This window comes from Actinokineospora sp. UV203, from assembly GCF_056323665.1.
The window spans coordinates 3,122,867-3,233,159 of record NZ_CM150484.1 but is presented as its reverse complement, the minus strand read 5'-3'; the positions used below and the strand labels follow the sequence as shown (position 1 = coordinate 3,233,159).

Genomic DNA, 110,293 nt, shown 5'->3' with positions numbered 1-110,293 from the left:
CGACCCGTGGCGGGTCCTGCGCATCCAGGCGGAGTTCGTCGAGGGTTTCGGCGCGCTGGCCGAGGTGCCGCGCGCGGTCACCGTGTTCGGCTCGGCCCGCACCCTGCGCGACCACCCCGAGTACAAGCTGGGCCGCGACATCGGCGCCGCGCTCGCGACCGCGGGCTTCGCCGCGATCACCGGTGGCGGCCCCGGCACAATGGAGGCGGTCAACCGCGGCTGCTCGGAGGCCGGTGGCCAGTCGATCGGCCTTGGCATCGAGCTGCCGTTCGAGCAGGGGCTCAACCCGTGGGTCGACCTCGGCGTCAACTTCCGCTACTTCTTCGCCCGCAAGACGATGTTCATCAAGTACTCGCAGGCCTTCATCTGCCTGCCCGGCGGCTTCGGCACCCTCGACGAGCTGTTCGAGGCGCTGACCCTCGTGCAGACCAAGAAGGTCACGAAGTTCCCGGTCGTCCTCTTCGGCACCGACTACTGGGGCGGGCTCTACGACTGGCTGCACGACTCGGTCATGAAGCACGGCAAGATCGGCGAGAAGGACCTGGCGCTGCTGCACCTGACCGACGACATCGACGACGCCATCCGGGTGGTCGAAGAGGCGTACCAGGCTTGGAGTGACGCACATTGAGCCCGCCACTGAACCTCTGTGTCTACTGTGGATCGCACGATTCCGTCCCGCGCGGCTACCTCGACCTCGCCGATGAGGTAGGCGCGGGCCTGGCCGCGCGCGATTGGAACCTCGTGTGGGGCGGCTCGTCGGCGGCGATGATGGGCGCCGTGGCCCGCGCGGCCCGCCGCGGCGGCGCCCGCACGCTCGGGGTGATCCCGAGCGGTCTGGTCGCCCTTGAACGCGCCGACCCGGAGGCCGACGAACTCGTCGTCGTCGACACCATGCGCGAGCGCAAGGCCGTCATGGACGACCGGTCCGACGCCTTCCTCGCCCTGCCGGGCGGGCTGGGCACGTGCGAGGAGCTGTTCGAGGTGTGGACCTCGCGCTACCTCGGGATGCACGACAAGCCGGTGGTCCTGCTCGACCCGGACGACCACTACGAGGGCCTGATCAAGTGGGCTCGCGAGCTGCAATCGCGCGGCTTCGCCTCCCAGGTGGCGCTCGACGCGCTCGTGGTGGTGCGAACCGCCGAGGAGGCCCTGGACGCCTGCGCCACCTGAGCCCCCACCCCACGTCCGCGAGTCCCACGTTCCCGACAGTGAGTTCGCTGTTCGCGTCGGCCGACCGCTACGCGGCGTTTGGGCGCTTGTGGTACGAGTCGACGTACTCCTGGCCGGACAGCTCCATGATCGCGTACATGATCTCGTCGGTTACCGCGCGGCGGATGGGCAGGGAGTTGCCGAGGCCGTCGTAGCGGCTGAAGTTCAGGGGTGTGCCGAAGCGCACGGTGATGCGGTGGGGCCGGGGGAGCTTCTTGCCCTTCGGCTGCACCTTGTCGGTGCCGATCAGCGCCACCGGGACCACGACCGCGTTGTGCTCAAGGGCCAGCTGGGCGACCCCGGTGCGGCCGCGGTGCAGCCTGCCGTCGAGCGACCGGGTGCCCTCGGGGTGGATGGCGAAGGCGCCGCCCGCGTCGAGGATGGCGCCCGCGTCGTCGAGCGAGGCAAGGGCGGCGCGGCTGTTGTCGCGCTGGACGGAGACGGCGCCAAGTGCCCGGAAAAGAGTCCCGACCAGGCGACCCTTGACGGACTTGCTCTCGAAGTACTCCGCCTTGGCCAGGAAGGCGACCTTGCGGCTGACCATCATCGGCACCACGAAGCTGTCGATGACGGCGAGGTGGTTGATGGCCAGGATGACCGGCCCCTTGGCGGGCACGCGGTCCGCTCCCTCCACCACCGGCCGCAGGAACAACCTGGCGAGGAAGGAAAGCACGACACGCAGCGCGCGGTAGAACACGAGGGGGCCTCCTTGGTTGGTCTCTACTGTAACCACGTCGACGCCCGGTCACCCGTCGTCCATGGCACGATCGGTAGCCGTGAATCAGCTCCGGTTCGGCACGCGCGCGGTCCCGCAGGACCGGGCGCTGGTGATGGCGATCGTCAACCGCACCAGGGACTCCTTCTACGACCAAGGCGCGACATTCGACGAAGGGCTGGCGCTGGCCGCTGTCGATCAGGCGGTGGCAGACGGCGCCGACATCGTCGACATCGGCGGCGTCCGGGCCGGGTCCCACGGCGAACCGGTCGACGCGGCCGAGGAGGCCCGCCGGGTTGTGCCGTTCGTCACGGCCGTCCGCGAACGCCACCCCGACCTGGTCATCAGCGTCGACACCTGGCGCCACGAGGTCGGCCGCGCGGTCTGTGAGGCGGGCGCAGACCTCATCAACGACACGTGGGCGGGCGCCGACCCGCTGCTCGCGGAGGTCGCCGCCGAGTTCGGTGTCGGCATCGTCTGCTCCCACACCGGCGGCGCCCAGCCGCGCACGGACCCGCACCGGGTCCGCTACACCGACGTCGTGGCCCAGGTCGTCGCCGAACTGGTCGAGCGGGCCGAGCGGATGGTCACACTCGGCGTCCCCCGCGAAGGGGTCCTCATCGACCCGACGCACGACTTCGGCAAGAACACCTGGCACGGCCTTGAGCTGCTGCGCAGGCTCGACGAGCTGGTCGCCACGGGGTGGCCGGTGCTCATGGCGCTGTCGAACAAGGACTTCATCGGCGAGACTCTCGATGCTGGCCTGCGTGAGCGGGTGGATGGCACACTCGCCGCGACGGCCGTGTCCGCTTGGACGGGCGCACGGGTCTTCCGCGCGCACGAGGTGCGGCAGACAAGGCAGGTGGTGGACATGGTGGCGAGCATCGCCGGAACAAGACCGCCGGCGCGTGCGGTTCGGGCACTCGCGTGATCGGGATGCTGGACCACACCTGGCAAAGTCCAGAGTGGACGATCTCGCAGCTGGTGTGCGCCAAGGGAACCCGCACGGTCAGCGTGGTGCTCCCGGCCCTGGACGAAGAGAGCACGGTCGGCCAGGTCGTCGAGTCCGTCCGGCCGCTGCTGGGCACCCTCATCGACGAGCTGGTGGTGATCGACTCCGGATCTGCCGACCACACCGCCGCGGTAGCCACGGCCGCCGGCGCCCGAGTGGTCCACCGCACCGACGTCCTCCCGGACGTCGAGCCCCGGTCTGGCAAGGGCGAAGTCCTGTGGCGCTCGCTGGCTGCCACCACCGGTGACCTGCTGGTATTCCTGGACACGGACCTCGTCGAGCCCGACCCGGCGTTCGTCCCCGCACTCCTCGGACCGCTGCTGACGGCCTCGGGCGTCCACCTGGTCAAGGGCTTCTACCGGCGCCCGCTGCGGATGGAGAGCGAAGAGGCCGGGACCGGCGGCGGCCGCGTCACCGAGCTATTGGCCCGCCCGGTCCTGTCAGCCCTGCGCCCCGAACTGTCCGGCGTCATCCAGCCCCTGGGCGGCGAGTACGCGGCGACCCGGGAATTCCTGGAGTCGGTCCCGTTCGCCGCTGGGTATGGGGTGGAGATCGGCCTGCTGCTCGACGCCCACACGCGGTACGGTTTGGGCGGATTGGCGCAGGTCAACCTGGGTGTGCGCAAGCACCGCAACCGGTCGCTGCTGCAACTCGGGGTGATGGCTCGGCAGATCTTGGGCACGGCTTTGAACCGGTGTGGGATCGAGGCGGGGTCGGGCGAGCTGACCCAGTTCGTGCAGGTGGGCGGGGAGTGGCTGCCGGACACCATTGACGTGCTGGTGGCCGACCGACCGCCGATGGCCGAGGTCATGGTCGGCCGCTGAATTCGCTCGGTGGTCTTCGGGTGCGCGGTACCCGCGGCCACTACCCAGACGATCTTGCGTTCGGGGTCAGGGCAGTACCAGATCCGTCCACCCGCGGTGACCTCGTACTGCCATTGTTCGAGATCGCGGCCACCGATCGCCCTTGTGCCGAGCGTGCCGCGCAATCGATGCTGCCTGGCGGGATTCTCCGGAGTGACGGGGCGTTCGGTGAGAATGATCCACGCTTCCCAGGTGTTGCCGCGAGCGGTCTGGCACAGGGCTTCCCACCCCTTGGCCGCTTCACTCGTGGCGAAACGCGCTTCCCAGCTTCCCGGCCGAGCAGGTGGTGCCACCCGGTCTCCACGCTTGGCTGCCACTGATCAGGTTTCGGTGGGTGTGGGCACGGATCCGAAGTCGTCACCGTCGATAGGCTCGGTGAGAGCCGCCGCCAGTTCGGAGTCCGCGTGGATAAACGCGGTGTTGCGCCACTCGCGAATCGTTTGATCCAGCATGGACCACTGCCCAAGGTCGGCCGAGGCTTGGAACGCGCGGGCGAAGTCCGCGACGAACCGGTGGCGGTCTCGTTCCGGGAGCGCGTCGACCCAGGGGAACTCGTCAGTCAGCGACCGCGCCGCCGCCTCCCATGCCTCTTTGGGCAGGTGGGAGAGCAGGCTGCGCAGCGCCCGCGCGGCGTGCACCGCGCCATCAGCTGTCGCTGCCGCACGATCGACCCTGGTCAGCAGCAGTGCTGCCCCGTCGCGACGGCGCACATGGACCTCGCCGCGATCGGCGAGCGAGGCAACCCCCTGTCTTGGTAGACCGGCACCCGCCAGCTGAGGCGTCGATCGAGTCTGGTGAGAATCCGGCCGAGAAGATCCTGCTCGCGGCCGAGGTCGTGTCCGAGCACGCGCGGGAATCGGCAGGTGTACCCAGGAAACCCTCATCACCTCGCTCAACGGTTCGGTAAAGATCGACTTGACAAAGACCTGGCTTGATCCGCCGCCGACCGGTTTCGGCACTTTGAGACACCGTGGCGCCGCGCCCAACGCCTCTTTCGGGAGGTACGCCCGCAGGCTGCCCGTGCCTTCGCGTCGGCGCACATGGCTGACCGGCCCCAACGGACCATCGGCCCGCGAACTGATCTCCGCTGCGACCTGCCTGTATCGTGGTGGTGCCTGGAGGGAGTTGGCGATGACGGCTCTGGCGCATGACTGGTTCTATCCGCCGCCCGGCGGATGGACTCTGGCCGATGTCCAGGCACTCCCCGAGAACTGCAGGGTCGAAGTGCTGGACGGAGCCCTCATCGTGAACCCCAGTCCGCTACCGATTCACCAGCGCGTCACTCGGCGGCTGGCGGCGGCCTTGGAGGACCAACTCCCGGCGGGATGGCAGCTCGAGACTGACATTGATGTGATGCTTGCCGAGGATCCGCTGGACTATCTGACTCCCGACGTCGTGGTGTTCGGGATGGATGTTCCCCTGACAACCCGCCCGATCCCGGGCGAGAAGATCCTGCTCGCGGTCGAGGTCGTGTCCAAGGGATCGCGCAGGGAAGATCGTGGGTCCAAGCCACTGGCCTACGCCGAGGCGGGCATCGAGCACTACTGGCGGGTGGAAGGCCTGGCGAGCGGACTGGCGAAGTTGACCGTCCACACGTTCACCCTCGACCGCGGGTCAGCCGCTTACGTGGCGACCGGCCTGCACGAGGACACCCTCGTGACGTCGCTCAACGGGGCCATCAGCATCGACTTGACCAAACTCTTGGCTTGATCCCGCAGCCGACCGACATTGCCACCGTTGAGCCCCGTCAGCCCAGCCAGAGCCGGGTTCCGGCCTGAGCCAGCCGGGCCTTGCGCGTCTCATAGTCGGGCATCGCGCGGGACACCGTGGCCCAGAAATCGGGTGTGTGATGTGGGTGGGTCAGGTGCGCCAACTCGTGCACGATCACGTAGTCGACCAAGGTCGCGGGCAGTTGCATCGCGGCCCAGTGCAGGTTGAGCCGTCCGCCCTTGCCCAGTGAGCCCCAGCGATAGCCGAGATCCCGGACGTCCAGTTCCCCGGGCTCCGCGCCCATGCGGCTCGCCCAGGGCCGCACGCGCGCGGGAAGCCATCGGTACGCGCGGGTGCGGTACCACTTGATCACCGCTGCCGAGCCGTCGCCGGTCTGCTCGCGGGGCAGTCGCAGCCGTCCCCGATCAAGTCGGACCTCCGTGCCCTCGTCGACCAGCAGCAGGCGGTAGCGACGGCCCAGATAGTCGAGGTAGGGAGTGCACCGAAGGTGTCGGGTCGGGTGAGAACCCGATCTCGCCGAGATAGCGGTGGAGCAGCCGGTCGACGAGATCGAGCGTGGTCACGATCCGGGCTGAGGCGACGGAAGCGTCGCCTGCCGTCTCGCTCAGACGACTCGCCTCGGAATCCTGGGTTCCCGCTAAAGCCGCTGCCCATCCACTTTGCGCCGCTGCCAGGTCACGAGCGGCGGCGAGGAGTGCCCCGCGCGCTTCGGCGATCATTCCGAGGACGCGGGTGATATCAGATCCAAGGTCTGACACGGCCACTTTGCGCCCTTCCGGCGGGAGGTCGAAAGGCTGTTCACCTTCGCCCCCGCACCTGGTTGTCGGCCGATGACAGCAACCGGAGACACTCGCCGCAGGTCTTGTTGCCCTCCGGGACGCGGGGGAAGTCCTCGCGGGTGAGGATGAGGTCGGCGCCGCACAGGCCGCGGATCTCATCGCTTGGACAGAAGCGGCAACGGCTGTCCCGGATCAGGACGGCGTGCATGGTGCGGCCGGACTGCTGCCATTCCCATTCGGACCGCCGCACAACGTCACCTCCACTCCGACCGGACCACTCCACTAAACGATCAATACAGCGAAGTCGCCAGAGCGGATGGTGGGCGGATCAGCGGCGTCGATAGGGCGCCGTCGCGCCTCTGACGTGCCGAGATCCCTTGCCGCTACCGTGGGTTGTTCCTTGATGGGGGGGCGAGGTCGGTGGTCGTTCGGCGGACTCGGTTGACCGCTCGGCGGGAGGCATTGGGCTTGACGCAGGAGGCGCTTGCCGAGCGTCTCGGGGTGGAGCTGTCCACAGTCGGACGGTGGGAGCGGGGTGCGCAAGTCCCACAACCGCCGATGCGGTTGCGCCTGGCTGCTGCCCTCGCGGTTTCCATCGACGAACTCGCCGGACTACTCGGCGCGGGCTCGGACTCTGCCCCGGAAGATGTCCGCGGCGATCAGCTGAACTGGATACGGACTAGGCAGGCGCCGGGCGTTCGGGGTCGCGAGTTGAGTGAGTCGGCTGCTTGGCTCTACCCGCCCGACCAGCGTGCTCCAGGCGGACACGTGCTGGCAGGCTCGGACTGGCTCCTCGACCGCCCGGTGGAACTGGACTCGGTGCGCCTGGTCTTCTCCGATGAAGCTCCGCCCCTTCCTCGGCCGACGCCGATGGATCACGTGCTGCCGTTGACCGCCCAAGGCAAGCGGTACTCGAGCTACGCCCGAGCCGTTCGGGACTTGGTCCGGCCCCGCTTGTTGGAAAACCGTCTGAGCTATCGCCTGACGGACATTTCGCGCGGCGAGCACCTCGCCCTGACGTTCGGCACGACCACGTTCTTCGAGGTCTTCGACGTGAAACAGTCCGTGGCGCACGAGTTCAAGGCCGCCTGGCTGGCCTCCGGCCGGTCCGTGCCCTCGTGGGACGCATTGCCGCTGCGTTCGCGGATCGGCGATCCGTTCGATCCCATGCGGCTGGTCCTGTCGCCTGGCATCAACACCTTGACCATCCGCAAGGACCTGAGCAGTGATCACAGGTTCGTGCTGCACGAGCGTGACGGTGGCAAGGTCGCCGACGGGGGTGGACTCTGCCACGTGATGCCCGCGGGTGAGTTCCAGCCGTCGTCGGTCTCACCGCTGGATTTGCGTAACGACTTCTCGTTGTGGCGCAACATCATGCGCGAGTACTCGGAGGAGTTCCTCGGCGACCCGGAACATGACGGGGGCGGTCGCGGCCCCATCGACTACGCCGTAGAGGAGCCTTTTCGCTCATTCGAGCAGGCACGGGCTCACGGCAGCTTCCGGCTTTGGCACTACGGCTTGGTCATGGAAGCGCTCGAACTCGGTGCGGCGCAGCTGACGGTTGCCGTCATCGACGGCGACGTGTTCGACAACCTATTCGCCAAGCTCGTGGAGACAAACGATGAAGGCCACATCGTCGGTGCGGGCGGCCGACGGGACATGCCCTTCACCGCCGACGCCATCGACCGCCTCGAACCACGCCTGTCCGCCAGTGCGTTGACGCTGCTCCGCCTGGCGTGGCGGGATCGCGGTCACCTGCTCTGAGGTCGGCCGGCCCACGACGGGCCGGCCGACCTGGCGTCAGAACGTCTGGTTCGCGAAGCCCTTCGTGGCGATCTTCGACAGCATCGACTGCCACGCCGCCGAGCTTGTGTGCGGGTCACCCGTGACGCCGAGTGCCGACTTGGCGCCGTTGAAGGCGTTCTGGGTGTTCGTGCCCCAGATGCCGTCCACGGTCAACCCCGACCCGCGGAAGTTGTTGCACATCGCCTGGACGAACTTGGTGTCGCTCTCCGAGCTCTTCACGCACAGGACCGGCAGGCCGCCGAAGTCGGAGTGGATGTGGTCGGCGTGCGCGGAGTTGTACCAACCGTCCAGCGCGTACCGGAAACGCCTGCGGCACACCGCGTCCACGGCCAGGTAGCGCTTGCGCAGCGACGCCGTGCCGGAGGCGTGGTGCTGGTCCAGGGGGCTGCTGACCTGCCCGCCGCTCCAGCGGACGTAGTCGAGGTCCATCGCCGTGCCCGCGCCGTGTTGGCCGGGCTTGTTGACGTAGAACCCGGCCGACACCAGGTACGTGATGCTCCCGTACGCCGACGATAAGGACCGCAGGTCGCGGATCCAGAGCACCAGGCTGTCGTAGAACCCTTGGGTGCACTGCCAGTTCCGCAGCGTCGTGTCGCCCCGGCTGGACCGCCAGTAGTACACCGGCGTGCCGTCGATTCGCTGGAAGGTGATCATCGGACCTCCGCGGTCTGGAGCTTGCCGTCGAGCAGCCAGTACGAGACGCGGCCCCGGTGGGTGCGGACCAGGCCGACCGCGTGGGCGCGGTCGGGCACTCCGGCGGGCCCACGGCCCGCGCCGACGGTGCCCGCGAGGGCGGCGGAACCGCCGATGGCATTGCCGACCCAGCGGACCGAGCCGTCGTCGAGGACGCCCTGCACCGCGGCGTCGCCGAGGCGGCCCGAGGCGAGTTCGGACCAGTCCGTACCGGTCGACGAGGTGTGGAGCACGGTTTCCTGGGATCCGGTGACACCCGCGAGCCAGCCCGACGGCCTCACCGCGAGCGTGGTGATGTACGCGTTGGCCTCCAGCCCGGTGACCGGGCCGACGCTCCAGTTGGCGCCGAGCCTGCGGGCGGCGATGGCGCCTCGCGGGACGTCCTCGCCCGACAGGTCGGAGCCCAGGGCCATCGCCTCGCTTGGGTTCGAGGCGATGGCGGTGAACATCGACCGGCGCCCGCGCAGCCGCAGGACCTCGCGCCAGGCCAGGCCGTCGGCGGACGCCCACAGCGCGGCCTCGCCGTCGATCGAGCCCGCGGCCAAAGCGCCGCGCGCGTCGGTGGCCACGTCCAGCACAAGTGCGCCGGCGAGCCCGGTGGTCGTTTTGGCGACACCGTCGTCGCCGATGAGCACCCAGTGGGAGTCCTGTCGGCACAGGACCTGGGGGTGGTTGTCGACGGCGGCCACGCCGGCGCAGAGGTCGACCTCGGTGGACGCCGCCGCGAGTCCGGCGCCCGGTCCGACCGCGGCGATCGCGGCGAGTCCGGCGGCGCCGATCACGAACATCCGGCGGCTGATCCGATCTGGTTCGTTTGGTCCCAATTCAGCTGATGTTTGCACGGGAAACCCTTCGGGGATAAGGGAAAAGTGCACACGACAAGCACGAGCTGTTAGTGGAGGATTGGCACGACAGGTCCGAGTCTAGGACCCGTCGTTCCACTTGGGATACGTCCGTTCCGCCCAATCTGGACCAGCCCGATACGCCAAAAGGACCTGCGGGGGTGGGCGCCCGCAGGTCCTTGAGGGTCGGCGATCGGGACCGCTTGGGGATGCGGTGTCGCGGACCGCCGACGTCCCCGGGGTGGCTAGATCACTCGGATGGCGTGCGCCGTCCAGCTCGACTGGCCATAGAGGTCCTTGATCCGCACGCTGTTCGCGTTGCGCGGCCAAGAGGCCTCGATGAGCTTGCCGTCGCCGACGAAGATCGCCACGTGGGTGGTGGTTCCCGCGTTGTCGCCGTCGCCCCAGAAGATCAGGTCGCCCGGCTCGAGCTGGTTGAGCGGCACCTTCTTGCCCGCGCCGTACTGCTGGGTGGTGGCGGGGCCGATGTCGATGCCCGCGCCCTTCCAGAAGGCGTACAGCGTGAAGCCGGAGCAGTCGTAGCCGTAGCGGTAGTAGTCGTCGCCGCCCTCACGCTGGCGGTGCTCGACGCCGTAGGACGGGCCGCCCTTGCCGCCGCCGCCCCACGAGTACAGGTAGCCCTTGCCGGTCTGGGACTTCGCGGCGTCGATGACGCGCTTGATCTTCTCCGCGCGGGTGCCGGTGGAGGGGCCCGCCGGGCCGTTGTTGCGGCCATGGACCTTCTTGCCGCCGCCGTCGGAGGTCTCGTCACCGCAGCGCGGGACGCCGGGGGCCCAGCCGTCGGTGCCGGTCTTGACGTACTTGTCCGGCACCCACCAGCCGTCGGTCGTGTAGTCCCAGATCTCGCCCGCGGCGCTGGACTGGCACTTGACCGGGACCATCTGGCCCGCCTTGTAGGCGTTGTACTTGTGGCCGGGCGCGTTGGCGTCCTGGCCCTTCTTCTTGCGGCCGTTGATGTCGACCTTCGCCGGGAAGCCCTTGGGCTTGATCGCCGGGTCGATGTCGAAGTCGGCGTCGGTGAACTCGCCGTCGGCGGCGACCGGGGAGGGCGTCGGCGTCGGGTCGGCCGAGCCGCACGCGGTCAGGCTGAGGCCGGCGATCATCGCCATGGCCAGGATCTTGGTGCTGGTTCGCATCGTCATCTTCCCTGGGTCACCAGTCGGCGGGCATGTAGGCCCAGCCGAGGTAGTCGGAGCGGTTGCGGAAGTGGTTGTCCTGGTAGACCTTCGGCCCGGTGCTGATCGCCTTGTTGTCGCCGATCGAGAGCATCACGTGGCCCCATTTGGTGGTGCTGCGGAAGAACACGACCGAGCCCGCGGGCGGAACCGAACCGGTGTGGATGCGGCCGCGCGCCTTCTGCCACTCGTAGTGCGTCATCGCCGAGTACTGCTTGCCGGACGTGCCGACCGAGCGCTCGACGAACAGCTCGCACTGGTTGTTCCAGTCGGTCGCGCCCAGGCGGGCCCGGGCGAACGCGATGGCTTCCTTGGCCCGCGGGTCCGCCGCGGCCGAACCGCCGCCGCCGTTGCCGCCGTCACCGCCACCGCTTCCGGCGCAGCGCGCCACACCCGGAGCGAAGCCGTCGGTGCCGGTCTTGACGTACTTGTCCGGCACCCACCAGCCGTCGGTCGTGTAGTCCCAGACCTCGCTGCCGTGCTTCGCCTGGCACTTGACCGGGACCATCTGGCCCGCCTTGTAGGCGTCGTATTTGTGGCCGGGCGCGTTCGCGTCCTGGCCGATCTTCTTGCGGCCGTTGATGGCGACCTTGGCCGGGAATGACTTCGGCCCGATCGCGGAATTGATTTCGTCGCCGTCGAGAGCCGCTTCTTCGGCGTCGTCGGTGGCCGCGTTCCCCGGCGCGTTGTCGGCCATTACCGCGCCACTGGTGATGATTTCGGTCGTTTCCGGCGCGGCCGCCAGGCCGTCGTCCGACGACCCGCAGGCGCTGAGCGTCAGCACGCTCGCCGCCGCGATGGCCGCCGCCACCACGTTGATGGTCTTCACCCTGTGTCTCCCTCGTGTGATTCGGATCAGCCCGGGCCGTTCGGGGCGGCGCCGGGGCATGGCTCTACGATGGGCCGCCGCTGGGGTTGTCCGGTAGCCGCTTACGCGCTCTGACAAGCCCTTACAACAGATCTGACAGGGGGGCGGCGATCGTGCCTGAACAAGCGGCTGACCGGGATACGCGCCGGTATCTGATCGCTGGTTTCGCCTCGGAGTTAAGGGATCTGCGGGAGGCGGTGGGCACCCCGTCGTTCCGCAGGATGGCCGGATCCTCGGGGGTGATCTCGCACACGACGCTGCATGAGGCCGCGGGCGGCAGCCGTTTCCCGTCCTGGGAGACGACCCGCGAGTTCGTCCGGGTATGCGGTGGCGACGAACGGGAATGGCGAGCCAAATGGGTCGCGCTGAAAACCGAGTTATCGCCTGACGAAGCCATTGTCCCACTGCGCGAAGAAGTCACGCGAGTGGTGAAAGAGGTGACGGTCAAACGGACTTGGTGGACGCGCGGGAAAATCACGATCGCCGCTGGGATTGTCGTCGCGGCGCTCGTCGCCGGATTCGGGTTCTACCACTTCGGCAAGACGCCATACGATCCGCTGTATTCCGGCGACTTCAGCCGGTTCATCACCGACGTGACCGTGCCCGACGGCGCGGAGGTCGTGGTCAATGAGACCTTCACCAAGATCTGGGAGATCGAGAACGGCGGATCGGTGCTGTGGCAGGGCCGCGCCATGCGCCGCGAGAACTCCGTCGGCGGCTGCCAGGCCCCGGAGCGGGTGCCGATCGGCACCACGCCACCGGGCGACCGGGTCAAGATCACCGCGATCGTGATCGCCGGGTCGGAGCCCGGGATCTGCAAGGTCGACTACAAGATGGTCGACGAGCAGAACCGGGTGACGCTGCCGGGTTCGCGGCCGATCTTCTTCATCGTCAACGTCGTCACGAAGCTGTCCGGCCCGCAGCCCGCGCACATGGCGCCGACGACCGCGAACTCCGCCGCCGCGTGACTCACGCCAGCGGGAGCGCGACTTCCAGCTCCCGCAGCGCCGGATCGTGCGGGTGCGCGTCGTCGCGGCCGGTCGGGATGAACCCGAGCCTGCGGTAGAAGCGCAACGCCCGGTCGTTGCCTTCCGCTGCCCACGCGGTGATCCGCCCGACCCGCCGCCCACGCGCCCAGTCGATCACCGCTAGCACCACGGCCTCGCCCGCCCCGGTGCCACGCAGGTTTGGACGCGCCCACACGGAGATCAGTTCCACGTCATCGGAATCCGGTGTCCCACCCGCGATCGCGACCGGCTCGCCGTCGAGCCTGCCGAGGAACAAGGCGTCACCGTCGATCCAGGACCGCCAGCGCGTCTCGTCATAGGCCAGCTCGCCGTCAAGGGTCGCGCCGAACGCCGAAGGGCTGTCGGTGAGCGCGGCGAGTCGGATCGCCCGCAGATCCGCCCATTCGTCCGCCGTGGCCCGCCGTACCTCGATCTCGCGCATTGGTGCAGCGTTCCCGGCCCCGCCTGCGGCCCACAACACGATTTCGGGCCCTCGCGGCCAAGTGGTCGCGTGGCGCGAGCTCACCTCCATCATCGGACACGTCCTCGAACCCGTGACCTAGGACTTTCCGGCCCGGCCGGGCCGTGACACGATCGCGGGGTGACCACCGCGCTCCTCTACCTCGTCGTGATGATGCTTGTCGCGGCGGTGGTGTTCCTGCTCGTCTCCGTCGTCTTCGGCCGTGGGGAGGAACTGCCCGCCCTGCCGCCCGGCGCCTCGCCGACCCGCCTGCCCGCCAACGGCGTCACCGGCGACGACCTGCGGTCCGTGCGCTTCCAACTCGTGCTGCGCGGCTACAAGATGACCGAGGTCGACTGGGTCCTGCGCCGGGTCGGCGACGAACTCGACGACCTGCGGGCCCGGGTGGCCGAACTCGAGGCGAAGCAGGCGGACGCCGACGCGTGATCATCGCGGTGACCGAGGAGGTCGACGTCGCCGCGCCCGCCGAGGTCACCTGGGCCGCGATCACCGACTGGGCCCGCCAGGGCGAGTGGATGCTCGGCACCCGCGTCGAGGTCACCGCGGGCGACGGCCGGGGCGAGGGGTCCCGGCTCTCGGCGTTCACCGGTGTCGGACCCCTCGGGTTCACTGACACCATGGACATCACCGTCTGGGACCCGCCCACCCGCTGCGCGGTCCGCCACACGGGCAGGTTCGTGCGCGGGACCGGGCTGTTCGAGGTCCGCGCGCGCGGCGCCGAGTCGACCTTCGTCTGGCACGAGCGGCTCGAAGCCGGACCGGTGATCGGCCTCGGCTGGAAGGTCGTCGGACCCGCGTTCCGCGCGGGCATCCGCTACTCACTGCGCCGATTCGCGCGATTCGCGGAGGCACGGTGATGACCGACCGGCTCCGCTGCCCCTGGGGCGACAGCACCCCCGACTACGCCGAGTACCACGACACCGAGTGGGGCGTCCCCCTGCGCGGCCGCGACGAGCTCTACGAGCGGATCAGCCTGGAGGCCTTCCAGTCCGGCCTCTCGTGGATCACGATCCTGCGCAAGCGCGAGGGCTTCCGGGCCGCGTTCGCGGGCTTCGTCCCGGAGAAGGTCGCCGCGTTCACCGAGGCCGACGTCGAGCGGCTGATGGCCGACGCCTCGATCGTGCGCAACCGGATGAAGATCGAGGCCACCATCGGCAACGCCCGCGCGATCCTCGACCTCGACACCCCGCTCGACGACCTGCTGTGGTCCTTCGCCCCGACCGCCGACCGCCCGAGGCCCGCCACCCTCGCCGACGTCCCCGCCGTGACGGCGGAGTCGAAGGCGATGGCGAAGGACCTCAAGCGGCGCGGCTTCGCGTTCGTCGGCCCGACCACCTGCTACGCGTTGATGCAGGCCACGGGCATGGTCGACGACCACATCGAGACCTGCTGGCGCGCTACTTCCCCGTGAAGTCGGGCTTGCGCTTGGCCACGAAGGCGTCGACGGCTTCCTTGTGGTCGCTGGTCGCGCCCGCCTCGGCCTGGGTGCGGCCTTCGACCGCGAGCCCCTCGGTCAGCGGCCCGCCCGCCGACGCCAGCATCGCTTCCTTGATCTTCGCGTAGGCCGTGGTCGGGCCCGCCGCCATGGTCGCGGCGATGGCCTGCGCGGTGCTCAGCACGTCCTCCGGCGCCACGACCTGGGTGACCATGCCGATCCGCAGCGCCTCCTCGGCGTCGACCGGCTTGGCGAGCAACATCATCTCCATGGCCCGGCCGTAGCCGATCAGCCTGGGCAGCGTCCACGCCGCGCCCGAGTCGGCGGTCAGGCCGACGTTGGCGAAAGCCATCAGGAACTTCGCCGTCGACGCGGTGATCCGCAGGTCACAGGCGTAGGCGAAGGACGCGCCCGCGCCCGCGGCCATGCCGTTGACCGCGGCGATGATCGGCTTGGGCAGGCCGGTGATCGCCGAGACGATCGGGTTGTAGTGCTTGTCCACAGTCGACAGCGGCGCCGGGTCCCCGGCGGCCAGCAGCGCCATGTGCTCCTTGAGGTCCTGGCCCGCGCAGAACGCCTTGCCCGCGCCGGTGAGGACGACCGCGCGCACCGAGTCGTCGGCCGCGGCGGCCTCAAGGGCGGCGAGCAGGTCTTCCTTGAGCTCGACGGTCAGCGAGTTGAACGCGTCCGGGCGGTTGAGGGTGAGCGTCCGAACACCGGCCTGGTCCTCGATCAACAACGGCTTCGACACAGCCCCTACCTTCCTGCGGATTAAGCGGTGGACCTCTGCTTACCACCTCGGGTCAGGCAGTCGTCGAGGAACTTTGTCACAGCCGGAGCAAGGCGGGCGGTGTGCTGGTCGAAGAACTCCGCCGCCGCGCGCCCCGGCCAGTCCTCGGGCAGCAGGTCGGCGGGCAGGCCCGGGTCGCGGAAGAGGAATTTGCGCCACGAGTGCAGCAGCCGCTGTGACGCGGCGAACGCCTCCGCGGGCACCGAGCCGTCGACCGCGGCCATCACCGGCTCCCACATCGCGACGAACCCCGTGTAGTCCGCGCCCAGCTCGTCGATGTCCCAGGCGGTGGCGGCCAACTCGGCGTCGGCGCCGTCGTGGGCGCCGTGGAAGACCCGCGCGGGCACGTCGGCCAGCACGTCGGCCAGTTCCGCGGACGGTCGCGGCGCCACCCAGGTCGCCGGGCCGAGGGGGCCGTAGCCGAGCAGCCGCAGCGACGACGCGAGCCGCTCCCGCGCGACCCGGCTGGGCAGTTCCTCCAGCACCACGACGTGCCAGCGTCCGTCCCATGTGGACGGGCCGGTGCGGTAGATGCGGGCCGCGGCCTCGTCGAGCCTGCGCTCCGCGCGCGGGGTCAGGGCGTAGCCGGGGCCCTCGGGCAGCCGCTCCGGGACCAGCCAGCCCTGTCGCACCATGCGGGACACGGCGGTCCGGATCGCGGGCGCGCCGAAGTCCAGCGGTTCGAGGAGCCGGACGAGGGCGGCGATGGCCGCGGCGCCCCCGCGCCCCCGCAGGTAACCGCCGTAGACGTCGAACAAGGCCGAACGTGCGCGCACGACGAGGGAGTCTGTCAGTCCCTGTGGGCGGTGCGCCACCTGGCTTCCAGCCCATCTTGGCCTGTCAAGCGACACGCGATGATCGGTTCGATTTCACCGCCGAGACCGGATAGGGGAGAATGTCACCGACTCGGCCGATTCATTTGGTCGGGTGGGCGAGCTATGACGGAGGGAGCACGCTATGGCGGCCATGAAGCCCCGGACCGGAGACGGTCCCCTCGAGGTGACTAAGGAGGGTCGGGGCATCGTGATGCGCGTCCCACTGGAGGGCGGTGGACGCCTCGTGGTCGAGATGACACCCGAGGAGGCCAGCGACCTGGGCGACGCGCTCAAGGTCGCCGCGGGCTGATCTGTCCTGATTCACAAACCCTGAGCGTCACCCACTGCACGGAGGAATGTTTGTCCACGCCGGTGCCGACCTTGCCGACGACGCTGCCCGACGTGGAGGTGACCGCGAGCCCCCGCAAGGGGGTGCCGCTCGTAGTGCTCAGCCGCACGTCGGCCGACGGTCCGCCGGAGTTCGGCCCCGGCGGGGACAGGCTGCCCGAAGCGTGGGCCGACCTGGTGGCGTTCACCGGGGCGGCGGGTGAGGCCCAGGCCGGTCCGGTCGACTCCGGTGTGCGCTGGGTGCTCGGTCTGGGGGACGGCGAGTCGGCGCGGTGGCGTTCGGCGGGCGCGGCCCTGGTCCGCGCGGCCGAGGCCACATTGGACGGTGCGAAGTCGGCCGCCGACCGTGGCCTGCAGGTCGAACTGCCTGCTGACGCGGGCAGCGACGAGGTCGCGGAGTTCGTCCGCGGGGTCGTACTGGGTGGCTACAAGTTCAAGGTGACCGCCGAGGAGCCCAAGCCGCGCGTGCGCGGCCTGCGGTTGGTGGTCCCCGACGGCGAGCGACGCGACGAGATCGACGCCGCGGCCAGACGGTCCGCCGTGCTGGCCGCGGCGACCTCGTTCGCCCGTGATCTCGCCAACGCGCCGTCCAACGTCAAGGACCCGGCCTGGCTGGCCAAGACCGCGGCGAAGGCGGCGGGCAAGGTCGCGGGACTCGGCGCGGAGATCCGCGACGAGCGCTGGCTCGCGAGCAACGGTTTCGGCGGCGTCCTGGCCGTCGGCGGCGGCTCCGAGCGGCCGCCGCGGCTGCTGGAGCTGTCCTGGAACCCGACGGGCGCGACCGGTCCGCACATCGTGCTGGTCGGCAAGGGCATCACCTTCGACACCGGCGGCATCTCGATCAAGCCCGCCGAGGGCATGCACCTGATGCGCACGGACATGGCCGGTGGCGGCGCGGTCATCGCGGCGATGGTCGCGATCGGCACCCTCGGCCTGCCCGCGCGGGTCACCGCGCTGGTGCCGTGCGCCGAGAACCACGTCTCCGGGTCGTCGTACCGGCCCGGCGACATCGTGACCCACTACGGCGGCACCACCACCGAGGTCACCAACACCGACGCCGAGGGCCGCATGGTCCTGGCCGACGCGCTGGCCTACGCGCGGGCGACGCTCAAGCCCGACCTGCTGGTCGACGTCGCCACCCTGACCGGCGCGATGAAGGTCAGCCTCGGCATGCGCACCGCGGGTCTGTTCGCCACCGACGACGCCCTGGCCGAGCGGCTGCGGGACGCGGGCGCCCGGGTCGGCGAGGCCTTCTGGCGGATGCCGCTGCTCGAAGAGCAGTTCGCCGACGCCGTGGTCAGCGAGGTCGCCGACATCCGGCAGTGCCCGAGCGGCCCCGGCGGCATCACCGCGGCCCTGTTCCTGCGCCAGTTCACCGGGGACACCCCGTGGGCGCACCTGGACATCGCGGGTCCGGCGCGGTCGGACAAGTCCTACGACGACGTGGTGCCCGGCGCCACCGGGTTCGCCGCACGCACGCTCGTGGAGCTGGTGGCCTCGTACACCTGACCGAACACCCGGTCCAGGAACGCGAACTTCGCCACGAACACCGGCAGCCCGCCCAGCAGGTAAGCCATGATCAACACCAGGGTGCGGGCGTCGCGGTCGACGACCAGCGGCGAGAACACCAGCTCGGCGACGGTCGTCAGCCCCACGGAGACGAACCCGCCGAGCCCGGTGACCACGAGGTAGCCGACGACCTGCCGGGTCAGCCTCGGCATCCCGCGCTGCCCCCACGCCCACCAGCGGATCATCACGAAATGCGGGACCGCGCCCGCGACGAACCCGATCGTGCTGGCCGACGTCGCGTCGAAGCCGCCGGAGGAGTACAGCCCGTACAGCACGAGCTGGGTGATGCCGGTCGCGACCAGCGAGGCCACCGCGTACTTGCTGAACCGCACTCGGTGCCGCGTGACCCAGCGAACCAGTCGACCCTCCACAACGAACACAGTAAGTGCTACTTCCTGACCGAGTTCTCAGCGGTCACACGCGTGTAGACGGCCACTGTGCGCTCGGCCACCGTCGTCCACGAGAACTCCCGCTCGGCCCGCTCACGGCCCGCCGCGCCCATCGCTGCCGCCCGTGCGGGATCCCCCAGTACGCGGTTGACCGCCTCGGCCAACTCCACGCGGTAGGTCTCGGTGTCGGCCTCGTCGTAGTGCACGAGCAGGCCGTTGACGCCGTCGGCGACCACCTCGGGGATGCCGCCGACGTCGGAGGCCACGATCGCGGTCCCGCAGGCCATCGCCTCCAGGTTGACGATGCCCAGCGGTTCGTAGACCGACGGGCAGACGAACACGGCGGCGTGGCTGAGCACTTGGCGGACTTCGCGCTGTTCGAGCATCCGCTGGATCCAGAAGACCCCTTCGCGCGACTCGGCCAGTTCGGCGACGGCCGCGCGGGTCTCGGCGGCGATCTCACGAGTGTCGGGGGCGCCCGCGCACAGCACGATCTGGGCGGCCGGGTCGATCCGGTGGGCGGCGGCGATCAGGTGTCCCACGCCCTTCTGCCGGGTGATCCGGCCGATGAACGCGACGATCGGCCGGTCCGGGTCGATGCCCTCGGCGACCAGCGCGTCCGTCTCCGCGACCGGGTGGTACTCGGTGGTGTCGATGCCGTTGCGGACCACGTGGACGCGCTCCGGGTCGAGCCTCGGGTAGCAGGCCAGGACGTCGGCGCGCATGCCCTCACTCACCGCGATGACCGCCGCCGCGGACTCGTACGCCGTGCGTTCGATCCAGCAGGACAGCCGGTAGCCGCCGCCGAGCTGCTCGGCCTTCCACGGCCTGCGCGGCTCCAGCGAGTGCGCGGTGACCACGTGCGGCACGTCGTGCAGCAGGGCGGACAGGTGCCCGGCCAGGTTCGCGTACCAGGTGTGGGAGTGGACCAGGTCCAGGCCCGCGGTCGCCGCCGTGATCGCCAGGTCGGCCGAGAGCATCCCCAGCGCCGGGTTCACCGCGGACAGGTCCGGCAGGGGAGCGTGCGCGAGGGCGCCCGGGACCGGTCCGCCGATACGGTGCACGTCGACGTCGACCAGTCCACGCAGCCGGGGCACCAGCGCCCCCACGTGGACGCCGGCGCCGCCGTAGACCTCGGGCGGGTACTCGCGCGTCAGCAATCCGATGTGCACGCGAGCCAGGCTAGTCGCGGGTAGGTGGCGGAACGCATTGCGGCGCACGGGTGAACGTGCGGCGACGAGGGGGCGGACCGGCGTGTCATCGGTGGCCGGGGTCCCGTGCGGCCGGTTAGGGTCAAGGCGTGAAGGGCCGGCCGCGCGTACTAGGCATCGTGCTGGCTGGCGGGGAGGGCAAGCGGCTGTGGCCGCTCACCGCCGACCGCGCCAAGCCCGCCGTTCCCTTCGGGGGCAACTACCGGCTCGTCGACTTCGTCCTGTCGAACCTGGTCAACGGCGGATTCCACCAGCTGTGCGTGCTGACCCAGTACAAGTCGCACTCGCTCGACCGGCACATCTCCACCACCTGGCGGCTCTCCAGCGTCCTCGGGCAGTACATCACCCCGGTCCCGGCGCAGCAGCGGCTCGGCCCGCGCTGGTACACCGGCAGCGCCGACGCGATCTTCCAGTCGCTCAACCTGGTCTATGACGAAGCGCCGGACCACATCGCGGTGTTCGGCGCCGACCACGTCTACCGGATGGACCCGGAGCAGATGCTCGACCGGCACATCGACTCCGGCGCGGGTGTCACCGTCGCCGGGATCCGGGTGCCCCGCGCCGAGGCGCGCGCGTTCGGCTGCATCGACTCCGGCCCCGACGGCCGGATCACCCGGTTCCTGGAGAAGCCCGCCGACCCGCCGTCGGTGCCCGACGACCCGAACGTGACGTTCGCGTCCATGGGCAACTACCTGTTCAAGACCAGCGCGCTCCTCGACGCTCTTCGCGCGGACGCGGCGAACCCGGACTCGCTGCACGACATGGGCGGCGACATCATCCCGATGCTCGTCGACGCGGGCACCGCGCACGTCTACGACTTCGACGACAACGACGTCCCCGGCGCCACCGAGCGCGACCGCGGCTACTGGCGCGACGTCGGAACCCTGGACGCCTACTACGAGGCCCACCAGGACCTGGTGTCGGTGCACCCGGTGTTCAACCTCTACAACCAGCGGTGGCCGATCCGGACCGCGACGCCGCCGCTGCCGCCCGCGAAGTTCGTCAACCTGGGGTCCGCGGTCGAGTCGATCGTCGGCCCGGGCGCGATCATCTCCGGCGCGTCGGTCGTCGACTCGGTGATCAGCGCGGACGTGGTGATCGAGGACGGCGCGTCGGTCGAGGGCAGCGTGCTGCTGCCGGGCGTGCGGGTCGGGAAGGGCGCGACCGTGCGGCGCGCGATCCTGGACAAGAACGTGATCGTCGCCGACGGCGCCCGCATCGGGGTCGACCAGGAAGCCGACCGCCAGCAGTACACGGTCAGCGCGAACGGAGTCGTCGTCCTCGGCAAGGGCGTCCGCGCCGAATGACACCGCGTTCGCGCCTGGCGCACAGCTAGATCTTGGCCGCGACCAGCAGTCCGTCGCCCGTCGGCAGCAGCAGCGGGACCAGCCGGTCGTCCTCACGCACCACCTTGGCCACCTCGCGCAGGGCCATGCTCTCGGAGTCGCGGCGGGCCGGGTCGGCGGCGGCGTTGACGTCGTCGAACGCCAGCACGCCGCCGGGGCGCAGCAGACGCACGCTGTGGGCGTGGTAGGTCAGGTAGTCCGCCTTGGCGGCGTCGGCGAACATCAGGTCGTAGCCGTTGTCGGTCAGCCTGGGCAGCACGTCGACCCCGCGGCCCATGATCAGCCGGGCGCGGCCGGGCGCCACGCCCGCGTCGGAGAAGGCGCGCTTGGCGACGGCCTGGTTCTCCGGGTCGACATCGATCGACGTCAGGACGCCGTCCGGGGCCATCCCGCGAAGCAGCGACAGGCCGCTCACTCCGGTGCCGGTGCCGATCTCCACGACGGCCTTGGCCTGCAGGACCGCGGCGAGAAACCGCAGCGCGGCGCAGGTGGCCGGGCTCGCGGGCGGGCAGCCCAGGTCGATGGCACGGGCCCGTGCGGCGGCCAGCGCCTCATCGTCGGCGAGGTAGGCCTCGACGTAGTCGCTCAGCTCAGCCGCGGTTTCCGGTCCCACAGGGACGCAGACTAGCGAGGGAAGTCCCAAAATCGGGTGAACCTTGCCGTGGAGCACGTCACCGGTTTTCTCAGGCAGGTCTCAGCCGACTCTCACGGTCGCCACATGGGCGTGCTGGATGCTCATCGCCAAGACGGGGAATCTGTCGTGGAGGGGGAACAAGATGGGCGACACGCACGTTGGAACCGGCAGTGGGCAACACAGCCTTCAGGAGGTGCGTATCCCCACGATGCAGACGCAGCCGATGAGCGAGACGGTCCTGGACAACAAGCCGGTGGGCTTGGACGCCCCGGCCTGGACGCCGCCGTCTTGGGACGAGGTCGTGCGCGAACACGGCGACCGCGTCTACCGCCTCGCGTACCGCCTCTCCGGCAACGCGCACGACGCCGAGGACCTGACCCAGGAGACGTTCATCCGGGTCTTCCGGTCACTGGCGTCGTACAAGCCCGGCACGTTCGAGGGCTGGCTGCACCGCATCACCACGAACTTGTTCCTCGACATGGCCCGGCGCCGCTCCCGGCTGCGCATGGAAGGCCTGCCCGAGGACACCGACCGGCTCGCCGGCGACGATCCCAGCCCCGAGCAGGTCTACTCCGACACCCATCTCGACCCGGACCTGCAGGCCGCGCTCGACGAGCTGCCGCCCGAGTTCCGCGCCGCGGTGGTCCTGTGTGACGTCGAAGGCCTTTCCTACGAGGAGATCGGTGCCACCCTCGGGGTGAAGCTCGGTACTGTGCGAAGCAGGATCCACCGGGGCCGCCAGGCCCTCCGCGCGTCGCTCGAGCGTCGCCGCGAGTTCGCACGGGAAGGCCTGTGATGACCCTCTCGACGACGGAGTCGAACCGATGAGCCTTGAGCGTGGCTGGGGGCTGCCCGAACAGCACCTGCTGCCCGACGCCGTCGTCGCCTTCGTCGACGGCGAGCTGTCGCGCACCGCGGTCGACCGGGTCACCTCGCACCTGGCCAAGTGCCCGTGGTGCGCCGCCGACATCAACGCCCAGCGCCAGGCCCGCGCCGCGGTCCGCGCCGCCCACACCCCGGCCATGCCCGCGGGTCTGCTCGCGTCGCTGCGGGCGATCCCGCAGGAAGTCGACTTGCCCGCTACCCCCGATGGCCTCGCGGTCACCGTGGACGGCCAGCTCGTCGCCGTCCAGCGCCCCGACCGGGCCGCGTTCGGCAGCAGCGTGCCGCTGGGGTCGTCCCCAAAACTCGGCGAGAGCCGCAACGTCCTGGGCCGCCGCCCGGGAAGACGCGCCGCGCAAGGCGCTGGCGTCGTCGTCTCCGGCTTGGTGCTCGGCGCGCTGGCGTTCGTCAACACCGCCGGTCCGGAGGGACCGAGTGACCCGAACTTCGGCTCCGACGTCGAACCCGCGGGCTTCGTCGGCGGCGATCTGACCGCCCACTTCGGCACCGTCCCAGCGCGCTAGTGCCTGCGCCGGCTTTTCCGAACCGGACGCGCAACCGACCGCCACCTAAGGGGACCGTGATGGCGGCCGACTACGGTCACCCACAGACCCGCCCTGTCACCCTGCAGGTGACCAAGACTCTGCATTCCGGGGTGGCGGACCAGTACGCCTACTTAACCGTCGTGCGGGCATCCTGAGCAGTGATGAGCGAGCACAACCCGGACCTGACCCAGGTCGCCAACACCCCCGCACCGCCCCAGCCCCCCGCGGCTGACCGCGGCCCGGGGGGCACCCCGGACCCGGAAGCCACCCAGGTGCTCGACGGAGCGACCGCGGTGCCGCGGCCCGGACAGCAGACCGTGCCTGCCGGCTCAACGCACCCGGCCGCGTCCGGTGATCGGCAGGCGGTGCCGGTCGGCGCGACGAACCCGGTCGACGCCACCGTCACCCAGCCCGTCCTCAGCCGCGACTCGCGCCTGGATCCGCCTGCCGTGCGGGAGCCCTTCGTCGACCACCAGCAGCGCGTCGGGCCGCGGCCCCTTGACCGGCCCGCGGTCGATCCGTCCAGCGCCGCCGTGTTCGGCAGGCCCACGGGCGTCGACGGCGCGTTCTCGCCCACCGCTCCCGCACCGGCATCGATCGGCGCCCTGACGTCCACACCGCCGCCCCCGGAGTCGCTCACCAGCGCCTTCGGCAGGTCCCCGGGTGAGTCCGGCGTCGTCCTCCAGCGCCCTCCCGGGTCGCCCGCCGCGGCCGCCCAGGACGACCCGATGTGGACCGAGGACGGCTTCGACCCGTGGCGTGACCCGGCCGCGGGCGCCGTCATCGGCCCACCGGCACTCGATCGCGAACCCGACGACTCGACGGGCACCGCCAAGCGTCCGCCGGGCGGTCAGCTCAGTCTCACCGAGGTGCTCTTCGGCAGGCGCGTCAAGCCGCTGGCCCTGGGGATCCTCGGTCTGGTCGCGCTGCTGATCGGCGCGGTCGGCGGTCTCGTCGGCTGGGTCGTCGCTCGCGGTGGTGACGCCCTGACCAGCGACGTCACCCTCGCGCAGGCCGAAGCGGGCAAGGAGCGCCCAGCGGGCTCCGTGTCCGACATCGCCGCGCGGGTGCGGCCAGCCGTGGTGTCCATCGAGGTCCGGATGGAACAGGGCGGCGGCACCGGCTCCGGTGTCCTCATCGACGGCGCGGGCTACATCGTGACCAACTGGCACGTGGTCACCCTCGAAGGCCGCGCCGACGACAAAGCCAAGATCACCACAGTCTTCACCGACGGCACCCGGGCCGAGGCCAAGCTCGTCGGCACTGACCCGAAGACCGACCTCGCGGTCATCAAGGTCGCGGTGACCAACCCGACCGTCCTGCAGTTCGGCAACTCCGACGACCTCAAGGTCGGCGACGCCGTCATCGCCGTCGGCTCGCCGCTCGGCCTGACCGACACCGTCACCGAGGGCATCGTCAGCGCCCTGCACCGCCCGGTCGTGGCCGGCGGCGACAACGGGCAGGCCCCGATCACCTACGACGCCATCCAGACCGACGCCTCGATCAACCAGGGCAACTCGGGCGGCCCGCTGGTCGACTCCACCGGCGCCCTGGTCGGCATCAACTCGGCGATCCGCAGCAGCGGCTCGGGCAACACCGGCAGCGTCGGCCTCGGCTTCGCCATCCCGTCCAACGACGCCAAGCGGATCTCGGAGATGATCATCCGCGACGGCAAGGTCAAGCACGCCGACCTCGGCGCGAACGTCCGGTCGGTGTCGGCGGAGACCGCCGAGGGCGCCCAGGTCGTCAACGTCACCGAGGGCGGGGCCGCCTCCCGGGCGGGCATTGCCGAGGGCGACGTCATCCGCAAACTGGGCGACCGCCAGGTCCGCAACGCCGCCGAGTTGACCGTGGCGGTCCGCAGCCACCAGCCCGGGCAGACCGTTCCGGTCGTGTTGGCCAGACAGGGCCAAGAGCTGACCATTCAGGTAACCCTGCAGTCAGATTGACGGGATAACCTGACCGGGGACGGTTGGCGAATTCGGAGGTAAGGGTGTTCGAGAGCATCGGTTGGGCCGAGATCCTGGTGCTCGGCGTGGCCGGCCTGTTCATCCTGGGGCCGGAACGCCTCCCGGACGCCGCCGCCTGGGTGGGCCGCACCGTGCGCAAGGTCCGCGAATACGCCACCGGCGCCCGCGACCAGCTCAAGTCCGAACTCGGCCCCGAGTACGACGAGCTCCGCAAACCCCTGCAGGACCTGCAGCAGCTGCGCAACTTGGACCCGAAGCAGCTGGTCGCGAACCACCTCTTCGGCGACAACGACAACGGCGTCAAGCCCAACGGGCACGCCCCGCAGCCCGCCATCCCGGCCAAGCCCGCGGAGCCGCCGAAGGCAGGCCCGCAGCCGCGGTCCCCGTTCGACCCCGACGCCACCTGACCCGCAACAGGGAAACGGCACCCGAAGGTGCCGTTCCCCCCCGGTCAGGCGTCTCGCCGAGCCAGCAGCCAGGCCCCCACCGCCAGCGGGACCAGGGCGTACCCGGCCGCCAGAAGCAGGGCGGCGCCTTGGGACAACAGCGGGTCCGCCGCGGTCCCGGCCAGCTGCGGGGGCAGGTGCAGCAGCGACACCGCGTAGACCCGCGTGTCCCACGGTGCGGGCAGCAGCATCGAGATGATCGGCACCACGAAGATCAGCACGGTGACCGACACGACCGCCCCCGCGGTCGACCGCAGCGCCGTGCCCAGACCGAGCGCCAGCAGCGCGACCACCGTCACGGCGACAGCGCCGGCGATCGGTGTCGTCAGACCCGCCTCGACCGACTCCCACGGCCGGATCGGCGCCGGACGGTCGCCCACCGCTATCCAGCTCAATGCGTACATCGCGAACGAGGCCACCAAGCCGATCACCAGTGCCGCCCCGCCGACGACCAACGCCTTCGCTCCGAACAGCACGGACCGGCGGGGGACACCGACCATCGTCGGCCGGATCGACCCGGTGCCGTACTCGCCGGTGATCACCAGCGCCGCCACCGCGGCCACCGTGAGCTCGACCAGCGGCAGCAGCACGACCGACATGTCCGCGCTGGAGAACAGGGCCTGCTGCTCCGGCGAGGCCCGGTCGAAGTCGGCGGTGATCAAAGCGGCCAGCAGACCGCCGAAGGCCACTGCCAGAACAGCCACAACGGGCACCGACCACGAAGATCGCAGCGAACGGATCTTCAACCACTCGGAGAGCATCGTGTTCTTCATCGCAGGGCCTCCGCCCGGTAGGACACAAAGTCGTCGGTGAGTTCCAGGTAGGCGTCCTCCAGGCTGGCGCTGCGCGGTGTCAGACCGTGGATGGCGCAAGCCGAGCGCAGGGCCAGGTCGCCGATCTCCGCCGGCGTCAGGCCGGTGACCACCAGGTCCGCGCCGTCAGGCCGGACCTCGCCGCCGGAGGCCCGCAGGACCGGAGCCAGACCTTCCGGGTCCGGGGTCGTGACCAGCACGTCGCGGTGGAAGCGCGCGGTCAGGTCGGACATCGACGTCTCCGTGATCAGCCTGCCCCGGCCGATCACCACCACGTGGTCGGCGGTCAGCGCCATCTCGCTCATCAGGTGGCTCGACACCAGCACGGTCCGCCCCTCGGCGGCCAGATCCCGCATCAGGGTGCGGATCCAGCGGATGCCCTCCGGGTCCAGCCCGTTGACCGGCTCGTCGAACAGCAGCACGCCCGGGTCGCCGAGCAGCGCGGCGGCGATGCCCAGCCGCTGCTTCATGCCCAGGGAGAACCCGCCGACCCGTTTGTTCGCCACCCCGCCCAGGCCGACCCGTTCGAGCACCGTGCGCGCCCGGTCGGCGCCGATCCCGTTGCTCAGGCCGAGGCAGCGCAGGTGCGCCAGGGCGGTCCGGCCGCCGTGGACGGCGCCCGCGTCGAGCAGTGCGCCGACCTCGAACATCGGCCGCCGGATGCCGGCGTAGCGCTGCCGTTCACCAGCGCCTCCCCGGACGTCGCCCGGTCGAGGCCGAGTACGGCCCGCATCGTGGTGGACTTGCCGGAGCCGTTGGCCCCGAGGAACCCGGTGACCTGTCCGGGTCGGACGGTGAAGCTCAGTCCGTCGACGGCCACTGTGCGGCCGAAGTGCTTGGTCAGTTCGCGTATCTCGATCACGGTGACAACGGTCCACGCGTCGGGCCGCCACCGGATCGGCCCTGGGGCCGCACTTGCCCGCGCCAGGTCCGACCCAGGTATGACACCGCTGGTCCGACGCGGCGGGCGGGCATTCGGGGCTACCTTTCCAGGCGTGGACGACGTGCGAGCGGTGCTGGCGGGCAGATTCAGCCCTCGAACGCTGATGATCATGGACGTGGCGTTCGGCGTGCTCATGGCCTTCGTGGTGTCGGCGAACCTGGCCGTGGGCGCTTGGGTGCCGAAGTCGGGTCTCCCGATGTGGTTCGCCTGGGCGGTTTCGGTTTCGCTCGCGGTTCCCGTGGCGGTGCGCAGGCTTTGGCCGCTCCCGACGTTCGCCTTGGCGATCGGGCTCTGGGTGGCCACCGGCGCGCTCGGCATCGGCTGGGCGGGCGTTCTCGTCGTCGCGGTCGTGCTCCACGCCGTCGCGACGGAGCTGGCGATGACGCCGTCGGTGATCGCGCTGGTGGTGGCCTTGGGGTCGGCCGTGGGTCCTGGTTTCGACCTGCTCTCGACCGCGATCGTGTGGACGGTGCTGGTCCTGACCTGGGTGGTCGGCCGGGCCAACCGCGAGCGGCGGATCATGGCCGCGCGCGAGGCCGAGCAGCGCGCGCGGGCCGCGGTGGGGGAGGAGCGGCTGCGCATCGCCCGCGAACTGCACGACATCGTGGCGCACGGGATGAGCGTGATCGCGGTCAAGGCCTCGGTCGCCAACCACGTCGCCGAGTCGAATCCGGCGGAGGCGCGGGCCGCGCTGGTCGACATCGAGGCCACCAGCCGAGAGGCGCTCGCCGACCTGCGCCGGATGCTCGGCGTTCTCCGATCCACAAAGGACGGCGTGCCGGTCGACCCGGCGCCCGCGCCAGCGGGTCTGGCCGACTTGGCCGACCGGGCGGGAATGGCGGGGGTCAAGGTGGACCTCGAAGTCCGGGGGGTGGACGATCTGCCGGACGGGGTGGGGCTGTCGGTGTACCGGATCGTGCAGGAGGCGCTGACCAACGTGGTCCGACACGCGGCGCCTGCCCGCTGTCAGGTCACTGTGGACGGTGCGGAGGGGGTGGTCACCATCGAGGTGACCGACGACGGCCCAGGTGGGTCGGCAGCGGGTTCCGGACACGGGCTCATCGGCATGCGGGAGCGGGTTTCCCTCTACGGCGGGGAATTCTCAGCCGGCCCGAGGCCCGAGGGCGGCTTCGCGGTCCACGCCCGCCTCCCGTACGCGGAGGCCACGTCGTGATCAGGGTGGTGGTCGCCGACGACCAAGCATTGCTGCGCGGCAGTTTCCGGGTGCTGATCGAGTCCGACCCGGGCCTGACTGTCGTGGGAGAGGCGGGAACGGGCGCCGAAGCGGTCGAGGTCGTCCGGCGCGAGAACCCTGACGTCGTCCTGATGGACATCCGCATGCCCGGCGTCGACGGCATCGAGGCCACCCGGCGGCTGATGGATTCCCCTTGCCGTGTCCTGATTTTGACCACCTTCGACCTGGACGAGTACGTCTACGCCGCGCTGCGGGCGGGAGCCAGCGGCTTCCTGCTGAAGGACACCCCGCCTGCCGACCTGCTGTCCGCCATCCATCGAGTGGCTGAGGGCGACGCCCTCTTGTCGCCGTCGGTGACCCGCAGACTGATCACCGAATTCGCCCGCCTGCCAGGGCCTTCCGCGCCGCCGCGTGAGCTTGTCGGGGTGACCGAACGGGAGCGGGAGGTGCTGACACTGATCGCACGGGGCAGCTCGAACACCGAGATCGCCGAGCGGCTGGTCCTGAGCCAGGCGACTGTGAAGACCCACATCGGGCGTCTGCTGGCGAAACTGCATGCGCGAGATCGAGCACAACTGGTCATCGCAGCGTACGAATCGGGCCTGGTCAAGGCGAACAGCTGATCGCGGCCGGGTGGGTCCAGGGATGCCGTCCGATCGTCTAGCCGAACTTTCCTCTCCCGACCGGCACCCCGGACGGGGTTGTCCACAGCCCGCTCACCTATCCACAGATCACGCCGCTCACCCCTTCGTGCACCCATACCCCAAGGGCAGCCCCCAGGGATGATCTGCCATGGCCGTTGGGATCGGCCTCTCACTGCGGGGGTCTGGGTGGTTGAGGATGGCGGCCACGAACCCAACCGGTCGTTGGGTTCGGCACGCTCAGGTCGGGGGTCAGATGGCAGCCCCCCAACGGGCCGTTGGTTCAGCCTGTTGAGGGGCGGTTGCGTTGCCTTCGTACCGCGCGGGGGTGGCTTGGGAGTGGAAGCCGGGCCTAGCGGCCGGCGGGGCTGACCGACAGCATCCGGCCCGCCAAGCCACGGGCGCGGATCGACAGCTTGCCCGCGATCTCGTCGAGGACCTTCGCCGCCGGGGCGTCCGGGGTGGACTTCACCAGGGGCTGACCGGAGTCGCCGCCTTCCCGCAGGCGCGGGTCGAGTGGGATCTGGCCGAGCAGGGGCACCGTGGAGCCGACCGCCCGGGACAGGGAGTCTGCGACGAGTTGGCCGCCGCCCGTGCCGAAGAGGTCCATTCGGGAGCCGTCGGGCATTTCCAGCCACGACATGTTCTCGATGACGCCCGCGATCCTTTGCCGGGTCTGCAGGGCGATGGCGCCCGCCCGCTCGGCCACCTCGGCGGCGGCCTGCTGCGGGGTGGTCACCACGAGAATCTCCGCGTTCGGGATGAGTTGGGCGACGGAGATCGCGATGTCGCCGGTGCCCGGGGGCAGGTCGAGCAGGAGCACGTCCAGGTCGCCCCAGAAGACGTCGGCCAGGAACTGCTGCAAAGCTCGGTGCAGCATCGGGCCGCGCCACACCACGGGGGTGTTGCCGGGGGTGAACATGCCGATGGAAATGACCTTCACGCCATTCGCCTCTGGCGGGAGGATCATCTTCTCGACCTTGGTCGGCTTCTCGCTGGTGCCGACCATGCGGGGGATCGAGTGGCCGTAGATGTCGGCGTCGACGATGCCGACCTTGATGCCGCGCGCCGCCATGGCGACGGCGAGGTTGACCGTGACGCTGGACTTGCCCACTCCGCCCTTGCCGGACGCGACGCAGTACACGCGCGTCAGCGAGCCCGGTTCGGCGAACGGGATGCGGGGTTCCTCGCTGTCGCCGCGCAGCGACTTGCGCAGGGTGGTGCGCTGCTCGTCGTTCATCACGTCGAGTTCGACGGCGACGCTGGTCACGCCCGGCAGTGCGGCGACCGCGGCGGTGACGTCCTTGGTGATCTTGTCCCGGAGCGGACAGCCCGCGACGGTCAGGTACACCGCGACGTCGACCTTGCCGTCGTCGTGCACGGTGATGCCCTTGACCATGCCGAGTTCGGTGATCGGCTTGTGGATCTCGGGGTCCTCGACCTTCGCCAGCGCGGCACGCACAGTCTCGACGCTGGGAACCTGCTCCGTTGTGGTCACCAGACCATGCTACGACTGAGTAGCCCGCCGCTTTCGTGCGGATGGCGGGCGCCACAGGGCACTGCGCGTCGGGACAAACGCGTTCCGTAACATTGATCCCCCGCTCAGCCTTAACCAGTTCCACCCCGAGGGCCGCGAGGATCGCAATCAGGAGGAACCTTGACCGTGCCGGACCAGTCCGCCCGGCCCACCCGTGAAGAACTCCATGCGTGGCGCACCTTCCTGCGCGCCCACGCGAAGATCACTCGTGCTTTAGAAGCCGAACTCGTCGCCGAGCAGCGGCTTTCCCTTGGGGGATATGACGTGCTGGTCCAGCTCGCGGAGGCCCCCGACCGCAAGCTGCGGATGGCCGAGCTGGCCGACGCCGTCCTGCTGTCCCGCTCGGGGGTGACCCGACTGGTCGACCGCCTGGAACGAGTGGGGCTGGTTTCCCGCGAACGGGTCGCCGGTGACGGCCGCGGCGTCGTGGCGACGCTCACCCCGGAGGGCCTCAACACCCTGCGCACCGCGGCCCGCACCCACCTGGCAGGTGTTTCGCGTCACTTCGTCGCCAAATTCGACACCGACGAACTCAACGACATGGGCACCCTCTGCGCCAAACTCCTCGACTGACCCCGCGAGTCGCCCCTTCCCGCAAGTGAGTCGCCCCTTCCGGCAAATGAGTTCGACGTTCGGATCAATGCGAATGTCGAACTCGGTTGCCGGGAGGGGCGACTCACTTGCCGGGAGGGGCGACTCGCGGGTCAGGTGTCGTCGTCCCAGCGGGGGTCGTCGCGCATGGACTGGGCGGGGGCTCGTGGTCGGGGCTTCTTGGTGGCCTTGAGGTCGCCGCGCAGCTTGTCCAGCTCGCCGCGCAGGTAGTCGCGGGTGGCGACCTCGCCGATCGCGAGCCGCAGCGCGGCGAGTTCGCGGGCCAGGAACTCGGTGTCGGCCTTGGTCTGCGCCGCCCGCGCCCGGTCTTCCTCCAACGACACCCGGTCGCGGTCGTCCTGCCGGTTCTGCGCGAGCAGGATCAGCGGGGCGGCGTAGGCGGCCTGGGTGGAGAAGGCCAGGTTGAGCAGGATGAACGGGTACGGGTCCCAGCGCAGCGACACCGCGACCAGGTTCACCGTGATCCACGCGATCACCAGCATCGTCTGCCAGAACAGGAACTTGCCGGTGCCGAGGAACCTGGCCAGCCGCTCCGAGAACCGCCCGAACGCCTCCGGGTCGATCTCGAACCGCAGCGCCCGCGGCCTGCGTGGCTGGTCGAGCCGCCTGCGGTAGGTGGGCTCAGGCATGGGCGCGCTCCCGCCAGCCCTCGGGCAGCAGGTGGTCGAGCACATCGTCGACCGTGACCGCGCCCAGCAGATGCTCCTCATCGTCGACGACCGGCGCGCACACCAGGTTGTAGGTGGCGAAGAAGCGGGTGACCTCCAGCAGCGAGTCCGACGGCCGCAAGCTGGTCAGCTCCTTGTCGATCGCGCCGGCCACCAGGTCGGACGGCGGTTCGCGAAGCAACCGCTGGATATGGACACAGCCCAGGTAGCGACCGGTCGGAGTGGCCGAGGGCGGGCGGCACACGAAGACCATGCTCGCCAGCGCCGGTGTGTTGTCCGGGTTGCGCACGCGCGCGAGCGCCTCGGCGATAGGCGCGTCCGGGGTGAGCACGATCGGCTCCGGGGTCATCAGACCGCCCGCGGTGTCGAACGAGTACTTCATGAGCCTGCGGACCGGCTCGGACTCCTCGGGCTCCATCAGCTCCAGCAGCCGGTCCTTGTACGGCTCGGACAGCTCGGCGAGCAGGTCGGCCGCGTCGTCGGGATCCATCGCCTCGAGGATGTCGGCGGCGCGCTCCTCGTGCAGGTGGGTGAGCAGGTCCTTCTGGTCGTCCTCGGGAAGTTCCTCGAGGATGTCGGCGAGCCGCTCGTCGTCGAGCGCGTCGGCCACCTCGTAGCGCCGTTTCGCGGGCAGGTCCTGCAGCGCGGTCGCCACGTCGGCGGCGCGCATCGAGTCGAAGACCGCGAGCAGCCGGTGGGCGCCCTGCGGCTGCCCGGCCAGCTCGGTGATGCCGGGCGCGCGGATCTCCGACCACGGCAGCACCTGCAGCGGCCCGCGCCGCGACAGCCGCCCGGTGCGCTCCCGGATGGCGACCCGCCCCAGCACCCAGTCCCGGGTCCGGGTCGGCTCCATCGCAGTGTCCACGACGGTCGCCTGCATCCCGCTGGCCACGATTTCGACCCGCGCGTCCATCAGCTGGCCGACGACGAGAACCTCGTTGGGCCGTTGGTGGAAGTGGCGCATGTTGACCGAACCGGTGGCCAGGGTGATCGCGTTCGCGTCGATCGAGGTGACCCGCAGCATCGGCACGAAGATCCGTCTGCGGGTCAGCAGCTCGACGACCATGCCGAGGACCCGCGGTGGCTGCCGGTCCACCCGCAACCCGGCCACCACGTCCCGGATCTTGCCGATGGACTCACCGTCCGGTCCGAAGACCGGCAGGCCCAGCAGCTGCGCCACGAAGATCTTGCCGATGCCTGCCACGGTCGCCAGGCTAGCCGCCCACGCTCACACGAGCGCGTCGCCCCGCTCGGTGCGGCGGTAGAGCACCGACCGCTGCTCCCGCGTCTTCGCCACCAGGCCCGAGCCGTGCATGATCGACAGGTGATAGGACACCGTGGCGGCCCCGAGCCGGTGCCGGGCGCTCAGCTCCGAGGTCGTGCGCGGCACGTCGAGGTCGAGCAGCAGCCGGGCCCGAGTGGCGCCGACGAGCTGGGACATGGCCTTGGTCCGGCGTGACTCGTCGCCCAAACCCTGCGCCGGGTAGTTGAGGACCGCGTTCCCCGTGTCGCACAGCTGCACGAGCAGGCATGGCCATGACAGCAGATTCGGGGACAGCACCAGGTCCTGGCTGGTGAAGTGCATGGTCTCGTCGTACGGCTTGTCCACCTCCAGCGCGGAGCCGGTCCAGCGGACGTCGCGGTGCAGCGAGCCCAGGAGGCCGCCGATGCCTTCGGTGGCCATCGTCATGGCCCGGGCCGCGAGGTCGCGTTCGTGGCGTTCACACAGGTCCGACCACCCGTCGTCGATCGCCCAGGCCCAGAACCGCGCCAGACCGTTCGCCGCGCGCGGCGAAGGTCCCGGACTCGACGGCGTCGGCCACCTCGGGCGACCCCATCCCCCGGGTGGCCGCGACCTGCTCGGCCACCACGTCGGCCGGTGTCTCGGCGATCTGTTCCACCTGCGCCGACCAGATCCGGTCGCGGCGAACGCGGGCGGGCTGAGGTGTGTACAGGTCGGGCACGTAGCCGTGCACGAGGGGGAACGTCTTCGCCATCATGGCCACATCGGGATCGCGCAGGGCGAACCGGGCGGACGCGCCCGCGTCGCCGAACAGCGGATGCGTCCGGCCTGCCACCGTGAGCCGCAGCCACGCCATCGCCTCCGTGGCGGGCGACGGCGCCAGCCGAACGCCGGCGAGCGTCGCGGCGTCGAGGTGGGCGACGATCACCGCGCCACCGTATCGAGGATTCGAGCAGTCTCGAATCGTTTCGTCACCGGCTCCGGGTGCGGTGTGCTGACGCCGTGCCACTGGGGGTGCGGCCGGGGCCCGACCAGCCCCGGCCGCGCTGTTCTCACAGCAGGGAGTCCCCGCGCTCGGTTCGGCGGTACAGCACGCAGCGGTGGTTGCGGCTCTTCGTCACCAGCCCGGACTCGTGCAGCACGGACAGGTGGTAGGACACCGTGGCGCGGGCGAGGCCGCCGCGCTCACCGAGGTCCGAGGTGCTGCGCGGGACGTCCAGGTCACGCAGCAGGCTCACCCGGGTCCGGCCGAGCAGCCGTTCGGCGCCCGGGGACTTCGGGTTGGCCGTGCCAACGCCGCGCGCGGGATAGGACAGCACCGCGTCGTCACGATTGCCGAGCTGTATCAGGAAGCTGGGCCAGGTCAGCAGGGTCGGCGACAGCACGACGTCGGCGTGCCGGTAGTAGATGGTCATGTCCAGGCAGAGGTCGATCTCCATCGCGGACCCGGTCCACCGCACATCCGGGTGCAGGGATCCGATCACCCCTGCGAGGCCTTCGCGGGCCATGACCCGCGCGCGATGGTCGAGGTCGGCGTCGAGGCGCTCCCGCAGACCGGTCCACTCGTCGCGCAGCGCGCACGCCCAGAACTTGGCCATCCCGTTGGCGGCCCGGGCGGCGAACTCGCCCGCGTCGACCGCCGCTCGCACTCGCGGGTCGCGCGCACCGGCCGGGACTTGGCCCGCCGCGACCGCCGCGGGTGTCGCCGCCATCCGCTCGAGCTGCGCGTCGAGGATCCGGTCGGTGGGCACCCGCTCGGGCTTGGGGGTAAGCAGGTCCGGCAGGCCCTTTGACGGGTTGCCCAGCGTGCAGGCGACCATCGCGACATCCGGATCGCGCAGCGCGAACCGGGCCGCCGCGCCGGGGTCGCCGAACACTGGGTGGGACCCGCCGTGGGCGGCCAGGCGAAGCCAGGTCATCGCCTCGATCGCGGGGGACGCCGACAGCCGCACGCCCGAGAGCGTCTCGATGTCGAAGTGGGCCACGATCACCCCAGGAACCTAATGGCTCAGGGCCGATTTCAGGAGCCAGTGCCCGGGCCACCGCTTCGGCGTCGGTGTGGTCGTCCTCGTCGATCCACGTGCCGATCGCCCGGACGAGCGCCCAGCGTCGGGCGAGGTCCAGTCGTCCCGGTGGCCTCGACGACCGCGTCGAGCCTCGCCCGCGGTCGCCGGACTTCGGGCCCAGCTCCCGGCAGAACGCCACGGCCTGCTCCACCAACTCCCGGGGTACGTCGCTCCCGGAGCGCTCCATCTCATCCGCGCAGCGCTGTGCCTTCTCGCGCACCGAGCGTCTCCGGTGGGGCCTTCCGGTCGAGCCTGCGAATCAACCCGGCGATCACGCCGATAGCCTCGTCGATCGGCACGTCCAGCCGCAGACAGCGGGCCGCGAGGTCGGGCAGGCCCGCGATCCACGACCGCTCCTCGGGGGCGTCGAATCCGTCGGCGAAGTCCGCCGGGACGATCAGCTTCGGTGTCATGGTGGCCACAATGGCGGTCCGCTCCGGGTCGTGGTCGACTACAACTCTTCAGTGGTTACCGGACGGTTAACCTCGTACCGAACGGAGGCTCGATGCGTTCACCGAAGGACTTCTTCCGCCCGCTCGCGGTTGGTGCGCCCGAGCCGGTGCGGGAGATCCCGTTCCGGCCCTCGCGGATGATCCACTTCTTCGACCCGAGCAACGAGAAGATGGCCGCGAAGGTTCCCGACATGGCGGCGCAGGCCGACGTGGTGCTGGGCAACCTGGAAGACGCCGTGCGCGCCGACCGCAAGGAAGCCGCGCGCGAGGGTCTGGTGAAGATCGCCCGGACCACCGACTTCGGCGACAGCCAGCTGTGGACCCGGGTCAACAGCCTCGACTCGCCGTGGGTCCTCGACGACCTGATCACCCTGGTCACCGAGATCGGCGACAAGCTCGACGTGATCATGGTCCCGAAGGTCGAGGGCGCCGCCGACATCCACTACGTCGACCGCCTGCTCGCCCAGCTCGAAGCCCGTGCGGGCCTGGACAAGCCGCTGCTGGTGCACGCGATCCTGGAGACCGCCAGCGGCGTCGCCAACGTCGAGGAGATCGCCACCGCGAGCCCCCGCATGCAGGGCATCTCGCTGGGCCCGGCCGACCTCGCCGCGAGCCGCCGGATGAAGACCACCCGCGTCGGCGGCGGCCACCCCGGCTACCTCGTGCGCACCGACCCGGTCGGCGACAACTTCACCGAGGGCCGCGTCACCTACCAGCAGGACCTGTGGCACTACACCGTCGCGCGCATGGTCGACGCCTGCGCGGGCGCCGGGATCCTGCCGTACTACGGCCCCTTCGGCGACATCGCCGACGTAGTGGCCTGCGAGGACCAGTTCCGCAACGCCTTCCTGCTCGGCTGCGTCGGCGCGTGGAGCCTGCACCCCAAGCAGATCGCCATCGCCAAGAAGGTCTTCTCCCCGGCTCCGGAGGACGTCGCCTGGGCCCGACGCGTCATCGCCGCGATGGGCGACGGCACCGGCGCGGTCATGATCGACGGCAAGATGCAGGACGACGCCACGGTCAAGCAGTGCCGCGTGGTCGCCGAACTCGCCGACGCCCTCGCCGCGCGCGACTCCGACCTCGCCGCCGCTTACGACGCCGCCACGAAGGAAGCTCTCGCTAATGACTGATCCGCTGCTCCGTCCCCGTCGCTCGGTGCTCTACATGCCGGGCGCCAACGAGCGCGCGCTGGAGAAGGCCAAGACCCTCCCCGCCGACGCGCTGATCCTCGACCTCGAGGACTCCGTCGCCCCCGACGCGAAGGCTGAGGGCCGCGAGCGGGTGTGCGAGGCGGTCGCGGGAGGCGGCTACGGCAAGCGTGAGCTGACGATCCGGGTCAACGGCCTGGGCACCCAGTGGCACGCCGATGACCTGCGCGCGGTGGCCAAGGCGGGCCCGGACGCCGTCGTGGTGCCGAAGGTCAACAGCGCCACCGAGGTGCATGCCATCGAGCGCGCACTGGAAGCCGCGGGCGCGCCCGACCACACCGCGATCTGGGCCATGGTCGAGACGCCGATCGCCATGCTGCGCGCCCACGAGATCGCCGCGGCCAGCGACCGGCTGACCGTGTTCGTCATGGGCACCAACGATTTGGCGAAGGAACTGCACGCCGAGCACGTCCCCGGCCGCGCGCCGCTGCTCGGCGGCCTGTCACTGGCGCTGCTCGCCGCCCGCGCCACCGGCAAGGTCATCCTCGACGGTGTCTACAACGACGTGAAGGACCTCGACGGCTTCGCCGAGGAATGCGTCCAGGGCAGGCAGTTCGGCTTCGACGGCAAGACGCTGATCCACCCGGGACAGATCGGCCCGTGCAACGAGATCTTCGCGCCGTCGGAAGCCGCGGTCGCCCAGTCCCGCAAGATCATCGAAGCCTTCGAGGAAGCCGCGGCGGCAGGCCGCGGCGTCGTCACCGTCGACGGCCGGATGATCGAGAACCTGCACGTCGACAACGCCCGTCGCATCCTCGCGGTCGCCGCGGCCATCGACGAACTGGGCTGAGTGCCGGACCGGTAGAGCCGCCCGTCCCCACTGGGGATGGGCGGCTTCTTATTTACGCACGTCATTGCCGGTGTCGTTTCGCGAATCCGCTGGCGCGCGGACTGGTGGTTATCACCCTAGATCGTGCCAGGTGCCATTTGGTTGCCAATCTTTGCTGCTTTTTTCGCGACTCAGAGTCACCCTCGACGCGCCGAAAATCGTCGCGCCACGAAGCGGGCGGTTGCCGTTCGCGGGCGTTACAGTGTCGCCCGTGACCTACTGGCGGACCGCTGATCTCGTATGCACTGTGCGACCTTACGGAGAGTGCGCTCGGGCCGCACCACTCGCCCGATAAGATGCATAACCTGCTCACCCGAATGCCGACTACGCAATGTAGTCGCAATCGCCGGTGAGTGGTTGGTTGAGTATTCCTCCCCTTTTCTCAACACGGGCCGTGCCGGGCACTGTGGTGAGTATTTCGAAAAGTATTCCGGCGGCTCCGGCCGCGGACGTGCGAAGGATTCTCATTTGGAAGATAACGACGTCACTCCCGTTGCTCCCCGCACGGCGGGCCGCCGCGGCCAGGCCGCCCTGGCCAAGCTGGTGACCACCGACGACTTCACCCGCAAACTCACCCTGGACGACCGCAAGTTGATCCTGTTCCTGCTGGTCGCCCTGGTCGACCGCCACGACAGCCTGACCCTGACGTACAACGCCCTCAAGGACGCCCACCGCGACCGCGATGACCACTGGACGTACGGCAAGGACGTGGCCTACCTGCAGCGAAGCTGCGCCCGGTTCCTCGGCGGCGGCGCCGCACGTGCGCCTCGATGGCCGGAGATCGAGGACTTCGTCGCCGCGGGCGTGTCCGAGCGCAACCGGGGCCGAATACTCGCCTTCGCCGCGGGCTTGCACTGCCGGGCGGCGAATGTGGAGAATCCCGCGGGGTATAACGGGCCGATCGCGTACCCGACGTGGGTGGACGCTCCACGGGTGTCCGCGAAACAGATCCGCGATGAGCTCGTCGAGGTCACCACCAACGGCTCCGATGTCCTCGACCTCCCCATCCCGCGCACGTCCTCCGATCCCGCGGACCTGATCGCGGAGGTGGCGGCACTCAAGGCGGAGCTGCGTGACCGCGAGTACCAACTCCGTTCGGCGGTGGTCTCTTTGCAGCGCAAGGAGGCCGAGGTTTCGATCCTCGGCCATCGCGTGCGCGCGCTCACCGGCGAGGTGGACATCCTGCGACGCGCGGACACTGTGCTGCGCAACGAGGTCCACGTCCTGCGCAAACAGTCCGCGCTACGGCTGATGGAAGCGCCGACCGTTCGCTTCCGTCCCGTCGCGCAGCCGACCGGCCGCAGTCGGTCGGCATAGTCCGACTCGGCGCCGAAGCCCTTGTGACCCAAGGCTTCCGCGCCGCCGTCCCGACCACCCAGGCATGGCCATTCGTCCCGTGACTCGATTTCTGGCGCGCCGGCATCGAGTCGGTTTCAGTGCGAGGACGGAGAACCATGACGAACGGGGATCGGGACAACCCCACCGAGGACGGCACCAAGCCTGCCCGGCGGGGATGGCGGGACCCGGGTCGATGGTGGCGAGCGGTGCGAACACCGCTGCGGCTGCTGAACGGCTGGGCGGTGCTCACACAGCACGAAGCCCTTGCCGTGACGACAAGGGCTCTCGTGGTGATCGGTGACGCGGTCTTCGGCACGCAACAGCGCTGACCGCGGCGCCTGCTGAGGATCGGCCCGGTGTCGGATGGACCCCGGCATCGGGCCGTTTCTCTCCGTGCGCGGCGTTCTCACCCCGGCACGGCGAGTATGTTAGCCGCGCTCAGTGTTCACCGGGTGTGATCAGGGCCCGCTTCACTCGCTCGGCGTAACATCGAGGGTGCTGAACGGAGGCCCCACGATGGTTCTCCTCTACATCCTCATCACGATCGCGTCCGTGGCCGCGCTGGTCGCCGCGGCCAGCGCCCGCGTGGTCAAACAGTACGAACGCGGACTCGTCTTCCGCTTCGGTCGCGTACGCCCTGAGCTGCGCAAACCCGGTCTCACGTTCCTCATCCCGGTGTCGGACCGGCTGCACAAGGTCAACATGCAGGTCGTCACCATGCCGGTGCCCGCGCAGGACGGCATCACCCGCGACAACGTCACGGTCCGGGTCGACGCCGTCGTCTACTTCAAGGTGATGGACCCAGTTCTCGCCGTGGTCAACGTGGAGGACTACCGGTCCGCCGTCGGCCAGGTCGCGCAGACGTCGCTGCGGTCGATCATCGGCAAGAGCGACCTCGACGACCTGCTTTCCAACCGCGAGCGGCTCAACCAGGGCCTCGAGATGATGATCGACAGCCCCGCGCTCGAGTGGGGCATCCACATCGACCGGGTGGAGATCAAGGACGTCGCGCTGCCCGAATCGATGAAGCGGTCCATGTCACGTCAGGCCGAGGCCGAGCGGGAACGTCGGGCCCGGGTCATCTCCGCCGACGGCGAGCTTCAGGCCTCCTACAAGCTCGCCGAGGCCGCCCGGATCATGGCCGACACCCCCGCCGCGCTGCAGCTGCGGCTGCTTGAGACGGTGGTCGAGGTGGCCGCCGAGAAGAACTCGACCTTGGTCCTGCCGTTCCCCGTCGAGCTGCTCCGGTTCCTCGAGAACGCGTCGAGTTTGCCAAGCCGTGATCGTTCAACGATGACTACGGAGTGATTACGCAGCAGGTCAGGGACGTGACACGGCGTAAAAGGTTGTCGTGACATAACGCACAGATAACGGGATTGGCTTGCTTCGCCACCCGAAGTCGACCAACGCTAGGCCCATGGGTAGACACCGCGACACCTCATCGGAGGGACGAAGTCTTCTGAGCCTGTTCGGCGGACGACGCCGCCAGGCCGACGACCTCTTCGACCGCAGCTTCCGCTCTTGCGGCGGCTGTGGGGCTGACGTTTACATCCTCGCCGAGGAATGCCGCGGCTGCGGCGACGAGCTGGTGCTCCGCGCGGGCTGAGTGGTCCTGCGCACTTCCGTACCGCGAACGGTCGTTAACCGGTGGATACTCCCGGGTAACTCAGAAGCCGTCTTCGTCAAGGGAGCTCGCATGGCCCGCCTCGCCCAGACCGCTGGATTGACCGACATCCAGCGCGAGATCCTCTCCACGGTCAAGGACTTCGTGGACAAGGAGATCATCCCCCACGCGCAGGCGTTGGAGCACGCGGACGAGTACCCCGCGGACATCGTCGCCGGGATGAAGGAGATGGGCCTGTTCGGGCTCACCATCCCGGAGGAGTACGGCGGCCTCGGCGAGTCGCTGCTCACCTACGCGCTGGTCGTGGAGCAGATCGCGCGTGGCTGGATGAGCGTCTCGGGTGTCATCAACACCCACTTCATCGTCGCGCACATGATCAAGCAGCACGGTACCGAGGCGCAGAAGCAGCACTTCCTGCCCCGCATGGCCACCGGCGAGGTCCGCGGCGCGTTCTCGATGTCCGAACCCGACCTCGGCTCCGACGTCGCCGCCATCAAGACCCGCGCGAAGCGTGACGGTGACGACTACGTCATCGACGGCGCCAAGATGTGGCTGACCAACGGTGGCTCCTCGAACCTCATCGCGCTGCTCGCGAAGACCGACGAGGGCGCGGACAAGCCGCACCAGAACCTCACCACGTTCCTCATCGAGAAGCCCGAGGGCTTCGGCGAGGTCGCCCCCGGCCTGACCATCCCGGGCAAGATCGACAAGATGGGCTACAAGGGCGTCGACACCACCGAGGCCGTCTTCGACGGCTACCGGATCGGCGCGGACAAGGTCCTCGGCGAGGCCCCCGGCAAGGGCTTCTCGTACATGATGGACGGCGTCGAGGTCGGCCGGGTGAACGTCGCCGCCCGCGCCTGCGGCATCGCGATCCGCGCGTTCGAGCTGGCCGTGGAGTACGCCCAGCAGCGCCACACCTTCGGCAAGGCCATCGTCGAGCACCAGGCCATCGCCTTCAAGCTCGCCGAGATGGCCACCAAGGTCGAGGCCGCCCACCTGATGATGGTCAACGCCGCCCGCCTGAAGGATTCCGGCGAGCGCAACGACGTCGAAGCGGGCATGGCCAAGCTCATCGCCTCGGAGTACTGCTCCGAGGTCACCCAGGAGTCCTTCCGCATCCACGGCGGCTACGGCTACTCCAAGGAGTACGAGATCGAGCGCCTCATGCGTGAGGCGCCGTTCCTGCTGATCGGCGAGGGCACCAGCGAGATCCAGAAGACGATCATCTCCCGCGGTCTCCTGCGCGACTACAAGTCCCGGGGTTAGTCAAGGACGTTTGCGCTGACCAGCCGCGACCTAAGGCGCGTTCTGTGGGTTGATCGGTGTGTCAGGTTCGGCGTGTCGGTGGGTGGGACGAAGGTGCCCCTGCGCAGGCTGGTGATTGCTGAAGATCGCCGACCTGCGAGGGGCCTTGTCATGTTGCCTGCTGAGGATCTGTTCGTCCACTGCTACGTCCTTGTCGACGACCTGATCAAGGGTGGGGTGGTGCTCATCCCGCCACGTCCTGGTCCGGCACCGGCCTGCACCGACGCCGAAATCATCACGATCGGGCTGGTCAGGCATGTGATGGGTCGGCGCAGCGAGTCCGGGTTTCTGGCTGAGATCCGCCGGGAATGGCCGCTGCTGTTCCCGGCGCTGCCTCACCCGAGCGAGGTCAATCGCCGCACCCGCTGGCTCTATGGGGCCTACGAACAGATCCGCCAGGCCGTGCTCGGCGCCGTCCCGGCCGATGACTGGGGCCAGATCGACACCTCGGCGCTGCCGGTCACACACCCAAGCCGGGTCCGTGGCCCGGACTCCTGGACCGGGCCCAACGAGCTGTGCGCCCGCTTCGGCCGCGACGCCGCACACGGCGAGTGGTTCTACGGTTTCCGCCTCGCGGTGCGCACCGACCTGGGTTCGCGGCTGGTCCGGTCCTGGGCGATCGTGCCCGCAACAGTGAACGAACGCGCCCTGGTCCCCGACCTGATCATCGGCGCCGAGCAACTCGTCGGCCTACTCAACGACAAGGGCTTCAACGGCCGCGCCTTCACCGAATCACTTGCCGCACAAGGCATCACGAACCTGGTACCACCGACAAAAACCGAACGAAAGACCATGCCGCCTGTCCTGCAAAAGATCATCGCCCAGTGGCGCAACCGCGTCGAAACCACCTTCCGTGAACTCACCGACACCATGGAACTAGCCCGACACGGCGCTCACACCTTCCACGGCCTGCTCACCCGCACCGCCGCCACCATCGCCGCCCACACCATCGTCCGGGTAGCCCTACCGACAAACTGAACCCACAGAACGCGCCTAAGGGGACCGGGACGTCGCTGGATCACGGTGCCCACCTTCGGCACCGTGATCCAGCGACGTGACCAAGCGTTGAAATTTCGGGGAGGCGGGCGAGCCCGTTCCGCGTCCCGGGTTCGCTCAGGGCGGCGAACATTGGCAGGATGGGGGGATGACCGGTGCGTTTTCGGGCTCTGGACGCTCGAACCAGGGCCTGCCCAAGGTGCCCACTCCGCCGAGCGGGTGGCCCATCGGCTCGTACGGCACCTACCAGGAGGCCCACCGCGCGGTGGAGCATCTGGCGGGCAACGACTTCCCCGTCGAGGAAGTCACCATCGTCGGCGTCGACCTGATGCTCGTGGAGCGAGTGATCGGGCGGCTGAGCTGGCCGAAGGTCCTCGGCACCGGCGCGCTCTCCGGCGCGTGGTTCGGCCTGTTCGTCGGGCTGCTCCTGGGCCTGTTCAGCCAGCAGCAGGCGTCTTTCGCCCCGATCCTCGTGGGGTTGTCCGCCGGTGTGGTGTTCGGCCTGATCTTCGCCGCCGTCGGCTACGCCAGCACCCGCGGCCGCGGCCGCGGCCGTGAGATCGCCTCGGCCACGCAGCTCGTCGCGGGCCGCTACGACGTCCTCGCCCAGCCCCGCAACGCCGAGAAGGGCCGCGACCTGCTGGCCAAGCTCGCCATGGGGCCCGGGGGAGCGCTCAGCTAGCAGCCCGTCCGGGAACGTTGACCGGGTCTCGATATGCCCACGGCGCCGCTGCCCGTGTTACCGGATCAGCCAAGTGCATCCAGTACGAGCCACTGTCCAATTTGGACGCTAAGCTGCGAGTGCGGATGAAACTTGACCTACGCCTGTTGCCCCTGTGGATAGCCGTTTGCGCCGATTCCGCCATGGGTGGACCCTGAACCAGTCGGACGTTTCAGCGTGAAGCGTCCCGGGGACCAGGGGAAACGCACATGCGCACGCTCATTCGCGCGGCTCTCGCCGCGCTGCTCACTCTGTCCACTGTGCTCGGTCTGAGCACCCTCGCCACAGCCGACCCGATCCCGTGCGACAGCGGTGAGCTCTGCCTGTGGGCCGAACCGACCTTCGCCGGCCCTCGGGCTGTCATGACCCTGTCGAACACCAACCCGGAGGAATGCGTGCCGGTGCCCGACGGTGTCGAGGGACGCTCCTTCGTGAACCGCCTGAGCAGGCCCGTCACCGTCTACCAGGACGCCGACTGCGCCTCCGAGGGCGAGTTCGACACCTATCCGGGTCGAGGGACCTACGTGCCGGACGCACCGTTTGTCGTTCGGGCGGTGCAGATCTGGTTCAGCTGACGCCCACGCGCACCGCGAACCCACGCGGTGCGGCAGGGTGGATGCCGGGTCGTCATAGGTGCCAGGGGCAGGCTTGATCGCGAGGCTGACCACCCCTGCCCATCCCCCTGGCCGATGCGGCAACCAGCGACGGCGAGCGACGGCACACACCGCCGTGCGTCACCGGCGGTCGCGGAGGGCGGTGATCACCTCATCGTCCCAGCGGTGGGTGCGGATCAGGCGGTAGCGCTCGGCGCTCACCCACAGGTACGCCTCCGCCTCGGTCTGTGTGCTGATCATCCCCGCCTGCCGGAGGAGGGCGACTACGGGGACGAACTCCTCGGTGTACCACCGGGCCGCGACGGTGGCGCGGTCGAGGAAGGTGTGCTCGTCCTGCATGAGCCGGAAGCCCCAGGCCTCCACGGCTTCCGAGAGCTTCGCGTAGTCCCACGGCGCGACGAGGTTGATGGCGGTGCGGGCGTCGCCGCGTAGGGGGACTCGGTCGAGGAAGATCCGGCGGTAGTCCTTGACGATCAGGTCGCCGCGGTACCGGATCCCGTCCGCCTGCACGCGGGTGACGATCTCGGTGACGTAGGCGTCGATGGTGCGCAGGTTGAGCGCGTGCGCCACCGACACCCGGTGGTGCCCGTCCACGACGAAATGGAGATCGCCTATGCGATAGACCTCGATCGGCGGTATCGCCTCGCCTCTGCGCTGCGCCCGGGCAAGGCGTTCCCAGCGGTCGCGGGCCCGGCCGGACGTCGGGCGGAACCTGCGGTCGAAGTCGCGGGTGCGGTCGACGCTGCCGATGATCGAGTCGAGCGGGATCACCTGCAGCCCCAGGCGTTTCTCGCCTTTGCGGCCCAGCGCGGCGACGACCTCGTCGAACGGCAGCATGATGTTGACGTCGTCGGGTTCGCGGCGCAGCCAGGCTGCGAGGCGGGAGAGGACTTGGCGCCTGCGCATGCGGAGGAAGTCGTTCTCCGCGTCGGCGTGGGTGAACCCGGTGTCACGCGCCATGGTCCGGCTCCGGGATGTCGAGGATGCGGTATCCGACGGTGTTGATCACCCGGGTCTCGCCGAGTGTGCGGTCGGGCACGGGCTCGCCGTGCGGGTGGATGTGGCCGTGCAGCAGGACGCTGGGCCGCAGCGCGTGCACGGTGGTGTGCAGGCACTCGAAGCCGCGGTGTGGCCGGTCCTCGCGGTCGCCGAGGTGCCTGGGCGGCGAGTGGGTCAGCAGCACGTCGACACCGCGGCCGTCGCGCATCCGGCGCCAAGCGGCGCGGCGGCGCAGGGCCCGGGCCCTGCGCGCCATCTGCCGTTCGGTCCACTGGTTCGGCCCGCCGCTGTAGCGGATCGACCCGCCCAGGCCCGCGATCCGCAGCCCGGCGACGTCGGCGACCTGGCCGTCGACGTTGATCGCACCCGCGGGACCAGGCCATTCGACGGGCTGGCCACCGCTTGTCCACAGCCCGTGCGACGACTTGTAGCCGCTGAGGTCGATGTCGTGGTTGCCTGGTACGAACACACACGGTCGGTTGAGCGCGTCGGAGAGGAACTCGAGGTAGTCGAACGGCAGGTCGCCCGCGGCGAGCACGAGGTCGACCTCGTGGCCGCGCACCCGAGTGGTCCACAGGTGGTCCACGACCTCGTCCGCCACCGCGAGCACCTTCGGCATCGTCCGAGCGTACGTCCGATCAGGTATCAATGTGCCGCCGCGAAACGAGAAGCATTTCGGGGGAACGGTTCTTTCCCGCGTCGCGTCGGACAGTTAGCGTGATCATCGGATGCGATCGTCCAGCGGACGGTCGTTCAGTCACGGGTGCGGTGGCCAGGCCTGCCACCGAGGGGAGTTCGTGGGATGGGCAGTGGGCAGCAGGCGGGGGACCGGTACGTCACCGGTGACGTGAACTGGGAGTCCTATTCGCTGGAAGATCTGGTCGCCATGGTCGCCCAGAACGCCAGCGCCCCCCAGTTGGAACGCCTCGCCGACGACTGGCGAGCCGCGGGCACCGAGGTCGCCGACGCCGCGGCGGTGCTGGCGACCGCGCTCGATGAGCTGATGCGGTACTGGTCCGGTGCGGCCGCCGAACAGGCCCGCGCCGACGTCGCGCTCAACGCGCAGTGGGTGGGCGACCTGGGGGAGACCGCCCACCAGATCGGCGACCCGGTCCAGGAGGCGGCGGGCGCGCTGAAAGCCGCGCAGGACGCCATGCCTGCGATCCCGCCCGCGCCGCCCGTGGACCCGGCCCTCGCGGTGGACGCCGCCGAACGCGGTGCCATCGCGGGCGGACCGATGGCCGCCGCGATCAACGCCACCGCCGCGGGCGCCGACAGCGCCTTCGCCGCCCAGCAGGAACAAGCCCAGCTCAAAGCCGTGGCGGTGGAGGCGATGCGCCGCTTCGAGGGCGCCGCCCTCGGCATCGACGCCGCGACACCCCGGTTCGAGGAACGCGAAACGGAACTGCGCCCCCGCCCGGACACCCCGAGCGTCCCGCAGCCGCCTGGCTGGGTTCCGACCATGCCGGTCTCCTACGTGACGGACGTCGAACTCCGCTGGCTCGAACTCACCGGCGGTAACTCCGGCACCACAGCCCAATCCCTCGACAGCACGAGTTCGTCCGGCGGTGGTGGCGGTGGTGGCGGCGGTTCCGGCGGGGGTGGCGGCTACGGCGGAGGCGCAGGAGCCGCTGTGGGCGCGGGCGCGGGCGGCGCCGCGGGCGGCCCCATCGCGCGCGGACCGCTGCGGTCCGGTCAGCAGACCGGCGTCACCGACTCGTTCCAGAACCCGGTCAAAGCCGCCACCGCGGGCCCCGCACTGCACGCCGCCCCATCGACCGGCCACGGCGCCATGGCGGGCGGCATGCCGATGGGCGGCATGGGCGCGGGCGCGGGCGCGGGCCAAGGCGGCGACCAGGGCGAACACCGCAGGCGCTACCCGTTCGACGCCGACGACCCGTTCGCGTTGGAACAGAAGGCATCGCCGCCGGTGATCGGCCTGTAGGCGCGGAGATGACTAGACACAACGATGCCGGTCATGGGATCGCCACAGGCGTGCGGGGATAGGGGACGACATGCGAGAAGAACTCGAACGCCGGTCGCTGATCGAGGAACGGCTGGCAGGCTCGGCGATGCTCGCCCCCGAGGCCGCGGACACCCCGCCGCCGCCGATGCCCACCCCGCAGCCGCCGCCGATGCCTGCCCCCGCACCTCCGCCGGAGCCCGCACCCGCACCCGCGCCGCCGCCCGCACCGGAGCCCGCGCCGCCGCCCGCACCGGCACCCGCGCCGGCACCCGCACCGGCACCCGCGCCGGAGCCCGCGCCGCCGCCCGCACCCGCACCCGCGCCTTCGCCGGAGCCCGCGCCCGCACCCGCGCCTTCGCCGGAGCCCGCGCCCGCACCGCCGCCGAGCGTTCCCGGGCCACCGGTTGACACGGCACAGCCGTCGCCGCTGCCCGGTGAGCCTGTCCCAGGGCCTGGCGGACCTTCCCCGCAGCCGATTTCCGGTCCGCCGCCCGGCGCCACGCAGCCGTTGCCGTTGCCCGGGGGTTCCGCGCCCGTCCAGGTGCCGCCACTGAGCCCGGGCCAACCCGGCCCCGCGCCGGGCGAGCCCGGTGCCCTTCCCGCGCCACTGCCCGACCTCGGCAAGCCCACGCCGCCACCCGGCACCCCGGCCGACCCACCCCCGGCCCCCACCCAGCCGCCCGGAAACCCGCCCCCCGGAACCCCGACCGACGGAACCCCCGCCGCCGGAACCCCCGCCGCCGGAACCCCACCCCAAGGAGGCACCCAGCCGCCCACCCCGACCGAGCAGTCGCCCGGCTACTGGGATGTCGACACCGACAAACTCACCGGCTTCGCCATGGCCGTCACCTCCGCCCGATTCGGCCTCGCCGCCGTGCAGACACGGGTCGAGCGCATGCAGGGCGACGAGTACACACCCAAGCTCGGGACCAGTCCGGTCGGGCAGCAGCTGGCCAAGAAGTTCGACGACCGACTCAACGGCGAAGCGGGCCTGCGCGGTCTGCTGGCCGAGGCGATGCGGCGGATGGACCAGTTCATCGAGAGCGCCGAGAAGGTCCGCGACACCTACCGCGAAGCCGAGGCCGACGCCGAGCAGTCGATCAACCGGGCGAGCGAGGGATGACCGCGCCCACCCGCCAGGGCACCTGGCTGCAGCCCGCCGAGGTCGACCTGCTCTGCACCTTCGCCGAGGTCTCGCCCCCGTTCCCGCTCACCGTCCGCTCTCACGGCGCGACCGCCGATGAACGCCGGGACGCCTTCCGCACCGCTCGCGCCGAGTTGTCCGCCCGCGGTCTGGCCGACCACCGTGGCCCGCAGGGGCTCGCCGCGGGCTTCGTCAGCCTGTTGCGCGACGGTGTCGGTTCGCTGGACATGATCGCGGCTCGCCGCGGCGGGGTGCGTCGGGTGCTGGTGCTGACCAGGCGCGATCAGGCGTTGGTGGCCCGGCAGGACAGCGGGGACGCGGCGGTTCAGCTGCTGGCGCTGTCCACCCACGACGCGGTCGAGCACCTGATGCGCATGGTGCCCGACCAGCCCCCGGCCATGGCGGCCCCGTTCAGCCTGCCGAGGCGGGCGGTCGACCACGCCCACCGGGAGATCCTCGCCGCGACCGACCGCGACGGTGCCCCGCGCAGGCTCTCGCCCGACGAGTTCGACCGCGTCCTTCGGCGCCACGGCCTCGACGACGGCACCGTCCGCCGGATGGCCACCCACCTGCAGCCGGTGCTCGGCAACGGCCAGGCAGGCATCGCCGTCAAGCGCGGGTACGCCGAGGCGTGGACCCGCTCCGGCGAGGAACTGCGCTGGCTGGACACCGCACGCGGCCGTTTCCGCATCGCGGGCGGCGAGCAGGCCGACTGGATGAGCGTCAATCCCCTACCCCGCGACGACCTCCGCACCGAGCTACGCACCTTGGCGCAAAGACTCTGGCACTAGTCCGCCCGCCCGCCGCAACCTAAGGGGACCGTGACGACAGCCGACCACGGTTACCACCGAACGCATGATCGGACAGAAGTGACCCAAACCTTAAATTTCGGGGAGGCGGTACCGTGACGGTCGGAAACGATGGTTCGGGGAGGCGCTGACGCATGATCGACGTCGAACAGCTGGTCCGCCGGGTCAAGCATCAGGCCGAGCAGGCCGCCGCCGCGCGCGCCGCCGCCGAGCAGGACCGCAGACGCCGCCGCGAGACCGACGACACCTACGTCACCGGCGGCGTCCACTGGAACGGCTACAGCCTGGAAACGCTGCAGCGCATGGTCGGCGACCAGGCCAACCCGAGCCAGCTCGACATGCTCGCCGACGAGTGGGCCCGCCACGGCGACCGCATCGGCCGCGCCTCGAAGGACCTGTCCCGCTCACTGAACCGCCTCATGGACTTCTGGTCCGGCGCCGCGTCGGAAGACGCCTCCCGCACCGTGGTCGCCAACGCCGCGTGGGTCTCGGAGATGGCGGCGACGGCCAAGAGCATGGCCGACCCGATCCAGGACGCGGGCGGCGCGCTGCGCTCCGCGCAGGACACGATGCCGGGCAAGCCGCGCAGCGCCTGGTACGCGACGGCCGGTGGCGGCGCGGCGGCCGGGTTCGCCGTGGGCGGTCCGGTCGGCGCGGCCTTTGGTGCGGCGCTGGGCGGCATCGCCAGCGCGTTCGGCTTCGGCAGCAACAAGAAGAAGCTCAAGCGCAAGGCCGTGCAGACCATGCAGCGGTTCGAGGCCGCGGTCCTCGGCATCGACGGCTCCACCCCGCGGTTCGGTGGCCCGGCGACCGGCGTCAACCCCGGCCCTGGCCCCGGCGCGACCCCGCCGCCGAGCGTCGGCACGCCCGGCCCCGGCGTCACCGTGCCAGGCGGCCCGTCACACCCGGGCTGGAACGGCGGCGCCCCACCCGTGGGCGGCACCACCCCGGCCTTCGCGCCCCCGTTCGGTTCCGGCTGGGAGGGGCGCTGGCAGGGCCTGACCGGCTACGGCGGCGGCAACGCGGGCTTGGGCGCGGGCGGCCTCAACGGCTTCGGGGCGGGCGCGTTCGGCTTCGGCGCGGGTGGGCTCGGCACCGGCCGCGGCGGCCTCGGTGCCGGACCGGGCGCCGGCGTCCGCGGCGGCGCCAACGGCCGGGGCGGCCGGGCGGGCGCGGGACGCTTCGGCAGGCTTAACGGATTCGGTGACGCGGCCCGCGGCATGGGCGGCGCGGGGGGCGCGGGCGGACGCAAGGAAGAAGACAGCGAACACCGCAGGCGGGTCCCGATCGAGGAAGACCCGTTCGCCATCACCGACTTGAAGTCCGCACCACCGGTGATCGGGCTCTAACGGAGAGGAACACCCATGTATGTCGATGAGCCAGGCCCGATCGGGAACTTCGACGGCGCCAACGGCTGGCAGGTCGATCCCGCGCAGGTCCGCGAGTTCGCCGCCGCGGTCGAGGACGTGCGCGCCGACCTCGACGCGATCATCGCCGAGGTCGCCGACCTGAGTTCCCCGGCGTTCCAGCCGATGCTGGGCACCAGCCCCGTCGGCCAGGAGCTGGCGGAGAAGTTCAGCGACCGGCTCGGCTCCGAATCGGGGCTGCGCGGGCAGTTGGAGACCGCCCTGCAGCGGATGGAGGAGTTCGTCGCGAGCGCGGAGCGGACCGCCGCCGGCTACCAGGAAAGCGACGAGCACGCCGCCAAGCGGTTCCCGAACACCTGATGGCCGAGGCCGCCCTGCACCCGGTCGAAGTCGACCTGCTGTGTGTCTTCGCCGAGGTCGAGGCGCCGTTCCCGATCGACGTCCCCGCATCCGGGCAGAGTGACATCGAGCGCGGCGTGCTGTTCTCCGGTGCGGCGCAACAACTCCGCGACCGCGGCCTGGCCGACGAACGCGGTCCGCTCGACGTTGCCGAGGAGTTCGTCTACCTCCTGCGCGCCTGCACGGGCGTGGTCGACCTGGTCGTGCTCAGCGACGACCGCAAGCTCTCCGCGGCCGTCCTCACCGCCCACGACGAAGCCCTGATCGTCGTACAGGACAGCGCCGACCCTAACGGTATGATCCGCCTGCGCGCGGCCACCCTCGACGACGCCATCGGCAAGCTGGAACGCATGGTGCCGCGGGTCGATGCCCCGCTGACCGCGCCGTTCAGCCTGCCCCGCCGCGCGGTCGAGTCCGCGTTCGAGGCGATCCTGGCCGAAGCACCGAAACCGTTGGCACAGAACGAGATCGAGCGGATCCTCGCGGCCAACGGGCTCGACGACCGGGTCGCTCGCCGGATGGTGTCGCACCTGCAGCCCGTGCTCGGCAGCGGCCAGACCGGTGTCGCCAAACGCGACGACACCGAAGACCAGTGGCGCCGCGCGTGCGAGGAGATCCGGTGGATCGACACCACCCGCGGCCGCTACCGGCTGGCAGGCGACGCGGACTGGATGAGCGTGAACCCCTTGGGAACAGACGACTTCCGGGCGGCCTTGCGGGCCATGGCGGGTTCGGTCAGGGCGTAGGCGGCATCTCCGCGATGAGCGCCGTCACGACCGCGATCCAGGTGATGATCGTGGCCAAAAGCCAGAACTTGAGGTTGGTGAGCAGCCGGGTCATGGCGGAACCTCCCATCGGGGAAGCGGGCGGGGGGACCTGGGTGTCGCTGGAGCCGGAAAGGCCTCCAGCTAAAGCCATCGGTTCTTGCGGAAGATTCGATACAAGACGAGACAAGCCGTGAAGATCACGACCATCACCAGCGGGTACCCGAACTTCCACTTGAGCTCGGGCATGAAGTCGAAGTTCATCCCGTAGACGCCGACCACCATCGTGGGCACGGCCACGATCGCCGCCCACGAGGTGATCTTGCGCATGTCCGAGTTCTGCTGCAGCGTGATCTTCGCCAGCGTGGCGTCGAGCAGGGTGGTGAGCAGCTCGTCGAACGCCCCCACCCGCTCCGACACCGTCGTCAGGTGGTCGTCGACGTCGCGGAAGTAGGAGCGCACCTCGTCCGGGATCAGCGGCGAGCAGCCCTCGGCGAGCCTGCGCAGCGGGTTGGCCAGCGGCATGACCGCGCGGCGCAGTTCGAGGATCTCCCGCTTCACCAGGTACATCTGCTCCGCGCCGACCGGGTTGCGCGGCGCGAAGACGGCGCGCTCGAGGAGATCGATGTCGTGCTCGAACGCCTCGCTCACCGCCAGGTAGCTGTCGACGATCCGGTCGGCGATGCCGTGCAGCACGGCGGCGGGCCCGGCGCTGAGCCGCTCCGGCGAGCGCTCCAGCTCCTCACGCAGATCGTGCAGGCCCGAATGCGCGCCGTGGCGGACCGTCACCACATAGTCCTTGCCCAGGAACGCCATGATCTCGCCGGTCTCGACGATCTCGTTGGCCGTCGTCGGCGACTCGTGCTCCACGTAGCGGACCGTCTTGAGCACGATGAACAGGTTGCTCTCGTAGCGGTCGAGCTTGGGCCGCTGGTGCGCGTGCACCGCGTCCTCGACGGCCAGCTCATGCAGCCCGAAGGTCTCCGCGACACCCTGGATCTGCTGGGCGTCGGGCTCGTGCAGACCGATCCAGACGAAGCCCTCGCCCCGCGCGCGCACCTCGGCGACGGCGTCGGAGTGCGTCCAGCGGCCAGGCAGCCGCTTGCCGTCGACGTACACCGCGCAGTCGACGACGTACGCCGACTGCCGCGCCGGGGTCTGGGCCCGCGGCGCGGTGACGGGGTTGCGGCCTCTGCGGCCGCCGAGCGAGGGAATGAAGGCCATCGGGGTCTCCAGGTGCTCCCGCCGTCAACACGGCGGACCGGACGACCTATCGCCGCTCCGGTGACGGAGCGTCCCTGCCGGACCCGCGGAACCTGCCGTCAGCGGCGGATTCCTCCGGAGGGGACGCGGGTACTACTGCAACCTGTCGCGCTTTCATGACCATGCGGGTCGCCCATGTGCGTCCTCACCTCCTCGCGGCCGGTGGTGAGCCGGGCCGAATGCCCACGCCCACCAGGGCGACAGCGTACCTCCTCAGTCCGACCATTCGATGTTCAGGGATGCGCGATCACGCGCGGTGCACTCCCTCACACATCGGTTGCACCACCGGCCCGCGCGCCGTACACAGTTGTCTACTCGGCGGCCTACTCGCCGGTCACTTACTTGGAGGAACAGTGCAGTTCGGTCGGTACTACGAGGAGTTCGAGGTCGGCGCGGTCTACAAGCACTGGCCGGGCAAGACGGTGACCGAGTACGACGACCACCTGTTCTGCCTGCTCACGATGAACCACCACCCGCTGCACATGGATGTCAACTACGCCGAGAACACCACCGATTTCGGCAAGAACGTCGTGGTCGGCAACTACATCTACTCCCTGCTGCTGGGGATGTCGGTGCCCGACGTGTCCGGCAAGGCGATCGCCAACCTGGAGGTCGAGTCGCTGCGCCACGTGAAGCCGACGTTCCACGGCGACACCATCTACGGTGAGACCGAGGTACTCGACAAGACCCCGTCGAAGTCCAAGGATGATCGCGGCGTCGTGTACGTCGAGACGCGCGGCTACAAGCAGGACGGGACCGTCGTGTGCATCTTCCGCCGCAAGGTGATGGTGCCCAAGCAGTCCTACGGCGACGCGCGCGGCGGCGAGCAGCCCGGCAGGCCTGAGCCCAAGGCGTAGAAGAGCAAGACGGAGGAGCCCGTGACCGTGTCGCTGGAGGAGATCAGGCAGCGGTTGCGGCGCTTCGCCGAGTCGGAGGCGGCGGGCGTCTCCCCGCTCTACGAGCACCTGGCCGCCCGCGCCGCCGATGACGACGCCGTCGCCGGGCTGCTGACTTCCGCGCAGCCCGGTTTCGGCCACCCGACCCTGCTGCTGGCCGCTGTGCACCGCGCGCTGCAGGCCGAGCCGTTCCACGAGCTGGTGAACTATTACCCGTCGATGGGTGGCACCTACGGTCTCGACGCCGGTACATGGCCGCTGTTCCGCGCGTTCGTGGTCGAGCGGTCGGAGAAGATCCGCGCGCTGATCGCCGCGCACACCACCCAGACCAACGAGGTCCGCCGCGCCGCCCTGCTCTACCCGGCCGTCGCGCTGGCCGCCAAGCAGGCCAAGGCCCCGGTCGGCCTGCTTGAGGTGGGGTGCAGCGCGGGCCTGCTGCTCGACCTCGACCGCTACGCCTACCGCTACCAGACCGAGCAGGCGGGCCAGGTCGTCGCGGGCCCGGCGAAGACCGCGCTGGGGCTGCACTGCGCGCTCGAACTCGCCCCCGGCGCCACCTTGCCCGCCATACCAAAGAAGCTCGCCGTGGCCGCCAAGGTGGGCCTGGACCGAAACCCGGTGGACCTCGGTGACGAGGACGCCGCGGCGTGGCTGGAGGCCTGCATCTGGGCCGACCAGCCCGAGCGGCAGCGGCTATTCAGCACCGCGGCCGCCATGCAGCACAAGAATCCGCCGGAACTGGTCAAGGGCGACGCCGTGGCCGACCTCGCGTCGGCGGCGGCCAGGGTCCCGGTGGACGTGCCACTGGTCGTGATCACTTCCACCGTGCTCACTTACCTGCCCGAGGGCGAACGGGCGGCCTTCGTCACCGCGCTCGCCGGGCTTGCGGAGACCCGGCCGCTGTGGTGGGTCAGCAACGAGGGCTACGCCGCGGCGCTCACTAATGTGCTGCCCGGGCGTGACGACCTTGTCACCGCCGAGAGTGAAACGGCGCTGGGCGTGCTGGGCCTTACGACGTGGGCCCAGGGGCGTCCGGAAGCGGTCGCGCTGGCGCGCACCTCGCCGCACGGCGAGCGCCTGCTCTGGCTGGCCTGACCTGCGCTAACGAGGTAGCGCACCCCACCCGCGAAGAGTGTCCGAAAGCTGCTCGACAAGATCGTTACCGGCATCGAGTGTGGTGAATGTCGCAAGGTCGATCCATGCTGCCTCAAGGGCGTCATCACCGGCGCGAAGATCACCGTCCGTAACCGAACAGGCGTAGTCATAGATCACGTACACCCCCTTGGGGCCCTTTCGCTCCACTACGCCGATCAGGTCCCCGACGATCACCGTTAACCCAGTCTCCTCCTGGAGTTCACGAATCAGCGCGACGTCGTCGGCCTCGCCGGATTCGACCCTCCCTCCAGGTAGGGACCACTGGCCGCGACCGGGATCGTTCGCCCGCCGAATGAGCAGAAGGCGGCCGGAGGAGTCACCGACAATGCCTCCGACACACCGGATTCTCCCGTTTGGACCATCGCTCATAGCTACAGAGCGTAGCCGTGGTTCTTCGGTAACGCTCCGCATTGACCCAAGCGCGGGACACCCCTCCCGGACGGGCTCCGCGTGCGGTACAACGGTTTTCAACAAGGCCACTTCGGGTGCGGACGGAACGGGGTAGATCGCAGTGGACGTCAAGAAGGTAATGATCTTGACTGGGGCAGCGTTGCTCGTCTTCTTCCTGGTGACGCAGCCGGTGCAGTCGGCAGGCATCGTGAACTCGATCATCCAGACGCTCAGGGAGGGCGCCGAAGCGGTGATCACCTTCGTTCGTACTGTTTTCTCCGGCTGAGCCGGGTAGCGTCGAACCATGTTCGCGCCCCGAGACCCAGACGAGTACTTGCTGGACTCCGAACGCCGGGTCATCCGGGTGCGCAGGCACTGGGCGAGCCTGGTCTGGGAGGTCTTCGAGGCAGTCGCGCTCCTCGCGATCTGCGTCATGGTCTCCTACCTGCTCCCGCCCGCGGCGTGGCTGGTGCAGAACATCCTCTGGTACGTCGCTCTGGCCGTCGTGCTCCGCTTCACCTACCAGGTCATCGACTGGTGGGTGGAGCGCATCGTGGTCACCGACAAGCGGTTCATGATGACCACGGGGGTCATCACGACCCGAGTCCTGATGATGCCGATCGGCAAGGTCACCGACTTGACGTACAAGCGCACGGCGATGGGCCGCGTCTTCGGCTACGGCACGATGGTCGTCGAGTCCGCGGGTCAGATCCAGGCACTCAACAACATCGAGTACCTGCCGCGGCCGGAACAGGTCTACGACGCGATCTCCGAGCTCGTCTTCGGCGACAAGAAGGCGGCCGCGGAGCGGTTCTCGATGATCAAGGCGCAGCGGATGGCGCAGGGCAAGCGCAAGGCAATGAAGGGGTGACCCGCGTCATCGTCCACACTGACGCAGGTGCGGATCGACCTTCACTGCCACTCCACTGCCTCTGACGGCACCGACAGCCCGGCCGAGCTGATGCAGGCGGCCGGGCGGGCGGGCTTGGACGTCGTCGCCATCACCGACCACGACACGACGGCCGGGTGGGCCGAGGCCGCCGCCGCGCTGCCGTCCGGTCTGCGTCTCGTCCGCGGCGCGGAGCTGACCTGCGTGTCCGAGGACGGCCGCGGCGACACGTGCACCGTCCACCTGCTGGCCTACCTGTTCGATCCCCTGGCCGAGGCCGTGGTGACCGAGTACGCCCGCACCCGCGCGGAGCGACGCGCCAGGCTGCACACCATGGCCGCCCGCATGGCCGCCGACGGCTACCCCGTCGACCCGCACACGCTGCTGGGCGCCATCCCCGACGATGTCCCCGCGGGCCGCCCGCACCTCGCGCAGGCCCTGGTTCGCGCCGGGATCGTCGGGTCGGTCACCGAGGCGTTCACCAAGCTCCTGCACGGCCGCGACGGCTACTACGTGCCCAGCAACAAGACCCCGGTCCGCGACGCGATCGACATGATCAAGGCGGCGGGCGGGGTGACCGTGCTGGCCCACGGCTTCGCGCACCGCCGCGGCCCGACGATCAACGCGGCCGTGCTGGCCGACCTCGCCCGGCACGGTCTCGACGGCGTCGAGATCGACCACCCCGACCACGATGAGCAGTCGCGCGCCGAGTTGCGGTCCCTGGCGGTCGAGCACGACCTGGTGGTCACCGGCTCCAGCGACTACCACGGCACCAACAAGACGATCGCGATCGGCGCGGAGACCACTGCGCCCGCCATGCTGGACGCGATCGCCGAACGCGCCACCGGCGCCAAGATCCTGGAGGGCTGATGAGCTGGTTCGACGTCCAGATCTTCACCCACGCGCTGATCACCCTGCTGGTGATCATGGACCCGCCGGGCACGATCCCGGTCTTCCTGAGCCTCACGGGCCGCAAGACGAAGGCCACCAGGCTGCGCGCGGCCCGCCAGGCGGTGCTGGTCTCGCTCGGCGTGATCACCCTGTTCGCCATCGGCGGCGAGGCGATCCTGTCCTACCTCGGCATCGGCATCCCCGCGCTGCAGGGCGCGGGCGGGCTGCTGTTGCTGCTGATCGCCCTCGACCTGCTCACCGGCCGCGGCATGACCGAGCCGGAAGCGGTGGAGGACGTCAACATCGCCTTGGTGCCGCTGGGCACCCCACTGCTCGCCGGACCTGGCGCCATCGCCGCGACAATCGTCTTCGTCCGCCAGGCCGACACCGACGGCGGCGGGGGCGGCTACGTGGCCGTCGGCGCGGCCATCGTCGCGGTGCACCTGATCCTGTGGCTGTGCCTGCGCTACTCCGGCGTCGTCATCCGGATCATCAAGGACAGCGGCATCCTGCTGCTGGCCAAGATCGCCGGCCTCCTGCTTGCCGCCATCGCCGTGGAACTGATCGCCAACTCGGTAAAGGGCTTTATTTCCGGTTGAGCAAGGCGTCCAGGGCTTCCTGGGTGCGGACGATGGCGGCGGTGCCGTCGTCGTGGATCACGATGGGGCGCTCGATCAGCGCCGGATTCGCGGCCAGCACGGCGATCCACTGGGCACGGTGGTGGGGGAGGTCGGCGAGGCCGAGTTCCTTGGCCGGCGGCTCCTTGAGCCGGGTGATGTCCCATGGCTCCAGGTTCAGCTTGACCAGCACCTCTTCGATCTCCGCCGCGGTCGGCGGGTCTTCGAGGTACCGGCGCACGGTGTGCTCGGCTCCCAGCCCGCCAAGCGCGACCTCGGCGGTACGGGACTTGCCGCATCGGGGGTTGTGCCAAATTTCCACAACCCCGATTGTGCCCGGCGCGGGGAGTGTCGGTGCTACTGCGTACGGTGTTGGTCGTGCAGGGCCAGTTGGGGTTTGAGAGCATGCCGCGAAAGCTGATCAAGGTCACGCCGTCGCGGCTTTCGGTGTGGGCGGACTGCCCGCGCCGGTTCCGCATGGCGTACATCGACCGTCCCACGCCGCCGCGCGGTGGGCCGTGGGCGCACAGCACGCTGGGCGCGGTGGTGCACAACGCGCTCAAGGCGTTGTTCGATCTTCCGGTGGGCAAGCGGACGCCCGATGCCGCGGCGGCGTTGGTGGGCACGCACTGGAAGGACGACGGGTTCGCCGGGTCCGAGCAGGCGGCCACCTTCCGCGAGCGCGCCGCGGGCTGGGTGCACGACTACGTCGCCGATGCCGACGTAGACCACGACCCGGTCGGCCTGGAGCGCTGGGTGTCCGCCCCGGTCGGCACGATCGTCGCCGAGGGCCGGGTCGACCGCATCGACCAGCGTGACGGCGAACTGGTGATCGTCGACTACAAGACCGGCAAGCACGCGTTGACCACCGACGACGCCCGCGGCTCGCAGGCGCTCGCCCTGTACGTCCTGGCGGCCCGCCGCACGCTGCGCAGGCCGTGCACCAAGGTCGAGCTGCACCACCTGCCGTCGGGCACCGTGTCGTCCTGGGAGCACACCGACGAGTCCCTGGCCCGCCACCTCCGCCGTGCGGAGGAGTCGGCCGACGAGTTCCAACTCGCGACCGACACGCTCAAGGCGGGCGGCGACCCGGAAGTGTTGTTCCCACCCACCCCGGGCCGCCAGTGCTCGTGGTGCGACTTCCGCCGCAACTGCGACGACGGCCGGGCGGCTGGACCGCAGATCGAGCCATGGGCGATGCTGGCCCCGTGACCGGCCCGACCGACCGTTTCCCGCACTCGGACCCTCGCACGGCCCGACTCCCCACTGCCCCCGCCCAAACCGCCCCCGCGCACGCGGGGGCCGTGACGGTGCCGCTGTCCGCGGCGGCGCGCGATGAGTCGTCGCGCCCGGTGCGGCGCGGGCCGAACCGGGCGGGCCCGGGTGGCGGGCACGGCGGATCCGAGGGCTTCCCGCCGGACGCCGCGCCGGGCGACTACCCGACAGAACCCTTCGATCGACCCAAGACAGCCGACGACGAGCCCAGGCCTCCCGGCTTCTGGCGCGAGCTGTCGGGCGCGCTCACCCTTGGCCTGTGTGTGCTGGCGTTCGTGGTCGTCGGGCTTCAGGTGCTCGCCTCGTCCAAGGGCATACCCGGCCCCGGCATCCCCATCGTCCTGGGACACGCGGTCGCCGCGGTCGCCGCCGTGGTCCTGCAGCGCCAGGCGGACCGCCGCCGAGGTGCGGTGGCCGCACTGCCGGTCCTGCTGGTCGCCGCCATCACCGCGGCCACAACCTGGTTCTTCTGGTGGTCCTGACCCATCCGCGAGTCGCCCCTCCAGGCAACCGAATTCACCATTCGGGCAAGTGAGTTCAACACTCAGGCAAGTGAGTTCAACGTTCGGGACGCATGCAGTTGCCGCACGTGCGCGGCCAAGCGTGGAATCCACGTGCCGAATGTCGAACTCACTTGCCTGAGTGTTGAACTCACTTGCCCGAATGGTGAATTCGGTTGCCTGGAGGGGCGACTCGCGGGCTAGGGGAGCCAGGTTTGCCAGGTGGGCAGGAGGGTGGCGAGGAGGTCGGTGGGGTTTTCCAGGGCGGGGGAGTGGGCGGCGCCGGCGATCATGCTGAAGTCGGCCTCCAGCCGGTCGGCCATGTCCCGCTGAGCCGAGGGTGACCAGGCGTCGTCCTCGGCGCCGCAGACCACCAGGCAGGCGGTTCCGCGGGCGCGCAGGGTGCGGGCGAGGTCGCCGACCAGGTCGGGCTCGCCGCGCAGGCCGGTGCCCATGCCCACCAGGGCCGCGACGCTGTTGCGCAGGAACCGGTCGCGCAGGAACACCCGCTGCTCGGCGGGCATGTTCTGCCAGCGCGGGTTGCTCGCGTTCAGCTTCTCCAGCACGTCGTGCGTGGGCCCGATCCCGTGCTGGTGCAGGATCGGCTCCGCCAGCTCCAGCACGGCCCGCCGCCCACCCGACGGCAGTTCACCCGGCCCCGAGCTGAGCAGCGTCAACCCGACGACCGGCGCCCCCGCGAGCACGGCCCGACGGGACACCAGGCCGCCGTACGAGTGGCCCATGAGCACCACGGGCCGACCTTCGGCGGCGAGCTTGCCGATCAGCTCCGCCACGACCTGGCCCAGCGGCGCGGGCAGGAACGATGCCTCGTCGGCCGGACCGGGGGAGTCCTGCTGACCTGGCAGATCGATGGCGACGACGTCGAATCCGGCGTCGGCGATCGGGTCCAGCAGCGGGGCGAAATCCTCTTTGGACCCCGTGTAGCCGGGCACCAGCAGCGCGATCGGGCCCTCACCGCGGATGCGCAGGGCGCCGATGGGTCCGTAGGGCCCGGGCAGGTCGGCGCGGACGGCCCGGTGCGGGCTCAGCTGCGAGTGCATGAATCGAGTGTGCCGCGCGCGGCGGTCAGTGCAAAGCCACGAGGGTCGTGCCGCGCTGTTCGAGCACGACCGGACCGATGGAGCTCATCGTGACGATGCCCGTGTGGTTCGCCCGGTCGACGGGGATCCGGCCGACCTCCTTGCCATCGGCCTGGCTCACCACCGCGATGGCGTCCTTGACCGGAAGCAGTGCCCGCCCGGCGAAGACGGTGCCGGGGCCGATCGTGTCCTTGATTGTCCACAGAGGACGAAGCTCGGTCGCCGAGACGACGACCGTGCGCGACCCGCTGAACCAGTGGAACGCCCCCGTGGCCTTCGTCACCGGCGACGCCCGGCCGGGCGGGTCGGCGCGCAGGTCGTCGGGACCGAGGTCGAGGTCGTAGGTCGCCGTCTGGGCGCCCTCGGCGCCGTAGACGACCAACCGGTTGGGCGAGGGCATGGCGACCGCGGTCAGGTCGTCGTTCATCGCGACGATCTGGGCCGACTCGCTGCCGAGCACGCTGCTCAGCACCTCGACCGGCTTGTCGGCCTCGTTGTCCTTGCCGGTGGCCTTGTAGACCGTCAATCGGGCCGCCGCGTCGTTCGGGCAGCGCTCGATGACGGCGATCTTGTTCGACGCCGCGTGGGCGGACTTGTACGTGCAGCCCGTGCGCGGCTGCTTGTCCGCGTTGACCATCGCCGGGATCTGGCCGTAGTCCATCGTCTCGACGAGGTCGGAGCGCACGCTCGTGAGCAGGCGCTCGCCCGTCGCCGTCAGGTAGACGCCGTCGCCGATCAGCCGGGTGCCGAGTTCGGCGTCGCTGTTGCGCTGCTTTTCGCGCTTGCCGCTCACAGGTTCGAGCGACGTCATCTCACTGCAGCCGCCCGCGTGCCGCGGATCGCTCTCGGGCAGCGCGTTCTCGGTCGTGCGGTAGAGCGCCACCGCGTTGCGCCACTGCGCGCTGACCGTGCACAGCTCCAGGTCGCGGCGGTACGTCCAGCGGACGTCCCCGGTCTCCGGGTCGCGTCCGGCCACCTCGCCACCGCGGCCGGTGACCACCGTCGGCCCGGCGACTACCGGCTCCGGGGTGGCTGGGCTCTCCGCGCGCCAGACCTCGCCGAGGGACGGCGGGAAGAACTCCGGCGCCGCGGGCTCCTCGTACTGCCGCTCCGTGGTGATCGAGGTCGTGGCCCGCAGATCGCTCTTCTGCCACACGACGACGACAGCCACCACGAGCGCGACGACGATCAGGCCGATGGCCGCGTAGTCGCGCTTGCGGGTGAACCTGGTTCGCGGCGCGCGCGGCGGCGGGACGTCCCCTTCGAGAACGTCCTCGCTGCCCACACCGTCAGAGTCCGCGGAAGTCACGGACGCTAGTCTGCCGCGCCCGATGTGTCGTTGGCGTTCGAACTCGCGTCCGCGCCGACCTCGGCGCCGGAACGCCTGCGCCTGCGACGCGCCCGCGCGGGCTTGTCGTCGGTGCCGCCGGTCTCGGCCGGAGCCGCCTGCTGCGCCTCGCCCGTGGCCTCCACGCCGGATCGCCTGCGCCTGCGGCGCGGCCTGCTTGCGCGGTCCTCGGACTCCTCACCCGACGTGCGGGTGGCGGCGTCCTCACCGCCCGCGCGGCCACGCGAGGACGAGACCCGGGTGGTGCGGACCGGGGCGGCGCCGCGGCCGCGGCCGGGACGCTTCTGGCCCATGTCCTCCTCCGGCTCGGCGTCGAGGCCCGCGCGGGTGCGCATGGCCAGCGGCAGCCTGCCGGTGGAGGCCTGGGGGATGCCGAGGTCGCTGAACAGGTGCGAGGAGGTCGAGTACGTCTCCACCGGCTCCGGCATGTTGAGCCCGAGGGCGTCGCTGATGCCCTTCCAGCGGGGCTCGTCGTCCCAGTCGACCAGGGTGATCGCCACGCCGGTCTTGCCCGCGCGGCCGGTGCGGCCGATGCGGTGGACGTAGGTCTTCTCGTCCTCGGGGCACTGGTAGTTGATCACGTGCGTGACATCGGTCACGTCGATGCCGCGCGCGGCGACATCGGTGCAGACCAGGACGTCGACCTTGCCGGAGCGGAACGCGCGCAGCGCCTGCTCGCGGGCACCCTGGCCGAGGTCGCCGTGCACGGCGCCGGCGGCGAAGCCGCGCTCGGTCAGCTCGTCGGCGACCTTCTGCGCGGTGCGCTTGGTGCGGGTGAAGACCATGGTCAGACCGCGGCCATCGGCCTGCAGCGAGCGGGCCACGACCTCGACCTTGTCCAGCGAGTGCGCCCGGTAGGCGAACTGCTCGGTGCGCTCGTGGGTGGCGCCCGCGTCGTTCTCCTCGGCCCGGATGTGCGTGGGCTGGGTGAGGAACGTGCGCGCCAGGGTGATGATCGGGCCCGGCATGGTGGCCGAGAACAGCATCGTCTGGCGCTTGTCCGGGACCATGCGCAGGATGCGCTCGATGTCGGGCAGGAAGCCCAGGTCGAGCATCTCGTCGGCCTCGTCGAGGACCAGGCCGGACACCTTGCCCAGGATCAGGTCCTTGCGCTCGGCCAGGTCGAGCAGGCGGCCGGGCGTGCCGACCACGATGTCGACGCCCTTGCGCAGCGCGGCGACCTGCGGCTCGTACGGGCGGCCGCCGTAGATGGCCAGCACGCGCGCGCCGAGGTGCTTGCCTGCGTCCTTGAGGTCGTGGGTGACCTGCAGGCACAGCTCGCGGGTCGGGACCACGACGAGCACCTGCGGGGTGCCGTCGCCGGGGGTCTCCAGCCGCTGCAGCAGCGGGACGCCGAAGCCGAGGGTCTTGCCGGTGCCGGTGCGGGCCTGACCGATGAGGTCGTCGCCCGCCAGGGCCAGCGGGAGCGTCAGCTCCTGGATGGCGAAGGTCCGGATGATGCCCGCTTCGGTCAGCGCGCGGACGATCTCCTCGCGGACGCCGAGCTCGGCGAAGGTCGGTGCTTCTTCCTTCACCGGCGCGCCCGCGACCAGTGGGTGCGACGTGTCGGTCTCGGGAACGCCCGCGACGCTGTGGTCCAGCGTCACGGGGTCGAGATCGACGGCGTCGGCAGTGTTGTCAGTGTCGTGCGTCAGGGTGATCAGCCTCTCTCATACCAGCGCGCACCGCCCTGGACGGGCACTCGACCGCACCGGATTCCTAACGCCGGCGCAGGAGGCCCAAGAGGTATGCGCGCACCCTCACACTCGGTCCGCGGCGTGCTTCGCCACGAGTTTCCCGAGGTCCTCGTCAGCCCTGCGTCGCCTGCCGAGACGGCGGCGAGACACGGGCGTCCTGCCGAGTCTACCCGCGACGGTCGCCCGATACGCTGCCAACCATGGAGAACGCTGAGCCTGGGGTGTCCAAGGGCGTGTTGTCGGCTGCTGTAGTGGACCTGCTCGGCGTGCTGGCCTATGGCGAATTGTCCGCTTTCGACCGGATGTCGGAGGACGCCAGGTCCGCTCCGACGGTGGCCGGGCGGGCCGCGCTGTCGGCGATGGCCGCCGCCGAGATGGGGCACTACGCCAAGATCGAGAAGTTCCTGGCCGGGCACGGGGTGGAGATCGAGGACGCGATCCGCCCGTTCATCGCCCACATCGACACCTGGCACGCCTCGACCGCGCCCCGCTCGTGGCTGGAGTCGCTGGTCAAGGCCTATGTCGGCGACGGTCTGGCGGCCGACTTCTACCGCGAGATCGCGAACTGGCTCGACGAGGAGACCAAGGACCTGGTGCTTGAGGTCCTCGCCGACACCGGCCACTCCGCCTTCGCCGAGCGCGAGGTCGCCGCCGCCATCGAGCGCGACCGGACCGTGCGCGACCGGCTCGCCCTGTGGGGCAGGCGACTGCTGGGCGAGGCGCTGACGCAGGCCCAGTACGTGGTGGCCGAGCGCGACAGCCTGGCCGAGCTGCTCGTCGGCGGCACCGGCGACCTCGCTGGTATCGCCGTCCTGTTCCGCAAGCTGCAGCAGCAGCACGGCAAGCGCATGACCACCCTCGGCCTGGGCTGACCCGCGGACTCCCATGGCCACTATCCGGCACTTAAGCACCCAAGCCGAGGTGTGGTGTGGTCCTGGGCCGATTACGCGCGTGGTGAACGTCGCAGGCCCTGAGCGGTCCTCGGGACCGATCTCCACTAGCCTGCGATGGTGAAACAGTCGTATGACGCACGGAGGTCTGGCGTGGAGGTCAAGGTCGGTGTCGCGGACACCGCGCGGGAAATCGTCCTGAACAGCGCGCAGACTCCCGACGAGGTCGAGGCCAAGGTCGCCGACGCCCTGAAGGACCAGACGGGCAGCCTCGTGCTGCTCGACGACAAGGGCCGCCGCTTCGTGATCCCGTCGGCGCGCATCGCCTATGTCGAGATCGGCGGCGCCGACGCTCGCAAGGTCGGTTTCGCCCCCTGAGGGTTCCTGACATGACGATGGCCACCTTCCGCGAGGAAGGTGGCCATCGGCGTTTTGCGGCTCAGATGTCGGCGTGGTCCAGCGTGGTCTGCACGACGAACGGCGGCCTGCTGGTGCCCATGATCCGGTAGCGGTCCCACGGGTCCGGGTCGGACAGCTCGCCTTCGGCCTGCGCGCCCGGCGTGCGCAGCGTGGCTTTGGTCTTGCGACCGCCCACTGCCTCGGAGACCGCCGGGTCGGCGTCGATGCGGCCGTACCAGCGGTAATAGCCGTCGATCGGCTGGAAGTGGCCGCGCAGGGTGACTCGGACGTCGATCTCCTGCTCGCCGATCACCAGCGTCGCGGAGCCGGTGTAGCCGTCGTCCTCGGGATGTTCTTCAAGTGTGCTGTGTTCGTTCACGGAGTTGCTCCTAGCCCGCCGCGGTGTCGCTGTCGGCGGCGTCGCCGTTGGTCAGTTTCACGATCTTGTTGATGTCCAGCGGCTTGTGCGGGTCGATGTTGACGCCGTAGCTGCGCAGGGTGCCGTCGATCGCGGCCCAGATGGTCGTGGTCAGGTACTCGACGACCGCGTCGCGGCCCATCGTGCGCCGCTCCAGCCACCACTCGCCGACGTTCTGCACCATGCCGACGATGCCGTGCCCCCAGACCTCGGCGCCGCCGGAATCGATCTTGAACGCGCGCATGTAGTCGCCGAGCAGGCTCGACAGGGCGTTCGCGATGACCTCTTTGTCCTCGGCGACGATGTCCGCGTCGATCTTGCGGTCGGCGAACGTGCTGCGCACGAGCAGGCGGTAGAGGTTCGGGTATTCCTCGATGAACGAGAAGAACGCGTCGAGGCTCTTGCGGATGCGGGGCATCGGCGCCTCTTCGCGGTTCATCGCCGGGATGAGCCGCTCGAAGAGGATCTCGGTCGCCCGGTGGCCCAAGGCGAGGAACAGGTCCGCCTTGTCGGTGAAGTGGCGGTAGAGCACGGGCTTGGTGACCCCGGCCTCCGCCGCGACGTGCTCCATGGCCAGGTCCGGCCCGTGCGTCGCCAGCGCCCGCAGCGCGGCTTCGACGAACTCCTCCCGCCGGGCGGCGCGGTGTGATTTCCACCGGTCCCGCCGGGCGTCTCCGGAATCCGTCGAGCTGTGTCCCTTGACACGATCCGTCATGGATTGCATGCTACCAGAAGTAACTGTTACCTGCAGTCACATACATGCCGAGGAGATGACTCGACGATGAGCCGCGCTCTACAGATCGCCAAGGTAGCCGACCGGGAGAAGACCGCGGGTCGTTTGCTGAAGTCTTCGGCTGAAAAGTTCTACGACCCGGACATCGACATCGACTGGGAAGCGCCGGTCGTCGACGGGCTGCACTACCACCCCGAGCACCGCATCTCGCTCTACGGCACCGAGATGTGGGCGCGGATGACTCCCGAGCAGCGCATCGAGCTGGGCAAGCACGAGATCGCCAGCATCGCCAGTACGGGCATCTTCTTCGAGGTCCTGCTCATGCAGATGCTGCTCAAGCAGGTCTACCGCAACGACCCGACCACCAACCACGTGCACTACCTGCTGACCGAGGTCGCCGACGAGTGTCGGCACTCGACGATGTTCGGCAAGGCGTGCAAGCGCTTCGGCGTGCCCGCCTACGGTCCGCGGGTGTGGGTCAAGCAGCTGGCCAAGATCCTGCCGGCGATCGGCCGCGGCCCGTCGACCTACGCCGCGATCCTGGTCGCCGAGGAGGTCCTCGACCGCATGCAGCGCGAGGCCACCGCCGACGAGACCATGCAGCCGCTGATCCGCATGGTCAACCGCATCCACGTCCTCGAAGAGGCCCGGCACGTGACCTTCGCGCGGGCCGAGGTGGCCAACGGCATGGCCGAGGCGGGCTGGTTCGCCAAGAAGTACCACCGGCTGCTGACCGCCGTGGTGTCCTACTTCGTCGCGCTGAGCCTGGTGAACCCGAAGGTCTACAAGGCCGTCGGCCTCGACCCGCGGGCCGCCCGCAAGGCCGCCCGGAACAACCCGCACTTCCAGGCCACGATGGCATACTGGGGCGAGCGGATCATGGGCTTCCTCCGCGAGGCCGACCTGGTCGGCGGACCCGGGATGGTGCTGTGGCGTCACTCGATGTTGCTCCCGCGATGACCTTCCACACCTCCGACGGCGTCCGGCTCAACGTCGTCGAGAGCGGGTCCGGCCCGGACACCCTCGTGCTGCTGCACGGCTGGGTGATGGACCACCGGTCCTGGGACCACGTCGCCGCCGAGACGCGCGGCGTGCGCGTCCTGCGGTACGACGCCCGCGGCCACGGCTCGTCCGGTGCCGCGCCGAAGTCGGCGGCGACCATCGACCGGCTCGCCGACGATCTCGCCGAGCTCATCACCCACCGCGCGCATGGCCGGGTCTTCCTCGCGGGACATTCGCTGGGCGGGATGACGATGATGGCGCTGGCCGACCGGCACCCGAAGCTGGTGGCCGAACGCGTCGCAGGGGTCGCGTTCGTCAACTCGGCTTCGGGTGGGCTCGCCGAGCTGACCTTCGGGCTGCCGAGGTGGGTCGCCGCGCCGATCTTGTTCATCGAGATGCTGGCGAACCTGCTGATCGTGCGGCTGCGTGGACGCAGGCTGCTGAGCCCGCGGCTGTGCGGGGTGAGCAGGCCGCTGGTGCGGTTCCTCGCGTTCGGCCGCAAGCCCGGCAAGGGGCACGTGGCCGCGGCGGCCGGCCAGCTCGGGGCGTGCAGCCCGTCCGGGATGGTGGCTTTCCGGGAGGAGTTGAAGTCGCACGAACGCGCGCACGCGCTGCGGGTGTTCAGCGACGTCCCGGCGATCGTGCTGGCGGGCGACCGTGATCGGCTGTGCACCCTGGAGCAGGCCCAGGCCATCACCGACGCGCTGCCCAAGGCCGATCTGGTGGTCTACCCGGGCGCCGGGCACATGCTGCCGTACGAGCGGACCGCGGAGGTCGTGTCGCACCTGTCGAGGCTGGTTGCTCACACGGGAGTTCTCACTAAAGCTACTGCGTAGTAGGTTAGGTGGGTGGCTGACTCTTTCCGCACCTCGGACGACCTCGACCTGCACGTCGTCGAAACCGGTCCACCGAACGCGCCGGTGACCGTGCTGCTGGCCCACGGCTGGACCAGCTCGCACGCCGTCTGGGACCACGTCGTGTCCGAACTGGGCCCGGACGTGCGGACGATTCGCTATGACCACCGGGGACACGGTCTGTCGACGCCCGCGCCGGTGGACGCGGCCACGATTGAGCACCTCGCCGACGACATGGCCGCACTGATCGAGGCGAGGGTGCCGTCCGGAAAGCTGGTGCTGGTCGGGCACTCGATGGGTGGCATGACGATGATGGCCCTCGGTGAACGCCACCCCGAGATCGCTCGACGGGTGAGCGCGGCCCTGTTCGTGTCCACGTCGTCGGGGCGGATGAGTGAGGTGACCTTCGGGCTGCCGAAGCCGCTGGTCAAGGCCTACGTGAAGCGCACCCAGCGACCCGCCGGGGCCAAGCCGTCGACGGCGCCGAGGCGTCCTCGCAAGCGCGCGGTCAAGGTGGAGGTGCCCGCGCCTGTGCAGCGCGCGCTCTCGTTGGCCTTGACTCGGTGGCTGGTGTTCGGCAGCCGGTTCCGGATGATCAATGTTCGCGCGACCGCCGATCACGCGGCCGCCGTACATCGTCGGACCGCGGCCCTGCTGCGTCGCAGTATCGGCAAGCATGATCGGGTGTCGGCTCTGGAGGCCTACTCGCATGCCGATGTGCGGGTGCTGGTCGGAGATCGCGACCGGCTCACACCGGTCGACCATGCTCGTGCGATCGCCGACGCCTTGCCGAACGCCCGGTTCGTGCTCTACCCGGCGGCGGGGCACATGCTTCCGTATGAGCGGGTTCGCGAACTCGCGACGCAGATCCGTCAGGCCGCCGCGACCTGATCGCCTGGGCGGGCACAAGCGGAGCCGATCTAGTGGGTGGGACTTGCGGGCGTCGGCCGGATCGGAGCCGACCGGCGGGTGTCCCATCCGTCCACGACCGGGCAACCCGAACTGGCGCTAGTGCCCGCAGTGCCGATGGGGTACCAGTTGCTGATCCGCCGCTACGAGAAGTCGTTCGCTGATCAGGTAGTCCGGTAGCTCATGCCGGTGTCCTTGTGGGGCGCCCCAGATCTCGGTGACCACCTCGTTCAGCGCCCGCTCCAGCTGGGTGAACGACGTAAGCCCCATGCACAGCCGGGTCTGCATCCGGTCGAGCGGCGCGGGTGAGGCGATGCCGGGGGTGAAGTACTCCCGGTAATACGCCGCCAACACCGTGCGGTGTCGAGGTTTCCGGCTGAGCAGCAACTCCACCCGCACCGCCGCGCCCGACAGGCCGAATGTCGTCGGCGGTCCGATGTGGACAGTCTCCGTGGTCGCCGGTGTGTCACTGACGATCAGTCGCACCCGGTAGCGGGAGTCCCACACGTGCAGCTCCGATTCCCCGTCCGGCAAGGGAAACGCGCACCGCTCGCCGACGGTGAACCTGCGGCTCTCGCCCGCCACGTACACCGCCAGCGGCGCCTGCTTGCTGTTGACCACCCACCAGCGCCCGTTCATGTGCCGCAGATAGGGCGCGTTGCAGCCGCGGGACAGGCGTTCGTCGGTGCCCGCGCTGAGGAAGTCGCGGTCCAGCGCCAGCTGTTCGTCCGGCGACAGCGGGCGTGGTTCGGGCAAGCAGTGGTAGTCGACCGTCAGACAGGCCGTTGATATCTCAGACACCTCACGCACCTCAAATGACGTCGGCGACGACCACCGTCACGTTGTCGTGCGCGCCGGCGTCGCATGCGAGCTTCACCAACGTGGACGCGCAAGTCTCCGGGTCCGTTGCCCGCAGGTCCGCCAAGATCGGTCCCAGGTCCTCGCCGAGGGCGTCGGTCAGGCCATCGGTGCACAGGACGTAGCGCTCGCCGAGGACCGCCGGACGCGACCACGTCTCCGGTTCCACCTCGGTGTCCAGGCCCACCGCTCGCACCAGGGCCGCGCCCTTCGGGTGCCGCTGCGCCTGTTCCGGGGTCAGGTGCCCGGCCGCGAGCAGTTCGGCGGCCAGGCTGTGCGGCCAGGTGATGCGCTCGGACTCCACGAACGTCACGCTGTCGCCGACGTGGGCGCCCAGGACGTGGCCGTCCCACAGCACCGCGATCTCCAGGGTCGTGGCCATCCCGGTGGTCGCCGGGTCCTTGGCCGCCCGCGCCCGAACGGCTTCGTTGGCCCGTCGAGCCGCCGTGGCCGGGTCCACGAGAGGGCCCGCCGCCACGACCGCGTCGACCGCGAGCCGGGACGCCACCTCGCCCGCCGGGGCCCCGCCGACGCCGTCGGCGACGACGATCAGCGGGCCGTCCGCGTGGAACGAGTCCTGGTTGTTGGTCCGTCCGCCGAGCACACTGGCGCCCGCTACCCGCATCCTCATGAATCCACCGTGCCGCATCTCGCGCGAAGTCAGCAGGGGGAGAGCTCTCCCCGCCCGGTCAGTCGTGCGGCTGGAGCGGGAAGCCGCCGCCGATGCCGCGCCACGCCAGGTTGGAGATCAGCGCGATCGCCTCTTCCTTCGGCATCGCCCGGTTGTCCTCCAGCCACGCGCGGGCCGCCACCTGGCTGACCCCCACCAGTCCGACCGCGAGCAGGCGCGCGCGGTGCACGTCCAAGCCCGCGTCGGCGGTGATGGTGGCGGTGATGGCGTCGACGCTGGCCGTGGTGGCCCGGTCGATGGCGTCGCTGACCAGCGGCTCACCGCGCAGGTCGGACTCGAACACGAGCCGGAACGCCTGGCTCTCGCCGTCGACGAAGTCGAAGTACGCGCCGACGGCGTTGCGCACCCGGACCTTGTTGTCCGTGGTGGAGTCCATCGCGGCGTTGACCCGGCGGATCAGCTCGTCGACGTGCTTCTCCAGCAGCGCCATGTACAGCTCGAGCTTGCCAGGGAAGTGCTGGTAGAGGACCGGCTTGCTGACCCCGGCGCGCTCGGCGATCTCGTCCATCCCGGCGGCGTGGTAGCCGTTGGCCGCGAACACGTCCTGGGCGGCGGCCAGCAGCTGTGCCCGGCGCGCGGTCCGCGGGAGCCTGGCCCCCCGGCCGACCCCGTTCTGCTGAATCGTCTCAGACATTCAAGTCTCCACCCTCGGTTGTGCCTACGGGTCGGGATCGCCAACCCGCGACGGGTGGTTCGACCGTACTACTCGGTAACCCCATTCGGGTTCAGTGTCCAGCCATCCGGACAGCCCGTCCAGTATCGGACGTGACGCAGGTCTCACCCAAGCGAGGGCCTGAATCAGGCTGCACACTGGTCAGGTGTCCCTTTCCACCACTTTCCGCGCGCCGCTCACCAGGGTTCCGCTGTCGGAGACGCCGCTGCCGCCCGTGGACCTGTCCAGCCCGGCGTGGCCCGGGGAGGAGATCACCTCCGGCGGCCACACCCTGCACGTGCGGCGCACGCCCGGCTCGGGCGACGTGACGGCCGTCTACGTGCACGGCCTCGGTGGCTCCGCGATGAACTGGACCGACCTGGCCGGGCAGCTCAGCGGGCAGGCGCCGGGGCTGTCGGTGGACCTGCCCGGCTTCGGGCGGACCTCCCCCGCCGAGGCTTTCCCGTACACCCTCGAAGCCCACGCCGACACGGTCGCCGAGTGGCTGCGCGGCCTCGACCTGGGCCGAGTGCACCTGTTGGGCAACTCGATGGGCGGGGCGATCTCGATGGTGCTCGCCGCCCGCCACCCGGACCTACTGCGCACCCTGACGCTGATCTCCCCGGCCGTGCCCGACCTGCGGCCCAGCGTCAACCGCATGTCCGACCCGCGCATGGCCCTGGCGTTGCTCCCGGTCATCGGCCCGTCCATGCGCAAGCAGCTGTCCCGGCTCACCCCGCGCCAGCGCGCCCAGCAGTTGCTCGCCCTGTGCTTCGCCGACCCGAGCCTGGTCACGCCGGAGCGCCTGGACGAGGCCGCCCACGAGTTCGCCGAGCGGGCGAAGCTCGCCTGGGCGAACCCGGCGCTCGCCCGCAGCACAGTCGGGCTGATCCGCGCGTGGATGGTCCCGCGAACCCGCTCCCTGTGGTCGCTCGCGCCCAAGATCACCACGCCGACGCTGGTCGTGTGGGGTACCGAGGACAAGTTGGTGACCGTCCGCAAGGCGCCCCGCATCACCCGGCTGCTGCCGCACGCGCGGCTGCTGGTGCTGCCCAGGGTGGGTCATGTCGCCCAAATGGAGCGTCCCGTCACCGTTGCCCGTGCGGTATTGGGCCTGTGGGAAACCGCCGCACAGGGTGACTGGTAGCCCACGGTGCGCTGCTCCGACTCGGTGATGTGGCACCCTGGATGCCGTGAGCGACACCTCCCAACGTGAGCGCGACACGCGCACCGGGGATTCGCGTCGCCCGCAGGAGCGCCGCACCTCGGGTGAACCGCTGGCCGCGTCCTGGGCACCGAAGCCACCGCCTTGCCGCCGTCCCGCGAGGTCAAGGGGCGCGCGCGGCATCCTCGCCACCTACGGCTGGCGCGTCTACGCCCTGCCCGTCCTGCTCGCGGTGACCACGCTCGTCGCCGTCCAGACGGCGGGCGACCAGGTCCCCGACACCGCGGCCGCGGCGAACGCCGAGGCCGTCGTCGGCCCCGGCCCGACGGAGGAGACCTCCCTTCCGCCCGACGTGCGGGAGACCCCGCCCACTCCCGTCGACGTCAACATCCCGTCGGCGGAGCTGCCCAACGGCGGCGCGTACACCCAGACCGGCGCGGGCAAGTGGCATGTCGTGCCCGGCGAGACGGCCAAGGTCGGCGCCGGCGCGAAGTTCTTCACCTACACCGTCGAGATCGAGGACGGGATCGACGCGACGTCGTTCGGCGGCGACGACGCGTTCGCCAAGCTCGTCGACCAGACCCTCGCCGACCCGCGCGGCTGGACCGCGGGCGGGCAGATCTCGGTGCAGCGGGTCTCGGCGAACTTCCCGAACCCGACCATCCGGATCAGCCTGACCAGCCCGGACACCGCGCACCGGCCCGACATGTGCGGCTACTCGATCAAGTACGAGTCCTCGTGCTGGCGCGGCACCGAGAAGCGGCTGATGATCAACCTCGCCCGCTGGGTGCGCGGCGCGGTGGCCTTCGGCGGCGACATGCTGACCTACCGGCAGTACGCCATCAACCATGAGATCGGCCACGCCTTCCGCAACGGCCACGTCGGCTGCGCCCAGGAGGGCGCGCTCGCGCCGGTGATGATGCAGCAGAGCTTCGGGGTGGCGAACAACTACGTCGCCCAGCTCAACCGGGCTGTCGGCCTGCGTGACACGGTCAAGGAGGACGGCCTCACGTGCAAGCCGAACGCGTGGCCTAACCCGACGGCCAAGCCCTCGGGCTGATTCCCGCATGCTGGAACCCGGGGAAGCGCGGGTGGGATTCCGGCGTTGCAACGGACGACAATCGGGATAGACCCGTGGTCCGTGAGGGCCGCACCTAGGAGGGACCCTGATGCCAGGCACTTTGCCGCCGCTCGTCGAGCCGGCGCAGGAGCTGACCAAAGAAGAGGTCGAGCGGTACAGCCGCCACCTCATCATCCCCGACGTCGGCATGGCCGGGCAGAAGCGGCTGAAGAACGCCAAGGTCCTGGTCGTCGGCGCGGGCGGCCTCGGCAGCCCCGCGCTGCTGTACCTGGCCGCGGCCGGGGTCGGCACGCTCGGCATCGTCGACTTCGACGTGGTCGACGAGTCCAACCTGCAGCGCCAGGTCATCCACGGCGTCTCAGACGTGGGCAAGCCCAAGGCCCAGTCGGCCAAGGAGTCGATCGCCGAGATCAACCCGCTGGTCAACGTGATCCTGCACCAGGAGCACCTGAACTCGACCAACGCGCTGGACATCTTCGAGCCCTACGACCTGATCCTCGACGGCACCGACAACTTCGCCACCCGCTACCTGGTGAACGACGCCGCGGTGCTGCTGGGCAAGCCGTACGTCTGGGGTTCGATCTTCCGCTTCGAGGGCCAGGTGAGCGTCTTCTGGGAGGACGCCCCCAACGGCCAGGGCCTCAACTACCGCGACCTCTACCCCGAGCCCCCGCCGCCCGGCATGGTCCCGTCGTGCGCCGAGGGCGGCGTGCTGGGCGTGCTCTGCGCGTCGATCGGCTCGATCATGGTGACCGAGGCGATCAAGCTGCTCACCGGCATCGGCGACCCGCTGCTGGGCAGGCTGATGGTCTACGACGCGCTGGACATGACCTACCGGACCATCAAGATCCGCAAGGACCCGGAGACCAAGCCGATCGAGGGCCTGATCGACTACGAGGCCTTCTGCGGCGTGGTGACCGAGGACGCGCAGAACGCGGCGGCCGGGAACACGATCACCCCCCGCGAGCTCAAGGAGAAGTTCGACAAGGGCGAGGACTTCGCCCTGATCGACGTCCGCGAGCCGCACGAGTACGAGATCGTCAAGATCCCGGGCGCGGTCCTGATCCCGAAGGACCGCATCCTCTCGGGCGAGGCGCTGGCGGAGTTGCCGCAGGACAAGCCCATCGTCCTGCACTGCAAGTCGGGGGTCCGCTCGGCCGAGGCGCTGGCCGCGCTGCACAAGGCGGGCTTCGCCGACGCGGTGCACGTCGGCGGCGGCGTGCTGGGCTGGGCGCGGGATATCGACACCAGCCTGCCGACGTACTGAACCAATGAAGCTCGGCACGCCACAGTGTCGATGAGCCGCGGGGAGGCGGAGTCCGGGTAGCGTGCGCGCCCGTGAGTACTCCGCCTCCCCAGCACGTCCGGGCCGCCTTCGGGGCCAAGAACGCGGAGCCCGTGCTGATCGAACACGGGCCGGTCTGGCGGTGTGACGACGTCGCGCTGCGCCCGGCGGCGAGTCCGGCCGAGGCCTCCTGGGTGGCGCAGACCCTGGGCGACCTCGATGTCCCGGACCTGCGGATCGCGCAGCCGATCCGGTCCAGCGACGGCCGCTACGTCGTCGGCGGCTGGGTGGGGTTCCGGTTCATCGACGGCCGGGCGGAGCCGCGCTACGACGAGGTGGTCGCCGCCTCCATGCGCCTGCACAAGGCGACCGCGGACCTGCCCAGGCCGCGGTTCCTGAACCTGCGCACCGATGTGTTCGCGCTCGCCGACCGGGCGGCGTGGAACGAGGAGCAGGCGCCGCTCGACCCGGATCTGGGCGGCAAGCTGTTCGACAAGTTCGCCCCGTCCCGGGAGAAGATCCAGGCCCGCCCCCAGGTCGTCCACGGCGACCTGTTCGGCAACGTCCTGTTCGCCGGGGACGCGGCGCCCGGGATCATCGACTTCAGCGCGTTCCACCGGCCCGTCGAGTGGGCGGCCGCGGTGGTCGTGGTCGACGCGATGGCGTGGGGCGGCGCCGACGACGGCATCGCGCAGCGCTGGTCACACCTGCCGGACTGGCCGCAGTCGCTGCTGCACGCCTTACTCTTCCGGCTGGCCGTCCACGCCCTGCACCCCAAATCCACCACTCGGTCGATGCGCGGCCTGGAACGTGCCGCGCACCGGATCGCCGATTTCCTTTAGGCCGCGCGGCCCCGCACCTAAGGGGACCGTGACGACACCTGACCACGGCTAACGCCAAATCCGCAGCATCACAGCCGCAGGTGACCAATCGTCAAAAATTTCGGGGTGGCGGGCAGTGTGGCGTTGGTCGCTTCTCACGGCCGAAAACAGGCCGCTGGGCAGGCAAGTTGTCCTGCCTGAAACATTGCCGCATCTTGAGGTAACACCGCGTCCTTAACGTCTGGATCGACCCACAAAGCCGATCCGGGAGCCCGGGATGACGCAACTGGCCGCGCCCGCAGTCGACACGCACTGCCCGTACTGCGCCCTGCAGTGCGGTATGCGGCTGACCGGCGCCCGCGTCGAGCCGCGCCAGTTCCCGACCAACGGCGGCGGGCTGTGCCAGAAGGGCTGGACGGCCGGGTCGCTGCTGACGTCGGCCTCGCGGCTGACCACCCCGCTCGTGCGGGTGGACGGCGAACTGCGCCCGGCGAGCTGGGACACCGCGCTCGACCTGGTCGCGGCGAAGATCAAGAACTTGCAGGCCGCGCACGGGGTCGACTCGATCGCCGTGTTCGGCGGCGGCGGGCTCACGAACGAGAAGTCCTACCAGCTCGGCAAGTTCGCCCGGGTCGCGCTGGGCACCTCGCAGATCGACTACAACGGCCGGTTCTGCATGTCGTCGGCCGCCGCCGCGGGCATCCGCGCGTTCGGCCTCGATCGCGGGATGCCGTTCCCGGTCACTGACGTCGGCGCGGCCGACGCGGTGCTGCTCGTCGGCGCCAACCCGGCCGAGACGATGCCGCCGTTCATCCAGCACCTGTCCAACGCGGCGCGCTCCGGCGGTCTCATCGTCGTCGACCCGCGGCGCACGCCGACCGCCGAGCAGGCCACGCTGCACCTGCAGCCCCGCCCGGGCACCGACCTGGCGCTGGCCCTGGGCATCCTGCACGCCGTCGTCGCCGACGGGCACCTGCGCCACGACTACGTCGCCGAGCGCACCACCGGCTTCGACGCCGCCTGGCGCGTCGCCGCCGCATGGTGGCCCGAGCGGGTCGAGCGGGTCACCGGCGTCGCAGCGTCCGACCAGCGCCGCGCCGCGGCCATCCTGGCGGCCGCGAGCAAGGCCTACGTGCTCACCGCGCGCGGCACCGAGCAGCACGCCCGCGGGACCGACATGGTGGGCGCCTGGATCAACCTGGCGATGTCGCTGGGCCTGCCCGGCACACCGGGCTCCGGCTACGGCTGCCTCACCGGCCAGGGCAACGGCCAGGGCGGGCGCGAGCACGGCCAGAAGGCCGACCAGCTCCCCGGGTACCGCAAGATCGACGACCCGGCCGCCCGCGCGCACGTCGCCGGGGTCTGGGGCGTGGACCCCGACTCGCTGCCCGGCCCCGGCCGCTCGGCCTACGAGCTGCTCGACGCGCTCGGCACCGAGGACGGCCCGAAGGCGCTGATGGTGTTCGGCAGCAACGTGATCGTCTCCGCGCCGAGCGCGGGATCGGTCGGCGACCGGCTGTCCTCTTTGGACCTCCTGGTGGTGGCCGACTTCGTTCTGTCGGAGACCGCCGCGCAGGCCGACGTCGTCCTCCCGGTGACCCAGTGGGCCGAGGAGGACGGGACCATGACCAACCTCGAAGGCCGGGTCCTGCTGCGCACCAAGGCCCTTTCCGCTCCCGACGGCGTCCGCAGCGACCTGGAGGTCCTGCGGGAGTTGGCGATCCGCCTGGGGCAGCCGCAAGAGCGGTTCCCGGTCGAGCCCGAGACCGTGTTCGCCGAACTGCGCCGCGCGTCGGCCGGGGGAGTGGCCGACTACGCCGGGGTCAGCTACGACCGGCTGCGCGCGGGCGAGGCACTGCACTGGCCGGTGCCGTCGGAAGACCACCCCGGCACGCCGAGGGTGTTCCTGGACCGCTTCAACACCCCCGACGGCCGGGCCCGCTTCGCCGCGGTCGACCACACCGGCCCCGCCGAGCCGATCGACGACGACTACCCGCTGCTGGCCACGACCGGCCGCGTGCTGCAGCACTACCAGTCCGGCGCGCAGACCCGCCTGGTTGACGAACTGCTCAACGCGGTGCCGGAAGTCTTCATCGAGGTTCACCCGGACACCGCTGAGCGAGCGGGTCTCGCGGAGGGTGTGTTGGCCCGAGTCGTGTCCCGCCGAGGCGAGATGCGGGCGCGGGTGCGGCACGTGTCGTCCATGCGCACCGACACGGTGTTCCTGCCGTTCCACTTCCCCGGCGAGCAACGCGCCAACCTGCTGACCAACCCCGCGCTGGATCCCACCAGCCGAATGCCCGAGTTCAAGGTCTGTGCCGTCCGACTGGAGGTCTCATGAACGCGCGACGGGTTGTCGTCGTCGGATACGGGATGGCGGGGTCGCGGCTCGCGGAGGAGATCCGCCGCCGGGACCGCGACGGGGAGCGCACCTCGGTCACGGTGATCGGCGCCGAGCCGCACCCGGCCTACAACCGGGTCCTGCTCTCGGCCGTCGTCGCCGGAACCATGACCCCGGAGTCCACCCGGCTGCATGACGCGGGCTGGGCCGCCGAGCACAACGTGGACCTGCGCCTGGGTGTGTCGGTCACGTCGATCGACCGCGACGGCCGCCGGGTCGCGCTCGACGATGGGTCCACTGTGGACTACGACACGCTGGTGCTGGCCACCGGCAGCCAGGCCTGGGTCCCGCCGACCGAGGGCCTGCAGACCGAGGACGGCTCGCTGGCGCCGGGTGTCGCCACGTTCCGCGACCTCGACGACTGCGCCGCGATCCTCGAACACGCCCGTCCCGGCGCCCCCGTCGCCGTGCTGGGCGGCGGTCTGCTCGGTCTGGAAGCCGCGCGTGGCCTGGCGGGCCGCGGCGCGCTGGTGACCGTCGTGCATCCCGTGGGACACCTCATGGAACGCCAGCTCGACCCGGCAGGCGGCGGCGTCCTCGCCCGCACGCTGGGCGAGATGGGCATCGAGTTCCGGCTCGGCCGCTTCGCCGCCCGCTACGTGCAGGGCGACGGGCTCAAGCTCGACGACGGCAGCCACGTCCCGGCCGACCTCGTGGTCGTCTCCGCCGGTGTGCGGGCTGACACCGCGCTCGCCGAGTCGATCGGCCTGACCGTCGACCGCGGCGTCGTCGTCGACGACTCGCTGCGCACCAGCGACCACCGCATCCACGCCATCGGCGACTGCGCCAACCACCCGATGACCATCTCGGGTCTCGTGCAGCCCGCGTGGGAGCAGGCCGAAGTGTTGGCGGACCTGCTTACGGGCGTCGACCCGGCCGCTCGTTATCGGGGAACGCCGGTGGTGACCCGACTCAAGGCCAAGGGTGTCGACCTCGCCGCGCTCGGCGACGTGCACGCCGAAGTGGACGGTGACGCGGAAGTCCTGTGCCTGCAGGACCCCGTGCGCGGCCGCTACGCCAAGCTCGTCATCCGTGACGACCGGGTGACCGGCGCCATCGTGCTGGGTTCCCCGGACGCGGCGGCCACCATCACCCAGCTCTACGACGCGAAGACTCCCGCACCCACCGACCGGCTGGGTCTGTTGCTGGGCCGGGCTTTGTCGTCCGCCGGTCCGGTGGCGCACAGTCCCGCGGACCTGCCCGCGTCCTCTGTGGTCTGTCGCTGCAACACGGTGACAAAGGGACAGTTGGTCAAGGCGTGGCGTGGCGGCGCTGCCACGGTTCCCGAGCTGGCCACGGCGACTCGGGCGACCACTGGCTGTGGTTCTTGCACGGACGCGGTTTGCGGAATCGTCGACTGGTTGGCCAGGGCCTGACCTCACAGGCCGGTTCACCCAAACGTGCGGACATCGTGCCTTCGGTGTCATCGCCTGGCACATAAGCGAAATTTCCCGCCCGTAGCTTCTGCCGCAACGGCAGTACGAGGAGGACATCCATGAGTGTGGTAGCCGAGTCCCCGCCCACAAGCGAGCAGAAGACCAAGTCCCGCGGCGGACGCTGGATCGACCACTGGGAGCCCGAGAACGAGGAGTTCTGGGAGAAGACCGGCAAGCCCATCGCGCGCCGGAACCTGATCTTCTCGATCTTCGCCGAGAACCTCGGCTTCTCGATCTGGGTGCTGTGGTCCGTCGTCGTGCTCAACCTGTCGAACGCCGGTTTCGGTGGCGGCACACCGTTCGCGGCGAGCGAGCTGTTCTGGCTGACGGCCCTGCCGAACCTGGTCGGCGCGACGCTGCGCATCCCGTACACCTTCGCGGTGCCGAAGTTCGGCGGCCGCCTGTGGACGACGATCAGCGCGGCCCTGCTGCTGATCCCCACCACGGCGCTCGCCGCCATGGTCCACTTCGACTACGTGCGCAACCAGTCGCATGACACGCAGTTCACCATCCTGCTGATCGTGGCGGCGCTCGCCGGCGTCGGCGGTGGCAACTTCTCGTCGTCGATGGCGAACATCTCGTTCTTCTACCCGGAGAAGCGCAAGGGCCTCGCGCTCGGCCTCAACGCCGCGGGCGGCAACCTCGGCGTCGCAACGGTCCAGCTGCTGACCCCGCTGGTCGTCATCATCGGTGTGCCGTACTCCATCGCCAAGAACCCGGTCCACCCGGTGCACCTGGCCTACGCGGGCATCATGTGGATGCCGTTCATCATCGCCGCCGTCGTCTGCGCCTGGTTCTTCATGGACAGCCTCACGATGGCCAAGGCCGACACCAAGTCCTACCTGACCTGCCTCAAGCAGTCGCAGACCTGGGTCATGTCGATCCTCTACATCGGCACCTTCGGCTCGTTCATCGGCTTCTCGTTCGCGCTGCCGCTGGTGATCAAGCTGACATTCCCGGAGTTCCTGATCCAGAACCCGTTCATCGGGACCTACCTGGCGGGCCTTGGGTTCCTGGGCGCGCTGATCGGCTCGGTCACCCGGCCGTTCGGCGGCTGGCTGTCCGACCGCGTCGGCGGCGCGAAGGTCACCCTGTGGGTGTTTGTCGCGATGGCCGCGTTCACCATGCTGGCGATGTACGGGGTCAACCAGCGCAGCTTCCCGCTGTTCTTCTCCTCCTACATGGTGATCTTCGCCCTCTCCGGTGCGGGCAACGGCTCGACCTACCGGATGATCCCGGTGATCTTCGGCGCGCTGGGCCGCAAGGAGCACGCGGAGAAGGGCGGCGACGTCGACGCCACGCTGCTGAGCTTCAAGCGACAGTCGGCGGCGGTCATCGGCATCGCCGGTGCGATCGGCGCCTTCGGCGGGTTCCTCATCCAGCAGATCTTCCGGCTGGCGAGCGTCCCGGTCAGCAGCGCGGTGGCGAGCGCGAAGACCCTGGAGGCCAAGGCCGAGGCCGCCGCGGCCAACGCCACCTGGTCCACCTCGGCCCTGGGTGTCTTCATCGTCGCCTACGTCGTCTTCGGCGCGATGACCTGGTTCTTCTACCTGCGCAAGACGTCGGAGACCTCGCGGGTGCCGAGCCTGGCCTACGCGGGAGTCTGAGACAGGGGAAAGCCGGATGGCCCGCACTCGCCGTGCGGGCCATCCGGCTTTTCAGGCCCGGTGTGCCTTCGCCGCGGCGAAGCAGTAGACGCCGAACGCGGCCAAGCCCAGCGCGATCAGGGTCAGCAGCACCGCCCCATAGGGCTGGTCCGAAACGGTGTGCAGCGCCTTATCCATCCCGCCGGACTCCTTCGGGTCGGCGGTGACCGCCGCCAGGCCGACGAGCACGCTGATCACCCCGTACGCCACGCCCTTGCCGATCCAGCCGACACGGCCGATGCGCTTCACCCACTGCTGCGAGCCGTCCGGCAGCTCTGACATGTCGAGGTCCTTGGTGAAGGACCGCTTGACGCCCTTGTGGAAGATCACCGCCGCGGTCACCAGGATGCCGATCGCGACCGCGCCGACCAGCAACTGACCGAACGGAAGCGCGAGCACACGCGCGGTGAGCTCCTGCTGCTCACCGGTGGTGTTGGTGCCGCCCTTGCCGGTGACGATCTTGATGGCCCCGACGCCGATCAGCGTGGCGGTGATGGCCCGCGCGGCCGCGCCCACCCGTTTGCCCACGCGCTTGCGCTTCTCGGAGACGTATCGGAATCCCGAGGCCGCTTCGGCGAACTGCCACAGGGCGAAGAGGAACAGGCCGATCGCCAAGGTCCAGAGCAGGATCGGGCCGATGGTGGTCGACGCGATCTCGGCCAACGCGCCCTTGGAGTCGGACTGGGCGCCGTCGCCGAAGACAATCTGCAGGGCCAGCCAGGCGACCAGGACGTGCACCGCTCCGTAAAAGAGCATCCCCACTCGCCCGAGCACCTGCACCGCGTTGTTGGTTCTGACTGAATCGGCAGGGTTATCCACGCCGAAGTAGTACCCAGTTGGGAGCCAGGTCACACGCACCAGGTTCTGACCTGCGGGGGGAGGGATACGTAACAGCGGCGCAACATCAGAGACGTCGACTCGACACGGGCGGACCGCAGCATTACGGAAGCACCCAAACGAGGAGGCAGCAGTATGACGCGGACACTCGTCGTCGTCGGCAACGGGATGGTGGGGCACCGGCTCGTCCAGGCCCTCCGCGACCGTGACGCCGAAGGCGGCTGGCGCGTCGTCGTCATCGCCGAGGAAGCCCGGCCCGCCTACGACCGGGTCGCCCTGACGTCCTACGTGGACTCCTGGGACCCGATGACCCTGCAGCTCGAAGGCGCCGAGTTCGCCGACGACGACGGCGTGGAGCTGCGGCTCGGCGACCCGGTCGTCGCGATCGACCGCGAGTCGCGGATCGTGCGCACCGCCGCGGGCCGCACCCAGTCCTACGACGCGCTCGTGCTCGCCACCGGCTCGGTGCCGTTCGTCCCGCCGGTGCCCGGCAGGCACCTGCCCGGCTGCCACGTCTACCGCACGATCGACGACCTCGACGCGATCCGCGACTCCGCCGCCCGCGCCCGCAAGGGCAAGGGCCGGGGCGCCGCGATGGTCCTCGGTGGCGGCCTGCTTGGCCTGGAGGCCGCGAAGGCCCTGCGCGACATGGGTTTGTCGCCGCACGTCGTCGAGCTCGGCCCGCGGCTGATGCCGCTGCAGGTCGACGAGGGCGGTGGCGCGCTGCTCAAGCGTCTCATCGAGGGCCTCGACGTGACCGTCCACGCGGGAACGTCCACCAGCTCCATCGAAGAGGACCGCGGCAGGCTGCTCGCCAAGCTGTCCAACGGTGTCGAGCTCGACCTCGACCTCGTGGTGTTCTCCGCGGGCATCCGCCCGCGTGACCAGCTCGCCCGTGAGTCCGGCCTGACGGTCGGCGAGCGCGGCGGCATCGTGGTCGACGAAGGCTGCCGTACCAACGATCCTGACATCTACGCCATCGGTGAGTGTGCCAACCTCGACGGCATGGTCTACGGCCTCGTCGCCCCCGGCTACTCCATGGCCGAGGTCGCCGCAGACCGGATTCTCGGTGGCACGGCGGCCTTCCCGGGCGCGGACATGTCGACCAAGCTCAAGCTCATGGGCGTCGACGTGGCCAGCTTCGGCGACGCGCACGCGGCCACCGAGGGCGCGCTGGAGGTCGTGTTCAACGACGCGGTCAAGGGTTCCTACAAGAAGCTCGTCATCTCCGACGACGCCAAGACGCTGCTCGGCGGCGTCCTGGTCGGCGACGCGAGCGACTACGCGATGCTGCGGCCCATGGTTGGCCGCGCGCTGCCCGGCGACCCCGGCTCGATCCTCGCGCCGTCCGGGGGCGGCGGTGGAGTGGGCATCGACGCGCTGCCCGATGAAGCGCAGGTGTGTTCCTGCAACGGTGTCACCAAGGGCGACATCAAGCACTCGATCCGCGAAGGCGGCTGCACCGACGTCCCGTCGATCAAGTCGTGCACCAAGGCGGGCACCTCCTGCGGGTCGTGTGTGCCGATGCTCAAGCAGCTCCTCAACGCCTGCGGTGTCGAGCAGTCCAAGGCGCTGTGCGAGCACTTCAGCCAGTCGCGCGCCGAGCTGTTCGAGATCGCGCGGGTCACCGGGATCACCACGTTCAGCGATCTTGTTGCCAAGCACGGCAGCGGACGCGGCTGCGACATCTGCAAGCCCGCGGTCGCCTCGATCCTCGCTTCCCTTGGCAACGGCCACATCCTGGCCGGTGAGCAGGCGGCGCTGCAGGACACGAACGACCGCTACCTGGCCAACATGCAGCGCAACGGCACCTACTCGGTGGTGCCGCGCATCCCCGGCGGCGAGATCACGCCGGAGAAGCTGATGGTCATCGCCCAGGTCGCCCAGGACTACGGCCTCTACACGAAGATCACCGGTGGTCAGCGCATCGATCTGTTCGGCGCCACGGTCGACCAGCTCCCCGAGATCTGGAAGCGTTTGGTGGACGCCGGTTTCGAGTCCGGCCACGCCTACGGCAAGGCGCTGCGCACGGTGAAGTCGTGTGTCGGCGACACCTGGTGCCGCTACGGGGTGCAGGACTCGGTCGGCCTGGCCATCGAGCTGGAACTGCGCTACCGCGGCCTGCGCGCGCCGCACAAGCTCAAGTCCGCCGTCTCGGGCTGTGCCCGCGAATGCGCCGAGGCCCGCGGCAAGGACTTCGGCATCATCGCCACCGAGAACGGCTGGAACCTCTACGTGGGCGGCAATGGCGGCATGATGCCGCGCCACGCCGACCTCCTTGTGTCCGAAGTGGACAAAGAGACGCTGCTCAAGGTCATCGACCGGTTCCTGATGTTCTACATCCGCACCGCCGACCGACTGCAGCGCACCTCCACCTGGCTCGACAGCCTCGAAGGCGGCCTCGACCACCTGCGCGACGTCGTCGTCAACGACAGCCTGGGACTGTGCGCCGAACTGGAAGCCCAGATGGCGCAGCACGTCGACGACTACGCCGACGAATGGGCCGGTGTGCTCGCCGACCCGCGGAAACTCGCCCGTTTCAGCTCGTTCGTCAACGCGCCCGGCACGCCGGACCCGACGATCACCTTCCGCGAGGAGCGTGGCCAGAAGGTCCCGGTGCTGCTCGGCATCCCGGAGGTGAGTGCCCGATGACCGCTGAGGCCGTGCTGATCGAGACGACCTGGACCGAGGCCTGCCCGGTGGACGCCCTGGCCCGCGAGCAGGGGGTCGCGGTGCTGCTGCCCGACGGCACCCAGGTCGCGGTGTTCCGCACCCACGACGACGCGCTGTACGCCGTTTCCAATGTGGACCCGTTCAGCGGTGCCGCGGTGCTTTCCCGGGGTATCGTCGGGGACATCGGTGGGACGCCGGTCGTGGCTTCGCCGATGCACAAGCAGCACTTCGATCTCCGAACAGGTGCCTGCTTGGAGGATGCCGACGTGTCCGTCCCCACATACCCGGTGTGCGTCTGTGATGCGACCATCCTTCTGGGGCAGCCATGACCATGCTCCTGGAGGTACCCGAGGTGACCGAGAGCCAGATCTCTCCCCTAGCCGGCTACACCATCGGCGTCACCGCAGCCCGCCGCGCGGACGAACTGGGTGCCCTGATGGAGCGTCGCGGCGCCACCGTGCTGCACGGCGCCGCGATCCGGATCATCCCCCTCGCCGACGACAGTGACCTGCTCGCGGCCACCACCAGCCTGATCGAGGGCGGCCCGGTCGACTTCGCCGTGGCCACGACCGGCATCGGCTTCCGCGGCTGGATCGAGGCGGCCGACGGCTGGGGCATGGGCCAGGACCTGCTCGACGTCCTGCGCAAGGCGGACGTGCTCTCCCGCGGCCCGAAGGCCAAGGGCGCCGTCCGGGCCGCGGGCCTGGTCGAGAAGTGGTCGCCGGAGTCCGAGGCCAGCGCCGAACTGCTCGACTACCTGCTCGAAGCGGGCGTCGAGGGCAAGCGCATCGCGGTCCAGCTGCACGGCGAGCCGCTGCGCGAGTTCGTCGAAGCCCTGCGTGAAGCGGGTGGCGAGGTCGTCGAGATACCGGTCTACCGCTGGACCGGCCCGGTCGACCCGGGTCCCCTGGAGCGGCTCATCGACGCCGTCCTCGCGGGCCAGGTCGACGCCATCACCTTCACCAGCGCCCCCGCGGCGGCCAGCGTCCTGGAGACCGCCGACCGCCTCGGCAGGCTCGACGCCCTGCTCGAGGCCCTGCGCTCGCGGGTCCTGGTCGTCGGTGTCGGCTCGATCACCGCGGGCCCGCTGACCAACCTCGGCATCCCGGTTGTGTGCCCGGAGCGCGCCCGCATCGGCGCCTTGGTCCGGGAACTGGCGGTGACACTGCCCCAGCGGGCCGTGCGGTTGTCCGTCGAGGGCCGTGACCTGGAACTTCGCGGCCAAGCGGTCGTGTTCAACGGCGAACTCCGTCCGGTCCCGCCCGCCCCCATGGCCCTGCTCCGCGCGCTCGCCGCCACGCCTGGCCGGGTCCTGTCCCGCCCGGCGCTGGCCGGAGTCCTGCGCAGGCACTCGGGCCGCGAGGCGGGCGTCGACGAACACGCCGTCGAGACGGCTGTCGGCAGGTTGCGAGCCGCCCTCGGTGAGCCGTCACTGGTGCAGACCGTCGTCAAGCGCGGCTACCGCTTGGCGGTGCCGCTCGCATGACCCTGGTGCTGGTGGCGCACGGAACCCGAGCGGAATCCGGCGCCCGAACAACGCACGCCTTGGCCGACGAGGTGCGGGCCCTGCTGCCCGAGGTCCCGGTCAAGGTCGCTTTCGCCGACGTCCGCGCCCCCGACGTGACCACGGTCCTGCGCTCGGTCCGCGGCCTCGCGGTGGTCGTCCCGGCTTTCCTGGCCTCGGGCTACCACGTGCGCGTCGACGTCCCAGCCCAAATCGCCCTGTCCGGCGCGACGGATGTGTCGGTCACCCAGGCCCTGGGCCCGGCTCCCAGCCTGGTCGCCGCCATGCACGACAGGTTGAGTGAGGCAGGCTGGCGCCCCGGCGACGCGGTGGTCATGGCCGCCGCGGGTTCGTCGGACCCCCGCGCTCTGGCCGACGTCCGCCGCGCGGCCACCTTGCTCAGCCACCGCACGGGTTCCATCGTCCGCATCGGCTACGCCGCCACGGCGGCTCCCCGGATCGCCGAGGTGGTGGCGGAGGTCCGCGAAACCGCCGACCGGGTGGCGGTCGCCTCCTGGCTGCTGGCCCCCGGCTTGTTCCAACGCGCCGTCGCAGGCTGCCCGGCGGATGTCGTCGCCGAGCCCCTGGGCGACCACCCGCGAGTAGCGGATCTGGTAGTCCGCCGCTACGCCGAAGGCCTCTACTACCGAGCGGTGGCCTAGTCTGCCTCGGCCGGCGGCAGGTCGTATTCCGCGGTGTCGCCCATGATCTCGATGAGTTCACTCGGTTTGCCCGGCCACTACGTTGGCGATCATGCTTAGCGAGATCGTCGCCGATGTCATGGCCGACTTCCGTCAGTTCGTCCTCATCGAGCCGGACGGCCTCGCCACTCTGACACCCCTGATCTGCGCCCGCACCGCCGACGGCATCGCCTTCGCCGGACCCGGCGGGGTCGTGTTCTTCTGCGCTGATCAGCTGCCGAAGCCTCGCGTGACGCTGCAGCAGTGGGTCGGCGAACCCGCGCGGCCAGCGTCCCGGTGGCCGCGGACGTATGAGGGCGAGTTCACCGTCAGCACGTCCCGAGTCGTCCTCGGCTGCTTGACCGGCGTGCCCACGGATGTCGCCGTAGACCTGCAGGTCACCGGCCCATACGGCGTGCGTGTGCACTGGAAAGCCGGCGAACGGGGCACTACCGAGGAAGACTGGCTTATCGAACACTGGCTTATCCAGGTCTGGCCGCGGTACGACTCCCGGAATAATTGAACACGCAACTAAGTTGTAGGGTTCAGCCGGCCACGCCGGGTGGCCAAGAGTGAGAGGAGGCCGAGATGCCTGCGATCACCGCCGACACCTTGACCCTGCCCCGCCTGCCGGAACTGCCGGAGTCGGCCACGTCCTGGCGCGGAGTCCGCAAGGTTGTCACCGCCCAGAAATTCTTCGAGGGCGCGGGCTTCCCGGTCCGCAGGCCGTTCCCGGGCGTGGACCTGCCCGACGCCGACCCGTTCCTGCTGCTCGACCAGATGGGTGCCGTCGAGTACGGCCCCGGTGAGGCCAAAGGCGCCCCATGGCACCCGCACCGCGGGTTCGAAACGGTCACCTACATGATCGACGGCGCCATGCAGCACACCGACTCCATCGGCGGCGGCGGTTTGATCACCGACGGCTCGACCCAGTGGATGACCGCGGGCGCGGGCATCCTGCACAACGAGATGCCCCCGCAGGACATGATCGCCAAGGGCGGCCTGTTCCACGGCGTGCAGCTCTGGGTGAACCTGCCGCGCTCCCTGAAGATGGCGCAGCCGCGCTACCAGGACATCGAGGCCCGCGACGCCAAGCTGCTCTCCAGCGACGACGGCGGCGCGCTCGTCCGGGTCATCGCGGGGGAGTTGGACGGCCACAAGGGACCGGGATCGACCTACACGCCGATCACGTACCTGCACGCCACCCTCAACGCCGGGGCGCGGCTGACGATGCCGTGGCCCGAGGACTTCACCGCGATGGTCTATGTCCTGTCCGGCAACGGAACCGTCGGCATCGAGCAGCACCCGCTGAACGAAGGCCGGCTGGCCGTGTTCGGCGCCGGCGAAGCCCTGACGTTGCGCGGAGCCGACCGGCAGCCGGGCAACTCGCCGACCGGGTGGGAGGTCCTGGTGCTCGGCGGCAGGCCCATCCGCGAGCCGGTGGCCCGCTACGGACCGTTCGTGATGAACACCCGCCAGGAAATCCTGCAGGCGTTCGAGGACTACGAAGCCGGGCGGCTGGGCCAAATCCCCGCCATCCACCGCACGAGTTCGGACGAGGAGTTGACGTGACCGACCTGATGACACTGCTCGAACAGGGCCGCCTGTACCGCGAGAGTGGCAACCCGTCGGTGGCCGCCCGCTACCTCGCGGAGGCGGCGGAGCTGGAGCCCAAGTCCCGTTCGGTGCTGACTGAGTTGGCGTTGGCCTACTTCCAGTCCGCCGCACTCGGCCCGGCCGAGGCGATCGCCCACCGCCTGGTCGACCTCGACCCGTCGGACGCGTACGCGCACACCCTGTTGGGCAGAGCCCTTGCCCGCCAAAGCAAGCACGGCGAAGCCCTGCCTCACCTGCGCCTCGCCCACGCGATGCTGAACACCCCGGAGTCCGCGGACGCCCTCGCCGCCACCGAGGCCCGGCTGACCCGCTGACTGTCCACTTGGGTCACTCAAGGACGGCGGTCGCCATCTCGGCGAACGCCTCCTTGAGGGCGAGCAGCGATTCCCGCTGGTAGATGACCTGAATGCGCTTCTTCGGCGTCGACGCGTACAACTCGACCGGTCCCGTATGGGCCGTCGGAAGCCGGTACGGCCGGATCCCGAGACTGCGCCGCTCGGCACTGATCCGAAGCCCAGTCACCTCGACTGGCGCGTCACCGGCCAAACTTTCATGCAGACGAGTGACGAGTGATTTATCGAGTAGCACAGTGTAATAGTCGGTAGCGCCCGCATAGACAGAGATTCTGCGCCGGTCAGTCGAAAGGTCGAACACTGTCGTGCAAGCGCCGAACGTTGGCGTGATTCCCTTGACACACCAACGACAAGCGAACCGCTGCATCGAAACTCCCCTGTGGACAACTGCTTGACCAGGTCAGGGTGAACGAGCACGCTCGGGATATGACTTTTCCAGCCGGACGACGTGCGAATGCGCACTGTGCGAGTTCGCACCGTGCGATGCGATCATCACCGCGTGACGCGGAAGAAACCGCCGTTCTTGCGGCGACGCCTGGGAAGACGGCTCGCCACCATGCGCGAACGCGCCGGCCTGACGATGGAACAGGCCGCTGCCCACCTGGAGAAGACTCGTACGGCCTTGTCGCGGATCGAGAGCGGCGACAGCCGGGTGGACGTCCACCTGGCCAAGTCGATCATGGACATCTACGACGCATACGATCCCGCCTTGCTCGACCAGGTCCGTGAAGCGATGAAGCCAAGGTGGTTTCGCGCATATGGGGTGGAAGACCAGGGGTATGTGGATGTCGAAACCGAGGCCAGCATTGTCTGCGAGTTTGCCGGTCTGAACCTGCCCGGGCTGCTGCAAACCGAGCCCTACATCCGCGCACTACTGCAGACCGGTCCACGCCGCTCTCCACAGCAATTGGCGAACGACGTGGAGGTTCGGTTGATTCGCCAAAAGCGTCTGACCAGCGACGAAAGCCCTCTGGAACTCCAGGTGGTCATCGAAGAGGCGGCGTTGCACAAGAAGGTCGGTGGTCGGAAGGTCATGCGCGACCAGCTTGATCATCTCGTCATGATGTCCGAGTTGCCAACGGTCACCCTGCAGGTGCTGCCATTGGGCAACGGACCGCACGCCGCGATGACGGGCGGGTTCACCCTGTTGAAGTTCCCGCAGCCAGATGATCCCGAGTTGCTCTACATTGCTTATGCCACAGGCTCTATCCACGTGGAGAACGCTGATGAGCTCTACCGGGCTAGACTCATGGTCGACCAGCTCCGGGCGCAGGCACTCGGCCCTGCTGAGTCCATCGAGCTGATCAGCGAGCTAGCGAGGCGGTAGATGTGTCCGGTGAGGGTTTGATCTGGCGCAAGAGCAGCCGCAGCGGCAATGCCACCAACGACAACTGTGTCGAGGTCGCATGGCGGAAGAGCAGGCGCAGCGGCAACGGCACTAACGGCGCCTGTGTCGAGGTTGCGATCACGGCTCCCGGTATCGCCATGCGCGACTCCAAGAACCCGCAGGGCGGTCAGCTCGCGCTGCCCGCCGCGGGCTGGCACGCCTTCCTCACACGCACAGCAGGCAGTACATCCGCTCCCCGCGCCCACTAGGGCGTGTCCGCCGGATCAGGTCGTGATTTGTCTGGTTTGGCGCGGATCCAGTCGAGGGTCTCGACGATGTCGTTGGTCGCTTGCCAGTGCAGACCCAGCTTGTCGTAGCGTGTGGCCAACGCCCGGAACTGCTTGCGGCGGTTGTAACCCCGCTCGACCTGGTTGCGTCGCTTGTAGTGCTCGGCATCGAAACTCGGAGGGCGACCACCGGCCGATCCCTTACGCAGCCGATTGGCGACCTGATCCCGACGCTGCGGGATCACCGCCTTGATCTTCCGCAGGCGCAACGCTGCCCGATTGGCCTTGCTGCCATAGGCTTTGTCCCCGGTCAGCGAGTCCGGTCGCTGCCGAGGCCGACCAACACCACCAGGCCGGCGCACCGCGATCTGCTCCAGCAGCGGCACCAGCTGGGTCACGTCAGCGGCTTGACCTGGTGTGACCCGGGTCGCCAGTGATCTTCCCCGACCATCGGTGATAGTGTGGATCTTGGACGTGAGACCACCTCGAGACCGGCCCAGTCCTTGCGCTGCCCGCGATTCCTCGGCACTCAGCCCCCTTTACGGGCACCTGCGGCGTGCTGATGAGCCCGCACGATCGTGGAGTCGACCTGGGCGTCCCAATCGATCTCCTCGTCGACTTCGGCACGCCCGATGACCTGCTGCTTGAGCTGCGCCCATGTGCCATCCGCAGCCCACCGCCGATACCGTTCATAACAGGTCTTCCACGGCCCATACCGTTCCGGCACGTCCCGCCAGGGCGCACCAGTGCGCATCCGCCACAAAATCCCGTTGATCACCCGACGTCGATCTCCCCAACGCCCGCCCCGGCTTTGGCTCACCGCCGGCAGCAACGGCTCCAAGATCGCCCATTCCGCATCTGTCAGATCACCACGCGCCACACCAGTATTTGATCAGATGTTCCGGCGGACACGCCCTAGCCCGCCGCGCCAGCGCACTCAAGGCGAGCACGTCCGCGCTGAGCAGCTCCACGTCCACCCCGCCGTCCAGCACGAACTCCTCGGTCTGGCTCCACGCGGGCACGACCGAGCGCAGCCGAGCCTCATCCGACTCGGCTAGGGCGGTGAACAGCTCGTCGGTCACGGTGAGAACCAGGCTTTCCCCGTCGTCCGCCATCCCGACCGCCTCCGCCCACCGCTCGTCGTCGGTGATCTGATCGTAGGTTCGCCCGGTGAGCAGGGCTTCCAGCCTCGCCAGCTTGACCGCCGGGTCCAGACCCTTGAGCTGCACCGTGTCGAATTTCTCGCCGGGCCCGTCGATCGCCTCGGATGCCGACTCGTCCGACGCGGCCGCGAAATAGTCCGTGGACATCCAGCCACCATGCCACGCCACTACCCTGACGCGGTGCGAACTGGCCAACAGCAAGTCACCTTCACCGGCACCGGCGGCGAAACCCTCGTGGGCACCCTCGACCTCCCGCCCAAGGAGCCCGAGGCCTACGCGCTGTTCGCCCACTGCTTCACCGGCGGCAAGAACAACCAGGCCACCCGCCGCGTGTCGCGCGCGCTCACCGATCGCGGCCTCGCCGTCCTGCGCTTCGACTTCACCGGCATCGGCGACTCCGGCGGCGACTTCGCGCACGCCACCTTCTCCTCCAACGTCGCCGACATCGTCCGCGCCGCTGCCCACCTGCGGGACAACTTCACCGCACCGTCACTGATCATCGGCCACTCCCTGGGCGGGGCCGCCGTGCTGGCCGCCGCGGGGGAGATCCCCGAGGTCCGGGCCGTGGTCACCGTCGGCGCCCCCAGCGACCCGGCGCACGTGGCGCACCTGTTCGAGCACGCCCTCACCGACATCGAGCACGCAGGCGAAGCCGAGGTCAGCCTCGGCGGCAAGTGGTTCCGCATCCGCCGCGAGTTCCTCGAAGACCTCCGCGAACAGCGCCTGGCCGACCACATCGCCCGCCTGAACCGCCCGCTCCTGATCCTGCACTCACCCGACGACGACATCGTCGACATCACCAACGCCGCGGGCATCTACACCGCCGCCCGCCACCCCAAGTCCTTCATCTCCCTCGACGGCGCCAACCACCTACTCACCTCACCCCTACACGCCAAGCGGGTGGCCCAACTGATCGCCGCCTGGGCGGACCCATACCTGCCGGAGTCCTTCACCCCCGAGATCGACTGACCCCGCCGCCGCGCCCACCAGCGCCCTCGCGGACGGATGGCATCACCAACCCGGCCCCACTAGCGCGGCGACGACGGTCCGACCTTCGTGCAAGCAGGCGCCTGCACTTCCCCCTGCGTTAGACGCCCGCGCCAGAGGGACCGCCCACCCCTCCCCTGAAGCACCAAGGCGGACGGAACCAACCCACCGCCACCGCGTCTTTTCAACATGGGAATTGGTCTGGTCACGGCCGTCGTCAGCGCCGTCTTCCTGGTCGTCAGTCTGGTCTCATTCTTGCGTCAAGATCACCCGTGACCTGGGCGAACAGGCAGTGACCATCCGATGACCCAGCGGCACGCCTCCGTCTGGGGGGTTGTGGCGACCCCTATTGGGCTGAAAGAGTGGGTACATATTCCCGGCCGGCACGCCGTGGGATTCCCTGTGAGCAACCTCGATGCTCTTCGCGCGGCGGGCCGCCCCTAGGAAGGTTGCCTTCATGACGCTTGCCCAGGAAGCCCCCACCGTGGGTCGTATCGCCGCCGCCCGTGAAATCGAGTCGATGCACAACGCCGAGCAGTGCCACCGCGCCGCTCGCACCGTGGCCGACCACGCCGCCGACGCCGCCGACTGCCTGCAGCTCCTTGAGATGCTCGGCCTCGACCCCGAGACGGTCAAACGCGGCTGATCAATCACGAACACCCCAGCGGTAGGTCCGTAGATCGACCTTGTCGTTGACTGCCGGCACGCCCTCGGCCCGCAGCAGCTCCAGCTGCTTGCGGGCCAGGTGCGGGGCAGGCGTCCCACTCGCCCGCAGCACCCGGTGCCACGGCAGGTCGTGACCGTCCTCAGACAACACCCGACCGACGAGCCTGGGCGTGGGCGCACGCGCTATGTCAGCGATGTCGCCATAGGTCGCGACCCGCCCCGCCGGGACTGATCGGACGGCCTCCCGGATCCGTTCGTGCATGTGTTCGTCGACACTCACCTGGCCACCTCTCCCGGTGTCGACGCGTCCTTGTCGCTGATGAACTCGTCGATCAGCGCGGCGATTCCCGACGGGTCCTCCAGGTAGACCATGTGCCCGAGGTCCAGTGCCGCGAGCCGGAAGTCGTCGCCCAGGGTGAACCGGCACGCCTTCACGAACTCGGGTCCCACGAACGCCTCGCGTGCCGCCTCCACGAGCAGGGTCGGCAGTCCGGGCGGGGGCAGCCGCGGTGCCCGGCACATCTCGCTCCACGCGGTGATCACCGCTGCTGGGCTGTATCGCGGTCGCCAGTGGCCGTCGACCTCCACCCAGTTCGCCGTGACCTCTTCCTCGATGTGCTCCTCGGGCTCACCCGGCCAGTCGTGCCGTTGCGTCGCCAGGGCTTCGCCGCGGTCGTCGCGGATGACCTCCGCCGTCTGCGCGTACTCCGCCGCGTCCTCGGGAGTCACCTTCACCGACGGATCCAGCAGCACGAGCTTGCGCACCCGCTGCGGTGCGAGCCGGGCCAGGTGCAGTGCCACCAATCCACCGAACGAATGGCCGACCACCGGCACCGAGTCGAGGTCGTGGACGTCGAGCACGCGCAGCAGATCGGCCGCGTGCTGCTCCAGCGTCCACGGTGGCAGCCGGTCGGACAGCCCGTGTCCGCGCAGGTCAGGTGCCACGACGCGGTAGTCGCGGAGGTGGTTCTCAGCGAGCCTGCGGAAGCGTGCGCCATGTCCGGTGATCCCGTGCAGGAACAGGACTGGCGGCGATTCGATCGACCCGTACGAGTGAACGTGTAAGGCATCGGCCATGCGCGCGATCATGCCATCTCGGCCCGGCCGGGCGTGCCGCGTCCAAGGCTGTCACCCCCTCGTGATGCAATCGGGTGTGGCCGCCGCGAGAACCCCCAACGCGCCGCAGCTCGTGCGCCGACCTGCGGCGCACCGGCAGGCCTCAAGCTGGGGTGCCGACGCCCAGCGGGTGCTCGCGGGCAGCGACGGATTCGTCCGCGTCCTGGGCGGTCCCGGCACCGGCAAGACCACCCTGCTCGCGGAGCTCGCCGCCGACCGGATGCTGCGCGGCGGCGTCGACCCGGAGCAACTGCTGGTGCTCACGTCCAGCCGCCGTGCCGCCGCCGACCTGCGCTCCCGCATCACCGCGCTGCTGACCGACCACGCCGACGAAGGCACCCCGCGTACGGTCCGCGAACCGCTGGTCCGCACGGTCCACTCCTACGCGTTCTCGGTCCTGCGCATCCAGGCGATGCTCCACGACGAGCCCGGCCCGCGGCTTCTCACCGGCCCCGAGCAGGACACGGTGATCCGCGAGCTCCTGGAAGGCGACGTCGAGTTCGGCGCCAAGTACTGGCCAGAGCGGCTGCGTCCCGCCCTCGGGGTGGCGGGCTTCGCCGAGGAGCTGCGCGACCTGATCCTGCGTGCCGCCGAGCGCGGCCTCGGCCCCGAAGACCTGATCACCCTCGGCGAGCGGGAAGGCCGCGACGAATGGGTCGCGGCGGGCCGGTTCGGCATGCAATACGAGCAGGTCACGCTGCTGCACGGCGCGTCGGACAGCGCCGTCGCCCACACCAGTGCCCCCGCGCTCGACGCCGCCGAACTCGTCGCGAGCGCCCTGCTGGCCTTCGAGACCGACGACGAACTGCTCGCCGCCGAGCGCGCCCGCGTGCGGTACCTGCTCGTCGACGACGCGCAGCACCTCGACCCACTGCAGTACCGGCTGCTGCACCGCCTTGGCAGCGCCGCCAAGGAGTTCGTCGTCTCGGGCGATCCCGACCAGGCGATCTTCTCCTTCCGCGGCGCCGATCCCCGGCTGCTGCGCGACGCCGAGTCGCAGGCCACGATCGTGCTCGACACCGGCCGACGCATGGCGCCCGCCGTGCGTCGGGCCGTCTCCCAGCTCGCCGCGCGGCTGCCCGGCGCCGGGCAGCGCCGGGTCGACAAGTCCAAAGACCAGGGCGGCACGGTCCAGGTCCGGCTGCACGCGTCGTCCGCGGCCGAAGCGGGCTGGGTCGCCGACCAGCTCCGCCGGGCGCACCTGCTCGACGGCGTGCCGTGGTCGGAGATGGCGGTGCTCGTGCGCTCCGCGACCCGCTCGGTTCCCGTGCTGCACCGTGCTTTGGCGGCGGCGGGCGTCCCGGTCGCCGCCCCCGGCGACGAGTTGCCGCTGGCCCAACAGCCCGCGGTGCGGCCGTTCCTGGCGCTGCTGCGGTGCGCCGCCGTGCCCGCGCTGCTCGACCCGGCGATGGCCGCGATGCTGCTCAGCTCGCAGCTCGGCGGCGCCGACCCGCTGGCGCTGCGGCGGTTGCGGCGGGGCCTGCGCAGGCTCGAACAGGCGGCGGGCGGCGACAAGTCCAGCGACGACCTGCTCGTCGAGGTGCTCACCGACGACGACCGGCTCAGCGCCCTGGAAGCCGCCGAGGTCGGGCCGGTCCGCCGGGTCGCGACCCTGCTTTCCGCCGCCCGCAAGGGAATCGCCGCGGCTGCGGGCATCGAGCAGATCCTGTGGGAGGTCTGGCAGGGCAGCGGACTGGAAGCCCGTTGGGTCTCGACAGCTGCCCGCGGCGGTCCAGTCGGCGCCCAGGCCGACCGCGACCTCGACGCGATCGTCGCGCTGTTTCACGCCGCCGAGCGCTACGCGGACCGGCTGCCCGGCTCCGGCATCGCGGGCTTCGCCGAGCACCTCATCAGCCACCGAATCGCCGGCGACACCCTGGCTCCTTCGGCGCCGCAAGGCGAAGCGGTCGCCGTGCTCACCGCCCACGCCTCCGCTGGTCGGGAGTGGACAGTCGTCGCCGTTCCCGGTGTCCAGGAAGGCTCCTGGCCGGACTTGCGGCTGCGCGGCTCGCTGCTCGGCGTCGAGCGGCTCATCGATCTGCTGTCGGGGGTCCACAACTCGGAATCGCTGTCCGCCACCGCGCCGCTGCTGGCCGAGGAGCGCAGGCTGCTGCTTGTCGCGGCGAGCCGGGCCCGGGGCATGCTCCTGGTGAGCGCTGTCCGCGGCGAGGAGGAACAGCCGTCGCGGTTCCTGGCCGAGCTGTCCGGCGTCGACGCGACCGACCCGGAGGCCGAGTCGCTGATCCCGGTGGCCCAGCCCGAACGCGCGCTCGTGCTCGCGGACCTGGTGGGGGAGTTGCGCCAAGTCGTCTGCGACGGCGCCGCCGACCGCGGCCGCCGCGCGCTCGCCGCTCGCCAGCTCGCCCGGCTCGCCGCGGCCAACGTCCCCGGCGCCCACCCCGACAGCTGGTACGGCCTGCCTGAGCTGTCGAGCATGGAACCGTTGCGCGCCAGGGCTGAGCCGGTGCGCGTCTCACCGTCCACTGTGGAGGTTCTGGCCAAGTGCCCGCTGCGGTGGGTCGTCGAGCGGCACGGCGGACAGGACCCGGTCGAACTCGCCGCAGTCACCGGAACGCTTGTGCACGCCCTGGCCCAGGCCGCCGCCTCCGGCGCGTCGCGCGAGGAGCTGATGGCGGAGCTGGACAAGGCGTGGAGTCGGGTGGACGCGGGCGCGCCGTGGTTCTCCCGCCGTGAACAGCAGCGCGTGCGCGCCATGGTCGACACGTTTTTGACCTGGGTCCGAGACACCCGCGGCGAACTGACCCAGGTCGCCGTCGAACGCGACGTCTCGGTCGACCTGCCCGACGGCATCACGGTGCGCGGACGCGTCGACCGACTGGAGGTCGACAACGAGGGCCGCCCGGTGATCATCGACCTCAAGACCGGCAAACAGCCGATCAGCGCCGACGACGCGAAGGAACACCCGCAGCTGGCCGTGTACCAGCTGGCCGCCGCCTATGGCGCCTTCGCGGGCGACGGCCTCGCCGACGCCCCCGGCGGCGCGCGCCTGCTCTATGTCGCGAAGAAGAGTCGCGGCAAAGCCACCGAACGCGGCCAGGAACCGTTGCACGGCGAGGTTGTGGACCACTGGCTCAACATCGTCCGCGACGCCGCGGGGTCGATGGTGGGCCCCGAATACAACGCTTTCGAAAGCCCGGACTGCCCGCGTTGTCCGGTGCGTTTTACCTGCCCACTGCACTCCAGCGGCAGGCAAGTGACCGAATAGCACTCGAACAGGTGATCGAATGGTTGGTGACCCGGATTCGGCCGTTCGGCGGGGTAGATTAAGCCCCATGAACTCGGTCCGACCACTCCGCACCGCCTACGATCCCCGCCGCCGATATTCGGCGGCGGAGTTCACGGTGTTGACCGTGGACGGTGACGATCGGCATGAACTTCACGATGGACTGGTGACAGTGAGCCCAACCCGCACGCCGATCCACATGCGAGTCCTCGCCAGGATGTTCAGCCAGATCGACTCGCAGATCTCCCAGGGCCTGCAGGTGTTCCCCGAGGTCGGCATCGTTGTCGACGTGTCGTCCCCGACCGTCCGCGTGCCCGACCTCGTGATCACCACCGCCGCTGTCGATCAAGATGAGCCGCTGGTGAGGGCCGAGGATGTGGTGCTCGCGGTCGAGATCGTCTCGCCAGGTTCGGAACTGGTCGACACCACGGTCAAGCCGTTCGAGTATGCCGACGCGGGCATTCCCCACTTCTGGCTGGTCGACCCCGCCGCGCCCGTGACCGTAACCGTGTATTCGCTGGCAGACGGGAACTACGAGGAATCGCAGCGCGCCGAACGCGGGCTGGAAGTCGTGGCTCCCTGCGAGCTGCGGATCGATCTGGCCGCGCTGTCGCGATGAGGGCGTATCCGTTGTGAGCCTTCCGCTGCCTGGGCTGGCCCTGGTCGGTCCCCGTGAACTCGCCCACGAACTCGGCCTGCCGCCGCCGACCGCCGAGCAGTGCCTGGTCATCTCCGCCCCACCCGACCCTGCACTCGTCGTCGCGGGCGCGGGCGCGGGCAAGACCGAGACGATGGCCGGGCGCGTGGTGTGGTTGGTGGCCAACGGTTTGGTCACCCCGGAACGCGTCCTCGGCCTGACCTTCACCCGCAAGGCGGCCCGTCAGCTGGCCGACCGGGTGCGGTCCCGGCTGCGCAGGCTCGCGGGTTCGCGGCTGCTCGACAAGCTCGACCCGTCCGGCGAGCGGCGCGCTGCCGTGTTCGCGGGCGAGCCGACGATCCTGACCTACCACGCCTACGCCGGCCGCATCGTCGCCGAACACGGGCTGCGGCTGCCGGTCGAACCGGGCGCGCGGCTGCTGACGGAGACGGCTTCCTGGCAGCTGGCGCACCGGGTGGTGTCCACGTGGAACCACGACCTGGAGACCGACCTGGTTCCCGCGACCATCACCAAATACCTGCTCGCCGTCGCGGGGGAGCTGTCCGAACACCTCATCGACGAATCGGCGCTCGCCCGGCACGCCGAGACGATGTGCGCGCTGATCGAGTCCGCGCCGCGGGCCAAAGGGCAGCGCGCCGACCTGTCCCAGGATCTGCAGAAAGTCCTCGTCACCCAACGCTTCCGGGTGGCGCTGCTGCCGATGGTCGCCGCCTACTCCGACCGCAAACGGCGCGATGGCGCCGTCGACTTCGGCGACCAGATGTCGCTCGCCGCCAAGCTGGCCGCCGGTCACGTCGAGGTCGTGCGCGGGGAGCGCGAGCGGTACGGCGCGGTGCTCCTCGACGAATACCAGGACACCGGCCACTCCCAGCGCGTTCTGCTGCGCTCGCTGTTCGGCAGCTCGCTGGAACACCCCAACGCGGAGCCGATGCCGGTCACCTCCGTCGGCGACCCGGCCCAGGCCATCTACGGCTGGCGCGGCGCCAGTGCGGCCAACCTGCCGCGCTTCACCACCGACTTTCCCCGGCGCGACAACGGAAATCTCGTCCCGGCCACCCGCTACGGGCTGCTCACCAGCTTCCGCAACCCGCCGGAAGTGCTCGACCTGGCGAACGCCGTGTCCGCCCCGCTGCGTGCGCTCGGCCTCGAAGTCGACGAGCTCCGCGCGCGTGACGGCGCTCCCGCGGGCGACATCCGGCTCGCCCTCCTGTCCGATGTGGACACCGAGGTGCAGTGGGTGGCCAACCAGGTGGCCGACCGCTGGCACGCGGCCATCGAGGAGCACGACAAGCCGCCGACCGCCGCCGTTCTGGTCCGCCGCCGCGCCGACATGGCAGACCTGGCGAGCGCCCTGCGCGAACGCGGGCTGCCGGTGGAGGTCGTCGGCCTCGGCGGCCTGCTCGACGAACCCGAGATCCGCGACCTGGTCAGCGCCTTGCGTGCGCTCATCGACCCCCTCGCGGGCACCGCCGCCGCTCGGCTGCTGACCGGCTCCCGCTGGCGCATCGGCGCCGCCGACCTCGCGGCGCTGTGGGGCCGCGCCCGCAAACTGGCCGACGCCTTCGCAGGCAAGCCGATCACCGACGCCGCGGCCTCCGACGTCCTGCCCGGCGAAGGCGTCGAACAGGCAGGCCTAGTCGACGCGATCGACGACCCGGGCCCGCGGGAGGCCTACTCCCAACTCGGCTACGAGCGCATCCGCTCGCTGGGCTCTGAGCTGACGATGCTGCGCCGCAGGCTCGACCAGCCGCTGCCCGAACTAGTCGCCGACGTCGAACGCACCATGCAGCTCGACATCGAGGCCACCGCCCGCCGCGGTGGTGCGGGCCGCGCCCACCTCGACGCCTTCGCCGACGTCGTCGCCGACTACGCGCGCGCCAGCCCGTCGGCGAGCCTGCCCGCCCTCCTCGACTACCTCGCCACCGCCGAAGCGGCCGAGGACGGCCTCGAACCCGGTGAGGTCGAAGTCGCCGAAGACCGCGTCCAGATCCTGACGGTCCACTCGGCGAAGGGACTGGAGTGGGAGATCGTCGCCGTTCCGCACCTGGTCCGCGAGGTCTTCCCCAGCGGCAGGCGCGGCGGAAGCTGGCTGCGCGCGGTCACCGAGATGCCTGCCGACCTGCGCGGTGACGCCGCCGACCTGCCCAAGCTCGACCTGACGAGCGCCGCCGACCGCAAAGAGGTCGAGCAGGCCCTCAAGGCGCACAACGAGGACTTCGCCGAACGCGGCCTCGTCGAGGAACGCCGACTGTTCTATGTCGCGCTCACCAGGTCCGAGCGGTCGCTGCTGGTCTCCGGGCACTGGTGGGGCCGCACCGGGGCCAAGCCGCGCGGCCCGTCGGACTTCCTGACCGACTTGGCCGACTACGTCACCGAACAACAGTGGCCGCCCGAACTCCTCGACGTCTGGACCCCGCGGCCCGAGGAGGGCGCCGACAACCCGATCGCCACCGCGGTCAAGACCGCCACCTGGCCCGCCGACCCGCTGCGCGACCGCCGCTCCGACGTCGCCACCGGCGCCGCCCTGGTCCGCGCGGAACTCACGGCGATGCGCGAAGGCGAGGACTTCGACGACGAACCCGACGACCCCGACGGCTGGGTCCGCGACACGGATGTCCTCCTCGCCGAACGAGCGGCCGCGTCCGCCCGGCGCGAGCAGGTCGTGCTCCCGGACCAGCTCTCGGTGAGCCAGCTCGTCGAACTCGCCGCCGACCCGGAAGCCCTCGCCCGGCGCCTGCGCCGCCCGCTGCCGTTCCCGCCGAACCCGGTGGCCCGCCGAGGCACCGCCTTCCACGCCTGGCTGGAGAAGCGGTTCGGCTCCCGCGCCCTGCTCGACCTGGACGAACTCCCGGGCGCCGCCGACGACGGCGCCGCTCCCGACGAAGACCTCGACACCCTGCGCGAAGCCTTCCTCCGCAGCGGGTGGGCCGACCGGGTGCCGCACGAGGTCGAGGTCCCGTTCTCCACCGAGATCGACGGTGTCGCCGTCCGCGGCCGCATGGACGCGGTGTTCCTCGACCCGGACGGCGGCTGGACCGTCGTCGACTGGAAAACCGGCCGTGTCCCCGACGAGGAGCACCTGCCCGCCCTGACCGTCCAGCTCGCCGCCTACCGCCTTGCCTGGGCAGGTCTGTCCGGAGTCGACATCGCCGAGGTCAAGGCCGCTTTCCACTACGTCCGGCACGACACCACCCTGCGCCCGGTCGACCTCCTCGACGCCGACGGACTGCGTGCCCTCCTGCGGTCGGTGCCGGTGCCGGAGCCCAAGTGACCACGCGTGCGAGCCCGACCGGCCGAACGGCTTGCGATCGGGCTAACCTGCCACCGTGAGTCAGTGGATCTGGCGGGGGAACGCATGCGGCACAAGCTGAAGTCGATGAGCCTCTACGAACGTGCGGAACACGAGCTCGTCGGAATCCTCCGTATGCCGGAGTCCGCCGTCAGCCCGGTGACGGCCATCGCCCGACGCGTGGTGTGGGCGCTGCTGGCGCTGTCGGCGGCCGTCCTGATCGTCTACTTGGACCGTGATGGCTACCGCGACTCCAACGGGGACGGCATCTCACTCCTTGACGCGGTGTACTACGCGACGGTGTCGCTCTCGACCACGGGATACGGTGACATCACGCCGGTCAGCCAGTCAGCGCGGCTGATCAACATCTTGGTGATCACCCCGCTGCGCATCCTCTTCCTCATCGTCCTGGTCGGCACCACGCTCGCGGTGCTGACCGAACGGTCCCGTCAGGTTTTCAAGATCCAAAGGTGGAGGTCGAAGGTGCGCGATCACGTGGTCGTCATCGGCTACGGCACCAAGGGCCGTTCCGCGGTCAGTGCCGTGCTGTCCGACGGGATCGACCCGAGTCGGATCGTGGTGGTCGACACCGACCAGGCCATGCTCGACGCGGCGTCGCTGCTGGGGCTGGTCACCGTGCACGGCTCGGGCACCCGCTCCGACGTGCTGCGCGTGGCGGGGGTGCCGCGGGCCAAGTCTGTTGTCGTCGCCGCCAACCGCGACGACTCGGCCGTGCTGATCACCTTGACCGCCCGCGAGATGGCGCCCAACGCGCAGATCGTCGCCGCGGTGCGTGAGACGGAGAACGTCCACCTCGTGCGCCAGTCCGGCGCCAACCAGGTCGTCGTCTCCAGCGAGACCGCGGGCCGCCTGCTGGGCATGGCCACGCACACGCCGACCGTGGTCGACATGGTCGAGGACCTCATCACCCCCGACGCGGGCCTGGCCATTTCCGAGCGGGAGGTCGAGGACAGCGAGGTCGGTGGCTCACCCCGGCACCTGCCCGACATCGTCCTGGGCATCGTCCGCGCCGGAAAGCTCTTCCGGGTCGACTCCTCCGAGGCCGACGCCATCGAATCCGGCGACCGAATCCTCTACATCCGCAAAGTAACTCCCGCAGACGACTAGCGGCCAGGCGGTTCTGACAACCCGGCCCCCACGGACCGCACCCAAGGGGACCGTGACGACCCACAAACACGGTCACCCACCCATCAGCATCATTCCCTGTCAGGCGGCCCCAAGATAAAGTTCCGGGGAGGCGGACTAGTCACGCCCCGGACCACACCCAAGGGGACCGTGACGAATCACAACCACGGTCACCCACCAATCCGCACCATCACCTGGCAGGTGACCCCAACATAAATTCCGGGGAGGCGGACGAGTGCGGTTGCCGCCTGAACTTAGAGTGCCCGCCGCCCAGGCGGGTGGGTCGGCGCTGTTCAGCATTCTCGTGGCGATTCTCATCTCGCTGACCGGCGCACTTGGCCTCTGGTCGAACTCCGAGGAGCGCGTGGAGGTCGACGCCAAGGTCGCTCAGGCCGTCGGCTGCGCCAAGGCCGACCGACCCGAAGAGGTCACCTACCAGCGCGACGGCCGCGAGGAGCGGATCAAGCTCGACGCGTGCGGCCACGAGGTCGGTGAGCTCGTCCGAATCGCCCTGGGCGGGGAGACCGCCAGCCTCGCCCACGCCCGGACCTCCGCGACCACCGACGCCCGACCGTTCGGTGTCGTCCTGTGTGTGTTCGCGGGGATCGCGGGCGCGGGCTTCGCCGAGCTGTACCGGCGGACGGCGGGCGAGCCGCTCAGGAAACGTGCTGTGGGTCCATGACCCACGTGTTGCACTGGTAGGTCCGGTTCTCCTTGAACCCCTGCTCCATCCACGCCCCGTTGTGTTGCGGTGTCCCGTGGTCGCGGATGCGTCCCTCCCAGTCGCCGCGTTGGTAGGCGTCGGCGATGGCGTCACCGATGATCGGGTTGGTCATCGACCCGCCACCGTGCTGCGCGCCCGCGAACCACATCCCCGCGAAGCAGGACGCCTCGAGTTCGAGCCTGCGGGACTGCTCAAGTCCGGCCGGGGTCTGGTCGCCCGCTTCATACCGCGCCTCGAAGTAGGTCTCGAGGATCCCGGTGAGGTGCTGCACGTGGTGGCCGAACTCGTGCGCGAGGATGCCGAGGTAGGCGCCGGTCTTGTTCCCGTACCGCTCGGTCTGCAACCCCACGAAGGGCATATAGAGCGTGTTGTCCTTGTAGCAGTAGAACGCCGGCGCCTGCCCCTTCGTCACCGAACCGCACGGGGTAGTCCAGGACGTGCCCGCCGGGGACTTGATCGCGGGCCGCCGGTACGGCAGGCCCGCGCGCGCCATCGCGGGCTGCCACGCCTGCTCCATGCAGGGCAGGGCGGCGTTGAGGTATGCCTCCGCGGCCGCCGGTTCGCTGCGCCACGCGGGCAGGCTGCAGGTGGCCGCGTTGACTCCGTTGGTGGTGCTGAAGATCGGGTTGTCGCCGAGGCGGTAGACCGGCTGCGGTTCGGCGGGCGTGGTCTTCGTCGGCGTGGTGGTCGTGGTGGTCGTGCGGCCCGTCCTCGACGTCGTCTCCGTGGTCCTGGTCGTCGTCGTGGTGGTGGTCTGGCGCGCGGTCGTGCTGCCGTACGTCGACGTCGAGTAGGTCGTGGTCGGCGAGGAGTAGCCGACGTCGTCGGTCGAGTTGCGCCGGTTCTTCTGCAGGAAGCCGAATGTGCCCGCGGCCGCGACCAGCACGGCGACCAGGGTGATCGCGACGATCGGCCCGGTGTTGGACTTCTTCGGCATCGGCGCGTACATCGGCCGCCACGGCGGCGCTCCGCCCATCGGCGGCCCGAACTGCCCGCCCGGCGGCGGCCCGTACGGCGGTCCGGACATCGGTGGCCCGTAAGCGGGTCCGCCCATCGGCGGGCCACTCATCGGCGGTCCGTACGGTGGCCTGCCGGGTTGGGGCTGTCCGGGGTGGCCGAACTGCCGCGTTCCCATCGGCGGCGGGTCCGCGGGCCTGTTCCCGAATGGAGGGTGCCCAGGCGGGGGGAGCGGCCGCGCGAACGGCGGCGGCGCGACCGGCATCGGTGGCGGGTAGGGCCCTTGTGGACGCCACGGCCCCCCAGGCGGCTGAGTCATTGTTCCCCCGTCGTAGATTTCGCCAGACGGTGCCTGAGCATATGGGCGCTCGGCTATCGTTCGCTGGCGTGTTCACGAATTGGGGGGTAGCCACCGCGATTGTGGTGGCCGGGGTCTCGTTGTCCGCAGCTCAGCCGTCGTTTCCGTCGCCACCGCCGGACGCGCCCACGATCGACTTCCCGGTGCCGAAGCCAGGTGCGACGCCGGGGCCGACCAAGTCGGGCGTGCCGTCGATCGACCCGCGGCCGCCGACCGAGAGCAGGCCGGGGCGACCGGAGGGCCAGGGCGTCCCGACCACGCTGCCGCGCAGCGTCAACATCCAGCTCAAGGTCGAGCGCGACGGCAGGCTGACGGTGATCGAGCAGGTCATCGTCCAGGCGAAGAACACGATGACCCGGGTCGCGCCGCTGCGCATCGGCGACCGCGTCTTCGCTGTGCGCGACGCTACGGTGGACGGCAACGGCACCGCCGAGGCGACCGCCGATGCCTTCACCATCAAACTCGGCGAAGGCGCGTCCACCGTCAAGTACACAGTGGACGGTGCGGTGGCCGACTTCGGCGACCACGTGCAGGTCCGGTGGCAGGTGGCAGGAGGGTGGGACACCAAACTCATCTTCCTGCGCGCGTCCCTGCTCACCCCCAAGCCGGGCAACGACTTCGTGTGCCTCGCGGGCCAGTCGGGCACCGAGGACCCGTGTGACTCGGCGCTGATCGACTCCAGCGGGGTCCTGCGGGTCGTGCAGTCCGATCTCGACTCCGGCGCCCGGGTCGACCTGAGCGCCACCCTGCCCGCCGGGCTGGTGCCCGCCAACGCGCGGTTCGAGAACGTGAAGACCGGCGCGTTCGCGCTGACCCCCATCAGCGGCGCCGCCCTGGGGCTGCTGGCATTGCTGCTGCTCGGCGGCTTCGGCGCGCTGTGGGTGGCGCGGGGGCGCGACACCAAGGCCGCCGCGGCCGACGTCGAGCCGGTCGAGGTCCTCGTCACCGAGGGCGGCCGGGTCGTGTTCGCCTCACCGGACGGCGTGCTGCCTGGCCAAGCGGGCACGGTCATCGACGAGGTCGTCGACGCCCGCGACCTGACCGCCACGGTGATCGACCTCGCCGTGCGCAACTATTTGTGGATCACCGAGTCCGGCGAGGACTGGCAGGTGGTCCGCCGCAATCCCGCCGACGACGCGCTGACCGACTACGAGCGCGCGGTCTACCGGGCGCTGCTCCCGGACGGCACGGAGTCGATCACCGTCTCCACACTGCGGTCCACCCCGCCGAACACCGCCGACGCCCGCTCCGCCGTCCACGCCGACTCGGTGGCGCGCGGCTGGCTCAGCCGCACGCCCGCCAAGCTCCAGTTCGCCGGAGCGGTGCTCGCGGTCGTCGGCGTCGCCGCGACCGTCGTTCTCACCCTGACCGTCGGGCATGCTCTCGCCGGTGTCGCGCTGGTGATCGGCGGCCTCGCCCTCGCCGTCGGCGCGCGGTTCCTCCCCGCGCGAACCAAGCGCGGCGCGCTGCTCGTCCAGCAGGTGCGCGGGGTCCACGGGTACTTGCGATCGGTGCCGCCCGAGTCAGTGCCCGCCGCTGACCGCGAACTGGTTTTTTCCCGTTCACTGCCCTACGCGGTCGCCCTGGAGGAGGCCGAGCAGTGGCTGAGCCGGTTCGCCGCCCTCGATGTCGCCGCGGACGGCACGCCGGGCTTCTATTGGTACGGGACCCAGGACGACGCCTACGACCAGGCCCGATTCGCGGAGCGTTTCCACGCCTTGATCGACAGCGTGGACGGGGTCTTCGGCAAGCGCTGATTATCGACGCTGATCACGATCGTGTTACCCCCGTCTGAGCAGCGAAAACTCAGACGGGGTGGGCTGGTGATCGGATATCCACGCGGGGTACCGTTCGCGCACTTTCGATCGTCGACCATTCACTCGATTGGTCATCTTCAGGGGAGGCACGTTGCTTACTACCGTGACTCGTGTCGTCCTCGCGGCAGCGGTAGGCCTCACCATGGCTGTCACCGCTTCCCCCGCGATGGCGCAAGAGCAGCCGGCACCACCGGTAGCCGAAGAGCCGACCGAGGTGGAGGCACCTCGGCCGCTCATCTCGGCCGTGGCCAACTGCGCCGAGAAGGTGGCGAGCCTGGATGTCTACGTCATCGACAGTCGCGAAGATCCGTACTCGATCACGCTGCAGGGTGTCGGGCTCAACTACAACCGGAACCAGCCGACGACCTACCTGCCCGCGAAAGACCAGCACCACACCACCTTCGAGAATCTGGCTCCCGGCCAGTACACGGTGCGCGCGGGCGGCCACCAGCCGTCTGACGACGTCGATGTGATGGTCAAGGAGTGCGCGGAGGCCGATCCCGCGAAGGGCGAGCTGAGCATCGAGGTCGAGTGCAAGGCGGGCTGGGGCATCGTGACCTTCGTGATCACCAATCCCGCCAGCGGCAAGACTGTCCAGTACACGTTGAGCACGAGCGAACATCCCGGGGCGAAGTACGAGACGCTCACCCTTCCGGATGGCATGTTCCTGCGGATCACGGAGAATGGGTTCGAGGACGGCGAGTACTTCGCCACGCTCTCGGGCCCCAGTCTCAAGGACCCGATCACCAAGGAATTCACCATCGCCTGCGCGGCGGAGAACGCGCCCAAACTCAGCGCCTACGCGAACTGTGACGGCAAGGACGACATCAACTCGCCCGCGCCGCTCTACGTCGACGTGACGAACCCCAACCGCGCGACTGTCGACTACACGATCAACGCCGGCGGCTCCGAGCGAGTTCTCAAGGTCGGCGGCGGGGCGAACGGGTTCGTCGAGATGGACACGCTGCCCGCGGGCGAGCACCGCGTCACGGTCTCCGGTTCGGATGGCACCGTGACGAAGACCGAGGTCGCGGTGGATGACTGCTCGGGCGTCAAGGTGGATGAGGACGGCCTGCAGGTCCAGACCCGGTGCGTCGACGGCAAGTCCGACGTGACGTTCCGGTTCTTCGACATCGGCGGGGACTACCCGGTCAAGCGCTCGTTCGGTGTCGACGGCACTGACCTCTTCGACTCGACGATCGAGTTCGAGGGCGAGGGCCCATACCTGTGGTCCCGCCACACGGGCGAACTCGCGGACGGCGAGTACACCGCGAGGCTCGTCGGCGCCGGGCTGAACACGGTGGAGAAGTTCACCGTGAAGTGCGCCGACCAGCCCACCACCACGACCGTGCCGTCGACCACCGGCCCGGCGCCGAGCACGACGCCCGCCCCGCAGGCGGGCACCGCCCCGGCGGTCGACGACACCCTGCCGGTGACCGGCGCGGCAGTCGGCACAATGGTCGCCTTGGGCCTCGCGGCACTGGGTCTCGGCGGCTTCCTGGTGATCACCGCGCGCCGCAAGCGCTCGGCCAAGTAGGACGTCACTCGGGCGGGCCCGCGACGGCCCGCCCGAGTTGTCCACAGGCGAACACCGGACGGTTCACGACCCCACCCCGCTCCCGTAGGCTCGTCTGGTGACCGTTTCCGAGCTGCACAGGTACACCCTGTCCAACGGGCTGCGCGTGGTGCTCGCCCCAGACTCGACCTCGCCCGTCGTCGGCGTGAGTGTGCATTACGACGTGGGTTTCCGGTCCGAGCCCGAGGGGCGGACGGGGTTCGCCCACCTCTTCGAGCACCTGATGTTCCAGGGCAGCGAGAGCCTCGAGAAGCTCGCCCACTTCCGGCACATCCAGTCCTCCGGCGGCACGTTCAACGGGTCCACCCACCCGGACTACACCGACTACTTCGAGATCCTGCCGTCGGCGGCGCTGGAGCGGGCGCTGTTCCTCGAAGCCGACCGGATGCGCGCGCCGAAGCTGACCGAGGAGAACCTCCGCAACCAGATCGACGTGGTGAAGGAGGAGATCCGGCTCAACGTGCTCAACCGGCCATACGGCGGGTTCCCGTGGATCCTGCTGCCGCCGGTGCTGTTCCAGACCTTCCCCAACGCGCACAACGGTTACGGCGGGTTCGAGGACCTCGAGCAGGCCACCGTCGCCGACTGCGCCGCCTTCTTCGACACGTACTACGCGCCGTCGAACGCCGTCCTCACGGTGGCGGGCGACTTCACCGTCGAGGGCGCCCAGGAGCTGATCGAGAAGCACTTCGGCGACGTCCCCGCGCGTCCCCGACCGGAGCGGCCGTCGTTCGCCGAGCCGCCGCCCGCGGGTGAGATCCGCTCCGACCACGAGGACCGGCTGGCCCCGCTGCCCGCGGTCGCGCTGGGCTACCGCATCCCGGACCCGATCGACGAACTCGACGCCTACATCAACTACCTCGTCCTCGCCGGTGTGCTTGCCGACGGCGACGGCTCGCGCCTGCAGCAGCGCCTGGTCTACGGCGACCAACTGGTCACCGACGTCGGCGCGGGCTGCGGCCTGTTCGGCCCGTTCGAGGCCCGCGACCCGGACACCTTCACGATCACCGCGATGTACTCGCCGGAGGTCGACGTCGACACCATCCTCACGGCCATCGATGAGGAGATCGACAAGCTCGCCAGCACCCCGCCGACCGCCGAAGAGCTGGCCAAGGTGACCGCCCGTTGGGCCGCCACGCTGCACAAGGAGCACGACCGCCTGGTCAGCCGCACCCTCGCCCTGGGCGCGTTCGAACTGCTCTACGGCGACCCGGCCCTGGTGTACTCGCTGCCCGAGCGCATCTCCGCCATCACCCCAGACGCGGTATCCGCCGCGGCCAAGTCCCTGCGCGCGGACTCCCGCGCCGTGCTGACGATCTCGCCCGCCCCTGGAGCCGCGGAGTGAGGTCCCAGCACATCGCATCCGTGGGCACCCGCGCGTTGTCGTCCTCCGTATCCGAGTCCACATCCCAGCGGGCGCGCCAGTCCGCCGTCACCGTCTTCGCAGGAGGAGTCCAGTGAGCCGCAGCGCCGACGAGATCGGGCGTACCGAGCGGGGCCCGCGTCCCCTGCCGCCCCTGGGCGAGCAGCGGGCGGCCACCGGTCTGTCCTCAGTGGACAAGGTGCTCGACAACGGGCTGCGGGTCATCGCCGTCCACCAGCCGACCGTGCCGATGATCGAGCTCCGGCTCCGTGTCCCGTTCGCGGGCGCCGACCCGATGCACGCCGCCCGGGCCGAGGTCTTGGCCGCCACCATCCTCACCGGCACCGACAAGCGGGACCGGATCGCCTTCGACACCGACCTCGCGCTCGTCGGCGGCGAACTGTCCGCCGTCGTCGACCCCGAGTTGCTGTCCATCGGCGGCAACGCCCTCGCCTCCGGGTTCGACACCCTCCTCGACGTCTTGGCCGACGCGCTCACCGGTGCGACGTACCCGGATGACGAGGTCGAAGGCGAGCGCGGCAGGCTCATCGAGCGCATCACGGTCGCGCGTTCGCAGCCGAGCGTGATCGCCCGCCAGGCGCTGCAGAAGCACCGCTACGGCGACCACCCGTTCACCCGGGAGATGCCCGAAGCCGGCGACGTCGCCGTCGTCGAGGCCGCCGACGTGCGCGCCCTGCACACGGCGTGTGTCCTGCCGCGCGGCTCGGTCCTCGTGCTGGTCGGCGACGTCGAGCCTGCCCGTGCCATCGCCGCTGTCGCCGGCGCGCTGGGGGGCTGGCAGTCGGACAAGTCCGCGTCGGTGCTGCCGCCGCTGCCGGAGGTCACCCCGCA

The 110,293-nt window shown here is 70.0% G+C and carries 119 protein-coding genes and 2 pseudogenes (2 of these 121 cut by a window edge); 77 read left to right on the top strand and 44 right to left on the bottom strand.

The window, feature by feature from the left end:
• Together ACUZ2Y_RS15120 and ACUZ2Y_RS15115 are read left to right on the top strand one after the other, a co-directional pair.
• On the top strand, positions 1-628 hold the 3' portion of the coding sequence (locus ACUZ2Y_RS15120) for an LOG family protein (protein ID WP_476319200.1). The gene continues 155 nt to the left of window position 1, outside the view; only the last 628 of its 783 coding nucleotides appear in the window; its start codon lies off the left edge, out of view; its stop codon occupies positions 626-628.
• Positions 625-1,170, top strand: coding sequence for an LOG family protein (locus ACUZ2Y_RS15115; protein ID WP_476319198.1), 546 nt, complete (start codon positions 625-627; stop codon positions 1,168-1,170). The genes ACUZ2Y_RS15120 and ACUZ2Y_RS15115 overlap by 4 nt, the downstream gene beginning before the upstream one ends.
• 67 nt (positions 1,171-1,237) lie before the next feature.
• Here the strand turns inward: ACUZ2Y_RS15115 and ACUZ2Y_RS15110 are convergent, their stop codons facing one another.
• Positions 1,238-1,906 (bottom strand): lysophospholipid acyltransferase family protein, encoded by a 669-nt coding sequence (locus ACUZ2Y_RS15110; RefSeq protein WP_476331472.1) that lies wholly within the window; start codon positions 1,904-1,906, stop codon positions 1,238-1,240.
• 79 nt (positions 1,907-1,985) lie between these two features.
• Here ACUZ2Y_RS15110 and folP point away from each other — a divergent pair, with 79 nt between their 5' ends.
• Together folP and ACUZ2Y_RS15100 are read left to right on the top strand one after the other, a co-directional pair.
• Entirely contained in the window at positions 1,986-2,855 is an 870-nt protein-coding gene (folP, locus tag ACUZ2Y_RS15105) for a dihydropteroate synthase (protein WP_476331469.1), read from the top strand.
• Between the two features lie 5 nt (positions 2,856-2,860).
• Positions 2,861-3,760, top strand: coding sequence for a glucosyl-3-phosphoglycerate synthase (locus ACUZ2Y_RS15100; RefSeq protein ID WP_476331466.1), 900 nt, complete (start codon positions 2,861-2,863; stop codon positions 3,758-3,760).
• Between the two features lie 359 nt (positions 3,761-4,119).
• Here the strand turns inward: ACUZ2Y_RS15100 and ACUZ2Y_RS15095 are convergent, their stop codons facing one another.
• Positions 4,120-4,509, bottom strand: coding sequence for a hypothetical protein (locus ACUZ2Y_RS15095; protein WP_476331463.1), 390 nt, complete (start codon positions 4,507-4,509; stop codon positions 4,120-4,122).
• A gap of 421 nt (positions 4,510-4,930) precedes the next feature.
• On the opposite strand from ACUZ2Y_RS15095, the gene ACUZ2Y_RS15090 reads away from it, so the two are divergent.
• Entirely contained in the window at positions 4,931-5,509 is a 579-nt protein-coding gene (locus ACUZ2Y_RS15090) for a Uma2 family endonuclease (RefSeq protein ID WP_476331460.1), read from the top strand.
• Between the two features lie 37 nt (positions 5,510-5,546).
• On the opposite strand, the gene ACUZ2Y_RS15085 is transcribed toward ACUZ2Y_RS15090, so the two are convergent.
• Both ACUZ2Y_RS15085 and ACUZ2Y_RS15080 read right to left on the bottom strand, forming a co-directional pair.
• On the bottom strand, positions 5,547-6,053 hold the full coding sequence (locus tag ACUZ2Y_RS15085; protein ID WP_476331841.1) for a M48 family metallopeptidase: 507 nt from the start codon (positions 6,051-6,053) through the stop codon (positions 5,547-5,549).
• 275 nt (positions 6,054-6,328) lie between these two features.
• On the bottom strand, positions 6,329-6,559 hold the full coding sequence (locus tag ACUZ2Y_RS15080) for a hypothetical protein (protein ID WP_476331457.1): 231 nt from the start codon (positions 6,557-6,559) through the stop codon (positions 6,329-6,331).
• Between the two features lie 170 nt (positions 6,560-6,729).
• Here ACUZ2Y_RS15080 and ACUZ2Y_RS15075 point away from each other — a divergent pair.
• Both ACUZ2Y_RS15075 and ACUZ2Y_RS15070 read left to right on the top strand, forming a co-directional pair.
• Positions 6,730-6,906: pseudogene (locus tag ACUZ2Y_RS15075) on the top strand (helix-turn-helix transcriptional regulator); the annotation flags it as partial.
• A 114-nt stretch (positions 6,907-7,020) separates the two neighbouring features.
• Positions 7,021-8,073: a helix-turn-helix transcriptional regulator gene (locus ACUZ2Y_RS15070; RefSeq protein WP_476332169.1), complete on the top strand. Its 1,053-nt coding sequence runs from the start codon at positions 7,021-7,023 to the stop codon at positions 8,071-8,073.
• A 36-nt stretch (positions 8,074-8,109) separates the two neighbouring features.
• Here the strand turns inward: ACUZ2Y_RS15070 and ACUZ2Y_RS15065 are convergent, their stop codons facing one another.
• The 4 genes from ACUZ2Y_RS15065 to ACUZ2Y_RS15050 all read right to left on the bottom strand — a co-directional run bounded on the left by ACUZ2Y_RS15065 (position 8,110) and on the right by ACUZ2Y_RS15050 (position 11,675).
• Positions 8,110-8,769 (bottom strand): hypothetical protein, encoded by a 660-nt coding sequence (locus ACUZ2Y_RS15065; RefSeq protein ID WP_476331454.1) that lies wholly within the window; start codon positions 8,767-8,769, stop codon positions 8,110-8,112.
• Positions 8,766-9,596: a hypothetical protein gene (locus ACUZ2Y_RS15060; protein ID WP_476331451.1), complete on the bottom strand. Its 831-nt coding sequence runs from the start codon at positions 9,594-9,596 to the stop codon at positions 8,766-8,768. Before ACUZ2Y_RS15060 ends, ACUZ2Y_RS15065 begins: the two co-directional genes overlap by 4 nt.
• 299 nt (positions 9,597-9,895) lie before the next feature.
• Positions 9,896-10,813, bottom strand: a complete 918-nt coding sequence (locus tag ACUZ2Y_RS15055; protein WP_476331448.1) for a C40 family peptidase — start codon at positions 10,811-10,813, stop codon at positions 9,896-9,898.
• A 10-nt stretch (positions 10,814-10,823) separates the two neighbouring features.
• Positions 10,824-11,675: a C40 family peptidase gene (locus ACUZ2Y_RS15050; protein ID WP_476331445.1), complete on the bottom strand. Its 852-nt coding sequence runs from the start codon at positions 11,673-11,675 to the stop codon at positions 10,824-10,826.
• 152 nt (positions 11,676-11,827) lie between these two features.
• Between ACUZ2Y_RS15050 and ACUZ2Y_RS15045 the strand changes: the two genes are divergently transcribed.
• Entirely contained in the window at positions 11,828-12,682 is an 855-nt protein-coding gene (locus ACUZ2Y_RS15045; RefSeq protein ID WP_476331442.1) for an NBR1-Ig-like domain-containing protein, read from the top strand.
• Position 12,683: 1 nt separating this feature from the next.
• On the opposite strand, the gene ACUZ2Y_RS15040 is transcribed toward ACUZ2Y_RS15045, so the two are convergent.
• On the bottom strand, positions 12,684-13,163 hold the full coding sequence (locus tag ACUZ2Y_RS15040) for a GNAT family N-acetyltransferase (protein ID WP_476331439.1): 480 nt from the start codon (positions 13,161-13,163) through the stop codon (positions 12,684-12,686).
• Between the two features lie 159 nt (positions 13,164-13,322).
• Here ACUZ2Y_RS15040 and ACUZ2Y_RS15035 point away from each other — a divergent pair, with 159 nt between their 5' ends.
• From ACUZ2Y_RS15035 to ACUZ2Y_RS15025, 3 genes are read left to right on the top strand one after another with little or no spacing between them, the layout of a single operon-like run.
• The gene (locus tag ACUZ2Y_RS15035; protein WP_476331436.1) at positions 13,323-13,628 is read left to right on the top strand and encodes a DivIVA domain-containing protein; all 306 of its coding nucleotides are present in this window, start codon (positions 13,323-13,325) and stop codon (positions 13,626-13,628) included.
• Positions 13,628-14,059 carry an SRPBCC family protein gene (locus tag ACUZ2Y_RS15030; RefSeq protein WP_476331838.1) on the top strand — a complete coding sequence of 144 codons (432 nt, stop codon included), beginning with the start codon at positions 13,628-13,630 and terminating at the stop codon, positions 14,057-14,059. Before ACUZ2Y_RS15035 ends, ACUZ2Y_RS15030 begins: the two co-directional genes overlap by 1 nt.
• Positions 14,059-14,613 carry a DNA-3-methyladenine glycosylase I gene (locus ACUZ2Y_RS15025; protein WP_476331433.1) on the top strand — a complete coding sequence of 185 codons (555 nt, stop codon included), beginning with the start codon at positions 14,059-14,061 and terminating at the stop codon, positions 14,611-14,613. Before ACUZ2Y_RS15030 ends, ACUZ2Y_RS15025 begins: the two co-directional genes overlap by 1 nt.
• On the opposite strand, the gene ACUZ2Y_RS15020 is transcribed toward ACUZ2Y_RS15025, so the two are convergent.
• Together ACUZ2Y_RS15020 and ACUZ2Y_RS15015 are read right to left on the bottom strand one after the other, a co-directional pair.
• Positions 14,600-15,388, bottom strand: coding sequence for an enoyl-CoA hydratase-related protein (locus ACUZ2Y_RS15020; protein ID WP_476331430.1), 789 nt, complete (start codon positions 15,386-15,388; stop codon positions 14,600-14,602). The genes ACUZ2Y_RS15025 and ACUZ2Y_RS15020 overlap by 14 nt on opposite strands.
• Before the next feature lie 20 nt (positions 15,389-15,408).
• Positions 15,409-16,203: a PaaX family transcriptional regulator gene (locus ACUZ2Y_RS15015; protein WP_476331428.1), complete on the bottom strand. Its 795-nt coding sequence runs from the start codon at positions 16,201-16,203 to the stop codon at positions 15,409-15,411.
• 181 nt (positions 16,204-16,384) lie between these two features.
• On the opposite strand from ACUZ2Y_RS15015, the gene ACUZ2Y_RS15010 reads away from it, so the two are divergent.
• Positions 16,385-16,552 carry a DUF3117 domain-containing protein gene (locus tag ACUZ2Y_RS15010; RefSeq protein WP_091378352.1) on the top strand — a complete coding sequence of 56 codons (168 nt, stop codon included), beginning with the start codon at positions 16,385-16,387 and terminating at the stop codon, positions 16,550-16,552.
• Between the two features lie 50 nt (positions 16,553-16,602).
• Positions 16,603-18,099, top strand: a complete 1,497-nt coding sequence (locus ACUZ2Y_RS15005; protein WP_476331424.1) for a leucyl aminopeptidase family protein — start codon at positions 16,603-16,605, stop codon at positions 18,097-18,099.
• Here the strand turns inward: ACUZ2Y_RS15005 and ACUZ2Y_RS15000 are convergent.
• Positions 18,024-18,530, bottom strand: coding sequence for a GtrA family protein (locus ACUZ2Y_RS15000; RefSeq protein ID WP_476331422.1), 507 nt, complete (start codon positions 18,528-18,530; stop codon positions 18,024-18,026). The two genes, ACUZ2Y_RS15005 and ACUZ2Y_RS15000, sit on opposite strands and share 76 nt — an antisense overlap.
• A 17-nt stretch (positions 18,531-18,547) precedes the next feature.
• Entirely contained in the window at positions 18,548-19,720 is a 1,173-nt protein-coding gene (gene glgA / locus ACUZ2Y_RS14995; protein ID WP_476331419.1) for a glycogen synthase, read from the bottom strand.
• A gap of 128 nt (positions 19,721-19,848) precedes the next feature.
• Between glgA and glgC the strand changes: the two genes are divergently transcribed.
• Positions 19,849-21,066: a glucose-1-phosphate adenylyltransferase gene (gene glgC / locus ACUZ2Y_RS14990; RefSeq protein ID WP_476331416.1), complete on the top strand. Its 1,218-nt coding sequence runs from the start codon at positions 19,849-19,851 to the stop codon at positions 21,064-21,066.
• A gap of 25 nt (positions 21,067-21,091) precedes the next feature.
• On the opposite strand, the gene ACUZ2Y_RS14985 is transcribed toward glgC, so the two are convergent.
• Positions 21,092-21,718: an O-methyltransferase gene (locus tag ACUZ2Y_RS14985; protein ID WP_476331413.1), complete on the bottom strand. Its 627-nt coding sequence runs from the start codon at positions 21,716-21,718 to the stop codon at positions 21,092-21,094.
• A 229-nt stretch (positions 21,719-21,947) separates the two neighbouring features.
• Between ACUZ2Y_RS14985 and sigE the strand changes: the two genes are divergently transcribed.
• From sigE to tatB, 4 genes are all read left to right on the top strand, one after another.
• Positions 21,948-22,535, top strand: a complete 588-nt coding sequence (sigE, locus tag ACUZ2Y_RS14980) for an RNA polymerase sigma factor SigE (protein ID WP_476331835.1) — start codon at positions 21,948-21,950, stop codon at positions 22,533-22,535.
• 28 nt (positions 22,536-22,563) lie between these two features.
• Positions 22,564-23,145, top strand: coding sequence for a zf-HC2 domain-containing protein (locus tag ACUZ2Y_RS14975; RefSeq protein ID WP_476331410.1), 582 nt, complete (start codon positions 22,564-22,566; stop codon positions 23,143-23,145).
• 182 nt (positions 23,146-23,327) lie between these two features.
• Entirely contained in the window at positions 23,328-25,115 is a 1,788-nt protein-coding gene (locus ACUZ2Y_RS14970) for a S1C family serine protease (RefSeq protein ID WP_476331408.1), read from the top strand.
• A gap of 44 nt (positions 25,116-25,159) precedes the next feature.
• Entirely contained in the window at positions 25,160-25,543 is a 384-nt protein-coding gene (gene tatB, locus ACUZ2Y_RS14965) for a Sec-independent protein translocase protein TatB (protein WP_476331406.1), read from the top strand.
• A 44-nt stretch (positions 25,544-25,587) separates the two neighbouring features.
• On the opposite strand, the gene ACUZ2Y_RS14960 is transcribed toward tatB, so the two are convergent.
• Positions 25,588-26,355, bottom strand: coding sequence for an ABC transporter permease (locus ACUZ2Y_RS14960; protein ID WP_476331404.1), 768 nt, complete (start codon positions 26,353-26,355; stop codon positions 25,588-25,590).
• Positions 26,352-27,256, bottom strand: a pseudogene (locus tag ACUZ2Y_RS14955) (ABC transporter ATP-binding protein). Before ACUZ2Y_RS14955 ends, ACUZ2Y_RS14960 begins: the two are co-directional and overlap by 4 nt.
• A gap of 133 nt (positions 27,257-27,389) precedes the next feature.
• Between ACUZ2Y_RS14955 and ACUZ2Y_RS14950 the strand changes: the two are divergent.
• Both ACUZ2Y_RS14950 and ACUZ2Y_RS14945 read left to right on the top strand, forming a co-directional pair.
• Entirely contained in the window at positions 27,390-28,511 is a 1,122-nt protein-coding gene (locus tag ACUZ2Y_RS14950) for a sensor histidine kinase (RefSeq protein WP_476331401.1), read from the top strand.
• Positions 28,508-29,155, top strand: a complete 648-nt coding sequence (locus ACUZ2Y_RS14945; protein ID WP_476331398.1) for a response regulator — start codon at positions 28,508-28,510, stop codon at positions 29,153-29,155. The genes ACUZ2Y_RS14950 and ACUZ2Y_RS14945 overlap by 4 nt, the downstream gene beginning before the upstream one ends.
• A gap of 370 nt (positions 29,156-29,525) precedes the next feature.
• Here the strand turns inward: ACUZ2Y_RS14945 and ACUZ2Y_RS14940 are convergent, their stop codons facing one another.
• Positions 29,526-30,671: an Mrp/NBP35 family ATP-binding protein gene (locus ACUZ2Y_RS14940; RefSeq protein ID WP_476331395.1), complete on the bottom strand. Its 1,146-nt coding sequence runs from the start codon at positions 30,669-30,671 to the stop codon at positions 29,526-29,528.
• A 159-nt stretch (positions 30,672-30,830) separates the two neighbouring features.
• Between ACUZ2Y_RS14940 and ACUZ2Y_RS14935 the strand changes: the two genes are divergently transcribed.
• Positions 30,831-31,283 (top strand): MarR family winged helix-turn-helix transcriptional regulator, encoded by a 453-nt coding sequence (locus tag ACUZ2Y_RS14935; RefSeq protein ID WP_476331392.1) that lies wholly within the window; start codon positions 30,831-30,833, stop codon positions 31,281-31,283.
• 131 nt (positions 31,284-31,414) lie between these two features.
• On the opposite strand, the gene ACUZ2Y_RS14930 is transcribed toward ACUZ2Y_RS14935, so the two are convergent.
• The 6 genes from ACUZ2Y_RS14930 to ACUZ2Y_RS14905 form a co-directional block, all read right to left on the bottom strand.
• Positions 31,415-31,951, bottom strand: a complete 537-nt coding sequence (locus tag ACUZ2Y_RS14930; RefSeq protein WP_476331389.1) for a DUF1003 domain-containing protein — start codon at positions 31,949-31,951, stop codon at positions 31,415-31,417.
• Positions 31,944-33,185, bottom strand: coding sequence for a magnesium transporter MgtE N-terminal domain-containing protein (locus ACUZ2Y_RS14925; protein ID WP_476331832.1), 1,242 nt, complete (start codon positions 33,183-33,185; stop codon positions 31,944-31,946). Before ACUZ2Y_RS14925 ends, ACUZ2Y_RS14930 begins: the two co-directional genes overlap by 8 nt.
• A 33-nt stretch (positions 33,186-33,218) precedes the next feature.
• Complete coding sequence (locus tag ACUZ2Y_RS14920; protein WP_476331386.1) at positions 33,219-33,680, bottom strand: ArsR/SmtB family transcription factor; 462 nt, start codon at positions 33,678-33,680, stop codon at positions 33,219-33,221.
• A gap of 31 nt (positions 33,681-33,711) precedes the next feature.
• A complete protein-coding gene (locus ACUZ2Y_RS14915; protein ID WP_476331383.1) occupies positions 33,712-34,161 on the bottom strand; it encodes a hypothetical protein in 450 nt (149 codons plus the stop codon).
• A 124-nt stretch (positions 34,162-34,285) separates the two neighbouring features.
• Positions 34,286-35,224, bottom strand: coding sequence for an ArsR/SmtB family transcription factor (locus tag ACUZ2Y_RS14910; RefSeq protein WP_476331380.1), 939 nt, complete (start codon positions 35,222-35,224; stop codon positions 34,286-34,288).
• 263 nt (positions 35,225-35,487) lie between these two features.
• Positions 35,488-35,712 carry a hypothetical protein gene (locus tag ACUZ2Y_RS14905; RefSeq protein WP_476331377.1) on the bottom strand — a complete coding sequence of 75 codons (225 nt, stop codon included), beginning with the start codon at positions 35,710-35,712 and terminating at the stop codon, positions 35,488-35,490.
• 92 nt (positions 35,713-35,804) lie between these two features.
• On the opposite strand from ACUZ2Y_RS14905, the gene ACUZ2Y_RS14900 reads away from it, so the two are divergent.
• The 10 genes from ACUZ2Y_RS14900 to ACUZ2Y_RS14855 all read left to right on the top strand — a co-directional run bounded on the left by ACUZ2Y_RS14900 (position 35,805) and on the right by ACUZ2Y_RS14855 (position 44,350).
• On the top strand, positions 35,805-36,881 hold the full coding sequence (locus ACUZ2Y_RS14900; RefSeq protein WP_476331374.1) for an HpcH/HpaI aldolase/citrate lyase family protein: 1,077 nt from the start codon (positions 35,805-35,807) through the stop codon (positions 36,879-36,881).
• Complete coding sequence (locus ACUZ2Y_RS14895; protein ID WP_476331372.1) at positions 36,874-37,749, top strand: HpcH/HpaI aldolase/citrate lyase family protein; 876 nt, start codon at positions 36,874-36,876, stop codon at positions 37,747-37,749. Before ACUZ2Y_RS14900 ends, ACUZ2Y_RS14895 begins: the two co-directional genes overlap by 8 nt.
• A 507-nt stretch (positions 37,750-38,256) precedes the next feature.
• Positions 38,257-39,105, top strand: a complete 849-nt coding sequence (locus ACUZ2Y_RS14890; protein ID WP_476331369.1) for a hypothetical protein — start codon at positions 38,257-38,259, stop codon at positions 39,103-39,105.
• A gap of 137 nt (positions 39,106-39,242) precedes the next feature.
• Positions 39,243-39,455, top strand: coding sequence for a hypothetical protein (locus tag ACUZ2Y_RS14885; protein WP_476331366.1), 213 nt, complete (start codon positions 39,243-39,245; stop codon positions 39,453-39,455).
• A 187-nt stretch (positions 39,456-39,642) separates the two neighbouring features.
• On the top strand, positions 39,643-40,434 hold the full coding sequence (locus tag ACUZ2Y_RS14880) for a slipin family protein (RefSeq protein ID WP_476331363.1): 792 nt from the start codon (positions 39,643-39,645) through the stop codon (positions 40,432-40,434).
• A gap of 109 nt (positions 40,435-40,543) precedes the next feature.
• On the top strand, positions 40,544-40,732 hold the full coding sequence (locus tag ACUZ2Y_RS14875; RefSeq protein ID WP_476331360.1) for a hypothetical protein: 189 nt from the start codon (positions 40,544-40,546) through the stop codon (positions 40,730-40,732).
• A 90-nt stretch (positions 40,733-40,822) separates the two neighbouring features.
• A complete protein-coding gene (locus ACUZ2Y_RS14870) occupies positions 40,823-42,019 on the top strand; it encodes an acyl-CoA dehydrogenase family protein (protein ID WP_091378291.1) in 1,197 nt (398 codons plus the stop codon).
• Positions 42,020-42,169: 150 nt separating this feature from the next.
• Positions 42,170-43,036, top strand: coding sequence for a transposase (locus tag ACUZ2Y_RS14865; protein ID WP_476324065.1), 867 nt, complete (start codon positions 42,170-42,172; stop codon positions 43,034-43,036).
• Between the two features lie 166 nt (positions 43,037-43,202).
• Positions 43,203-43,736, top strand: coding sequence for a YflT domain-containing protein (locus tag ACUZ2Y_RS14860; protein ID WP_476331357.1), 534 nt, complete (start codon positions 43,203-43,205; stop codon positions 43,734-43,736).
• A 248-nt stretch (positions 43,737-43,984) separates the two neighbouring features.
• Positions 43,985-44,350 (top strand): peptidase inhibitor family I36 protein, encoded by a 366-nt coding sequence (locus ACUZ2Y_RS14855; protein ID WP_476331354.1) that lies wholly within the window; start codon positions 43,985-43,987, stop codon positions 44,348-44,350.
• A 159-nt stretch (positions 44,351-44,509) separates the two neighbouring features.
• Here ACUZ2Y_RS14855 and ACUZ2Y_RS14850 read toward each other — a convergent pair whose 3' ends face one another.
• Both ACUZ2Y_RS14850 and ACUZ2Y_RS14845 read right to left on the bottom strand, forming a co-directional pair.
• On the bottom strand, positions 44,510-45,349 hold the full coding sequence (locus tag ACUZ2Y_RS14850) for a chromosome partitioning protein ParB (RefSeq protein WP_476331351.1): 840 nt from the start codon (positions 45,347-45,349) through the stop codon (positions 44,510-44,512).
• Complete coding sequence (locus ACUZ2Y_RS14845; RefSeq protein WP_476331348.1) at positions 45,339-46,007, bottom strand: metallophosphoesterase family protein; 669 nt, start codon at positions 46,005-46,007, stop codon at positions 45,339-45,341. Before ACUZ2Y_RS14845 ends, ACUZ2Y_RS14850 begins: the two co-directional genes overlap by 11 nt.
• A gap of 183 nt (positions 46,008-46,190) precedes the next feature.
• On the opposite strand from ACUZ2Y_RS14845, the gene ACUZ2Y_RS14840 reads away from it, so the two are divergent.
• Positions 46,191-47,333 carry a hypothetical protein gene (locus ACUZ2Y_RS14840; RefSeq protein ID WP_476331346.1) on the top strand — a complete coding sequence of 381 codons (1,143 nt, stop codon included), beginning with the start codon at positions 46,191-46,193 and terminating at the stop codon, positions 47,331-47,333.
• A gap of 12 nt (positions 47,334-47,345) precedes the next feature.
• Here the strand turns inward: ACUZ2Y_RS14840 and ACUZ2Y_RS14835 are convergent, their stop codons facing one another.
• Positions 47,346-47,765 (bottom strand): hypothetical protein, encoded by a 420-nt coding sequence (locus ACUZ2Y_RS14835; RefSeq protein WP_476331343.1) that lies wholly within the window; start codon positions 47,763-47,765, stop codon positions 47,346-47,348.
• Between the two features lie 103 nt (positions 47,766-47,868).
• On the opposite strand from ACUZ2Y_RS14835, the gene ACUZ2Y_RS14830 reads away from it, so the two are divergent.
• From ACUZ2Y_RS14830 to ACUZ2Y_RS14810, 5 genes are all read left to right on the top strand, one after another.
• Entirely contained in the window at positions 47,869-48,477 is a 609-nt protein-coding gene (locus ACUZ2Y_RS14830) for a hypothetical protein (protein ID WP_476331340.1), read from the top strand.
• A complete protein-coding gene (locus ACUZ2Y_RS14825) occupies positions 48,474-49,289 on the top strand; it encodes an ESX secretion-associated protein EspG (protein ID WP_476331337.1) in 816 nt (271 codons plus the stop codon). Before ACUZ2Y_RS14830 ends, ACUZ2Y_RS14825 begins: the two co-directional genes overlap by 4 nt.
• Before the next feature lie 152 nt (positions 49,290-49,441).
• The gene (locus ACUZ2Y_RS14820) at positions 49,442-50,656 is read left to right on the top strand and encodes a WXG100 family type VII secretion target (RefSeq protein WP_476331334.1); all 1,215 of its coding nucleotides are present in this window, start codon (positions 49,442-49,444) and stop codon (positions 50,654-50,656) included.
• Positions 50,657-50,671: 15 nt separating this feature from the next.
• Positions 50,672-51,034, top strand: coding sequence for a hypothetical protein (locus tag ACUZ2Y_RS14815; RefSeq protein ID WP_091383424.1), 363 nt, complete (start codon positions 50,672-50,674; stop codon positions 51,032-51,034).
• A complete protein-coding gene (locus ACUZ2Y_RS14810; RefSeq protein WP_476331331.1) occupies positions 51,034-51,819 on the top strand; it encodes an ESX secretion-associated protein EspG in 786 nt (261 codons plus the stop codon). The genes ACUZ2Y_RS14815 and ACUZ2Y_RS14810 overlap by 1 nt, the downstream gene beginning before the upstream one ends.
• Positions 51,820-51,981: 162 nt before the next feature.
• Here the strand turns inward: ACUZ2Y_RS14810 and ACUZ2Y_RS14805 are convergent, their stop codons facing one another.
• Entirely contained in the window at positions 51,982-53,061 is a 1,080-nt protein-coding gene (locus ACUZ2Y_RS14805) for a magnesium and cobalt transport protein CorA (protein WP_476331328.1), read from the bottom strand.
• A 392-nt stretch (positions 53,062-53,453) separates the two neighbouring features.
• On the opposite strand from ACUZ2Y_RS14805, the gene ACUZ2Y_RS14800 reads away from it, so the two are divergent.
• On the top strand, positions 53,454-53,957 hold the full coding sequence (locus ACUZ2Y_RS14800) for a MaoC family dehydratase (protein WP_476331325.1): 504 nt from the start codon (positions 53,454-53,456) through the stop codon (positions 53,955-53,957).
• 21 nt (positions 53,958-53,978) lie between these two features.
• Positions 53,979-55,091: a DUF2332 domain-containing protein gene (locus ACUZ2Y_RS14795; protein WP_476331323.1), complete on the top strand. Its 1,113-nt coding sequence runs from the start codon at positions 53,979-53,981 to the stop codon at positions 55,089-55,091.
• 6 nt (positions 55,092-55,097) lie between these two features.
• Here ACUZ2Y_RS14795 and ACUZ2Y_RS14790 read toward each other — a convergent pair whose 3' ends face one another.
• Complete coding sequence (locus ACUZ2Y_RS14790; RefSeq protein ID WP_476331320.1) at positions 55,098-55,520, bottom strand: NUDIX hydrolase; 423 nt, start codon at positions 55,518-55,520, stop codon at positions 55,098-55,100.
• A gap of 142 nt (positions 55,521-55,662) precedes the next feature.
• Between ACUZ2Y_RS14790 and ACUZ2Y_RS14785 the strand changes: the two genes are divergently transcribed.
• Genes ACUZ2Y_RS14785 through ACUZ2Y_RS14770 form a run of 4 tightly spaced genes read left to right on the top strand, consistent with a single transcriptional unit; the run spans position 55,663 to position 57,920 of the window.
• A complete protein-coding gene (locus tag ACUZ2Y_RS14785; RefSeq protein WP_166657828.1) occupies positions 55,663-55,827 on the top strand; it encodes a hypothetical protein in 165 nt (54 codons plus the stop codon).
• 18 nt (positions 55,828-55,845) lie between these two features.
• Complete coding sequence (locus ACUZ2Y_RS14780; protein WP_476331317.1) at positions 55,846-56,412, top strand: PH domain-containing protein; 567 nt, start codon at positions 55,846-55,848, stop codon at positions 56,410-56,412.
• Positions 56,413-56,439: 27 nt separating this feature from the next.
• Positions 56,440-57,300 carry a PHP domain-containing protein gene (locus tag ACUZ2Y_RS14775; RefSeq protein ID WP_476331314.1) on the top strand — a complete coding sequence of 287 codons (861 nt, stop codon included), beginning with the start codon at positions 56,440-56,442 and terminating at the stop codon, positions 57,298-57,300.
• Positions 57,300-57,920 (top strand): MarC family protein, encoded by a 621-nt coding sequence (locus ACUZ2Y_RS14770; RefSeq protein ID WP_476331311.1) that lies wholly within the window; start codon positions 57,300-57,302, stop codon positions 57,918-57,920. The genes ACUZ2Y_RS14775 and ACUZ2Y_RS14770 overlap by 1 nt, the downstream gene beginning before the upstream one ends.
• Here the strand turns inward: ACUZ2Y_RS14770 and ACUZ2Y_RS14765 are convergent.
• The gene (locus ACUZ2Y_RS14765; protein WP_476331308.1) at positions 57,907-58,260 is read right to left on the bottom strand and encodes an ArsC/Spx/MgsR family protein; all 354 of its coding nucleotides are present in this window, start codon (positions 58,258-58,260) and stop codon (positions 57,907-57,909) included. The two genes, ACUZ2Y_RS14770 and ACUZ2Y_RS14765, sit on opposite strands and share 14 nt — an antisense overlap.
• A gap of 83 nt (positions 58,261-58,343) precedes the next feature.
• On the opposite strand from ACUZ2Y_RS14765, the gene ACUZ2Y_RS14760 reads away from it, so the two are divergent.
• Positions 58,344-59,150, top strand: a complete 807-nt coding sequence (locus ACUZ2Y_RS14760; RefSeq protein WP_476331829.1) for a RecB family exonuclease — start codon at positions 58,344-58,346, stop codon at positions 59,148-59,150.
• The gene (locus tag ACUZ2Y_RS14755) at positions 59,147-59,695 is read left to right on the top strand and encodes a hypothetical protein (RefSeq protein WP_476331305.1); all 549 of its coding nucleotides are present in this window, start codon (positions 59,147-59,149) and stop codon (positions 59,693-59,695) included. Before ACUZ2Y_RS14760 ends, ACUZ2Y_RS14755 begins: the two co-directional genes overlap by 4 nt.
• A 218-nt stretch (positions 59,696-59,913) precedes the next feature.
• On the opposite strand, the gene ACUZ2Y_RS14750 is transcribed toward ACUZ2Y_RS14755, so the two are convergent.
• From ACUZ2Y_RS14750 to ACUZ2Y_RS14740, 3 genes are read right to left on the bottom strand one after another with little or no spacing between them, the layout of a single operon-like run.
• Positions 59,914-60,774 (bottom strand): alpha/beta fold hydrolase, encoded by an 861-nt coding sequence (locus ACUZ2Y_RS14750; protein ID WP_476331302.1) that lies wholly within the window; start codon positions 60,772-60,774, stop codon positions 59,914-59,916.
• A gap of 25 nt (positions 60,775-60,799) precedes the next feature.
• Positions 60,800-62,122: an Rv3212 family protein gene (locus ACUZ2Y_RS14745; RefSeq protein WP_476331299.1), complete on the bottom strand. Its 1,323-nt coding sequence runs from the start codon at positions 62,120-62,122 to the stop codon at positions 60,800-60,802.
• Positions 62,123-62,127: 5 nt separating this feature from the next.
• The gene (locus ACUZ2Y_RS14740; protein WP_476331296.1) at positions 62,128-63,768 is read right to left on the bottom strand and encodes a DEAD/DEAH box helicase; all 1,641 of its coding nucleotides are present in this window, start codon (positions 63,766-63,768) and stop codon (positions 62,128-62,130) included.
• A gap of 290 nt (positions 63,769-64,058) precedes the next feature.
• On the opposite strand from ACUZ2Y_RS14740, the gene ACUZ2Y_RS14735 reads away from it, so the two are divergent.
• Together ACUZ2Y_RS14735 and ACUZ2Y_RS14730 are read left to right on the top strand one after the other, a co-directional pair.
• Positions 64,059-64,730: a ferritin-like fold-containing protein gene (locus ACUZ2Y_RS14735; RefSeq protein WP_476331293.1), complete on the top strand. Its 672-nt coding sequence runs from the start codon at positions 64,059-64,061 to the stop codon at positions 64,728-64,730.
• A gap of 171 nt (positions 64,731-64,901) precedes the next feature.
• Positions 64,902-65,126: a DUF3107 domain-containing protein gene (locus ACUZ2Y_RS14730; RefSeq protein ID WP_187223499.1), complete on the top strand. Its 225-nt coding sequence runs from the start codon at positions 64,902-64,904 to the stop codon at positions 65,124-65,126.
• Positions 65,127-65,187: 61 nt separating this feature from the next.
• On the opposite strand, the gene ACUZ2Y_RS14725 is transcribed toward ACUZ2Y_RS14730, so the two are convergent.
• Both ACUZ2Y_RS14725 and ACUZ2Y_RS14720 read right to left on the bottom strand, forming a co-directional pair.
• Positions 65,188-65,526: a DUF4873 domain-containing protein gene (locus ACUZ2Y_RS14725; protein ID WP_476331291.1), complete on the bottom strand. Its 339-nt coding sequence runs from the start codon at positions 65,524-65,526 to the stop codon at positions 65,188-65,190.
• Positions 65,527-65,536: 10 nt separating this feature from the next.
• Positions 65,537-66,289 (bottom strand): TetR/AcrR family transcriptional regulator, encoded by a 753-nt coding sequence (locus ACUZ2Y_RS14720; protein ID WP_476331288.1) that lies wholly within the window; start codon positions 66,287-66,289, stop codon positions 65,537-65,539.
• Positions 66,290-66,346: 57 nt separating this feature from the next.
• Between ACUZ2Y_RS14720 and ACUZ2Y_RS14715 the strand changes: the two genes are divergently transcribed.
• The 3 genes from ACUZ2Y_RS14715 to ACUZ2Y_RS14705 are packed head-to-tail and all read left to right on the top strand — an operon-like array spanning position 66,347 to position 69,045.
• Positions 66,347-67,258, top strand: a complete 912-nt coding sequence (locus ACUZ2Y_RS14715; RefSeq protein ID WP_476331285.1) for an AurF N-oxygenase family protein — start codon at positions 66,347-66,349, stop codon at positions 67,256-67,258.
• Positions 67,255-68,136, top strand: coding sequence for an alpha/beta fold hydrolase (locus tag ACUZ2Y_RS14710; protein WP_476331283.1), 882 nt, complete (start codon positions 67,255-67,257; stop codon positions 68,134-68,136). The genes ACUZ2Y_RS14715 and ACUZ2Y_RS14710 overlap by 4 nt, the downstream gene beginning before the upstream one ends.
• Positions 68,137-68,148: 12 nt before the next feature.
• A complete protein-coding gene (locus ACUZ2Y_RS14705; protein ID WP_476331280.1) occupies positions 68,149-69,045 on the top strand; it encodes an alpha/beta fold hydrolase in 897 nt (298 codons plus the stop codon).
• 117 nt (positions 69,046-69,162) lie between these two features.
• On the opposite strand, the gene ACUZ2Y_RS14700 is transcribed toward ACUZ2Y_RS14705, so the two are convergent.
• The 3 genes from ACUZ2Y_RS14700 to ACUZ2Y_RS14690 are packed head-to-tail and all read right to left on the bottom strand — an operon-like array spanning position 69,163 to position 71,246.
• A complete protein-coding gene (locus tag ACUZ2Y_RS14700) occupies positions 69,163-69,864 on the bottom strand; it encodes a hypothetical protein (RefSeq protein ID WP_476331277.1) in 702 nt (233 codons plus the stop codon).
• A 10-nt stretch (positions 69,865-69,874) separates the two neighbouring features.
• On the bottom strand, positions 69,875-70,552 hold the full coding sequence (locus ACUZ2Y_RS14695) for a PP2C family protein-serine/threonine phosphatase (protein ID WP_476331274.1): 678 nt from the start codon (positions 70,550-70,552) through the stop codon (positions 69,875-69,877).
• A gap of 58 nt (positions 70,553-70,610) precedes the next feature.
• Entirely contained in the window at positions 70,611-71,246 is a 636-nt protein-coding gene (locus ACUZ2Y_RS14690; RefSeq protein WP_476331271.1) for a TetR/AcrR family transcriptional regulator, read from the bottom strand.
• A gap of 184 nt (positions 71,247-71,430) precedes the next feature.
• Here ACUZ2Y_RS14690 and ACUZ2Y_RS14685 point away from each other — a divergent pair, with 184 nt between their 5' ends.
• The 7 genes from ACUZ2Y_RS14685 (at position 71,431) to ACUZ2Y_RS14655 (ending at position 81,060) form a co-directional block, all read left to right on the top strand.
• Positions 71,431-72,411: an alpha/beta fold hydrolase gene (locus ACUZ2Y_RS14685; RefSeq protein ID WP_476331268.1), complete on the top strand. Its 981-nt coding sequence runs from the start codon at positions 71,431-71,433 to the stop codon at positions 72,409-72,411.
• Positions 72,412-72,457: 46 nt separating this feature from the next.
• The gene (locus tag ACUZ2Y_RS14680; protein ID WP_476331265.1) at positions 72,458-73,489 is read left to right on the top strand and encodes a DUF3152 domain-containing protein; all 1,032 of its coding nucleotides are present in this window, start codon (positions 72,458-72,460) and stop codon (positions 73,487-73,489) included.
• 109 nt (positions 73,490-73,598) lie between these two features.
• Positions 73,599-74,777 carry an adenylyltransferase/sulfurtransferase MoeZ gene (moeZ, locus tag ACUZ2Y_RS14675; RefSeq protein ID WP_476331262.1) on the top strand — a complete coding sequence of 393 codons (1,179 nt, stop codon included), beginning with the start codon at positions 73,599-73,601 and terminating at the stop codon, positions 74,775-74,777.
• A 71-nt stretch (positions 74,778-74,848) separates the two neighbouring features.
• A complete protein-coding gene (locus ACUZ2Y_RS14670) occupies positions 74,849-75,637 on the top strand; it encodes a TIGR02569 family protein (RefSeq protein ID WP_476331259.1) in 789 nt (262 codons plus the stop codon).
• 256 nt (positions 75,638-75,893) lie between these two features.
• A complete protein-coding gene (locus ACUZ2Y_RS14665) occupies positions 75,894-77,957 on the top strand; it encodes a molybdopterin oxidoreductase family protein (protein WP_476331256.1) in 2,064 nt (687 codons plus the stop codon).
• Positions 77,954-79,393: an FAD-dependent oxidoreductase gene (locus tag ACUZ2Y_RS14660; RefSeq protein ID WP_476331253.1), complete on the top strand. Its 1,440-nt coding sequence runs from the start codon at positions 77,954-77,956 to the stop codon at positions 79,391-79,393. Before ACUZ2Y_RS14665 ends, ACUZ2Y_RS14660 begins: the two co-directional genes overlap by 4 nt.
• 119 nt (positions 79,394-79,512) lie before the next feature.
• A complete protein-coding gene (locus ACUZ2Y_RS14655; protein WP_476331250.1) occupies positions 79,513-81,060 on the top strand; it encodes an MFS transporter in 1,548 nt (515 codons plus the stop codon).
• Positions 81,061-81,111: 51 nt separating this feature from the next.
• Here ACUZ2Y_RS14655 and ACUZ2Y_RS14650 read toward each other — a convergent pair whose 3' ends face one another.
• Positions 81,112-81,855: a DUF1206 domain-containing protein gene (locus ACUZ2Y_RS14650; protein ID WP_476331247.1), complete on the bottom strand. Its 744-nt coding sequence runs from the start codon at positions 81,853-81,855 to the stop codon at positions 81,112-81,114.
• A gap of 216 nt (positions 81,856-82,071) precedes the next feature.
• Between ACUZ2Y_RS14650 and nirB the strand changes: the two genes are divergently transcribed.
• The 7 genes from nirB to ACUZ2Y_RS14615 all read left to right on the top strand — a co-directional run bounded on the left by nirB (position 82,072) and on the right by ACUZ2Y_RS14615 (position 88,724).
• Positions 82,072-84,588, top strand: coding sequence for a nitrite reductase large subunit NirB (nirB, locus tag ACUZ2Y_RS14645; protein WP_476331244.1), 2,517 nt, complete (start codon positions 82,072-82,074; stop codon positions 84,586-84,588).
• A complete protein-coding gene (gene nirD, locus ACUZ2Y_RS14640; RefSeq protein WP_476331241.1) occupies positions 84,585-84,938 on the top strand; it encodes a nitrite reductase small subunit NirD in 354 nt (117 codons plus the stop codon). Before nirB ends, nirD begins: the two co-directional genes overlap by 4 nt.
• A complete protein-coding gene (locus ACUZ2Y_RS14635) occupies positions 84,935-86,095 on the top strand; it encodes a uroporphyrinogen-III synthase (RefSeq protein WP_476331238.1) in 1,161 nt (386 codons plus the stop codon). Before nirD ends, ACUZ2Y_RS14635 begins: the two co-directional genes overlap by 4 nt.
• Entirely contained in the window at positions 86,092-86,775 is a 684-nt protein-coding gene (locus tag ACUZ2Y_RS14630; protein WP_476331235.1) for a sirohydrochlorin chelatase, read from the top strand. The genes ACUZ2Y_RS14635 and ACUZ2Y_RS14630 overlap by 4 nt, the downstream gene beginning before the upstream one ends.
• A 91-nt stretch (positions 86,776-86,866) precedes the next feature.
• A complete protein-coding gene (locus ACUZ2Y_RS14625) occupies positions 86,867-87,316 on the top strand; it encodes a hypothetical protein (protein ID WP_476331232.1) in 450 nt (149 codons plus the stop codon).
• A gap of 65 nt (positions 87,317-87,381) precedes the next feature.
• Positions 87,382-88,365 carry a pirin family protein gene (locus ACUZ2Y_RS14620; RefSeq protein WP_476331229.1) on the top strand — a complete coding sequence of 328 codons (984 nt, stop codon included), beginning with the start codon at positions 87,382-87,384 and terminating at the stop codon, positions 88,363-88,365.
• Positions 88,362-88,724: a tetratricopeptide repeat protein gene (locus ACUZ2Y_RS14615; protein WP_476331226.1), complete on the top strand. Its 363-nt coding sequence runs from the start codon at positions 88,362-88,364 to the stop codon at positions 88,722-88,724. Before ACUZ2Y_RS14620 ends, ACUZ2Y_RS14615 begins: the two co-directional genes overlap by 4 nt.
• Before the next feature lie 13 nt (positions 88,725-88,737).
• Here the strand turns inward: ACUZ2Y_RS14615 and ACUZ2Y_RS14610 are convergent, their stop codons facing one another.
• Complete coding sequence (locus ACUZ2Y_RS14610; protein ID WP_476331223.1) at positions 88,738-89,130, bottom strand: hypothetical protein; 393 nt, start codon at positions 89,128-89,130, stop codon at positions 88,738-88,740.
• A gap of 132 nt (positions 89,131-89,262) precedes the next feature.
• On the opposite strand from ACUZ2Y_RS14610, the gene ACUZ2Y_RS14605 reads away from it, so the two are divergent.
• Together ACUZ2Y_RS14605 and ACUZ2Y_RS14600 are read left to right on the top strand one after the other, a co-directional pair.
• Positions 89,263-90,090, top strand: a complete 828-nt coding sequence (locus ACUZ2Y_RS14605; RefSeq protein WP_476331220.1) for a helix-turn-helix domain-containing protein — start codon at positions 89,263-89,265, stop codon at positions 90,088-90,090.
• Between the two features lie 2 nt (positions 90,091-90,092).
• Entirely contained in the window at positions 90,093-90,359 is a 267-nt protein-coding gene (locus ACUZ2Y_RS14600; RefSeq protein WP_476331218.1) for a DUF397 domain-containing protein, read from the top strand.
• On the opposite strand, the gene ACUZ2Y_RS14595 is transcribed toward ACUZ2Y_RS14600, so the two are convergent.
• A protein-coding gene (locus ACUZ2Y_RS14595) for an IS5 family transposase (RefSeq protein WP_476326208.1) occupies positions 90,356-91,257 on the bottom strand; the annotation gives its coding sequence in 2 pieces (ribosomal slippage) (positions 90,356-90,909 and positions 90,909-91,257; 903 coding nt in all). The two genes, ACUZ2Y_RS14600 and ACUZ2Y_RS14595, sit on opposite strands and share 4 nt — an antisense overlap.
• Positions 91,244-91,687, bottom strand: coding sequence for a hypothetical protein (locus tag ACUZ2Y_RS14590; protein ID WP_476331215.1), 444 nt, complete (start codon positions 91,685-91,687; stop codon positions 91,244-91,246). The genes ACUZ2Y_RS14595 and ACUZ2Y_RS14590 overlap by 14 nt, the downstream gene beginning before the upstream one ends.
• Before the next feature lie 33 nt (positions 91,688-91,720).
• Here ACUZ2Y_RS14590 and ACUZ2Y_RS14585 point away from each other — a divergent pair, with 33 nt between their 5' ends.
• Both ACUZ2Y_RS14585 and ACUZ2Y_RS14580 read left to right on the top strand, forming a co-directional pair.
• On the top strand, positions 91,721-92,509 hold the full coding sequence (locus ACUZ2Y_RS14585; RefSeq protein WP_476331212.1) for an alpha/beta hydrolase family protein: 789 nt from the start codon (positions 91,721-91,723) through the stop codon (positions 92,507-92,509).
• Positions 92,510-92,984: 475 nt separating this feature from the next.
• Positions 92,985-93,173: a hypothetical protein gene (locus ACUZ2Y_RS14580; RefSeq protein ID WP_476331209.1), complete on the top strand. Its 189-nt coding sequence runs from the start codon at positions 92,985-92,987 to the stop codon at positions 93,171-93,173.
• On the opposite strand, the gene ACUZ2Y_RS14575 is transcribed toward ACUZ2Y_RS14580, so the two are convergent.
• Positions 93,174-93,455, bottom strand: a complete 282-nt coding sequence (locus tag ACUZ2Y_RS14575; RefSeq protein ID WP_476331826.1) for an MGMT family protein — start codon at positions 93,453-93,455, stop codon at positions 93,174-93,176. It lies immediately after the preceding gene.
• Between the two features lie 14 nt (positions 93,456-93,469).
• Complete coding sequence (locus ACUZ2Y_RS14570; protein WP_476331207.1) at positions 93,470-94,270, bottom strand: alpha/beta fold hydrolase; 801 nt, start codon at positions 94,268-94,270, stop codon at positions 93,470-93,472.
• 64 nt (positions 94,271-94,334) lie between these two features.
• Here ACUZ2Y_RS14570 and ACUZ2Y_RS14565 point away from each other — a divergent pair, with 64 nt between their 5' ends.
• The 5 genes from ACUZ2Y_RS14565 (at position 94,335) to ACUZ2Y_RS14545 (ending at position 103,328) form a co-directional block, all read left to right on the top strand.
• Positions 94,335-97,535, top strand: a complete 3,201-nt coding sequence (locus tag ACUZ2Y_RS14565; RefSeq protein WP_476331204.1) for an ATP-dependent helicase — start codon at positions 94,335-94,337, stop codon at positions 97,533-97,535.
• 19 nt (positions 97,536-97,554) lie between these two features.
• A complete protein-coding gene (locus ACUZ2Y_RS14560) occupies positions 97,555-98,172 on the top strand; it encodes a Uma2 family endonuclease (protein WP_476331201.1) in 618 nt (205 codons plus the stop codon).
• Between the two features lie 13 nt (positions 98,173-98,185).
• Complete coding sequence (locus ACUZ2Y_RS14555) at positions 98,186-101,482, top strand: ATP-dependent helicase (protein ID WP_476331199.1); 3,297 nt, start codon at positions 98,186-98,188, stop codon at positions 101,480-101,482.
• Positions 101,483-101,566: 84 nt separating this feature from the next.
• Positions 101,567-102,628, top strand: coding sequence for a potassium channel family protein (locus tag ACUZ2Y_RS14550; protein ID WP_476331823.1), 1,062 nt, complete (start codon positions 101,567-101,569; stop codon positions 102,626-102,628).
• 259 nt (positions 102,629-102,887) lie between these two features.
• Positions 102,888-103,328, top strand: a complete 441-nt coding sequence (locus ACUZ2Y_RS14545) for a hypothetical protein (protein ID WP_476331196.1) — start codon at positions 102,888-102,890, stop codon at positions 103,326-103,328.
• Here ACUZ2Y_RS14545 and ACUZ2Y_RS14540 read toward each other — a convergent pair.
• Entirely contained in the window at positions 103,303-104,397 is a 1,095-nt protein-coding gene (locus tag ACUZ2Y_RS14540) for a neutral zinc metallopeptidase (protein WP_476331193.1), read from the bottom strand. The genes ACUZ2Y_RS14545 and ACUZ2Y_RS14540 overlap by 26 nt on opposite strands.
• A 317-nt stretch (positions 104,398-104,714) precedes the next feature.
• Between ACUZ2Y_RS14540 and ACUZ2Y_RS14535 the strand changes: the two genes are divergently transcribed.
• The 4 genes from ACUZ2Y_RS14535 to ACUZ2Y_RS14520 form a co-directional block, all read left to right on the top strand.
• On the top strand, positions 104,715-106,442 hold the full coding sequence (locus tag ACUZ2Y_RS14535; RefSeq protein WP_476331190.1) for a DUF2207 family protein: 1,728 nt from the start codon (positions 104,715-104,717) through the stop codon (positions 106,440-106,442).
• A gap of 163 nt (positions 106,443-106,605) precedes the next feature.
• Positions 106,606-108,039: an LPXTG cell wall anchor domain-containing protein gene (locus tag ACUZ2Y_RS14530; protein ID WP_476331187.1), complete on the top strand. Its 1,434-nt coding sequence runs from the start codon at positions 106,606-106,608 to the stop codon at positions 108,037-108,039.
• 97 nt (positions 108,040-108,136) lie between these two features.
• Positions 108,137-109,423, top strand: coding sequence for a M16 family metallopeptidase (locus tag ACUZ2Y_RS14525; protein ID WP_476331184.1), 1,287 nt, complete (start codon positions 108,137-108,139; stop codon positions 109,421-109,423).
• A gap of 112 nt (positions 109,424-109,535) precedes the next feature.
• Positions 109,536-110,293 carry the 5' portion of a M16 family metallopeptidase gene (locus ACUZ2Y_RS14520; RefSeq protein WP_476331181.1) on the top strand. It continues 598 nt past the right edge of the window, so the window shows 758 of its 1,356 coding nt (coding positions 1-758); its start codon is at positions 109,536-109,538; the stop codon falls past the right edge of the window.

Excerpts from the sequence above, each read along its gene's own strand:
- ACUZ2Y_RS15100 (WP_476331466.1), top strand. The coding sequence starts at position 2,861 with ATGCTGGACCACACCTGGCAAAGTCCAGAGTGGACGATCTCGCAGCTG.
- ACUZ2Y_RS15090 (WP_476331460.1), top strand. The coding sequence starts at position 4,931 with ATGACGGCTCTGGCGCATGACTGGTTCTATCCGCCGCCCGGCGGATGG.
- ACUZ2Y_RS15065 (WP_476331454.1), bottom strand. The coding sequence starts at position 8,769 with ATGATCACCTTCCAGCGAATCGACGGCACGCCGGTGTACTACTGGCGG.
- ACUZ2Y_RS15060 (WP_476331451.1), bottom strand. The coding sequence starts at position 9,596 with ATGTTCGTGATCGGCGCCGCCGGACTCGCCGCGATCGCCGCGGTCGGA.
- ACUZ2Y_RS15055 (WP_476331448.1), bottom strand. The coding sequence starts at position 10,813 with ATGACGATGCGAACCAGCACCAAGATCCTGGCCATGGCGATGATCGCC.
- ACUZ2Y_RS15040 (WP_476331439.1), bottom strand. The coding sequence starts at position 13,163 with ATGCGCGAGATCGAGGTACGGCGGGCCACGGCGGACGAATGGGCGGAT.
- ACUZ2Y_RS15025 (WP_476331433.1), top strand. The coding sequence starts at position 14,059 with ATGACCGACCGGCTCCGCTGCCCCTGGGGCGACAGCACCCCCGACTAC.
- ACUZ2Y_RS15010 (WP_091378352.1), top strand. The coding sequence starts at position 16,385 with ATGGCGGCCATGAAGCCCCGGACCGGAGACGGTCCCCTCGAGGTGACT.
- sigE (WP_476331835.1), top strand. The coding sequence starts at position 21,948 with ATGCAGACGCAGCCGATGAGCGAGACGGTCCTGGACAACAAGCCGGTG.
- ACUZ2Y_RS14975 (WP_476331410.1), top strand. The coding sequence starts at position 22,564 with ATGAGCCTTGAGCGTGGCTGGGGGCTGCCCGAACAGCACCTGCTGCCC.
- ACUZ2Y_RS14970 (WP_476331408.1), top strand. The coding sequence starts at position 23,328 with ATGAGCGAGCACAACCCGGACCTGACCCAGGTCGCCAACACCCCCGCA.
- ACUZ2Y_RS14960 (WP_476331404.1), bottom strand. The coding sequence starts at position 26,355 with ATGAAGAACACGATGCTCTCCGAGTGGTTGAAGATCCGTTCGCTGCGA.
- ACUZ2Y_RS14930 (WP_476331389.1), bottom strand. The coding sequence starts at position 31,951 with ATGCCTGAGCCCACCTACCGCAGGCGGCTCGACCAGCCACGCAGGCCG.
- ACUZ2Y_RS14920 (WP_476331386.1), bottom strand. The coding sequence starts at position 33,680 with ATGACGATGGCCACCGAAGGCATCGGCGGCCTCCTGGGCTCGCTGCAC.
- ACUZ2Y_RS14905 (WP_476331377.1), bottom strand. The coding sequence starts at position 35,712 with ATGACACCGAAGCTGATCGTCCCGGCGGACTTCGCCGACGGATTCGAC.
- ACUZ2Y_RS14900 (WP_476331374.1), top strand. The coding sequence starts at position 35,805 with ATGCGTTCACCGAAGGACTTCTTCCGCCCGCTCGCGGTTGGTGCGCCC.
- ACUZ2Y_RS14895 (WP_476331372.1), top strand. The coding sequence starts at position 36,874 with ATGACTGATCCGCTGCTCCGTCCCCGTCGCTCGGTGCTCTACATGCCG.
- ACUZ2Y_RS14885 (WP_476331366.1), top strand. The coding sequence starts at position 39,243 with ATGACGAACGGGGATCGGGACAACCCCACCGAGGACGGCACCAAGCCT.
- ACUZ2Y_RS14880 (WP_476331363.1), top strand. The coding sequence starts at position 39,643 with ATGGTTCTCCTCTACATCCTCATCACGATCGCGTCCGTGGCCGCGCTG.
- ACUZ2Y_RS14875 (WP_476331360.1), top strand. The coding sequence starts at position 40,544 with ATGGGTAGACACCGCGACACCTCATCGGAGGGACGAAGTCTTCTGAGC.
- ACUZ2Y_RS14870 (WP_091378291.1), top strand. The coding sequence starts at position 40,823 with ATGGCCCGCCTCGCCCAGACCGCTGGATTGACCGACATCCAGCGCGAG.
- ACUZ2Y_RS14865 (WP_476324065.1), top strand. The coding sequence starts at position 42,170 with ATGTTGCCTGCTGAGGATCTGTTCGTCCACTGCTACGTCCTTGTCGAC.
- ACUZ2Y_RS14860 (WP_476331357.1), top strand. The coding sequence starts at position 43,203 with ATGACCGGTGCGTTTTCGGGCTCTGGACGCTCGAACCAGGGCCTGCCC.
- ACUZ2Y_RS14855 (WP_476331354.1), top strand. The coding sequence starts at position 43,985 with ATGCGCACGCTCATTCGCGCGGCTCTCGCCGCGCTGCTCACTCTGTCC.
- ACUZ2Y_RS14850 (WP_476331351.1), bottom strand. The coding sequence starts at position 45,349 with ATGGCGCGTGACACCGGGTTCACCCACGCCGACGCGGAGAACGACTTC.
- ACUZ2Y_RS14845 (WP_476331348.1), bottom strand. The coding sequence starts at position 46,007 with ATGCCGAAGGTGCTCGCGGTGGCGGACGAGGTCGTGGACCACCTGTGG.
- ACUZ2Y_RS14840 (WP_476331346.1), top strand. The coding sequence starts at position 46,191 with ATGGGCAGTGGGCAGCAGGCGGGGGACCGGTACGTCACCGGTGACGTG.
- ACUZ2Y_RS14825 (WP_476331337.1), top strand. The coding sequence starts at position 48,474 with ATGACCGCGCCCACCCGCCAGGGCACCTGGCTGCAGCCCGCCGAGGTC.
- ACUZ2Y_RS14820 (WP_476331334.1), top strand. The coding sequence starts at position 49,442 with ATGATCGACGTCGAACAGCTGGTCCGCCGGGTCAAGCATCAGGCCGAG.
- ACUZ2Y_RS14815 (WP_091383424.1), top strand. The coding sequence starts at position 50,672 with ATGTATGTCGATGAGCCAGGCCCGATCGGGAACTTCGACGGCGCCAAC.
- ACUZ2Y_RS14810 (WP_476331331.1), top strand. The coding sequence starts at position 51,034 with ATGGCCGAGGCCGCCCTGCACCCGGTCGAAGTCGACCTGCTGTGTGTC.
- ACUZ2Y_RS14805 (WP_476331328.1), bottom strand. The coding sequence starts at position 53,061 with ATGGCCTTCATTCCCTCGCTCGGCGGCCGCAGAGGCCGCAACCCCGTC.
- ACUZ2Y_RS14790 (WP_476331320.1), bottom strand. The coding sequence starts at position 55,520 with ATGAGCGATGGTCCAAACGGGAGAATCCGGTGTGTCGGAGGCATTGTC.
- ACUZ2Y_RS14780 (WP_476331317.1), top strand. The coding sequence starts at position 55,846 with ATGTTCGCGCCCCGAGACCCAGACGAGTACTTGCTGGACTCCGAACGC.
- ACUZ2Y_RS14770 (WP_476331311.1), top strand. The coding sequence starts at position 57,300 with ATGAGCTGGTTCGACGTCCAGATCTTCACCCACGCGCTGATCACCCTG.
- ACUZ2Y_RS14760 (WP_476331829.1), top strand. The coding sequence starts at position 58,344 with ATGCCGCGAAAGCTGATCAAGGTCACGCCGTCGCGGCTTTCGGTGTGG.
- ACUZ2Y_RS14750 (WP_476331302.1), bottom strand. The coding sequence starts at position 60,774 with ATGCACTCGCAGCTGAGCCCGCACCGGGCCGTCCGCGCCGACCTGCCC.
- ACUZ2Y_RS14735 (WP_476331293.1), top strand. The coding sequence starts at position 64,059 with ATGGAGAACGCTGAGCCTGGGGTGTCCAAGGGCGTGTTGTCGGCTGCT.
- ACUZ2Y_RS14720 (WP_476331288.1), bottom strand. The coding sequence starts at position 66,289 with ATGCAATCCATGACGGATCGTGTCAAGGGACACAGCTCGACGGATTCC.
- ACUZ2Y_RS14715 (WP_476331285.1), top strand. The coding sequence starts at position 66,347 with ATGAGCCGCGCTCTACAGATCGCCAAGGTAGCCGACCGGGAGAAGACC.
- ACUZ2Y_RS14710 (WP_476331283.1), top strand. The coding sequence starts at position 67,255 with ATGACCTTCCACACCTCCGACGGCGTCCGGCTCAACGTCGTCGAGAGC.
- ACUZ2Y_RS14695 (WP_476331274.1), bottom strand. The coding sequence starts at position 70,552 with ATGAGGATGCGGGTAGCGGGCGCCAGTGTGCTCGGCGGACGGACCAAC.
- ACUZ2Y_RS14690 (WP_476331271.1), bottom strand. The coding sequence starts at position 71,246 with ATGTCTGAGACGATTCAGCAGAACGGGGTCGGCCGGGGGGCCAGGCTC.
- moeZ (WP_476331262.1), top strand. The coding sequence starts at position 73,599 with ATGCCAGGCACTTTGCCGCCGCTCGTCGAGCCGGCGCAGGAGCTGACC.
- ACUZ2Y_RS14665 (WP_476331256.1), top strand. The coding sequence starts at position 75,894 with ATGACGCAACTGGCCGCGCCCGCAGTCGACACGCACTGCCCGTACTGC.
- ACUZ2Y_RS14660 (WP_476331253.1), top strand. The coding sequence starts at position 77,954 with ATGAACGCGCGACGGGTTGTCGTCGTCGGATACGGGATGGCGGGGTCG.
- ACUZ2Y_RS14655 (WP_476331250.1), top strand. The coding sequence starts at position 79,513 with ATGAGTGTGGTAGCCGAGTCCCCGCCCACAAGCGAGCAGAAGACCAAG.
- ACUZ2Y_RS14650 (WP_476331247.1), bottom strand. The coding sequence starts at position 81,855 with ATGCTCTTTTACGGAGCGGTGCACGTCCTGGTCGCCTGGCTGGCCCTG.
- nirB (WP_476331244.1), top strand. The coding sequence starts at position 82,072 with ATGACGCGGACACTCGTCGTCGTCGGCAACGGGATGGTGGGGCACCGG.
- nirD (WP_476331241.1), top strand. The coding sequence starts at position 84,585 with ATGACCGCTGAGGCCGTGCTGATCGAGACGACCTGGACCGAGGCCTGC.
- ACUZ2Y_RS14635 (WP_476331238.1), top strand. The coding sequence starts at position 84,935 with ATGACCATGCTCCTGGAGGTACCCGAGGTGACCGAGAGCCAGATCTCT.
- ACUZ2Y_RS14630 (WP_476331235.1), top strand. The coding sequence starts at position 86,092 with ATGACCCTGGTGCTGGTGGCGCACGGAACCCGAGCGGAATCCGGCGCC.
- ACUZ2Y_RS14625 (WP_476331232.1), top strand. The coding sequence starts at position 86,867 with ATGCTTAGCGAGATCGTCGCCGATGTCATGGCCGACTTCCGTCAGTTC.
- ACUZ2Y_RS14620 (WP_476331229.1), top strand. The coding sequence starts at position 87,382 with ATGCCTGCGATCACCGCCGACACCTTGACCCTGCCCCGCCTGCCGGAA.
- ACUZ2Y_RS14610 (WP_476331223.1), bottom strand. The coding sequence starts at position 89,130 with ATGCAGCGGTTCGCTTGTCGTTGGTGTGTCAAGGGAATCACGCCAACG.
- ACUZ2Y_RS14590 (WP_476331215.1), bottom strand. The coding sequence starts at position 91,687 with ATGTCCACGGACTATTTCGCGGCCGCGTCGGACGAGTCGGCATCCGAG.
- ACUZ2Y_RS14580 (WP_476331209.1), top strand. The coding sequence starts at position 92,985 with ATGACGCTTGCCCAGGAAGCCCCCACCGTGGGTCGTATCGCCGCCGCC.
- ACUZ2Y_RS14575 (WP_476331826.1), bottom strand. The coding sequence starts at position 93,455 with ATGCACGAACGGATCCGGGAGGCCGTCCGATCAGTCCCGGCGGGGCGG.
- ACUZ2Y_RS14570 (WP_476331207.1), bottom strand. The coding sequence starts at position 94,270 with ATGGCCGATGCCTTACACGTTCACTCGTACGGGTCGATCGAATCGCCG.
- ACUZ2Y_RS14565 (WP_476331204.1), top strand. The coding sequence starts at position 94,335 with ATGCAATCGGGTGTGGCCGCCGCGAGAACCCCCAACGCGCCGCAGCTC.
- ACUZ2Y_RS14560 (WP_476331201.1), top strand. The coding sequence starts at position 97,555 with ATGGTTGGTGACCCGGATTCGGCCGTTCGGCGGGGTAGATTAAGCCCC.
- ACUZ2Y_RS14550 (WP_476331823.1), top strand. The coding sequence starts at position 101,567 with ATGCGGCACAAGCTGAAGTCGATGAGCCTCTACGAACGTGCGGAACAC.
- ACUZ2Y_RS14540 (WP_476331193.1), bottom strand. The coding sequence starts at position 104,397 with ATGTCCGGACCGCCGTACGGGCCGCCGCCGGGCGGGCAGTTCGGGCCG.